This window comes from Cellulosilyticum sp., assembly GCF_982396655.1.
Genome location: NZ_CEVXFV010000003.1, coordinates 1 through 115,343, shown reverse-complemented (window position 1 = coordinate 115,343; position 115,343 = coordinate 1). Strand labels below are relative to the sequence as shown.

Annotated in this window: 113 protein-coding genes and 2 tRNA genes (1 of these 115 running past the window's edge); 106 read left to right on the top strand and 9 right to left on the bottom strand. The window is 34.6% G+C overall.

The window, feature by feature from the left end:
• The 3 genes from sigE to nrdR all read left to right on the top strand — a co-directional run.
• Positions 1-388, top strand: the 3' portion of a protein-coding gene (gene sigE / locus AC1VAQ_RS02385) for an RNA polymerase sporulation sigma factor SigE (protein WP_302596165.1). Its footprint begins 359 nt before the window's first position; the window shows 388 of its 747 coding nt (coding positions 360-747); its start codon lies beyond the left edge, outside the window; it ends in the stop codon at positions 386-388.
• A gap of 84 nt (positions 389-472) precedes the next feature.
• The gene (gene sigG, locus AC1VAQ_RS02380) at positions 473-1,246 is read left to right on the top strand and encodes an RNA polymerase sporulation sigma factor SigG (RefSeq protein ID WP_302596166.1); all 774 of its coding nucleotides are present in this window, start codon (positions 473-475) and stop codon (positions 1,244-1,246) included.
• 146 nt (positions 1,247-1,392) lie between these two features.
• On the top strand, positions 1,393-1,851 hold the full coding sequence (gene nrdR, locus AC1VAQ_RS02375) for a transcriptional regulator NrdR (RefSeq protein ID WP_302596167.1): 459 nt from the start codon (positions 1,393-1,395) through the stop codon (positions 1,849-1,851).
• Between the two features lie 40 nt (positions 1,852-1,891).
• Here the strand turns inward: nrdR and AC1VAQ_RS02370 are convergent, their stop codons facing one another.
• On the bottom strand, positions 1,892-3,406 hold the full coding sequence (locus AC1VAQ_RS02370; RefSeq protein ID WP_302596168.1) for a YifB family Mg chelatase-like AAA ATPase: 1,515 nt from the start codon (positions 3,404-3,406) through the stop codon (positions 1,892-1,894).
• A 113-nt stretch (positions 3,407-3,519) separates the two neighbouring features.
• Between AC1VAQ_RS02370 and dprA the strand changes: the two genes are divergently transcribed.
• The 3 genes from dprA to codY all read left to right on the top strand — a co-directional run bounded on the left by dprA (position 3,520) and on the right by codY (position 7,675).
• Entirely contained in the window at positions 3,520-4,599 is a 1,080-nt protein-coding gene (dprA, locus tag AC1VAQ_RS02365) for a DNA-processing protein DprA (RefSeq protein ID WP_302596169.1), read from the top strand.
• Between the two features lie 13 nt (positions 4,600-4,612).
• On the top strand, positions 4,613-6,688 hold the full coding sequence (topA, locus tag AC1VAQ_RS02360) for a type I DNA topoisomerase (RefSeq protein ID WP_302596170.1): 2,076 nt from the start codon (positions 4,613-4,615) through the stop codon (positions 6,686-6,688).
• A gap of 228 nt (positions 6,689-6,916) precedes the next feature.
• Entirely contained in the window at positions 6,917-7,675 is a 759-nt protein-coding gene (codY, locus tag AC1VAQ_RS02355; protein WP_302596172.1) for a GTP-sensing pleiotropic transcriptional regulator CodY, read from the top strand.
• Between the two features lie 302 nt (positions 7,676-7,977).
• Here codY and AC1VAQ_RS02350 read toward each other — a convergent pair whose 3' ends face one another.
• A complete protein-coding gene (locus tag AC1VAQ_RS02350) occupies positions 7,978-9,093 on the bottom strand; it encodes a hypothetical protein (RefSeq protein WP_302596173.1) in 1,116 nt (371 codons plus the stop codon).
• Positions 9,094-9,305: 212 nt separating this feature from the next.
• Positions 9,306-10,538, bottom strand: a complete 1,233-nt coding sequence (locus AC1VAQ_RS02345; protein WP_302596174.1) for a nucleotidyltransferase — start codon at positions 10,536-10,538, stop codon at positions 9,306-9,308.
• A gap of 179 nt (positions 10,539-10,717) precedes the next feature.
• Here AC1VAQ_RS02345 and pta point away from each other — a divergent pair, with 179 nt between their 5' ends.
• The 62 genes from pta to AC1VAQ_RS02035 all read left to right on the top strand — a co-directional run bounded on the left by pta (position 10,718) and on the right by AC1VAQ_RS02035 (position 69,617).
• Positions 10,718-11,713 carry a phosphate acetyltransferase gene (pta, locus tag AC1VAQ_RS02340; RefSeq protein ID WP_302596175.1) on the top strand — a complete coding sequence of 332 codons (996 nt, stop codon included), beginning with the start codon at positions 10,718-10,720 and terminating at the stop codon, positions 11,711-11,713.
• A 33-nt stretch (positions 11,714-11,746) separates the two neighbouring features.
• A complete protein-coding gene (locus AC1VAQ_RS02335; protein WP_302596176.1) occupies positions 11,747-12,940 on the top strand; it encodes an acetate/propionate family kinase in 1,194 nt (397 codons plus the stop codon).
• Positions 12,941-13,003: 63 nt separating this feature from the next.
• Positions 13,004-13,507 (top strand): YceD family protein, encoded by a 504-nt coding sequence (locus AC1VAQ_RS02330; protein ID WP_302596177.1) that lies wholly within the window; start codon positions 13,004-13,006, stop codon positions 13,505-13,507.
• A gap of 20 nt (positions 13,508-13,527) precedes the next feature.
• A complete protein-coding gene (gene rpmF / locus AC1VAQ_RS02325; RefSeq protein WP_054740556.1) occupies positions 13,528-13,704 on the top strand; it encodes a 50S ribosomal protein L32 in 177 nt (58 codons plus the stop codon).
• A 76-nt stretch (positions 13,705-13,780) separates the two neighbouring features.
• Positions 13,781-14,782 (top strand): phosphate acyltransferase PlsX, encoded by a 1,002-nt coding sequence (gene plsX, locus AC1VAQ_RS02320; RefSeq protein WP_302596179.1) that lies wholly within the window; start codon positions 13,781-13,783, stop codon positions 14,780-14,782.
• A gap of 64 nt (positions 14,783-14,846) precedes the next feature.
• Positions 14,847-15,083 carry an acyl carrier protein gene (gene acpP / locus AC1VAQ_RS02315; RefSeq protein WP_302596180.1) on the top strand — a complete coding sequence of 79 codons (237 nt, stop codon included), beginning with the start codon at positions 14,847-14,849 and terminating at the stop codon, positions 15,081-15,083.
• A 96-nt stretch (positions 15,084-15,179) separates the two neighbouring features.
• Positions 15,180-15,902: a ribonuclease III gene (rnc, locus tag AC1VAQ_RS02310; protein ID WP_302596182.1), complete on the top strand. Its 723-nt coding sequence runs from the start codon at positions 15,180-15,182 to the stop codon at positions 15,900-15,902.
• 8 nt (positions 15,903-15,910) lie between these two features.
• Positions 15,911-19,501 (top strand): chromosome segregation protein SMC, encoded by a 3,591-nt coding sequence (smc, locus tag AC1VAQ_RS02305; protein ID WP_302596183.1) that lies wholly within the window; start codon positions 15,911-15,913, stop codon positions 19,499-19,501.
• Between the two features lie 12 nt (positions 19,502-19,513).
• A complete protein-coding gene (gene ftsY / locus AC1VAQ_RS02300; protein WP_302596184.1) occupies positions 19,514-20,875 on the top strand; it encodes a signal recognition particle-docking protein FtsY in 1,362 nt (453 codons plus the stop codon).
• Between the two features lie 90 nt (positions 20,876-20,965).
• Positions 20,966-21,319 (top strand): YlxM family DNA-binding protein, encoded by a 354-nt coding sequence (ylxM, locus tag AC1VAQ_RS02295; RefSeq protein WP_302596185.1) that lies wholly within the window; start codon positions 20,966-20,968, stop codon positions 21,317-21,319.
• A 12-nt stretch (positions 21,320-21,331) separates the two neighbouring features.
• Positions 21,332-22,669 carry a signal recognition particle protein gene (gene ffh / locus AC1VAQ_RS02290; RefSeq protein WP_302596186.1) on the top strand — a complete coding sequence of 446 codons (1,338 nt, stop codon included), beginning with the start codon at positions 21,332-21,334 and terminating at the stop codon, positions 22,667-22,669.
• Positions 22,670-22,703: 34 nt separating this feature from the next.
• Positions 22,704-22,949, top strand: coding sequence for a 30S ribosomal protein S16 (gene rpsP / locus AC1VAQ_RS02285; RefSeq protein WP_302596187.1), 246 nt, complete (start codon positions 22,704-22,706; stop codon positions 22,947-22,949).
• Between the two features lie 24 nt (positions 22,950-22,973).
• Positions 22,974-23,204 carry a KH domain-containing protein gene (locus AC1VAQ_RS02280; RefSeq protein WP_302596188.1) on the top strand — a complete coding sequence of 77 codons (231 nt, stop codon included), beginning with the start codon at positions 22,974-22,976 and terminating at the stop codon, positions 23,202-23,204.
• A 156-nt stretch (positions 23,205-23,360) separates the two neighbouring features.
• Positions 23,361-23,876 carry a ribosome maturation factor RimM gene (gene rimM / locus AC1VAQ_RS02275; RefSeq protein ID WP_302596189.1) on the top strand — a complete coding sequence of 172 codons (516 nt, stop codon included), beginning with the start codon at positions 23,361-23,363 and terminating at the stop codon, positions 23,874-23,876.
• On the top strand, positions 23,873-24,616 hold the full coding sequence (trmD, locus tag AC1VAQ_RS02270; RefSeq protein ID WP_302596190.1) for a tRNA (guanosine(37)-N1)-methyltransferase TrmD: 744 nt from the start codon (positions 23,873-23,875) through the stop codon (positions 24,614-24,616). The genes rimM and trmD overlap by 4 nt, the downstream gene beginning before the upstream one ends.
• 93 nt (positions 24,617-24,709) lie before the next feature.
• Entirely contained in the window at positions 24,710-25,057 is a 348-nt protein-coding gene (rplS, locus tag AC1VAQ_RS02265) for a 50S ribosomal protein L19 (RefSeq protein ID WP_302596191.1), read from the top strand.
• 149 nt (positions 25,058-25,206) lie between these two features.
• Positions 25,207-26,058, top strand: a complete 852-nt coding sequence (gene ylqF, locus AC1VAQ_RS02260) for a ribosome biogenesis GTPase YlqF (RefSeq protein WP_479903436.1) — start codon at positions 25,207-25,209, stop codon at positions 26,056-26,058.
• Positions 26,059-26,078: 20 nt separating this feature from the next.
• Positions 26,079-26,621: a signal peptidase I gene (gene lepB / locus AC1VAQ_RS02255; RefSeq protein ID WP_302596193.1), complete on the top strand. Its 543-nt coding sequence runs from the start codon at positions 26,079-26,081 to the stop codon at positions 26,619-26,621.
• Between the two features lie 19 nt (positions 26,622-26,640).
• Positions 26,641-27,195 (top strand): signal peptidase I, encoded by a 555-nt coding sequence (gene lepB, locus AC1VAQ_RS02250; protein ID WP_302596194.1) that lies wholly within the window; start codon positions 26,641-26,643, stop codon positions 27,193-27,195.
• 33 nt (positions 27,196-27,228) lie between these two features.
• Positions 27,229-27,765 (top strand): signal peptidase I, encoded by a 537-nt coding sequence (gene lepB / locus AC1VAQ_RS02245; protein ID WP_302596195.1) that lies wholly within the window; start codon positions 27,229-27,231, stop codon positions 27,763-27,765.
• Between the two features lie 9 nt (positions 27,766-27,774).
• Positions 27,775-28,533, top strand: coding sequence for a ribonuclease HII (locus tag AC1VAQ_RS02240; RefSeq protein ID WP_302596196.1), 759 nt, complete (start codon positions 27,775-27,777; stop codon positions 28,531-28,533).
• A 14-nt stretch (positions 28,534-28,547) separates the two neighbouring features.
• Complete coding sequence (locus tag AC1VAQ_RS02235; protein ID WP_302596197.1) at positions 28,548-30,059, top strand: flagellar hook-length control protein FliK; 1,512 nt, start codon at positions 28,548-28,550, stop codon at positions 30,057-30,059.
• A gap of 9 nt (positions 30,060-30,068) precedes the next feature.
• Positions 30,069-30,344 (top strand): EscU/YscU/HrcU family type III secretion system export apparatus switch protein, encoded by a 276-nt coding sequence (locus tag AC1VAQ_RS02230; RefSeq protein ID WP_303243790.1) that lies wholly within the window; start codon positions 30,069-30,071, stop codon positions 30,342-30,344.
• Positions 30,328-30,675 carry a YraN family protein gene (locus AC1VAQ_RS02225; RefSeq protein ID WP_302596200.1) on the top strand — a complete coding sequence of 116 codons (348 nt, stop codon included), beginning with the start codon at positions 30,328-30,330 and terminating at the stop codon, positions 30,673-30,675. Before AC1VAQ_RS02230 ends, AC1VAQ_RS02225 begins: the two co-directional genes overlap by 17 nt.
• A 12-nt stretch (positions 30,676-30,687) precedes the next feature.
• The gene (pgeF, locus tag AC1VAQ_RS02220) at positions 30,688-31,509 is read left to right on the top strand and encodes a peptidoglycan editing factor PgeF (protein WP_302596202.1); all 822 of its coding nucleotides are present in this window, start codon (positions 30,688-30,690) and stop codon (positions 31,507-31,509) included.
• Between the two features lie 13 nt (positions 31,510-31,522).
• A complete protein-coding gene (locus tag AC1VAQ_RS02215; RefSeq protein ID WP_302596203.1) occupies positions 31,523-32,851 on the top strand; it encodes a DUF512 domain-containing protein in 1,329 nt (442 codons plus the stop codon).
• On the top strand, positions 32,851-34,176 hold the full coding sequence (gene der / locus AC1VAQ_RS02210) for a ribosome biogenesis GTPase Der (RefSeq protein ID WP_302596204.1): 1,326 nt from the start codon (positions 32,851-32,853) through the stop codon (positions 34,174-34,176). The genes AC1VAQ_RS02215 and der overlap by 1 nt, the downstream gene beginning before the upstream one ends.
• Positions 34,177-34,178: 2 nt before the next feature.
• The gene (gene plsY / locus AC1VAQ_RS02205) at positions 34,179-34,802 is read left to right on the top strand and encodes a glycerol-3-phosphate 1-O-acyltransferase PlsY (RefSeq protein ID WP_302596206.1); all 624 of its coding nucleotides are present in this window, start codon (positions 34,179-34,181) and stop codon (positions 34,800-34,802) included.
• Positions 34,803-34,818: 16 nt separating this feature from the next.
• The gene (locus tag AC1VAQ_RS02200; RefSeq protein ID WP_302596208.1) at positions 34,819-35,805 is read left to right on the top strand and encodes an NAD(P)H-dependent glycerol-3-phosphate dehydrogenase; all 987 of its coding nucleotides are present in this window, start codon (positions 34,819-34,821) and stop codon (positions 35,803-35,805) included.
• 132 nt (positions 35,806-35,937) lie between these two features.
• Positions 35,938-37,416, top strand: a complete 1,479-nt coding sequence (spoIVA, locus tag AC1VAQ_RS02195; protein WP_302596209.1) for a stage IV sporulation protein A — start codon at positions 35,938-35,940, stop codon at positions 37,414-37,416.
• Between the two features lie 260 nt (positions 37,417-37,676).
• Complete coding sequence (locus tag AC1VAQ_RS02190; protein ID WP_302596211.1) at positions 37,677-39,479, top strand: HlyD family efflux transporter periplasmic adaptor subunit; 1,803 nt, start codon at positions 37,677-37,679, stop codon at positions 39,477-39,479.
• Positions 39,480-39,489: 10 nt separating this feature from the next.
• Entirely contained in the window at positions 39,490-40,185 is a 696-nt protein-coding gene (locus tag AC1VAQ_RS02185; protein WP_302596212.1) for a YggS family pyridoxal phosphate-dependent enzyme, read from the top strand.
• Between the two features lie 20 nt (positions 40,186-40,205).
• Entirely contained in the window at positions 40,206-40,652 is a 447-nt protein-coding gene (locus AC1VAQ_RS02180) for a cell division protein SepF (RefSeq protein WP_302596213.1), read from the top strand.
• Between the two features lie 46 nt (positions 40,653-40,698).
• A complete protein-coding gene (locus tag AC1VAQ_RS02175; RefSeq protein ID WP_302596215.1) occupies positions 40,699-41,430 on the top strand; it encodes a YlmH family RNA-binding protein in 732 nt (243 codons plus the stop codon).
• Between the two features lie 13 nt (positions 41,431-41,443).
• Positions 41,444-42,079 carry a DivIVA domain-containing protein gene (locus tag AC1VAQ_RS02170; RefSeq protein ID WP_302596217.1) on the top strand — a complete coding sequence of 212 codons (636 nt, stop codon included), beginning with the start codon at positions 41,444-41,446 and terminating at the stop codon, positions 42,077-42,079.
• Entirely contained in the window at positions 42,076-43,158 is a 1,083-nt protein-coding gene (aroB, locus tag AC1VAQ_RS02165) for a 3-dehydroquinate synthase (RefSeq protein WP_302596218.1), read from the top strand. The genes AC1VAQ_RS02170 and aroB overlap by 4 nt, the downstream gene beginning before the upstream one ends.
• Before the next feature lie 40 nt (positions 43,159-43,198).
• Positions 43,199-43,678 carry a signal peptidase II gene (lspA, locus tag AC1VAQ_RS02160; RefSeq protein ID WP_302596219.1) on the top strand — a complete coding sequence of 160 codons (480 nt, stop codon included), beginning with the start codon at positions 43,199-43,201 and terminating at the stop codon, positions 43,676-43,678.
• On the top strand, positions 43,679-44,593 hold the full coding sequence (locus AC1VAQ_RS02155) for an RluA family pseudouridine synthase (protein ID WP_479903435.1): 915 nt from the start codon (positions 43,679-43,681) through the stop codon (positions 44,591-44,593). It begins immediately after the preceding gene.
• A 223-nt stretch (positions 44,594-44,816) separates the two neighbouring features.
• A complete protein-coding gene (gene pyrR / locus AC1VAQ_RS02150) occupies positions 44,817-45,362 on the top strand; it encodes a bifunctional pyr operon transcriptional regulator/uracil phosphoribosyltransferase PyrR (RefSeq protein ID WP_302596222.1) in 546 nt (181 codons plus the stop codon).
• A gap of 1 nt (position 45,363) precedes the next feature.
• Positions 45,364-46,686: a uracil-xanthine permease family protein gene (locus AC1VAQ_RS02145; RefSeq protein WP_302596223.1), complete on the top strand. Its 1,323-nt coding sequence runs from the start codon at positions 45,364-45,366 to the stop codon at positions 46,684-46,686.
• A gap of 164 nt (positions 46,687-46,850) precedes the next feature.
• On the top strand, positions 46,851-48,413 hold the full coding sequence (locus tag AC1VAQ_RS02140; RefSeq protein ID WP_302596224.1) for an acetyl-CoA carboxylase carboxyltransferase subunit alpha: 1,563 nt from the start codon (positions 46,851-46,853) through the stop codon (positions 48,411-48,413).
• Between the two features lie 219 nt (positions 48,414-48,632).
• Entirely contained in the window at positions 48,633-49,523 is an 891-nt protein-coding gene (gene xerD / locus AC1VAQ_RS02135) for a site-specific tyrosine recombinase XerD (protein ID WP_302596225.1), read from the top strand.
• 282 nt (positions 49,524-49,805) lie between these two features.
• The gene (locus AC1VAQ_RS02130; protein WP_302596226.1) at positions 49,806-50,975 is read left to right on the top strand and encodes a phosphopentomutase; all 1,170 of its coding nucleotides are present in this window, start codon (positions 49,806-49,808) and stop codon (positions 50,973-50,975) included.
• A 28-nt stretch (positions 50,976-51,003) separates the two neighbouring features.
• Complete coding sequence (locus AC1VAQ_RS02125) at positions 51,004-52,308, top strand: pyrimidine-nucleoside phosphorylase (protein ID WP_302596229.1); 1,305 nt, start codon at positions 51,004-51,006, stop codon at positions 52,306-52,308.
• 102 nt (positions 52,309-52,410) lie between these two features.
• A complete protein-coding gene (locus AC1VAQ_RS02120) occupies positions 52,411-53,610 on the top strand; it encodes a D-alanyl-D-alanine carboxypeptidase family protein (RefSeq protein ID WP_302596231.1) in 1,200 nt (399 codons plus the stop codon).
• Positions 53,611-53,791: 181 nt separating this feature from the next.
• Positions 53,792-54,547, top strand: coding sequence for a segregation and condensation protein A (locus AC1VAQ_RS02115; RefSeq protein WP_302596233.1), 756 nt, complete (start codon positions 53,792-53,794; stop codon positions 54,545-54,547).
• Positions 54,540-55,160, top strand: a complete 621-nt coding sequence (gene scpB, locus AC1VAQ_RS02110) for an SMC-Scp complex subunit ScpB (RefSeq protein WP_302596235.1) — start codon at positions 54,540-54,542, stop codon at positions 55,158-55,160. Before AC1VAQ_RS02115 ends, scpB begins: the two co-directional genes overlap by 8 nt.
• Positions 55,161-55,249: 89 nt before the next feature.
• Positions 55,250-56,389, top strand: coding sequence for a D-alanyl-D-alanine carboxypeptidase family protein (locus tag AC1VAQ_RS02105; RefSeq protein WP_302596237.1), 1,140 nt, complete (start codon positions 55,250-55,252; stop codon positions 56,387-56,389).
• 10 nt (positions 56,390-56,399) lie between these two features.
• Positions 56,400-57,119, top strand: coding sequence for a pseudouridine synthase (locus tag AC1VAQ_RS02100; protein WP_302596239.1), 720 nt, complete (start codon positions 56,400-56,402; stop codon positions 57,117-57,119).
• A 199-nt stretch (positions 57,120-57,318) separates the two neighbouring features.
• Positions 57,319-58,800 (top strand): acyl-CoA carboxylase subunit beta, encoded by a 1,482-nt coding sequence (locus AC1VAQ_RS02095; protein WP_302596240.1) that lies wholly within the window; start codon positions 57,319-57,321, stop codon positions 58,798-58,800.
• Between the two features lie 29 nt (positions 58,801-58,829).
• A complete protein-coding gene (locus AC1VAQ_RS02090) occupies positions 58,830-59,171 on the top strand; it encodes an OadG family protein (protein WP_302596242.1) in 342 nt (113 codons plus the stop codon).
• Positions 59,172-59,191: 20 nt separating this feature from the next.
• Positions 59,192-59,554, top strand: a complete 363-nt coding sequence (locus AC1VAQ_RS02085; RefSeq protein WP_302596243.1) for a biotin/lipoyl-containing protein — start codon at positions 59,192-59,194, stop codon at positions 59,552-59,554.
• Positions 59,555-59,593: 39 nt separating this feature from the next.
• Positions 59,594-60,760 carry a sodium ion-translocating decarboxylase subunit beta gene (locus AC1VAQ_RS02080; RefSeq protein ID WP_479903440.1) on the top strand — a complete coding sequence of 389 codons (1,167 nt, stop codon included), beginning with the start codon at positions 59,594-59,596 and terminating at the stop codon, positions 60,758-60,760.
• Between the two features lie 60 nt (positions 60,761-60,820).
• The gene (locus AC1VAQ_RS02075; RefSeq protein ID WP_302596245.1) at positions 60,821-62,236 is read left to right on the top strand and encodes an oxaloacetate decarboxylase subunit alpha; all 1,416 of its coding nucleotides are present in this window, start codon (positions 60,821-60,823) and stop codon (positions 62,234-62,236) included.
• Positions 62,237-62,592: 356 nt separating this feature from the next.
• Positions 62,593-63,504, top strand: coding sequence for a MurR/RpiR family transcriptional regulator (locus tag AC1VAQ_RS02070; protein WP_302596247.1), 912 nt, complete (start codon positions 62,593-62,595; stop codon positions 63,502-63,504).
• Positions 63,479-63,883, top strand: coding sequence for a chorismate mutase (gene aroH / locus AC1VAQ_RS02065; RefSeq protein WP_302596249.1), 405 nt, complete (start codon positions 63,479-63,481; stop codon positions 63,881-63,883). Before AC1VAQ_RS02070 ends, aroH begins: the two co-directional genes overlap by 26 nt.
• A gap of 12 nt (positions 63,884-63,895) precedes the next feature.
• Positions 63,896-64,564: a (d)CMP kinase gene (cmk, locus tag AC1VAQ_RS02060; protein WP_302596251.1), complete on the top strand. Its 669-nt coding sequence runs from the start codon at positions 63,896-63,898 to the stop codon at positions 64,562-64,564.
• Positions 64,565-64,576: 12 nt separating this feature from the next.
• Positions 64,577-65,416, top strand: coding sequence for a 4-hydroxy-3-methylbut-2-enyl diphosphate reductase (gene ispH / locus AC1VAQ_RS02055; RefSeq protein ID WP_302596252.1), 840 nt, complete (start codon positions 64,577-64,579; stop codon positions 65,414-65,416).
• 12 nt (positions 65,417-65,428) lie between these two features.
• Entirely contained in the window at positions 65,429-66,202 is a 774-nt protein-coding gene (locus AC1VAQ_RS02050) for a CheR family methyltransferase (RefSeq protein ID WP_302596254.1), read from the top strand.
• A 390-nt stretch (positions 66,203-66,592) separates the two neighbouring features.
• Positions 66,593-67,894: a hypothetical protein gene (locus AC1VAQ_RS02045; protein WP_302596256.1), complete on the top strand. Its 1,302-nt coding sequence runs from the start codon at positions 66,593-66,595 to the stop codon at positions 67,892-67,894.
• Between the two features lie 63 nt (positions 67,895-67,957).
• Positions 67,958-69,166: an RHS repeat-associated core domain-containing protein gene (locus AC1VAQ_RS02040; RefSeq protein ID WP_479903434.1), complete on the top strand. Its 1,209-nt coding sequence runs from the start codon at positions 67,958-67,960 to the stop codon at positions 69,164-69,166.
• Between the two features lie 91 nt (positions 69,167-69,257).
• Positions 69,258-69,617, top strand: a complete 360-nt coding sequence (locus AC1VAQ_RS02035; RefSeq protein ID WP_302596260.1) for a hypothetical protein — start codon at positions 69,258-69,260, stop codon at positions 69,615-69,617.
• A 289-nt stretch (positions 69,618-69,906) separates the two neighbouring features.
• Here the strand turns inward: AC1VAQ_RS02035 and AC1VAQ_RS02030 are convergent, their stop codons facing one another.
• Complete coding sequence (locus AC1VAQ_RS02030) at positions 69,907-70,911, bottom strand: ribonuclease H-like domain-containing protein (RefSeq protein WP_302596262.1); 1,005 nt, start codon at positions 70,909-70,911, stop codon at positions 69,907-69,909.
• 1 nt (position 70,912) lies between these two features.
• The gene (locus tag AC1VAQ_RS02025; RefSeq protein WP_303243786.1) at positions 70,913-72,106 is read right to left on the bottom strand and encodes a class I SAM-dependent methyltransferase; all 1,194 of its coding nucleotides are present in this window, start codon (positions 72,104-72,106) and stop codon (positions 70,913-70,915) included.
• Between the two features lie 245 nt (positions 72,107-72,351).
• Between AC1VAQ_RS02025 and AC1VAQ_RS02020 the strand changes: the two genes are divergently transcribed.
• The 5 genes from AC1VAQ_RS02020 (at position 72,352) to pyk (ending at position 79,892) form a co-directional block, all read left to right on the top strand.
• A complete protein-coding gene (locus AC1VAQ_RS02020) occupies positions 72,352-74,841 on the top strand; it encodes a 3'-5' exonuclease (protein ID WP_302600078.1) in 2,490 nt (829 codons plus the stop codon).
• Positions 74,842-74,909: 68 nt separating this feature from the next.
• The gene (locus tag AC1VAQ_RS02015; protein ID WP_302600077.1) at positions 74,910-75,401 is read left to right on the top strand and encodes a methylglyoxal synthase; all 492 of its coding nucleotides are present in this window, start codon (positions 74,910-74,912) and stop codon (positions 75,399-75,401) included.
• A gap of 206 nt (positions 75,402-75,607) precedes the next feature.
• A complete protein-coding gene (gene pflB, locus AC1VAQ_RS02010) occupies positions 75,608-77,830 on the top strand; it encodes a formate C-acetyltransferase (protein ID WP_479903433.1) in 2,223 nt (740 codons plus the stop codon).
• A 202-nt stretch (positions 77,831-78,032) separates the two neighbouring features.
• Positions 78,033-78,416, top strand: coding sequence for a hypothetical protein (locus tag AC1VAQ_RS02005; RefSeq protein WP_302600075.1), 384 nt, complete (start codon positions 78,033-78,035; stop codon positions 78,414-78,416).
• Between the two features lie 57 nt (positions 78,417-78,473).
• Positions 78,474-79,892, top strand: a complete 1,419-nt coding sequence (pyk, locus tag AC1VAQ_RS02000) for a pyruvate kinase (protein ID WP_303243785.1) — start codon at positions 78,474-78,476, stop codon at positions 79,890-79,892.
• 76 nt (positions 79,893-79,968) lie between these two features.
• Here the strand turns inward: pyk and AC1VAQ_RS01995 are convergent, their stop codons facing one another.
• Positions 79,969-80,556, bottom strand: a complete 588-nt coding sequence (locus tag AC1VAQ_RS01995; protein ID WP_302600073.1) for a metallophosphoesterase family protein — start codon at positions 80,554-80,556, stop codon at positions 79,969-79,971.
• Positions 80,557-80,692: 136 nt separating this feature from the next.
• On the opposite strand from AC1VAQ_RS01995, the gene AC1VAQ_RS01990 reads away from it, so the two are divergent.
• From AC1VAQ_RS01990 to nth, 10 genes are all read left to right on the top strand, one after another.
• Positions 80,693-80,774, top strand: a tRNA-Tyr gene (locus tag AC1VAQ_RS01990).
• Between the two features lie 30 nt (positions 80,775-80,804).
• Positions 80,805-80,876 (top strand) — tRNA-Phe (locus AC1VAQ_RS01985).
• Positions 80,877-81,040: 164 nt separating this feature from the next.
• The gene (locus AC1VAQ_RS01980; RefSeq protein WP_303243784.1) at positions 81,041-82,384 is read left to right on the top strand and encodes a L,D-transpeptidase family protein; all 1,344 of its coding nucleotides are present in this window, start codon (positions 81,041-81,043) and stop codon (positions 82,382-82,384) included.
• Between the two features lie 156 nt (positions 82,385-82,540).
• Positions 82,541-83,890, top strand: coding sequence for an NADP-specific glutamate dehydrogenase (gene gdhA, locus AC1VAQ_RS01975; RefSeq protein WP_302598451.1), 1,350 nt, complete (start codon positions 82,541-82,543; stop codon positions 83,888-83,890).
• A 155-nt stretch (positions 83,891-84,045) separates the two neighbouring features.
• Positions 84,046-85,083: an HD-GYP domain-containing protein gene (locus tag AC1VAQ_RS01970; RefSeq protein WP_302598450.1), complete on the top strand. Its 1,038-nt coding sequence runs from the start codon at positions 84,046-84,048 to the stop codon at positions 85,081-85,083.
• 13 nt (positions 85,084-85,096) lie between these two features.
• Positions 85,097-85,936 (top strand): sulfide/dihydroorotate dehydrogenase-like FAD/NAD-binding protein, encoded by an 840-nt coding sequence (locus AC1VAQ_RS01965; protein WP_302598448.1) that lies wholly within the window; start codon positions 85,097-85,099, stop codon positions 85,934-85,936.
• Complete coding sequence (gene gltA / locus AC1VAQ_RS01960) at positions 85,929-87,314, top strand: NADPH-dependent glutamate synthase (protein ID WP_302598447.1); 1,386 nt, start codon at positions 85,929-85,931, stop codon at positions 87,312-87,314. The genes AC1VAQ_RS01965 and gltA overlap by 8 nt, the downstream gene beginning before the upstream one ends.
• 114 nt (positions 87,315-87,428) lie before the next feature.
• Entirely contained in the window at positions 87,429-87,812 is a 384-nt protein-coding gene (locus tag AC1VAQ_RS01955) for a hypothetical protein (protein WP_302598446.1), read from the top strand.
• Positions 87,813-88,074: 262 nt separating this feature from the next.
• Positions 88,075-89,838 carry a B12-binding domain-containing radical SAM protein gene (locus tag AC1VAQ_RS01950; protein WP_302598444.1) on the top strand — a complete coding sequence of 588 codons (1,764 nt, stop codon included), beginning with the start codon at positions 88,075-88,077 and terminating at the stop codon, positions 89,836-89,838.
• Between the two features lie 24 nt (positions 89,839-89,862).
• Positions 89,863-90,555 (top strand): endonuclease III, encoded by a 693-nt coding sequence (gene nth / locus AC1VAQ_RS01945; protein WP_302598443.1) that lies wholly within the window; start codon positions 89,863-89,865, stop codon positions 90,553-90,555.
• A 167-nt stretch (positions 90,556-90,722) separates the two neighbouring features.
• Here nth and AC1VAQ_RS01940 read toward each other — a convergent pair whose 3' ends face one another.
• A complete protein-coding gene (locus AC1VAQ_RS01940; RefSeq protein WP_479903432.1) occupies positions 90,723-91,982 on the bottom strand; it encodes a glycosyltransferase family 4 protein in 1,260 nt (419 codons plus the stop codon).
• A gap of 16 nt (positions 91,983-91,998) precedes the next feature.
• Positions 91,999-92,652, bottom strand: coding sequence for a hypothetical protein (locus AC1VAQ_RS01935; protein ID WP_302598441.1), 654 nt, complete (start codon positions 92,650-92,652; stop codon positions 91,999-92,001).
• Positions 92,653-92,739: 87 nt separating this feature from the next.
• On the opposite strand from AC1VAQ_RS01935, the gene AC1VAQ_RS01930 reads away from it, so the two are divergent.
• The 3 genes from AC1VAQ_RS01930 to AC1VAQ_RS01920 are packed head-to-tail and all read left to right on the top strand — an operon-like array spanning position 92,740 to position 96,469.
• Positions 92,740-94,767, top strand: a complete 2,028-nt coding sequence (locus AC1VAQ_RS01930; RefSeq protein WP_302598440.1) for an ATP-dependent helicase — start codon at positions 92,740-92,742, stop codon at positions 94,765-94,767.
• A complete protein-coding gene (locus tag AC1VAQ_RS01925; RefSeq protein ID WP_302598439.1) occupies positions 94,754-94,912 on the top strand; it encodes a hypothetical protein in 159 nt (52 codons plus the stop codon). The genes AC1VAQ_RS01930 and AC1VAQ_RS01925 overlap by 14 nt, the downstream gene beginning before the upstream one ends.
• Before the next feature lie 54 nt (positions 94,913-94,966).
• Positions 94,967-96,469, top strand: coding sequence for a VanW family protein (locus AC1VAQ_RS01920; protein ID WP_302598438.1), 1,503 nt, complete (start codon positions 94,967-94,969; stop codon positions 96,467-96,469).
• 52 nt (positions 96,470-96,521) lie between these two features.
• Here AC1VAQ_RS01920 and AC1VAQ_RS01915 read toward each other — a convergent pair whose 3' ends face one another.
• Positions 96,522-99,203: a transglycosylase domain-containing protein gene (locus AC1VAQ_RS01915; protein ID WP_479903431.1), complete on the bottom strand. Its 2,682-nt coding sequence runs from the start codon at positions 99,201-99,203 to the stop codon at positions 96,522-96,524.
• 484 nt (positions 99,204-99,687) lie between these two features.
• Between AC1VAQ_RS01915 and AC1VAQ_RS01910 the strand changes: the two genes are divergently transcribed.
• The 20 genes from AC1VAQ_RS01910 to AC1VAQ_RS01815 all read left to right on the top strand — a co-directional run bounded on the left by AC1VAQ_RS01910 (position 99,688) and on the right by AC1VAQ_RS01815 (position 115,261).
• Positions 99,688-101,790 carry a glutamine synthetase III family protein gene (locus AC1VAQ_RS01910; protein WP_302598436.1) on the top strand — a complete coding sequence of 701 codons (2,103 nt, stop codon included), beginning with the start codon at positions 99,688-99,690 and terminating at the stop codon, positions 101,788-101,790.
• 623 nt (positions 101,791-102,413) lie between these two features.
• On the top strand, positions 102,414-103,352 hold the full coding sequence (locus AC1VAQ_RS01905) for a PfkB family carbohydrate kinase (protein ID WP_302598434.1): 939 nt from the start codon (positions 102,414-102,416) through the stop codon (positions 103,350-103,352).
• A 3-nt stretch (positions 103,353-103,355) separates the two neighbouring features.
• Positions 103,356-104,615 (top strand): GTPase HflX, encoded by a 1,260-nt coding sequence (gene hflX / locus AC1VAQ_RS01900; protein ID WP_303243779.1) that lies wholly within the window; start codon positions 103,356-103,358, stop codon positions 104,613-104,615.
• Positions 104,616-104,874: 259 nt separating this feature from the next.
• The gene (locus tag AC1VAQ_RS01895) at positions 104,875-105,135 is read left to right on the top strand and encodes a DUF6514 family protein (RefSeq protein WP_302598431.1); all 261 of its coding nucleotides are present in this window, start codon (positions 104,875-104,877) and stop codon (positions 105,133-105,135) included.
• A gap of 130 nt (positions 105,136-105,265) precedes the next feature.
• Entirely contained in the window at positions 105,266-105,517 is a 252-nt protein-coding gene (locus tag AC1VAQ_RS01890; protein ID WP_302598430.1) for a kinase to dihydroxyacetone kinase, read from the top strand.
• A 269-nt stretch (positions 105,518-105,786) separates the two neighbouring features.
• Positions 105,787-106,419: a YigZ family protein gene (locus tag AC1VAQ_RS01885; protein ID WP_303243778.1), complete on the top strand. Its 633-nt coding sequence runs from the start codon at positions 105,787-105,789 to the stop codon at positions 106,417-106,419.
• A 110-nt stretch (positions 106,420-106,529) separates the two neighbouring features.
• A complete protein-coding gene (locus AC1VAQ_RS01880; protein WP_302598428.1) occupies positions 106,530-107,261 on the top strand; it encodes a YebC/PmpR family DNA-binding transcriptional regulator in 732 nt (243 codons plus the stop codon).
• Between the two features lie 121 nt (positions 107,262-107,382).
• On the top strand, positions 107,383-108,300 hold the full coding sequence (locus AC1VAQ_RS01875) for a tyrosine-type recombinase/integrase (protein WP_479903430.1): 918 nt from the start codon (positions 107,383-107,385) through the stop codon (positions 108,298-108,300).
• A gap of 221 nt (positions 108,301-108,521) precedes the next feature.
• Positions 108,522-108,716 (top strand): helix-turn-helix domain-containing protein, encoded by a 195-nt coding sequence (locus AC1VAQ_RS01870; protein WP_054744137.1) that lies wholly within the window; start codon positions 108,522-108,524, stop codon positions 108,714-108,716.
• Between the two features lie 11 nt (positions 108,717-108,727).
• Positions 108,728-108,931, top strand: coding sequence for a hypothetical protein (locus tag AC1VAQ_RS01865; RefSeq protein WP_479903344.1), 204 nt, complete (start codon positions 108,728-108,730; stop codon positions 108,929-108,931).
• Entirely contained in the window at positions 108,924-109,451 is a 528-nt protein-coding gene (locus AC1VAQ_RS01860; RefSeq protein ID WP_479903429.1) for a host-nuclease inhibitor Gam family protein, read from the top strand. Before AC1VAQ_RS01865 ends, AC1VAQ_RS01860 begins: the two co-directional genes overlap by 8 nt.
• Positions 109,452-109,473: 22 nt before the next feature.
• Positions 109,474-110,112 carry an AAA family ATPase gene (locus AC1VAQ_RS01855; RefSeq protein WP_479903428.1) on the top strand — a complete coding sequence of 213 codons (639 nt, stop codon included), beginning with the start codon at positions 109,474-109,476 and terminating at the stop codon, positions 110,110-110,112.
• Between the two features lies 1 nt (position 110,113).
• A complete protein-coding gene (locus AC1VAQ_RS01850) occupies positions 110,114-110,638 on the top strand; it encodes an ERCC4 domain-containing protein (RefSeq protein ID WP_479903427.1) in 525 nt (174 codons plus the stop codon).
• 2 nt (positions 110,639-110,640) lie between these two features.
• On the top strand, positions 110,641-111,192 hold the full coding sequence (locus AC1VAQ_RS01845) for a hypothetical protein (protein WP_479903426.1): 552 nt from the start codon (positions 110,641-110,643) through the stop codon (positions 111,190-111,192).
• Positions 111,193-111,233: 41 nt separating this feature from the next.
• Positions 111,234-111,683, top strand: coding sequence for a hypothetical protein (locus AC1VAQ_RS01840; protein WP_479903425.1), 450 nt, complete (start codon positions 111,234-111,236; stop codon positions 111,681-111,683).
• A 101-nt stretch (positions 111,684-111,784) separates the two neighbouring features.
• On the top strand, positions 111,785-112,078 hold the full coding sequence (locus AC1VAQ_RS01835) for a phage NrS-1 polymerase family protein (protein ID WP_302598417.1): 294 nt from the start codon (positions 111,785-111,787) through the stop codon (positions 112,076-112,078).
• Positions 112,079-112,092: 14 nt separating this feature from the next.
• A complete protein-coding gene (locus AC1VAQ_RS01830; RefSeq protein ID WP_479903424.1) occupies positions 112,093-113,511 on the top strand; it encodes a VapE domain-containing protein in 1,419 nt (472 codons plus the stop codon).
• 349 nt (positions 113,512-113,860) lie between these two features.
• Positions 113,861-114,151: a hypothetical protein gene (locus tag AC1VAQ_RS01825; protein WP_302598414.1), complete on the top strand. Its 291-nt coding sequence runs from the start codon at positions 113,861-113,863 to the stop codon at positions 114,149-114,151.
• 127 nt (positions 114,152-114,278) lie between these two features.
• Complete coding sequence (locus tag AC1VAQ_RS01820; RefSeq protein WP_302598413.1) at positions 114,279-114,725, top strand: sigma-70 RNA polymerase sigma factor region 4 domain-containing protein; 447 nt, start codon at positions 114,279-114,281, stop codon at positions 114,723-114,725.
• A gap of 260 nt (positions 114,726-114,985) precedes the next feature.
• Complete coding sequence (locus AC1VAQ_RS01815; RefSeq protein WP_302598411.1) at positions 114,986-115,261, top strand: hypothetical protein; 276 nt, start codon at positions 114,986-114,988, stop codon at positions 115,259-115,261.
• Positions 115,262-115,343: the final 82 nt, after the last annotated feature.

Genomic DNA, 115,343 nt, shown 5'->3' with positions numbered 1-115,343 from the left:
CTATGCATCTAGATGTATTGAAAATGAAATTTTAATGTTTTTACGACGTACAAATAAGTTAAAAACAGAAGTGTCAATTGATGAGCCATTAAATGTAGACTGGGATGGTAATGAATTATTATTATCAGATATACTAGGAACAGAGCCTGATATTATTTATCGTAATATTGAAGAAGAAGTGGATAAGAAGCTTTTAAAACAAGCGTTATTAAAACTAACAGATAGAGAGCGTGAAATTGTAGAACTACGTTTTGGATTTACAACGCAAGGTAAGGAAAAAACACAAAAAGAAGTAGCAGATCTTTTAGGTATTTCACAGTCTTATATATCTCGACTTGAGAAAAAAATAATACTAAGATTAAAAAAGGAAATTAATAGAATGAGCTGATATCCTGAATAAATAATTAGATTATGGAGAAGCTTATTTATAGACTTAACTTATGCTGGAATAGTATGCTAGGAGGCAAGAGATATGGCTATAAATAAGGTAGAAATATGCGGGGTAAATACAGCAAAGCTTCCCATTTTAACAAATGAACAAAAAGAAATATTGTTTAAATTAATTGAACAAGGCGATAATGCAGCGAGAGAAGCTTATATAAGGGGGAATTTAAGACTTGTTCTAAGTGTTATTCAGCGCTTTAATAATCGAGGGGAACATGTAGATGACTTGTTTCAAGTAGGGTGTATAGGACTTATTAAAGCAATAGATAACTTTGATGTTACACAAAATGTAAGGTTTTCTACTTATGCAGTTCCTATGATTATAGGAGAAATTAGAAGGTACTTAAGGGACAACAATGCCATTCGCGTAAGTCGTTCGTTAAGAGACACAGCATACAAAGCTTTACAAGCAAAAGAGCAGCTTACACGAAAAAATGCCAAGGAACCAACTATTCAAGAAATTGCAGATGAGCTAGGTGTTAAGAAAGAGGATGTTGTATTTGCATTAGATGCAATTCAAGATCCGATTTCTTTGTATGAACCAGTTTATCATGATGAAAGTGATACACTTTATATTATGGATCAAGTAAGTGATGAAAAGAGTCAAGATGATATTTGGCTTGAAAATATTGCTTTAAAAGAGGCGATGAAACGCATTAATGAAAGAGAAAAACAAATATTAATGCTAAGATTTTTTGCAGGTAAAACGCAAATGGAAGTAGCAAATGAAATAGGTATTTCACAAGCGCAAGTTTCAAGATTAGAAAAAACAGCATTAAAGCATATGAAAAAGTATATATAATATTATGACGTGAAAGGTGAAGCTTATCCATATTCAATTAATCTATAAAGGGTACGATGAAATGCATTGTACCTTTTATAGGTATTGACTTTTATCTGAAAAATATGGTACGCTTATGGATAATAAAAGCTAGGAGGATATGGTGAATGAAATGCCCTTACTGCGGATATGGTACTTCCAAGGTACTAAACTCTAGACCCGTCAATGAAAATGAAATGATTCGAAGAAGAAGGCAATGTGAAAAGTGTGATAAGCGATTTACTACATATGAGAAGATAGAAACCATTCCTATTATAGTAATCAAACGTAATATGACAAGGGAGCCTTTTGAACGCGAAAAGTTATTTAAAGGAATTTTAAGATCATGTAATAAACGAAGTATTAGTTTAGAGCAAATAGAAGAACTTGTAGATGGTATTGAAAATTATATTAGTAGTTTAGAAACAAAAGAAATTTCTTCTACAACATTAGGTGAGATTACAATGCAGCGACTTAAAGCACTAGATGAAGTATCTTACATTCGTTTTGCTTCTGTATATAAACAATTTACTTCTATTGATGAGTTTATTATAGAATTAGAGAATATAAAAAAATGTAAAAAATAAAAGACGTTTTCACTTTTAGTGAGGCGTCTTTTATTTTTTATTAGTGCCACAAGTTGTGGTCTAGCAAGCGGTATTGAATAGCTTCGGCTATATGAATAGTATCTATAGTGATGCTGTCACTTAAGTCGGCAATAGTACGTGCAATACGTAAAATCTTATCATAGGAACGAACGCTAGAAGAAGAAGTTGTAAACCACTTATCTAACATTGTTTTAGCTTCTTTAGTCAGTTGGCAGTATTTTTTTAAATCACATGTGGGAATTTGACTGTTGTAGTGTAGAGAAGTACCAGAAAAACGTTCTTTTTGATAGTTGATAGCCTTTTGAACTTGTGCATACATTTCTTCTGAGGAAAGTGAATTTACTGAGTTTAAATCAGTTAATGTGGGTGATTTGGTTTCTAGTTGAAGGTCGATGCGGTCTAAAAGTGGTCCTGAAAGTTTGGACATATATTTTTTGACACTATTTAAAGAACAGCTACATTTTTGTGTGTTAGGATAGTAACCACAAGGGCAAGGGTTTGTAGAAGCAATGAGTAAAAAGTCAGCAGGATAAGTTAAGGTGATATTAGCACGTGATAAAGTGATTTGATGCTCTTCTAATGGTTGCCTTAGAACTTCTAAGGTATGGCGATTAAACTCTAAAAGTTCATCTAAAAAAAGAACACCTAAATGGGCTAAACTAATTTCACCAGGTTTAGGATGATGTCCGCCGCCAGCAAGGCCTAAGGTTGTGATAGTGTGATGAGGAGCTCTAAAAGGACGCGTATGCATAATAGTATGATTAGGTAATTTATCTGCTAAACTATAAAGTTTAGTAAGGTCGATGCATTCTGATTCTGTCAGAGGTGGTAATATAGAAATAAGACGTTTAGCTAGCATTGTTTTTCCGGAACCAGGAGGTCCCATTAATAAGGCGTTATGAAAACCGGAAGCGCAAATGATAAGTCCGCGTTTAACAGACTCTTGGCCTTTTACATCAGCAAAATCTAGGATTTTGGGAGGGGCAGGAGGAGAAGTTGTAGGCGCGCATTGAGTAAGGTAGCTTTGGTGATGGATAAAAGCAATGACTTCAGATAGATTATGGGCTAAACGTATGTTAATCCCCTGTATAAGACTAGCTTCTCTTGCATTACTAGTAGGAATAACACAGGTTGTATGTTCTGTAGAAGGAAGTGTACATAAAAGGGGTAAAAGTCCACGTACACTACGAAGAGAACCGTCTAGAGCAAGTTCACCTATGAAGAGTGTTTGACGTAATGATTCTAAAGGGAGTTCGCCTGAGCAACATAAAATACCTAAAGCAATAGGCAGATCATAGAGACTACCTTCTTTTTTAATATCTGCAGGGGCTAGATTGACTGTAATGCGGCGAATTGGAAATTTAAAACCGCTATTTTTGATGGCACTTCTAACACGTTCTCTAGCCTCTTTTACAGAACTATCAGGTAGGCCTACAATATCAAACCCAGGTAGACCATCGTTAATATCAATTTCAACCTCAATGGGAATGGCGTCTATACCATTTAAAGAATAACTGTTTAATTTACAGAACATTGGGCTATCCTTTCTATTAAATAAATTTATTTTGTTGAAGTATGGTCATTTCTGAGAAGAAATAAACAATTATGTATAAAGAGTTTATAAATTCCATAAAATGAGGTGTAGAAATGCAAAAGATATATTATCTATGGTTACATCAAGTAAAGTTAAGTGAAACAATAAAATTAGGTTTATTAGAAAGATTTAAAACACCTGAAGCTATTTATAAAATGAATAGTTATCCTGGTATTGCAATGCAGATTGTAGAAAAAATTAAGGCAGCTAAGCCTTATTTGGATGTAGCCAAAGCAGAATATGAGCGGTGTGAAAAACAAGGTGTTACGTTAATTAGCTTAGAAGATGAGATGTATCCTAAATTATTGAAAAGGATTCCTGATGCACCACTTGTATTGTATGTAAAAGGTGAGATAAATATTTTAAATACCCCTACGTTTGCTATAGTGGGGGCAAGGGATTGTTTGGAATATGGTTATGGGATGACAGTTAGGATTGCAGAGGAATTAGCTGCATATGGCATTACTGTAGTTAGTGGTATGGCTAAAGGAATAGATGGTGCTGCACATGAAGGGGCTCTAAGAAGTGGAAAGACTATAGCCGTACTTGGAACGGGCGTAGATGTATGTTATCCAGCATGTAATCGCAATTTATATTGCCGTATCCCTGAAGAGGGTGCAATTATATCAGAATATCCTTTAAATACGCCAGCACGGCCTTATCAATTTCCAAAACGTAATCGCCTTATTAGTGGATTGTCTTTAGGTGTATTAGTGAGTGAGGCAGATTATAGAAGTGGTTCATTAATCACAGCTACCTTGGCTTTAGAATATAATAGAGATGTGTTTGCAATACCTGGGGATTTGGGGCGTCGTATGAGTCTTGGAACCAACGAATTAATTAAGAATGGTGCTAAATGTGTAACCTGTGTAAGGGATATTTTAGAGGAACTTCCGTTGGAAATACAAGCTGCTTTACAGCCTTCAAGTAAAAATACTTCAAAAAATCCCAATAATCAACTTGCACAAGAAGAAAGGATGGTATATGCTTATGTAAGTTGGAATCCTATTTTTTTAAATGAATTACTAACAAGTACCAAGCTTTCCTATGAAGCTATTTATAGAGATTTAACTCAATTAGAGCTGAAGGGATATATAAAAAAATTACCAGGGGAAAGATATGTACGTTCTTAATGAGGAGGTAAATATGGCTGATAATTTAGTGATCGTGGAATCAGCAGCTAAAGTTAATACAATAAGTCGATTTTTAGGCAAAAATTATAAGGTGGAAGCATCTATTGGACATGTAAGGGATTTACCTAAAAGTCAATTAGGTATCGATACAGAGAATAATTATGAACCTAAATATATTACGATTCGCGGTAAGGGTGAGTTACTACAAAAAATGCGCAAAGATGTAAAAAACGCTAAATGTGTTTATCTTGCAACTGACCCCGATAGAGAAGGGGAAGCTATTTCGTGGCATTTATATCACTCACTTAAATTACAAGATAAAAAAGTATGTCGTATTACATTTAATGAAATTACGGAACAAGCTGTAAAAGAAGCGATTAAACATCCAAGAGATATTAATATGGATTTAGTAGATGCTCAACAAGCAAGACGTGTACTTGATCGTCTTGTGGGATACAAGATAAGTCCGATTCTTTGGAAGAAAATTCGTAAAGGATTAAGTGCTGGACGTGTACAATCTGTAACATTACGCTTAATAAGTGATCGTGATAAGCAGATTAAAGAGTTCGTAGAAGAAGAATACTGGACTATCGAAGTGAATTTACGACACGGTAAGAGTAAAGCTTTTGAAGCACGTCTTGATAGCAAAGATGATGTTAAAGTAGAGATTAGAAATGAAGAAGAGGCAAGGAGAATTATCAAAGAGTGTGAAACAGGACAGTTTGAAGTAGTGGAAACTAAAAAGGGAACACGTGTTAAAAATACAGTACTTCCATTTACTACAAGTACACTACAACAAGAAGCTGCAAAACATCTTGGCTTTTCCACACAAAAAACAATGAATATTGCACAACAACTTTATGAAGGTATAAAAGTTGGCAAGAAAGAAGTGGGGATTGTAACTTATATACGTACAGACTCTGTACGTATTGCAGATAAAGCTAAAGAAGAAGCAACTGAATATATTAAAACTAAATATGGTGAAAAATATTTAGGTGAAGTAAAAGCAGTACAAGGTAAAGCTAAAAAAGCCAATATCCAAGATGCCCATGAGGCAATTAGACCGACTTATATGGAGTATGAACCACAAGAGATTAAAGAATACTTATCAAGAGATCAATATAAACTTTATAATATGATTTGGAATAGATTTGTAGCAAGTCAAATGGCACCAGCACAATATGAAACATATAGTATGAAAATTAAAAATGGGGCATATCAATTTAGAGCATCCTATTCAAATCAGCTTTTTGATGGCTTTACAAAGGTATATAATTTAGGTGAAGAAAAAGCTAAAAAGGCAACAGCATTTGATGTGGCAAAAGGTGAAATGCTTGAGATGGCGAGTATTATTCCAAGTCAACATTTTACACAAGCACCAGCACATTTCTCAGAAGCAACTTTAGTTAAAGCATTAGAAGAAAATGGCGTGGGTAGACCAAGTACCTATGCACCGACACTTACAACACTTCTTGCAAGAGGATATATTGTTAAAGAAAATAAGAATCTTTACATTACTGAACTTGGAGAAGTTGTAAATCAAATTATGTTACAGTACTTTGATGAAATTGTAGATGTAGAATTTACAGCTAATATGGAAAGAATCTTAGATGAGATTGCAGCAGGTAATGTGGAATGGAAAGAGATTATTAAATCTTTCTACCCTAATTTTAAACATTGTCTTGAAGTGGCAGAAAACGAGATTGAAAATATTGACCTTACAGAAACGACAGATATCCCCTGTGAGAAATGTGGGGCGCATATGATTGTACGTTATGGTAAATATGGTAAATTCTTAGGATGCCCTAATTTCCCAGAATGCAATGGTACAAAGGCTTGGTATGAAGAAATTGGTGTTAATTGTCCGCAGTGTGGAGGCAAAGTCCTTCTTAAAAAGACAAAAAAAGGAAGAACATATTATGGATGTGAACACAACGGAGATAGTTGTGAATTCATGTCTTGGGACAAACCTACAGGAGAAAAGTGTCCAGTATGTGGCGACGCTCTTGTTGAAAAAGGCAGTAGCAAGAATAAAAAAGTAGTTTGTCGCAATTCAAAGTGTAACTACGGCAAACAAAATAAGCGATAGTTTACAATTTGTTAAAATTTTTAGGCATTAATGTTTACAATTATATATTGAGTTTTTTGTCAAATCATGTTAAGATTTGTTTGTACAAGACAAAGTTGTATCGCAACTTTGTCTTTTTAAATGATAAAGTGTATATTTTTAAATTTTTAGAACATACTAAAGTATATAAAACCTTTAGATTATAAAAGTACAAACTAACTTAACAAAATTATTTAAGGAGGACATATTATGTCTCAAGAATTATTACTCAAAATGCGAAAAGTAAATAGATTATTACAAAGATTTGGCTCAGACCGTGTAATCTTTGCTGATATCTGTGAAGTAATCAGCGATGTTGTAAAAGCTAATGCTGTTGTTGTAAGTACAAAAAGCAAAGTTTTAGGTGTAAATAGCTCAATTCCTCACAACTTTGCAAATGAAGATAATTATATCGAATACTCAGTAAACGATGAATTTTTAGCAATTATGGATATTAAAGAAAATGTTTCTTTAGATACAATCTTTGCTGAAGTACCAAATAGTGCAAACTACACAACATGTATCATTCCAATCATTGCAGCTGGTCAAAGGTTAGGTACATTCTTACTTTACAAAGAAAAGAGCGCAGGTAACTTTACAACAGAAGACCTTATTTTAGCTGAATATGGTGCAACTATCGTAGCAGTAGAAATTTTAGGCTCATTAAAAGAAGAAAGTGATGAAGAAGAACGTCGTATTGCAATCGTTAAATCTGCTATTGCAACATTATCTTATTCAGAACTTGAAGCTATTTTCCATATCTTTGAAAAATTAGATGGTAGCGAAGGTTTATTAATTGCAAGTAAAATTGCTGATAAAGTAGGTATCACACGTTCAGTAATCGTTAATGCACTTCGTAAATTTGAAAGTGCTGGTGTAATTGAATCAAGATCATTAGGTATGAAAGGAACTTACATTAAAGTTCTTAATGGTGCACTTTTAGAAGAACTTGATAAATTACGTAAATAATTAGATTTATAAGTAATTATATTTATAGTATAGAAAAAAGATGGTAGCTCAGCTGCCATCTTTTTTTGCCATTTGTTTAGAGTAGAAAAATTTAATTTTTAACTTTTCTACTCTAAACTCAAAATTTGGGTTACTAATACGACGTTAGTCGCTTTATTTATGTAGTAATATAGATTTCACATTTATAAATTTTAGTTATTCATAGTTTTTAGTCATGTGAAATCATTGGGAGAAAACAATTTACGTACATGTATGTTTCAAGTTTTTAGTTGGTTTCTCTATAATAATGAAACATAGGTTTATTAATTTTTATAAACAACTTCATGTAAGGATGTTTTCTTATTTGTATAGTTTTTGATAATGATGTAAATTACAGGAAGAAATAGAAGCGTAGTGATTAACCAAGTAAATGAAATTTGAAGATTTGTTCCTTGTGTATACATAGAGAACAGAGGATAAAGTGTACAAGTTAGTAAGAAACTTAAAGTTGCTTGGAGAAGTTTACAAAGTAAATAAGGTTTTGTAGAAAAAGGAATATCGCCAAGTACATAAAGTGTTTGGAAATAAACACAGAAACCACCAAAGTTAATGCTAAAAGCGAGTAAGGCTAAGGGATACATAGAAGGATTGGAGAGATAGCTTTTAGAAAGTGCACCTACACCATTCGATAACTCTAAAATACCAGTTAAGATACCTTGAGCCATGTTATTGGGTAGAAGTTTAAGAGGTGGTAGGTTAAGCAGTGCTTCAAAGACCATAGAACTCGTTAGAATCTTTGTTAAAACAGAGAAAAATATAATATAGCCACCTACGCATACGATAGTATCCATACCATTTTCAACGGCTTTGGTGAAAGCTGGAGCAAATTGAAAGTCTGAAGCACTGCGTGTTAGATGAGACTGAGGCGGTAAAGCCGTGACTTTATAGCCGCTTAAGAGTAAACTCAGTAGTGTGGCAGATAAGATATGAATAAATAGTAAGAAGTAGCCAATAGCAGTGTTTTCTAGTAGCATGGTACCTACAGTGCCAATGATAAAGAGTGGGCCGCAGTTATTGCAAAAGCAAAGCGCTTTTTCACCTTGACTAAGCGAAATAGACTTTTCTGCCACTAATTGTTTAATGATTTTTGCGCCCATAGGATAGCCTGCAACAAGCCCCATAAGAAAAGTAAAGCCTATGCTACCGGGTAAGTCCCAGAGTCTTCTTGTAATAGGGGAGAGGCGTTTACTAAGAGGTTCTAGCATATTTAAACCAACGAGTAAGTTAATAAGAATAATAAAAGGAAGTAAAGAAGGAAGCACTTTATTAAACCATAGTAAAAGCCCTTCTGCTGCCGCACTTATGCAAAGTGAAGGGGCAATTAACAGAGTAATGATAATAAGTACAATACCTATCAAAATAAGTTTTTTGTGTGTCATTGCATTATTAAACCTCCTTATAAAGTATAAAATAGTATATGAACTTGTCTTATAAATAATAACAAAAAGGCATAAAGTATTAGGATGAAAGAAGGTATTGTTTAAAATAAGCAAGTAAAATAAAGCGATTAGCGTTACCTAAAAAGCAGGTAAGGCTAATCGCTTTATTGTGTTTGCTTAGTAGAGATAAGCTATTTTAAAAAGTGCATAGCTTAAAGTTTAATAAAGGACTGGGTGAAATCTTGCTTATAGTTTTCACTATTAGAAATTAAGTTATAATAAAGAGCAGTAGCTTTTAATTCATAGTCTAAAAGGCATTTTTGTGAGGAATTAAGTGTATTATAACTTTTACCTACGTTAGTGATAATAGGACAAGAGGCAGCTTTACTCAGTGTGCTTAAAAGTGGCAAAGCTTCTTTACGGCAGCCAAGAACACGAATATAAGGTGACCAGTCCAAATTCATAAGGGTTAGCATATCTTTTTCAGTAATGTGAAGAAGAATGCGAAGTAAACTACGTTGGACAGTAGCTCTGGTATAAGTTTTAGAAGTGACTTTGTTAATTAAATCACTTAAATGACTACAAGAAGGAAAGTAGTTTAAGATAGAGTGAATCAGTTCTTTAGGAATATCCCATAAAGAATATAAATCTTCTTTGCTGGACATGATAAGTTTGTAATTTAAAAAGGAGTAAAGCTTTTCTTCACTATATGTGTAATGAAGAAATGGTGCTAAATACTCAAAGGAAGTTGTTGGCATACAAGTTTTAATTGTTGCAAGATCTTCTTTGGTTGCAAGATGACGAATGGCCGTAGCAGAAGATATTTCTCCTGTAACGTTAGTGTCATGATAACCAGCTTGTATCCTTTTTATGGTAAAAGGTTTAATGTGTGAATTATATTTCTTCAGTGCCTTAATATATTCAATACCTAAGATGTTATTCGGGTTATTAATGATAGGACTATAGACACCGAGGCTATCTGGCGTATTTTCTAAAGTATCTATAAGTGCAATCTCTCTCGCTCTAGGAAAGCTCAATCCACTGCGTAAATATTCTTTGAGTTTTGTAGAAAATAATGTTGGTGGGTCTAGAAGTGTATCAGCCACCTTTGTTAAGGCATCTATATCACCACATTCACTACCAAAACAAATTGTATCTACAATGCCGGATTTATGGAGGAGTGAGACGGCTGCTTCAGAGAAACGCTCAGCGCTAGCAGAGGCAAAGGGAACAGGAAGTTCAATGACCATATCGATGCCAGAAGCAAGTGCCATTTTTGTACGTACGAATTTGTCTGCAATAGTAGGAAGACCACGTTGTGAGAAGTTTCCGCTCATAACAGCAATGACAAAATTTGTGTTCGTTTCGGCTTTTAGTGTTTTTATTTGATAAGCATGTCCATTATGAAATGGATTATACTCAGCAACAATACCTGCAATATGCATTGTAAGTCTCCAATCTTTTTATAATACGTGCTTATTTTAGCTTAAAATTGGGTAAAAATAAAGGGAGGAAAAAATAAATTCGCATAAAATTCCAATTCGGACTTGTATACACGAGATACATTGAATATAATAGTAAATGAGGGCGAATTGAAAGTATAAATTGAAAGGGGTTCTTTTTAATGTCTTTTATTGAAAATATTAAAGCAAGAGCAAAAAGCGATAAAAAAACTATCGTTTTACCAGAAACATCTGATATCAGAACACTTAAAGCAGCTCATCAAGTTTTAGCAGAAGGCATTGCAAATGTCATCTTAATCGGTGATGAAGCAGCTATTAATGATAAAGCTGAAGGATTAGATTTAAGCGGTGCTAAAATTGTAAATCCCGCTACATTTGAAGAAATGGATACTTACATTGCAGAGCTTGTAAAACTTCGTGAGAAAAAAGGTATGACAGCAGAAAAAGCAAGTCAATTACTTCACAAAGATGAATTATTCTTAGGTGTAATGATGGTTAAACAAGGTATGGCAGACGGTATGGTAGCAGGTGCTATTCATGCAACAGCTGATGTACTTAGACCTTCACTTCAAATCTTAAAAACTGCACCTGGGACAAAACTTGTTTCGGCATTCTTCGTAATGGTAGTACCAAACTGCGAATACGGTGCAAATGGTACCTTCGTATTCTCTGATGCAGGACTTAACCAAAACCCAACATCAGAAGAACTTGCTGCAATTGCTCAAAGTTCAGCGAAAAGCTTTGAACAATTAGTAGGAGAAGAACCAATCGTAGCTATGCTTTCACATTCTACATATGGCAGTGCAAAACATGCTGACGTAGATAAAGTTGTTGAAGCAACACGTATTGCAAAAGAAGAAGCACCAGAACTTAAAGTAGACGGTGAATTACAATTAGATGCTGCAATCGTACCATCTGTAGGTTCAGCAAAAGCACCATCAAGTGATGTAGCTGGAAAAGCTAACACACTTATTTTCCCAGACTTAGATGCTGGTAATATTGGTTATAAACTTGTTCAAAGACTTGCTAAAGCAGAAGCTTACGGTCCAGTAACACAAGGTATTGCAAAACCAGTTAATGATTTATCAAGAGGTTGCAGTGCAGAAGACATCGTAGGTGTTGTTGCAATTACAGCTGTTCAAGCTCAAAATAACTAAGAGACAAAGAATCAAGAGGAGTGTAAAAATATAATGAACGTATTAGTAGTAAACTGTGGTAGTTCTTCATTAAAATATCAATTATTAAACATGGAGACAGAAACTGAAATCGCAAAAGGTATTTGTGAGAGAATTGGAATTGATGGATCATTCATCAAACACACAACAGAAGGACAAGATTCAGTTAAAGTTATGGTTGATTTCCCAGACCATAAAGTAGCTTTAACAAAAATGCTTTCTATGCTTACAGAAGGTGAAACAGCTTGTGTTAAACCAGAAGAAATTAATGCAGTAGGTCACCGCGTTGTTCACGGTGGAGAAAAATTCAATGAATCAGTAATCATTACACCAGAAGTAGAAAAAGCTATTGAAGAATGTTGTGAACTTGCACCACTTCACAATCCAGCTAACTTACTTGGTATTGATGCTTGTCGTGAGCTTATGCCAAATGTACCAATGGTAGCAGTGTTTGATACAGCATTCCACCAAACAATGCCAAAACATGCTTATATGTATGCTATTCCACAAGAATACTACAACAAATATGGTGTTCGTAAATATGGTTTCCACGGTACATCACACAAATATGTATCTCAAAGAGCTGCTGAAATGCTTGGTAAACCAGTAGAAGAAACAAAAATCATTGTTTGTCACTTAGGAAATGGTGCAAGTGTATGTGCTGTGGATGGTGGTAAATCAGTAGAAACATCTATGGGATTCACACCACTTGCAGGTCTTATCATGGGTACTCGTTCAGGTGATATCGATCCAGCTATCGTAACATTCTTAATGGAAAAAGAAGGTTTATCAGCTAAAGAAATCGACGCAATCTTAAATAAAAAATCAGGTGTTGATGCATTATCAGGATTATCAAGTGACTTCCGTGAAATCGAAGACGGTGTAGTTGCAGGAGATTCAGCATGTAGATTTACAATGGATGCTTACCAACACAGAGTAGTATCATACATTGGTGCTTATGCAGCAATTATGAACGGATGTGACGCTATTTGTTTCGCTGGTGGCCTTGGTGAAAACAATGCAATCATGCGTGAAGAAATTGCTAACATGCTTACATGGTTAGGCGTAGAAATCGATCCAGAGAAAAATAAATGCCGTGGTGTTGAAAGAGATTTAACAAAAGAAAGCTCAAAAATCAAAATGCTTTTAATTCCAACAAACGAAGAACTTATGATTGCAAGAGACGCTGTAAGATTAGTTACAAAATAAGTGATTGACAAATACATGTGAAATATGTATAATTACAGAAGTGTTACTTAATGGAGTGAAAAAATGAAACTTAATATCCAGGAACTTAGAAAAAAGTCCGAAGTAACTTTCAAAGGAAAGCAGCAGGTGTCACTTAAAGGTATTAGCCCTGTGCACAAAGTACAAGTCTGTGACGCAGACGTAGAGGGAACTTTGCAAAAAGTTGATGGCCGCTACATTGTAGAAGGACAAGTCTCTGTGATCGTTAAACGTTTATGTGATCGCTGTAGTGAAGAATTTGATTGTTTTGTTGAAGGAGAGCTCTTCCAAGAGTACTCATCGGAGCCAATAGGTGAAGATCAAGAAGACATTATTCAAATATCTGATACAATTGATTTAGAAGATGCTGTAGCAGAAACGATTTATCTTAATTTGCCTATGCATTGGGTACATGATGAAAATTGTAAAGGCATCTGTAAAATTTGTGGGCAGAATCTAAATAAACACAGTTGTAACTGTGCGCAAGAAGAAATTGATCCACGACTTGAAGGTTTGAAGAATATTTTTCACCCTCAAAGTGAAGAGTAGTAATAAGAGGAGGTGTAGAAATGGCAGTACCAAAAAGAAAGACTTCTAAAGCCAGAAGAAACCAAAGACAAGCGAATTGGAAACTTTCTCCACTTAACTTAGTGAAATGTCAAAAATGTGGTGAATTAATGATGCCACATAGAGTATGTAAAGCTTGCGGTTCTTATGCAAACCGTGTTGTAGTAAAAGTAGATTAATACTATAAAAAAGACAGCTTTTAGCTGTCTTTTTGTATATTTAATTTCAATATAGAGAAAGATAGAGGTGATGCATATGTCAAAAATAGCAATAGATGTAATGGGTGGCGACAATGCACCAGATGAAATTATTAAAGGTTGTATAAAAGCAAGCAAGGAAGTTGATTCTACATTAGTGCTAGTAGGACCAGAAGTACTCATTAAAGAAAAGTTATCTGCATTTACATATGAACCATCCAAGATAGAAATTGTAGATGCAGAAGAAGTGATTGAAATGGAAGAATCACCGACTTTAGCAATTAGACAAAAAAAGAAGTCATCTATGGTAATTGGTCTCAAACTTTTAAAGGAGGGGCAAGTAGATGGATTTATGAGTGCGGGAAGTACAGGGGCACTTTTAACAGGTGCGACACTAATTGTAGGACGTATTAAGGGCGTAGAACGTCCAGCCTTAGCCCCATTTATCCCCACACAAAAAGGATGTTCTCTTCTTATAGATTGTGGTGCTAATGTTGATGCAAAACCAAGCTATCTTGCACAGTTTGCACGTATGGGAACAGTATATATGCAACAGTGTATGGCAGTTCCTAATCCAAAAGTAGGACTTATTAATATTGGAGTTGAAGCAGAAAAGGGTAATCAACTTGTGAAAGATGCTTATAAGTTACTTTCTGCTGATGAAAGTATTAACTTTTTAGGTAATATTGAAGCAAGAGATATTCCAAAAGGCGAAGCAGATATTTTAGTTTGTGATGGCTTTGTGGGAAATGTTGTCTTAAAGTTCATGGAAGGCTTTGCAAAATGGATTTTAGGTATGTTAAAAATAGAATTCTTTAGAAATCTAAAGACAAAAGTTGCGGCTCTTTTACTTAAAAAAGGAGTCTATAATATCAAAGGAAAATTTGATTATGCGACAAAAGGTGGCGCTCCTTTTTTAGGCGTAAATGGGCTCGTTGTGAAGACTCATGGTAGCTCAAAGGCAGAAGAAGTTTACAGCACTATTATTCAAACAGAAGGATTTATTAAGAGTCAATTGGTTGAAAAGATAAAAATGAACTTTACAGAAACTGCAAATTAATATTGACTATCAATGAGGTATATAATATCATCAAAATATAAATCTTTATACGAGGTGTTGAAACATGGTATTTGATAAAGTAAGACAGATTATTAGTGAGCAATTTAACATTTCAGAGGATGAAATTACTTTATTAACATCATTTGTCGATGATTTAAATGCAGATTCATTAGATGTCTTTCAAGTGATTATGGCAATTGAAGAAGAGTTTGAAATGGAAATTTCAAATGACGAAGCAGAGAAAGTATCTACTGTGGGGGATGTTGTCGATTACATCAAAGAACAAAAAGGATTAGATTAATAAAAAGCCTCGCTTAGCGGGGCTTTTCCTATATTAAGCTTAAGGCATAGTAAATGCGGTTAAATATGGGGAGTAAAGACAAAAAGGAGAAGAAAAATGGCTAAAAAAATAGATAAAGCTTCTAGAGCTATGGCGGTAGAAGCTATGCAAAGAGTAATTGGCTATGAATTTAAAAATCCACTTATTTTAGAAGAAGCATTAACACATAGTTCTTATGCCAATGAACATAGAAGTATTTCTGTAAAGGATAATGAAAGATTAGAATTTCTAGGAGATGCTATTTTAGATTTAGTAATTAGTGAGTATTTATTTAAGAAACATCCAGAAATGCCAGAAGGAGATTTGTCAAAGTTACGCGCTAGCATTGTATGTGAGGGATCGTTAGCTAAGACGGCTAAAAACATTCATCTCGGTGAGCATATTTTGCTTGGTAAAGGCGAAGAGATGACAGGTGGTAGAGAGCGTGCTTCTATTTTGGCAGATGGATTTGAGGCCATCACAGGTGCCCTATTCCTAGAAGGAAGTTTTGATCTTTCAAAAAGTTTTTTAACAAAAACGTTAATTAGACAAGTGGAAGGAATGACTTCTTTAGAGGACCTTTATACAGATTATAAAACGCTTTTACAAGAGAGTATTCAAAAGGAAAGCAGTGTACCAATTCACTATGAGGTAGTAGGTGAAGAGGGACCAGATCATGATAAACATTTTTATGTAGAAGTATATCATGGTGAAGAAGTGCTTGGTAAAGGCTGTGGTAAGAGTAAAAAAGAAGCAGAACAAGATGCAGCTAAAAAAGCTTTAGATAAATTAGAAAATTGAGGTGAATTATGTATCTAGATAAGGTTGAGATACATGGCTTTAAATCATTTGGAGATGCAGTAAAGTTAAGCATTCCTCAAGGTATTACAGGCGTTATAGGACCAAATGGTAGTGGTAAGAGTAACGTTTCAGATGCGATTAGATGGGTGCTTGGAGAACAAAGTGCCAAAAGCTTACGTGGTAGTAATATGCAAGATATTATTTTTGCAGGAACTGAAAAGCGAAAGTCTTTAGGTTATGCTGAGGTTGCCTTAACCATTAAAAATCCAGATCAAGCAGTGCCTATTGCCTATACTGAAATAGTGGTAAAAAGACGTGTATATCGTTCTGGAGAAAGTGAGTACTTTATTAATGGAAGTACTTGTAGGTTAAAAGATGTTCAAGAACTTTTCATGGATACTGGAATAGGTAAAGATGGTTATTCCATTATAGGACAAGGACAGATTGATAGAGTACTTAGTTCTAAACCAGAAGAGAGAAGAACATTATTTGAAGAAGCAGCAGGGATTTATAAATATAAGGTACGACGCCTTGAAGCAGAACGTAAGCTAGAAAAGCAACGTGATAATTTGGTGCGTATTCAAGATATTATTTTAGAAATTGAAGGCCGTTTAGAGCCACTTTCTATAGAAGCTGAAAAGACAACTCAGTTTTTAAAATTAAAGGAAAGCTTAAAAGAAGTTGATGTAAATATTTTTATCTTTGAAATAGAACGTATTGAAAAAGAACTTGCAGCATTAAACGAGCTCATTACTTCTATTGAGCTGCAGATTAAAGAAGCACAAGAAGAAGAAAACAGCTTTAAACAAAGGCAAGCTGAATGCAAACAAAAGAAAGATGGACTATATACTGATATTGAGACTTTAATTAGTGAAATTTCTAATTTAGAGAAACAGCAAGAGAAAAGACAAAGTCAAATAACTATTAATGAAGAAAAGGTTATTAATATTGAAACACTTCTAGAGCAAGTTATAGAAGATCAAAAGGCACAAGAACTTGATAATCAAAATAAGAAAGAGCGCCTTTCGCTTCTTGAAACAAAGCGTACGGCTTTAGAAATTGAACATGCATCTAAAATGACGATTATTGAACAAGAGGAAACAAGAGTCAATGCACTAATTAAAGCCTTAAATGATTTAGAAGGTACAATTGATAGTTCAAAGGCAGAATTGCATCAAAAGATGCGTGAGATTGACTTGTTTGAAGCAGAGCTTCAAAAGAATGACGGTATGGAAGCCCAACTTGAATATCGCAAGTCTCAAATTAGTGAACAAATTTCCCTATTGAATAGTGAAATTCAACATCAAGAAGTAAGTGGTAAGCTTTTAGAAAAGCAAAAAGGTGAAGCGCTTACAAAGTTAGAATCTTTAAGAGCTAATCTAAATGAAGTCCAAGCTTCTAGGATGCACTTAGAAAAAGACAAGCTGGCTAAAGAAAAAACACTTAACAATATGACGCAGAATATGATTCAAACAGAGCGTCAAGCAAAATGGCTAGAACAAATTAAGGAAGAACATGAAGGCTATTATGGTAGTGTTAAGCAAGTTTTAAAAGTTGCCAAAAGTGAAGGGCAAAGATGGCAAGGCATTATAGGTGTCGTGGGAGAACTTGTAGAAGTACCTAGACAATATGAAACAGCTATCGTTACAGCTCTAGGAGGAGCAATTCAAAATATTGTAACTCGTAGTGAAAAAGATGCTAAGGATATGATTACTGTGATGAAACAACGTGGTATTTCAAGAGTAACATTCTTACCTCAAGATACCGTCCGTAGTAGCAGTGTGATTAATGAGAATGGCTTAAAGACAGAACCAGGTTTCTTAGGATTTGGTAATGAGCTTATTAAATATCCAGCAGAATATAGCAATATCATTTCTTCATTATTAGGGCGTATACTGATTATTGATAATATGGAAAATGCCTCACGCATTGCACGTAAGTATCAATATAAATATAAGCTTGTAACTTTAGAAGGTGAAGTCTTCAATAGCGGCGGGTCTCTAAGTGGAGGAAGTACAAAAAATCAAAATAATAATATTTTCTCTCGTGCAAGAGAGCTTAAAGAAGCCAAAGAGAAATATGCATATTATAAAGAGGAAGTAGCTGCACAGCAATCTGCCCTAAAAACACTTTCAGATGCACTTGCAGAGCAGCTGAAAGCTGAAGAAGCATTACAACTGGAAATTGGTACTTTAGATATGAATGCTAAGAATTTCAGCTTAGAATGGGATAAAACAGAACATGCCTTAAAACTTACAAAAGCAAATCAACTTCAACTTTTAACAGAACGTAATAATATTGAAGATAATATGGAACAAATTAAATCAGGTAGAGAAAGTGTTAAAGTGCGTTTAGAAGATCTGAAGTCAGCTATTGGTGATGATGAAGAGGCATTAGAGGCACTAGAAAAACAACTTACAGATTTAAAACTAGAAAAAGATAAAGCAAATGAAAAGCTGACTGAAAAGAAAATTAGTTTATCAAATACTGAGCAAAATATGAAGTATATGATGGAACAAATGCATGAGTTAGAGGAAGCTTTAAATGGACAAGGTGAAAAGAGCGATCAGCTTGCTGAAAAGATGGCCAAGTTTGAACAAGAAAAGCAAAGTCTAGTAGAAGAAAATAAACATATTGAACTAGAAATTGAAGAGGGCAAACATACTATTGAATTAGCACTTGAAAAAAGAAGACAGTATGATGTGCAGAAGGTATCGTTAGAGCAAGAAGAAGTAAAATTAGTTGAAATCATTAGCAAGTCAAATGAAAAGCTTAATAACTTAAAAGAAGAGCGTTATCGCCTTGAAAATAAAAAAGAAAACAGTGCACTTCAAAAACAAAACTGGGGAAATACGATGTGGGAACAATATGAACTCACATATAATCGTGCTTTAGAATATAAGATGGAAGAGTGTTCTATTACAGATTTAAAGAAACGCTCTGTAGATATGCGTGCACAGATTAAGCAAATTGGTAATGTTAATGTTAATGCAGTGGAAGAGTATAAAGAAACTAAAACGCGTTATGAATTTTTAACTGGTCAAAAAGAAGATATGGAAAAGGCAGAAGCGGCATTAATTGAAATGATTGATGAGCTTATGAGCCAGATGAAAGAAATCTTTAAGACTCAATTTGCAATTATTGCAGAAAACTTTACAGAAGTGTTTAAAGAGTTATTCGGTGGTGGAGAAGCATATCTTCAGCTCATAGATGAAGAAAACATTTTAGAATCAGGTATTGAAATTATTGCTAAACCACCAGGCAAAAAACTTCAAAATATGACGTTGCTTTCAGGTGGTGAGCGTACACTTACAGCGATTTCATTGATCTTTGGTATTTTAAAGCTAAAACCTTCTCCATTCTGTGTGCTAGATGAGATTGAGGCGGCATTAGATGATGCCAATGTTTTAAGATTTGCAGATTATCTAGAAAAGCTTTCAAAAGAAACGCAGTTCATTGTAATTACCCATAGAAAAGGAACAATGGAGCGCGCGCATACACTATATGGTGTAACTATGCAGGAGAGAGGGGTTTCTACAATCCTTTCTATTGAACTTGAAGATGCAAATAATTATATTGATCAGAAAAAGAGCAGTTAGGAGGACATAAGAATGAGTTTTTTTAAAAAGTTATTTGGTAAAAAGTCGGTACAAGAAGCCCAGGAGGTAAAAGAAGAAGCAGTTCTTCACGAAGAACAAAGTATAAATCATGAAGAAAATGTGCATGAAGAAAATAGACATGAAGAGGTAGCTTGTAAATCAGAAGATGAAAAGGAAGAGGTTATAGAAGAAAAGTTTATGACGGCTTCTAAAGAAATGAACACACAAGTTGTACATGAACTACAAAAGGAAGAAGCTAAACAAGTAGAGGAAGCTATAGCACCAGTAGAAGAAACCGTTTCAGAAGCGGTAGTGGCACCGGTACATGAAACTGTAGAGATATCAGTACCGCAAGATGAAACAAATGCAGAAGAAGTAGCACAAATAGAAGATGAAGTGTTTATAGAAGAGGAGAAAGAAGAGTCAGAAGGGGGCCCAGCGAAAGAAAAGAAAAAAGGCTTTATGAAGCGTTTGTTTAGTGGACTTACAAAGACAAGAGATAACTTCTTAAAAGGTGTAGAAGATGTTTTAAGTAATTTTAAACATATTGACGAAGATTTATATGAAGAGTTAGAAGAAGCCCTTATTATGGCAGACTTTGGTGTAGATACAACACTTAAAATCATGGATGAACTACGTCATAAAGTAAAAACAGACAAAATTACAGATCCACAAGCTTTAAAAGTAGCACTTCAAGAAATTATTACAACTATTTTGACAAAGACACCAACGGAAAGTATTTTAAATCCAGATGGCCCTACGGTTATTTTAGTCATTGGTGTAAATGGTGTAGGTAAAACAACTTCTATTGGTAAAATGTCACATCTTTATAAAACTGAAGGCAAAAAGGTACTTGTGGCAGCAGCTGATACATTTAGAGCAGCAGCTATAGAGCAGCTTCAAGTATGGTGTGAACGTGCTGGGGTAGAAATTATTAAGCATGAAGAGGGTACAGATGCAGCAGCCGTTGTATTTGATGCCATTGCAGCAGCTAAATCACGTAAGAGCGATGTACTTATTTGTGATACAGCAGGTCGTCTTCAAAATAAGACGAACCTTATGAAAGAACTAGAAAAAATTTCTCGTATCATTGCAAGGGAATATCCAGAAGCTAAAAAGGAAATTCTAATTGCATTGGATGCGACAACAGGTCAAAATGCTATTCAACAAGTGAAGCTCTTTAAAGAAGTAGCAGATATCAGTGGAATTATTTTAACAAAGTTAGATGGGACAGCTAAAGGTGGAGCTATTGTAGGTATTTATGAAAACTTTGAAGTACCTGTTAAATTCATTGGGGTTGGTGAAAAAATAGATGACCTTCAACCTTTTGATGCTGAGGCATTTGCGACAGCACTTTTCCAGACTGAACAATAAGTTTAAAAATTACAGTTGACAAATAACAAGGTTTTCATTATAATCATTTAGTGTAAAGCAAAAAGGACTGACAGTAAGTCGGGGTGTAACATGGAAAAGTTTGTTGTGATAACCTATTTATTTGACTTTTATCAGGAATTGCTCACTGATAAACAACGAGATTTATTAAGAGAATATTACTTTGAGGATTTATCTCTAGGAGAGCTTTCTGAGCAACATCAAATTAGTAGACAAAGTGTCTTTGACACGATTAAAAAAGCTGAAGGTAAGCTCCTAGATTACGAAAATAAGTTGCAGCTCTTTGCAAAATTCCAAAAGCAGCAACAAGTACTCGTTAAAATAAAAAATCATTGTGATAATGTGAGTAAAAGTCTAGAGGGTGAACAAGCAAATTGCATACAAGAGGTCATTGCTCTAGTAGATGAATTAATTAATAAAATGTAGGAGGACTCATGTATGCCTTTTGATCAATTATCAACGAAATTACAAGATGTTTTCAAACAGCTTAAAGGCAAAGGTAAGTTAACTGAAAAAGATGTTAAAGCAGCACTTCGTGAAGTTAAGCTTGCACTCTTAGAAGCTGATGTTAACTTTAAGGTTGTTAAGAATTTTATCAAGACTATTGAAGAACGTGCAGTTGGACAAGAAGTCATGGAAAGTTTAACACCGGGACAACATGTTATTAAAATCGTAAATGAAGAACTTATTAATTTAATGGGTTCTACACAAAGTAAAATTACATTCGCACCAAGAGGTATTACGGTCATTATGATGGTAGGGCTTCAAGGAGCTGGTAAAACAACAACAAGTGCAAAACTAAGTAGTCTTATAAAATCCCAAGGGAAGAGACCTCTTTTAGTGGCCTGTGACGTGTACAGACCGGCAGCGATTGATCAATTAATTAAAGTTGGAAAACAAGTTAATGTTCCTGTTTTCTCTATGGGAAATCAGGCAAATCCAGTAGACATTGCAAAAGCAGGTCTTGAGCATGCAAAAGAAAATAATCTTGATGTTGTCATCATAGATACAGCGGGTCGTTTACATATCGACGAAGTACTTATGGATGAGCTGAAGAATATTAAAGCAGCGCTTAAGCCACAAGAGATATTACTTGTAGTCGATGCAATGACAGGACAAGATGCCGTAAACGTTGCTGAATCCTTCGATAATACTTTAGGACTTGACGGTGTAGTCATGACTAAACTTGATGGTGACAGTAGAGGTGGGGCAGCCTTATCTGTAAAAGCTGTAACAAATAAGCCTATTAAATATGTTGGTATGGGTGAAAAGATGGCAGATTTACAGCCATTCCATCCAGAACGTATTGCATCTCGTATTTTAGGGATGGGAGATGTTCTAACACTTATTGAAAAGGCACAACAAAATATTGATGAACAAAAAGCTAAAGAGCTAGAAGCTAAATTTAGAAAAGCAGAATTTAACTTTGAGGATTTCCTAGATCAAATGCAGCAAGTTAAAAATATGGGACCTATCAGTCAGTTGATCGGTATGATTCCAGGAATCAATACTGCTAAACTTGGAGATATTCAAGTAGATGACAAGCAAATGGGGCACATTGAAGCAATTATTCTTTCTATGACAAAAGAAGAACGCCTTAACCCAAGCATTTTAAATATGCAACGTAAAAAACGTATTGCAAAAGGTTCTGGTCGTGACCTTCAAGAGGTGAACAGACTTATTAAACAGTTTGAACAAATGCAGGTCATGATGAAACAATTCTCAGGTATGATGAAAGGCAAAAAGGGTAATAAATTTAAACTACCTTTTATGTAAATATATAGCACAATTATAAGGAGGTGAAATTAAGATGGCAGTTAAAATTCGTTTAAAAAGAATGGGTCAAAAAAAGGCTCCTTTCTATAGAATCGTTGTTGCTGATTCACGTTCTCCAAGAGATGGTAGATTCATCGAAGAAATCGGTTACTACAATCCTTGTCAAGAACCAAATGAATTAAGCATTAACACAGAAGCAGCTCAAAAATGGCTTGCTAATGGTGCTCAACCAACAGATACAGTTAAAGATTTACTTAAAAAATCAGGTGTTGAAATGTAATTTATTTCAGGGGAGGAATTTCCGATGAAAGACTTATTACAGATGTTAGCAACACAACTTGTTGGTAATCCCGAACAAGTTTCTGTGTCACAAAAAGAGGATGATGATAAGATTATTTTAGAGCTACGTGTAGCCCCAGAAGATATGGGTAAAATAATCGGTAAGCAAGGTAGAATTGCTAAGTCAATCCGCACAATAATGAAAGCTGCAACAGCCAATGTGCATAAAAAAGTTGTAGTGGAAATCATAGAGTAGGTTAGGGCTTCCCTAGCCTACTTGTGCTATCTAAATCTATATTGAAGAAAATATTTATATATTTTCACAAAGGATAATAAACCTCATTTATTATCTTTCATGAAGCTGTTACTATCCTTTATGAAAGGGTATAAATTTAAGCAAAGGATGATACAAATGGAAACAATGTTTACAGTAGGAAAAATCGTAAATACACACGGCGTTAAAGGTGAACTTAAAATCGTTCCAACGACAGATGATCCTAAACGTTTTAAAAAGTTAAAGGAAATTTTCGTGGAAAGAAAAGAACTTAAGAAATATAATATTGAAGCTGTACGCTTCCATAAGGACTTTGTACTTCTTAAATTGGAAGGTATTGATGATATGAATGCAGCAGAACTTTTAAAAGGAAGTACGCTTAAAATTAATCGTAAGGATAGCTTACCACTTAAGAAAGATGAATATTATATTAGTGATTTATATGATCTTGGTGTATATACAGAAGAAGATAATCGTTATTTAGGTGATATTGTAGATATTATCTATACAGGTAGCAATGATGTCTATGTTGTTAAAAATCCAGAAACAGGTAAAGAAATTCTTTTGCCAGCGATTAAACAGGTTGTAAAAGTAGTAGATATTGAAGCCGGTAAAATGAGCGTACATCTTTTAGAAGGGCTTGAGGATCTATGAAAATAACAATTATGACCCTTTTTAAAGAAACGATTGACCAAATACTGAATTATAGTATTATGGGACGTGCTAAAAAAAGTAATCAAATTGAATTAGAGGCTATTGATATTCGTCCTTTTGCAGCTAATAAGCATCATCAAGTGGATGATTATCCTTATGGTGGCGGTGCAGGTATGTTGATGATGGCACAGCCTATTTATGATTGCTATGAACATGTCAAAAATGAGATGCCAGATGTAAAGCCTCGTGTCCTTTATATGACACCACAGGGCAAAGTATGGAATCAACAAATGGCAGAAGAATTTGCAAAAGAAGAGCATATTATCATTTTATGTGGTCACTATGAAGGTGTAGATCAACGTGTCATTGATGAAATTGTAACAGATGAGATTTCCATTGGTGATTACGTTTTAACAGGAGGGGAACTGCCTGCTGTTATTATTGCAGATAGTATTATGCGTCTTAAACCAGGCGTGCTTGGAAAGAAAGAATCCTTCGAAGAAGAATCCTTTAGTGATGGGCTTTTAGAATATCCACATTATACAAGACCGGCTGAATTTAGAGGACGTACAGTGCCAGCTGAACTTCTTTCTGGAAATCATAAGAAAATTGAGGAATTTAGACGAGAGCAATCGCTTATTAATACGTATAATAAGCGCTCAGATTTATTAGAAAAGGCTAATTTGACGGCGAAAGACAAGAAGTTCCTTGAAAATTACGCAAAAAATCATTGCAAATAAAATCAAGACGTGCTATACTATGTACTGTTATTACGGGTGTTCCGCTGGCAACATTTTGTGTTAAGAACATCTTAGAAAAAAGGAGAATTTATTATGAACCCAATTATTAGAGAAATTGAAAACGCTCAACTTAAAGCAGAAGTACCAGCATTCAACGTTGGTGACACAATCCGTGTACACGCTAAAATCAAAGAAGGTCAAAGAGAACGTATCCAAATGTTCGAAGGTATCGTTTTAAAAAGACAAAACGGTGGCGTTCGTGAAACATTTACAGTAAGAAGAATTTCTTACGGTGTAGGTGTAGAAAAAACTTGGGCACTTCACTCACCAAACATTGAAAAAATCGAAGTTGTTCGTTTAGGTAAAGTTAGAAGAGCTAAACTTAACTACTTACGTGAACGTGTTGGTAAAAACGCTAAAGTTAAAGAATTAATTAAATAATAAACAAAAGGACTTTTTAAGTCCTTTTTTTATTATAATTTATTGAGTATTTTGAGAGTTTTGTCATATAATAAAGACATGCGGACAGTTTTGATTGCTACATAATCAAATTTGTTAACTGATAAAAATAAAGATAAAGGTGACTAGAAATGAATATACAATGGTATCCAGGTCATATGACCAAAACAAAACGTTTAATTGAAGAGAATATTAAGTTAGTCGATATTGTAATCGAACTTTTAGATGCACGTGCACCTTATAGTACAAAAAATCCAGATATTGATAAGTTAGCTGGCAATAAAATGCGTATTATCATTTTAAATAAAGCGGACTTAGCAGATGAAAATGTCACAAAAGCTTGGATAGATTGGTATAGTGCACATAATGTAAAGGTAGTACCTATTATTGCAACAAGCGGTAAAGGGATTAAAGAGGTTGTTAAGATTGCTGAGGACCTTTTAAAAGAAAAAATTGAGAGAGATAAGGCAAGAGGCCGTATTTATCGTCCAATACGTGCGATGATTGTAGGGATTCCTAATGTAGGTAAGTCTACTTTCATCAATGCCTTAGTAGGTAAAAGTTCTACAAAAACAGGAGATAAACCAGGGGTTACAAGAGGTAAGCAATGGGTTAAAATTAGAAAAGGCTTTGAGCTTCTTGATATGCCAGGTATTTTATGGCCTAAATTTGAAGACCAAACAGTAGCACAGCACTTAGCATTTATTGGGTCAATTAATGATAATATTTTAGATAATAGACAGCTTGCTATTAACTTACTTGAGTTAGGACTTAAAGAGTTTAAAGGAAAGCTAGAGGCAAGATATAAGGTAGAACTTCCTGATGATGGTTATGAAGCGTTTAAATCCATTGGGACTAAACGTGGGCTTATTGTAGCTGGGGGGGCACTCGATGAACTTCGTATTGCACAAATGATTTTAGATGAATTTAGAGGTGGTAAATGGGGACATATTACCGTTGAACATCCTAAAAATATAGAATAGATATGGAAAGAAGTGGGAATATGGGTAGTGCAGTAAATTTTGCAAAACGTAGTATTGAGTTTGTAAAAGAACTCATTTTGGCAGTACTGATGGCATTGCTATTTACAACTTTTATAGTGAGCCATAATAAGATTCCAACACCATCTATGGTGAGTACAATTAATGTTAATGATCATATTTTAACAGCCATGGTGCCATATTATTATCGTGATCCAAATTACGGAGAGATTGTTGTCTTTAAGAATGGAGAAGATAGCTGGGTGAAGCGTGTGATTGGTTTACCTGGGGATGTCATAGATATTCGTGAAGGCAATGTATATGTAAATGATGTGAAAATTGATGAATCAGCTTATTTGGCTAGCGAAGGGATTTCAGATCCATATGCAGGTAGTGATCATGTAAGTTTTCCATATACAGTACCAGAAGATAGCTATTTTTTAATGGGAGATAATCGCACACAAAGTCAAGATAGCCGTTATATTGGTGCAGTAAGTAGAGATAGAATTTATGGGAAGGCATGGATTAAAATTTATCCATTTAATCAGATTGGACCTTTAAAATAAATGTATGGGGGCGTATAGGATGAGCACAGGAAAAAATAGACTAAAGATGGTTTTAGAATATATAAAGGGGCTTACGATATTAGGATTATCATTGACATTGTTTTTAACTTTTATTATGAGTCATAATCGAATTCCTTCTGGATCGATGATTAGTACAATTAATATTGGAGACCATATTATTGTTAATAATTTGCCTTATTATTATAGAGCACCTCGGAAGGGGGAAATTGTTGTTTTCCATAAGGGAAAGGAATTATGGGTGAAACGTTTAATAGGCTATCCTGGCGATGAAATAGATATTCGCCAAGGAAATGTTTATGTCAATGGTGTACGATTAGATGAGTCCGACTATTTAAGTAATGAAGGCTCTTCTACGCCTATTATCCAGCCCGGTGCCACCCCTATTACATTTCCTATCATAGTGCCGGAGGGAACATATTTCTTTATGGGTGATAACCGTTTAGGTAGTTTAGATTGCCGTTTTCAAGAAGTGGGAACCATTCCAGTAGATGATGTTGTAGGAAAAGCATGGATAAAGATTTATCCATTTAATCAAATAGGCATACTTCATTAACAAAGAAACAATAGATAGAAATGAGTGAGGACAATGCGTAAAGAAAGACTGCATATGAAGAGCCTAATTGAAAAAATCAAGGAACCTGTTTTAGCAGTGTTAAGTGCACTCTTGATTTCTAGCTTTATTATTAGTCACACAAAGGTGCCAACGGCATCAATGATGACAACAATTAATCCTGGTGACCATTTGATTGTGAATCGTATGCCATATTATTATCGTGATCCGGAAAGAGGTGAAATTGCCGTTTTTCAATTTGAAGGTGATCATCTTATAAAACGTGTGATAGGTGTACCAGGCGATGAAATTAATATTGAATCGGGTAAGGTATACGTTAATGGTGAGATGCTTCAGGAGGATTATTTAGATCATAAGGAAAATACCTATTTATATGCGGGCTCAAAAATTAAATTTCCATATACAATACCAGAAGGCTATTATTTTATGATGGGTGATAACCGAAGTAATAGTAAAGATAGTAGAGTGTTTGGTCCTATAGCAAGAACACAAATTATTGCAAAGGCAGGATTATGTATATATCCGTTTGATCGCATAGGTATATTAAAATAAGGTGAAAAGATGAATATAAAAGAAATAGATGCATATTTAAAAACAGTGCCTAAGGCACAATTAAATGAAGTGATAGTGCCTTTCAAATTAGATGAAAGAGCTGGTGTCAAAAAAGTAGTAGAAAAATATGAAAAACAGTATAAGGCTTATGAACAAGCATGTAATGAGTGGACTTTAAAGTGTGAGTTTGATAATGTTTTTCATGAGAAACAAAAAATATTAGTTGGCATTGACGAAGTAGGAAGAGGACCATTAGCTGGGCCTGTAGTAGCTGCTGCAGTCATTTTACCTTATGAGACGCGTTTGATTGGCCTTAAGGATTCTAAGAAGCTCACAGAAGCTAAAAGAGAAGCCTTATATGATGAAATTAAAAAAGTAGCATTAGGGATAGGAATAGGGATTGCAGAAGCACCAGTAATTGATGAAATTAATATTTTACAAGCTACTTTTAAAGCAATGCGAGAGGCACTATCACAGCTTGATACACCTGCTCAGGTTATTTTAGTTGACGGTGATCATATAATTCCAGGTGTAGAGATTACACAACATGCAGTAATTGGTGGCGATAATAAAAGTGCTAGTATTGCAGCTGCAAGTGTCATTGCGAAGGTAACTAGAGACCGCATGATGGTAGATTATGCTAAGACTTACCCAAACTATGATTGGGAAAGCAATAAAGGATATGGTAGCCAAAGGCATTATGATGGTATTAGAGAAAAAGGACTTACACCACTACATCGCAGAAGCTTTTTAAAAAATTTAATTTAAAGTGAGGGATTTGCGTGATTGAATCCGTAGGCGTAGGTTTTAAGGAACAAATAAAAGGAGGACAAAAGCTGACAAGTAAAGGTAGTCAGCTTCTTTCTGATATAAAAATTGGGGATGTATTAAAAGGGTCATTAACTAAGTTAGGAGATGGACAAATTGTACTTTTAAGTGAAGGCAATGGACCAATTCCAGTAAGACTTCAGGGTATGGCCATTTTTAATGAAGGAATCTCTTTACAGGTTCTTCAAAAGGATGAGGGGCAAATGGTATTAAAATTGTTGCAAGGTGAAAGTTTATCGCATGACATCTTACAAGATAAGATTATAAGTGAATTAGGTCTTCCTAAAACAGATGCTATGCGTCAACTCATAGAAACATTTTTAGCTAAACAAATGCCACTTCAAAAGGATAGTTTATTAAAGAATTATCATATGCATCAAAGTTTTCAAATTCCAACGGAAGTACTTACTAATTTAAGTGAAAAGACAGGGACTATTAGTTTGCAAGAAGCAAAAGGCTTTTTTGAAATGAAACAAACTAATATGGAGCAAGTACTAACAGGTATTGAAGATATAGTAAGCAAGGTCCAAAATGGAAAATTAGTGCAAGATATTTTTAATATATTGGAAAAATATTTAGATGGAAATATGAGTGAAGAGTTGTTTAAAAATATTTTAAAAGACAATCTCATTGAAAAAAATACTTATTTAAATATAGCCAATGTAAAGGGCTCTGAACAAGAAGAAGTAGTGCACTTAATGCAAGCAAGCCTAGAACAAGCAGCTGTAGAAGGCCAAATGGGTAGCAATGAAGAAGAATTAACTCTTATTAAACAAGTTGGTAGCACTAATCATAAGCAAGGTGAGCAGAGTAAGAGCTATGTTAATATAGAAGAGCTGTTAGATGAGCTTACAACAGGAGATTGGAAAAAATTAGGAAAGCTTACAAAGACACTTATTTTAAAATCTTTAACTGTAGATGCGAATAAGTTACAAGAGGGCTTAGAAGAAAGTAAACATATTGAAAATACGAATAAGGTCTTAAAAGAAATTTTAAAGACTTTAGAGGAGGCACATTTACCTGAAAAATATCATGGAACGCTTAAACAACTAGAGGATATGACACAAATTGTGAACAAATTTAATACGCAGGGAGAATACTATTTCTTTCCTTTAAATTTGCCACAAGGTGAAGCTAAAGGCGAACTTTATTTCTTTAAACCTAAAAAAAGAGGAAAAAGTGATCAAAATCATTTATATATCGTCTTAGCCTTAGAGTTACCAAAACTTAAAAATATTGAAATACATATGAGACAAGAGAATAAAAGTTTACTGTTACATTTTAAGGTAAAAGAGGAACGTATGTTACAGCTGCTTGAATCACATGTCAAAGCGTTAAAGAAAGTTATGGGACAGATACAATTTAATTTAGATGAAATTGAATTTTCATTGTTAGAAGAAAAAAGAGTTCAAACATTTGACACATCTGAAGAAAGTATGTTAAGTCATATGGACTTTAGAATATAGGAGGTTAAAATGAAAAAACAACCTATTAAAAAGGCTGTCGCACTTTCGTATAATACAGATATGAATGCGCCTACCATCGTAGCAAGTGGACAGGGAAAAGTTGCGGAAAATATTATAGAAGCTGCAAAAAAAAGTGAAGTGCCTGTTTATGAAGATCAAAAGATGGCCACAATCTTAACAAAGTTACAAGTAGGTGATCAGATTCCAGAGGAATTATATGAAGCGGTCGCGAAAGTACTATTATTTGTTAAAGATATGGATGAACTTTATGGAAAAACAAAATAAAAAAGCAGTAGGAAAGGCGTATGAAGACTTGGCTACTGCATATCTTATAGATAAAGGTTATAGTATAGTAGAAAAGAACTATCGCTGCAAGCTGGGTGAAATAGACATTATTGCTAAAGATTACGATATGCTGGTGTTTATTGAGGTTAAATATCGTAAGACGGTGGCGTTTGGCTCACCAGGTGAAGCTGTGACGTATTATAAAAAGCAGCGTATTTTACGTAGTGCAAAATGGTATTTAAGGCAGCATTATTATTCAGAAATTAACTGTAGATTTGATGTGATTGAGATATTAGATGAAAAGCTTTCCCATGTGGAAGCTGCTTTTTAGGAGGAAATAGAGATGGAAAGCTCAATTAAATTTATTACAAAAGGGGATTTAACTTATTTAGTTTTTACAAACTGGGAAGAAGATGCCCATTTAGCGCATTGTTTTACAACAAAATTTGGGGGTGTCAGTAAAGGGCATTTAGAAAGTCTTAATCTAGGATTTAACCGTGGCGATGAGACTCAAAATGTTATTCAAAATTACAAAAATGTCTGTGAAGTACTAGAAGTGCCTTTTGAAAGCATTGTGCTCTCAAAGCAGGTACATGAGACGAATATTGCCAAGGTAACGGTTAAGGAAAAAGGCAATGGAATAATAACGCCAAATCAGTGGGAAAGTATAGATGGGATTTATACAAATGAAAAAGGCATTACACTTGTGACACATTATGCAGATTGTGTCCCTCTGTTTTTTTATGCGCCTAAATATGGTATGATAGGAATGGCACATGCTGGATGGCGTGGTACCGTAGGTAAAATTGGGAAAAAGATGATAGAGATCTGGCATGAAGAAGAAAATATTCCATTAGAAGAAATACAAGTAGCAATTGGACCATCTATTGGAGCATGTTGCTTTGAAGTAGGTCCTGAAGTGGCGGAGGTATTTTTAGATACTTTCGGTCAAACTGATTTTATTTGTAAAGATGAAATCGGTGAAAAATATCATATTGATTTATGGGCATGTAATAAAGCCGTTTTAATGGAAAGTGGTATTTTAGAGCAAAATGTTACGATAGCAGGTGTTTGTACATGTTGCCATGATAAAATTTTCTTCTCACATCGTAAGACACAAGGAAATAGAGGGACTTTAGGTGCCTTTATGACATTAAGAGACTAAGGAGTTGTAGAAGTTGAAATATAAAGAACATAAAATTGTGGAGGTAGAACCCGGAAGCATTGCAGAAGAATTAGAAATTGAAGCGGGTGATACGCTCCTTTGGATTAATAAAGAAAATATACAAGATGTATTTGATTATCGTTATTTAATGGCAGATGAAGCTATTGATGTATGTATTCGTAAGGCAGATGGTGAAGAATGGGTATTAGAGATTGATAAAGATTATGGTGAAGATTTAGGCTTAGTATTTGAAACAAGTTTGATGGATGATCTTATTAAATGTCGCAATAAGTGTAAATTCTGCTTTATTGATCAGCTACCTCCTAATATGCGTGAAACCGTATATTTTAAAGATGACGACTGGCGTATGTCATTTTTAAATGGAAACTATATTACACTTACCAATATGAGTCAGCATGATATTGATAGACTTGTGAAATATCGTCTATCACCGATTAATATATCTATTCATGCAACCAATCCAGATGTTCGTAAGGATTTATTAAATAATCGTTTTGCCGGTAAAATCTTAGAACAAATTAAGCAGCTTGTAGATGCCGGTATAGAGGTAAACGGTCAAATTGTACTCTGCAAAGGTTTAAATGATGGAGATGTACTTGACCAGACTGTTAGAGACTTAAGCCAGTTTATCCCACATATTTTATCTTTAACGGTGGTACCAGTAGGTATTTCTAAGTTTAGAAATGGCCTTGCACAGCTTGAAGGCTTTGATGAAGAGTCGGCAAGAGGAGTTGTAGAGGTTGTAGAAAAGTGGCAAAAATATTATTTAGAAAAAATGGGTACTCGTTTTATCTTTGCCGCAGATGAATTTTATGTGACAGGTAAGAAGCCACTTTTAAGTTATGAGGAATATGAAAATTTCCCAGTATTAGATAATGGTGTTGGCATGCTTACAAAGTTCCAGTATGAATTAAAAAGCGCACTTGAAAAAATGGAACCTAGCAAAGAAAGTTTTGAAATTTCATTAGTTACCGGATGCATTACAGATGCTTATATGAAAAACTGTGTAGCCCTTGTAAATAAAAAGTTTCCAAACTATAAAATACATGTTTATCCAGTCGTTAACCACTTCTTTGGTGAAAATATCACTGTAACAGGACTCTTGACAGGACAGGATATTATCAGTACATTAAAACAAGACGTACCATTAGGCAAGGTATTATGTTTTGCTGAAAATATGCTAAAAAGTGGAGAACCTATTTTATTAGATGACTATACAGTTGATCAGATTTCTAAGGAATTAGGCATTCCAATTGAAATATTACCAAATGAGGGTAATGAATGGGTTCAAAAAATTATTGAATTAAAGGAGAAGTATTAATGAGTAAACCAATTGTGGCGGTAATAGGGAGACCTAATGTAGGGAAGTCTACCTTATTTAATAGATTAACAAAGACGAAAACGTCAATTGTAGATGATACACCTGGTGTAACAAGAGACCGTATTTATGGAGAGGTAGAATGGCTGAATCATAAATTTACATTAATTGATACAGGTGGTATTGAACCAGATAGCAAAGATATTATTTTAAGTCAAATGAGAAGACAGGCTGAAGCAGCTATTGAATCAGCAGATGTTATTATCTTCCTTGTAGACGTTAAGACAGGTCTTACAGATGCAGATACACACGTTGCAAATATGCTTCGTAAATCTCATAAACCAGTTGTACTTGTTGTTAATAAAGTAGATGATATGGTACATCAAACAATGGGTGTTTATGAATTCTACAACTTAGGACTTGGCGAACCAATTCCTATTTCATCAGGACAAGCTTTAAATATGGGAGATATGCTAGATGAGGTTGTAAGTCACTTCCCACAAGCCAATGAAGAGGAAGAAGAAGATGATAAAATCCGAGTAGCGATTATCGGTAAACCAAATGTAGGGAAATCTTCATTAGTAAATAGAATTGTAGGCGAAGAACGTGTTATTGTAAGTGATATCGCAGGAACAACACGTGATAGCGTAGATACAGAAGTAACAATTAATGGACAAGATTATGTGTTAATTGATACAGCAGGGATTAGAAGAAAAAGCAAAATCAAAGAAAATATTGAAAGATATAGTATCATTCGTACCCTTGCAGCAATTGAGCGTGCAGATGTTGTGCTTATCGTTATTAGTGCAGAAGAAGGTGTAACTGAACAAGATACTAAAATTGCAGGGATGGCACACGAGGCAGGAAAAGGCTGTATCCTTGTTGTAAACAAATGGGATGCTATTGAAAAAAATGATAAAACAATGAATCAATATGCAAAAGAACTGACAAATGAACTTGCTTATATGCAATATGCACCACAAATGTTTATTTCAGCGTTAACAGGACAACGTGTACCAAAATTATTTGAAACAATCTTTGCAATTCATCAAAACCAAAGCCAACGTATTAGTACAGGTATCCTTAACGATGTACTTTACGAAGCAATGGCAATGAATCAGCCACCAAGTGATAAAGGAAAACCACTTAAAATCTTCTACATGACACAAGTAAGTATTAAACCACCTACTTTTGTTATCTTTGTAAATGATAAAGAATTAATGCATTTTTCTTACCAACGTTATATTGAAAATCAAATGCGTGAAGCCTTTGGATTTAAAGGGACACCAGTTAGATTCATCATTAGAGAAAAAGGGGCGAAAGAATAACAATGTATCGATTAGGGGCGTTAGTAATTGGATATCTTTTAGGCGGTGTACAGTCAGCTATATTATTAGGTAAGTTAAAAGGTATTGATATTCGCTTGCAAGGTAGTGGGAATGCAGGAACAACTAATACAGTCCGTGTATTAGGAAAAAAAGCTGGAGCCATGGTGCTTCTTATGGATATTGCAAAAACACTTATTGCAATGCTGATAGCAAGGTTATTATTTAACGGTGATAACATCCCTAGTATTGTGGTTTCTTTATATGCAGGTATAGGTGTTATTTTAGGACATAGCTATCCAATTTTCTTTGGTTTTCGAGGAGGAAAGGGAATTGCAGCTACAGCTGGACTTATTATTGGAATTGGAAATCCACTGTTGTTTTTAATTTTAGCTGCTACTTTCTTCACATGCTTTGGTATTACAAAAATAGTTTCTTTAAGTTCATTATTAGTAACAGGTACATTCCCATTTTGGCTGATTTTATTTTATTGTGGTCAGCCAGGTGGGATTGAAGCAATGGTACTTGGTTTTGTGATTATGGCAATTACTTATTATAGACATAAAGATAATATTAAACGCTTACTAACAGGTACTGAGTCAAAATTAAATCTAACAAGTAAAAAATAAGGTTGGAGGGTAGCACATGAAAAATATTGCAGTGATAGGTGCAGGTGGCTGGGGACTTGCCCTAGGATTATTATTAAATGATGAAGGTCACAAGGTGACATTCTGGTGCTATGATGAAAGAGAAAAAAATGATATATTACAACATCGTGAAAATAAACGTTGCTTACCAGGAATTAAAATTCCATTAGAGGTAGCCTTTACAACAGATATGGGACAAGCTTTAGAATCAGCGGATGTAGCTATTATTGCTGTACCATCTAAAGCTATTCGTACAACTGCTAAGGCTATGGCACCTTTTATTCCTGAAAAAGCTATTGTAGTAAATGTTTCTAAAGGGATTGAAGAAGAAAGCCTTATGCGACTTTCACAGGTTATAGAGGATGTACTTCCAAATAATGTTGTCGTGCTTTCAGGACCTAGCCATGCAGAAGAAGTAGCAAGACATATTCCAACAACTGTGGTTGTAAGTAGTAATCACATGGAAAGTGCAGTTGAAATTCAAGACTTATTTATGAATAAATACTTCCGTGTTTATACAAATGAAGATTTAATTGGAATTGAGCTTGGTGGTGCATTAAAAAATGTCATAGCATTAGCAGCAGGTATTGTAGAAGGGATTGGATATGGTGATAATACTATGGCAGCCCTTATTACAAGAGGTATGACTGAAATAGCACGTTTAGGTATTGCCATGGGTGGCAAGCCAAGTACTTTTGCAGGGCTTACAGGTATTGGTGATCTTATTGTAACATGTACAAGTGGTCATAGCCGTAATCGCCGTGCAGGAGAATTACTTGGTCAAGGCTATACAATTGAAGAGGCTATGGAAAAAGTCAATATGGTTGTAGAAGGTGTACCAACGACTAAAGCAGGTTATGCTTTAATGAAAAAGTACGATGTTGAAATGCCAATACTTAATGCAATTTATGCAGCCTTATTTGAAAAAGCATCAGTAGCAGAAACAATTGATGCACTCATGATGCGTGATAAAAAGAATGAATAAAAAGAATAGTGCAAGGATAAAAATCCTTGCACTATTTTTTTTGAAAAATAGCCCGCACTACGCATATATGTATGGGTTTCACAATATATATAAATGTACCCATACATTTATAGGGAAGAGGAGGGCTTTGAAATGGAATATTTTGATATTTACAAAGATATTTCTGAGAGGACGAATGGGGATATCTACATAGGAGTTGTAGGTCCAGTCCGTACCGGCAAGTCAACATTTATTAAAAGATTCATGGAAACACTGGTTATTCCTAATATTAAAAATGAACATAGCAAAGAACGTACACAAGATGAGTTGCCACAGAGTGGCGATGGGAAGATGATTACAACAACGGAACCTAAGTTTATTCCTAATGAAGCAGTTGCAATTACCGTGGGCGGAGACTTTGAAGTAAAGGTAAGAATGATTGATTGCGTCGGCTATATTATCCCAGAGGCAGAAGGACACTTTTATAACAATGCACCACGTATGGTAAAAACACCATGGTTTGATGAAGAAATTCCATTTGCACAAGCTGCAGAAGTAGGTACAAAAAAAGTTATTACAGATCATTCTACAATAGGTATTGTTGTCACAACGGATGGTTCTATCACGGGTATTTCACGTAATAGTTATATAGAAGGAGAAACACGAGCAGTTAATGAACTTAAAAAGTTAGGTAAGCCTTTTATTATTGTGTATAATACTAAAAAGCCATTTGATAGTGAAGTTATTGAAGAAACAACTAATCTTTCTAGAGAATATGATGTCCCTGTTATACCTATGGATGTTGCACAAATGAAAACAGAAGACATTCATACTTTACTTGAAAAAATTCTTTATGAATTCCCAGTTAATGAAATTCAGTTTATGCTTCCTAAATGGGTAGAAACACTAGATAATGAGCACTGGGTTAAGAAAGCTTGGATTGATTGCGTAAAAGAACATGTTTATGATCTTGAAAACATTAGGCAAGTAAAAAATGTAATTAGTGACTTTAGAGAATTAGACTTTATTAAAAATGTTTATCTTGAAAAGATTCAACTTGGCGAAGGAGTAGTAAAAGTAGATGTAGCAACAACAGATGAGTTATTCTACCGTGTACTTTCTGAGGCTACGGGTATAGAAATTCATGGTGATTATGAATTGATGAGTCTGATTAAAGAATTAGCAAGCACAAAGAAAGAGTATGATAAGGTTGCTTATGCCATGAATGAAGTCAAAGAGAAAGGCTATGGTGTTGTCAGCCCAATCTTTGAAGAACTTAAATTGGAAGAACCTGAAATTATTAAACAGGGTAATCGTTTTGGTGTGAAATTAAAGGCGAGTGCACCAAGTTATCATATTATAAGAGCCAATATTCAAACAGAGGTTTCACCTATTGTGGGGACAGAAAAGCAAAGTGAAGATTTAATTACGAATCTATTAAATGACTTTGCTACTGACCCAACTAAACTTTGGGAATCTAATATTTTTGGCAAGTCACTTCATGAACTTGTTAATGAAGGTTTACAAAACAAATTATATCGTATGCCAGAAGATGCACAGCAGAAATTGCAAGAAACGTTACAGAAGATTATTAATGAAGGTAATGGCGGTTTGATTTGTATTTTACTTTAAAAAGGCACAGTAGTGCCTTTTTTTTATGAAATTTATGGGGGATAGACTTGCAAGATTATTTATTCCATTATATTATGATAAAGATAAGTAATCTTACTAATTACAAGCTATAGAAAAACCAATTGTAAAATTAAAATATACATATCACAAATTGGTTTCTCTTAATGATTTCGCATTATTGAAACATAATGAATAACTAAATTGTATAAATGTGAAATCTATGAAAATAAGCTCAAGAGGAAAGAGTTGGAAGTGACAATATGAAAAAAACTAAAGAGACAAAAGTGGTGAGCAAAAAACAAACCTCTACTTATTTCAATCCCTATGCAGACGTAGGAAATACTACACCTAAAAAGAAAAAATCTACATATGCGGGAAGTAGTAAAAAGACTTCAACAGCAAAAGAAGTAGCACCTAAAAAGGTCTCAAAAAAGCAGACAACTTCTAAAAAGGCTTATGTGAAGAAAAAAACATACAATGACTATGGTGCTTATGAGGAGGGGTATACATCGTCACCTGATGCACGTAGAAAGCAGTTACAGCATCGTAATAAACTTTCTAAATCACAAATTGAAAGAAATCGAAAAAGAAGACAAAAGCGTTTTAGAAGAAAGCTGATTTTAGTTATGCTGATGACAACAATATGTGTATGGGGGATTTTAAAGATCAAAGAAGTTTTTACGAAACCAGAAGTTTCAACACAGATTGTTAATACTGGGACATTGGATATGTCTGAAGACTATGAAGGGATTGTGATACGTACTGAGAAGGTTTATAACAGTGAGGTAACAGGTACAATTCAGTATAACATGGCAGAAGGGGAGAAAATTAAAAAAGAAGGGATTGTATATGCTGTTGTATCAGATGAAACACATTTAGCAGAAGCAGAAACAGAGAAAGAACAAGTTGACTCACAGATTTTTAATGCTGCAGATAAGCGAAAGGATATTTCCTACTATCAGGATGAAGCTTCTGTGTTAGCTGATGACTTTGAAAGTAAGATGGAAGAGTATTATAAGAATATTAATGCACTTACAACAGACTACATTTATACTTTAAGAGGACAATTAGATGATAATGTCAAGGATTTGACGGCATTATACACTAAAGAACAAGATGCATTGAATACAAGTGTGGGTGAAAAAGCGAATAATATTGCAAGTAATTTAGAAAAATATAAGAGTGTCCAGAAAACACCAGAATCTGGTATCATTTCATATAAGATGGATGGTCAAGAGGCATTAAATTATGAGGCGATTGAGACCTTAGATTATAGTACTTATAATAAGATTTTCAAGAAAACATCTTCAGAAAATTTAGTAACCACTTATGTTGAAAAAGATGATCCCGTCTATAAACTTGTTTTAGATAATACATGGTATATCGTAAGTTATGTAGATCTTAAAAAAGGAGAGGCATTTACGGAAGGACAAAACTATGCTTTAAGTTTTGAAACATTAAATGAGGGTGAGATTAATTTTACTTTAGTATCTAAGGTAGAAGAAAATAATAGATTACGTCTAGTGTTCAAGACACAGGAGCAAATAGGACAGTTCCTTACAATGCGTCAAGTTCAATTTAGCATTGGTAACAAAAATGAGAGTGGCTTAAAGATACCACTTCAAGCTATTGTAGAACAGCGTTTACTTAAAATTCCTGTAGAATATAAGATTGAAAAGGATAATAAAGTAGGTGTACAACGCAAAAATGGTGAGGTGGTCGAGTTTATAGAAATAAAACCACAAAGTGAACAACAAGATATGATGTATATTTTACAGGATGTAGGAAATCTAAGTGGACTGACTGTAGGAAGTAAACTAATTAATCCTGTAAGTGGTGGTATTTATACGATAGAAGAATTTGAGACTGCGCAAGGTGTTTATGTTATTAATGGTAAGATTGCACAATTTAAAAAGATAGATATTTATGTACAAAATGAAGATTATGCACTTATAAGAAATAATGGTAGCAGTCAGCTTAAAGAAAAAGATAAGATTATTTCAAATCCAAAAAATATTAAGATGGATCAGCTTCTAGAAGATATGACTATTAAAAATGAGTAGGTGATAAATAATGATGAAGGAAAACTTAGAAAATATTCGTATGCGTATTGCAGAGGCAGCAAAAAGAGCGGGGAGAGAGCCAGAGGATGTAACATTAATTGCTGTTTCAAAAACTTATCCAGCAAGTGATATTGAAAAAGCTATAAGCTATGGATGTACAGATTTTGGTGAAAATAAGGTGCAGGAATTAATGGGAAAAGTTGAAGTGATTGAGTCACCAGTTAATTGGCATCTTATTGGTCATCTGCAAACAAATAAAGTTAAATATGTTGTAGGCAAAACAAAACTTATTCATTCTGTAGACAGTTTAAAACTTGCCCAGGAAATTGAGAAGCAATCAGCTAAACATAATGTGGTGACAAAAATTTTACTTGAAGTTAATGTAGGAGAAGAAGTTTCAAAACATGGATTGCACATAGATGAAGTACTACCACTTGTTTCAGAGATTTCTAAGCTTCCTCATGTAAAGGTAGAAGGCTTGATGACGGTAGCGCCTTTTGTGGAAGATGCTGAAGAAAATAGAACCATATTTAGGAAACTTTATGATTTATCAGTTGACATACAAAAGCAAAAGTTTGATAATATAAGTATGAACGTCTTATCAATGGGCATGAGTAACGACTTCGAGGTAGCGGTTGAAGAGGGTGCAACACATGTGCGTATCGGGACAGCTATTTTTGGTTATAGAGACTATACAAAAAGATAAAAATTTGAGGAGGCAATTTTATGAGTAATTTTATGTCCAAATTTAAAAACATGTTTTCACCGGAAGATGAATATGATGAAGAAGAAATGGAGGAGATGGAAGAGGTAGAGAGAAAACACGAGCCTGCAAGTAGACCCGTTGTACATCCTACACCACTTCCACAACCTAAAGTTGTAAGTTTAGGGGCAGTTAATAAAATGGAACTATTAAATTTCACAATGCTAAGCTATGATATGACAGGAGAAATCTGTGGCTATATCAAAAACAAAAAACCAATTATTGTCAACATGGAAAAATTAGTACCTCATGAAATGCAAAGAGCAGTAGACTTTTTAACAGGTGCTTGTTGTGCATTAAATGGAACAGTAGAAAAGGTAACAGATAATATCTTTATCTTTGCACCAGAACATGTAAATGTAAATCCAGAAAAGCTTAAACAAAGAAGCGTATTTCCACCTACTATCTAAGATGAGCCGAAATATAGTCACTTCTGACATGCAAGAGAAGCTTTTTATGAAAAGCTTCTTTGAATACTTGCATAAAGCAGAACATCAAAATAGAGCTTTTTTTACGGATTTTTATAATAAAGATTGGATGGCACAAATGCTCAAGCAATATGGAGGATTTGTGCCAAACCATATGATTTTTTACTTTGGTGGCTACGAAGGTGCCGAGAGACAGATGATGGGCATTACACCTTATGAACTTGCAAGAGAAGAATGGCCCATGAGATGTCTTAAAATCGAAGTGAAGACAGGTATTGGTAAAGCACTTACGCATAGAGATTTTTTAGGGGCACTTTTGGGGTTAGGTATAGTAAGAGAATCAATTGGCGATATTATTTTAGCCCCTTTTGGGGCTTATGTGATTTTAGAGGCACAAATGGCAGATTATGTTAGTTGTACGCTAGTAAGTATAGGCCGTTATCAAAATATTATGCTTTCAGAAATTAGTTTTGATGAAATTGTGCCAGAATCACCGAATATAAAAACATTACAGGTTACAGTTGCATCTTTAAGGTTAGATACCATTATTGCAGCAGGCTTTGGTATTTCTAGAACTACGGCGGCAAAATTGATTGCTGCTGATAAGGCTAAATGCAATGGTGTAAGCGTATCAGCCAGTTATTCAGTAAAAGAAGGCGATAGTGTCACCCTAAGAGGGTATGGGAAAATCAAAATAGGCCCTACACTTGGAATGAGTAAAAAAGAGAAACTACGCGTTGTAATTGATAAGTATATATAGGGGGGACTAGGACATGTTATCACCAGTCGACATTCAAAATAAAGAATTTAAAAAAAGCAAATTAGGCGGATATAATATTGATGAAGTAAATGAGTTCTTAGATTTAATTTTACAATCATATCAAGAACTTATTAATGAAAATTATACACTTAAAGATAAAGTGAATGTACTTAACGAGAGTGTACAATATTACCGTACAATGGAATCTACAATTCAAAATGTACTTGTACTAGCTGATAAAACAGCACAAGAGACAAAAACAAATGCCCATGAAAAAGCAGAACAACTTAAACGTGATGCTGAAGCACGTGCAGAAAAAATGACAGCCCTTGCAGAAGAAAGGGTAAGTCGTATTATTGAACAAGGTAGACAAGAAGCTTTTGAACTAGGTCAAAAAAGTGATGAGTTAAGAAGACAGTATTTAGCATACAAAGGTCAATTTAAACAATTATTACAATCTCAAATGGAACTTTTAGAACAAGGCGATAATCAAATGAAACCTTTTAATGAAGAAATGCTTAAAGCATTTGATCATATCGAAGATGAGCCAGAGATGAGTGCAGATGAGTTTAAGCCATTAGAAGGTGAAGAAAAAGAAAGGGAATATACGAAAGAGTATGTTCCTGTAAAAGAAGAGGAACTTGCATGAGACAAATAGATGCTGTTACAAATAGACCTTATAAAATCTTACTCCATCAAAATTTTGATTTGTTAGAAGAAGAAATAAAAGCAGTTTGTAAACCTAGTCAGATTTGTATTATTACAGATACAAATGTAGAAGCATTATATTTAAACGAAGTACAAAATATATGCATGCGTATAGCAAATACTTTTGTACATGCATATAAAGCAGGAGAAGCCTCTAAAAATCTTACGACAATTACACAGATTTATGACACATTAGTCGCACATAATATGGATCGAAGTGGTCTAATTGTTGCATTAGGTGGCGGCGTTGTAGGAGATATGGCAGGCTTTGTAGCGTCTAGCTATATGAGGGGTATTAAGTTTGTTCAAGTACCAACAACGACTGTATCACAAAATGACAGTAGTATGGGAGGAAAAACAGGTGTTGATTATTTAGCGCATAAAAATATGGTAGGTGCTTTTTATAATCCATTACTTGTTTATAGTAATTTAACTACTTTAAGGTCCTTACCTGAAAGTGAATTTACAGGTGGCCTTGCAGAAGTTATTAAGCATGGTCTTATCAGAAGTGAAAGGCTTTTTGATTTACTTGAACAAAATGTAGATAAGCTTTTAAATAAAGAGGATGAAATACTTGAAGAGATGACCTATGAATCTTGTCTTGTCAAATGCAGCGTAATTGAAGCTGATTTAAAAGAATTGGGACTTAGAAAGATTTTAAATTTAGGCCATACAATAGGACATAGTATTGAGACATTAAGTGACTTTACATTGTCTCATGGCCAATGTGTAGCATATGGCTCATGTATGGCAGCTTATATAAGCTATCAAAGAGGTTATATTACAGAGCAAACAGTAGAACGTATTGTAAATGTTTTTAGAAGCTATAAATTATTATCACCTATACCACATTTTGATATAAATGCAGTATGGGAACAAATGAGTTATGATAAAAAGATGGCTTATGGTAAAATTTCATTTATTTTATTAAAGGCTATTGGTGATGCAACGATTGTAACAGATGTTACAAAAGAAGAAGTTATAAATGCTATATTATTTATAGAAAAAACGTGCCTATAGCACGTTTTTTCTAAGTTTATCAAATAAAGGAGTACGAATAATGTATATTATAATTGGACTTATTGTGCTTGGACTTATCGGGCTTGATCAAATAACAAAGGTTTGGGCAACGGCAGCACTCAGTGGCGGCAGAGATATTCCTATTTGGAACGGTGTGTTTCATTTACAATATGTAAAAAATACAGGTGCTGCTTTTGGCATGTTAGGCGGTAAGCAAGTCTTTCTTATTGTGATTACAACACTAATCATTATTGGGATGTTAGTTTACTATCGTAAATTGCCAAAGACTTTTTGGGGAAACTGGAGCAAAGTTTCTTTTGTACTGATTATAAGCGGTGCAATTGGGAATCTTATAGATAGAGTCTTCTTAAATTATGTAAGAGACTTTTTGTATTTTAAGTTAATTAATTTCCCTGTATTTAATGTAGCAGATATTTTAGTTGTAGTAGGTGTATGTCTTTTAGTTATAGCTATGATATTTGGTGAGTTAGAAGAAGAGAGAAAGAAAGAGAAGGCATAAATGGAAGAACAAATGACAATTGTAGTGCAAGATGAAATAGGCACACGTTTAGATAAATACTTAGCAGCAAGTTTAACAGAATATACAAGATCCTTTATTCAAAAACAAATTGAAAATGGTGCTGTATTAGTAAATGGTAAAGTGGTTAATAATAAGTATCAGGTAAAGCAAGGAGATGAAATTGAAATCACTATTGCAGCACCTGTAGAAGTAGATATTGTAGCCGAAAACATCCCTATAGATATTGTTTATGAAGATAAAGATTTACTTATTGTGAATAAGCCACAAAATATGGTAGTTCATCCTGCACCAGGTAATTATACAGGTACACTTGTAAATGCGCTTTTATATCATTGTAAAGAAGGGCTTTCAGGCATTAATGGTGAGATTAGGCCAGGTATTGTACATCGTATTGATAAAGATACATCAGGTCTTTTAATGATTGCTAAAAATGATCGCGCTTATTTAGGATTATCGGAACTTTTAAAAGACCATCATATTACCAGAAAGTATCAAGCTATTGTATATGGTAAATTAAAGCAGGAACATGGCTTTATTGAACAGCCTATTGCAAGATCGCCTCAAGATCGTAAAAAGATGGCTATTGTACAAGGTGGACGTTATGCAAAGACAGAGTATCGCGTGCTTGAAACTTTTAAAAACTTTTCCCTTGTGGAACTTACACTTTATACAGGGCGTACCCATCAAATTCGTGTGCATATGAAACATATTGGGCATCCTTTATTAGGAGATCCTGTATATGGTCCAGCTAAAACCATGTTTGGTTTAACAGGTCAAATGTTACATGCTAAGGTACTAGGTTTTAAACATCCTATTACAGGAGAGGAAATGTACTTTGAAAGTGAACTACCACCTTATTTTCAGACTGTAATTGACAAACTTCGCAAACTATGAGATAATAAATGAAACTATGTTCCTTTAAAGTAGTCCGAGAGGCTAGTAAGGATATACAACGGCTTAAAATAAATAGTTATAGCATTTATTTTTAGTCCATCTGACTTAGGATGGCTTTAAATGTATGTAAGCATTTATAACTGATTATATAACAATGTATATCTAAGGCTTCTGCACTGCAGAAGCCTTTTTTTGTTAGGAAATAAAATAGGAAGGTGAAAAGATGAGTGAAATAAAAGTGTTATTAGATGAAGCAGCTATTAATCGTGCGTTAACACGTATAGCCCATGAGATTATCGAAGCTAATAAAGGTGCAATGGATATGGTACTTGTGGGAATTGAGACAAGAGGTGTGCCTCTTGCACATAGATTAGCTGAAAAAATCAAAATGATTGAGAACGTAGAAGTACCTGTAGAGAAAATTAATATTACATTTTATCGTGATGATTTAGAAAAGAAATTTGAGCAACCTGTCATGGGAGACCCAAAGCTGAATACAATTATTAATGGAAAAAGTGTGGTTCTAGTAGATGATGTAATTTATACAGGGCGTACAGTAAGAGCGGCTATGGATGCTTTAATGGATATTGGTAGACCAAGTCATATTAAGCTCGCAGCACTTATTGACCGTGGGCATAGAGAAGTGCCTATTCGTCCAGACTTTGTGGGGAAAAATATCCCAACGTCAAAAAGAGAAATTGTGCGTGTGCATATTGAAGAAACAGATGGAGAGAATATCGTATTACTAGAAATGAAAGAAGGAAATTAGTATGACAGAGATTACAACTGGTAAGAAGCTTATTTTAGGCCTTCAACATGTATTAGCCATGTTTGGAGCAACTGTACTTGTGCCACTTTTAACAGGCATGGACCCAGGGATTGCATTACTTTGTGCAGGGATAGGAACGCTTTTATTTCATAGTGTAACGAAAGGTATCGTGCCAGTATTTTTAGGTTCAAGCTTTGCTTTTATTACAGCTATTAGTATGTCGCTAAGTGCACATGGCATTGGTGCAGTAAAGGGCGGAATAATTGCTACTGGTATGGTCTATATGTGTATTGCACTCGTTATTAAATTCGTAGGCGTAGAGGTCATTGAATCCTTTTTCCCGCCTATTATCGTAGGACCGATTATTATGGTGATTGGTCTTCGCTTAAGTCCAACAGCTTTACAGATGATTGGTTATGCGCCAATTATGTCAGAAGACCCTAATGCAGCACAAATGGTAAGTCTTTTAAGTGCAAATGGCTATAATGTGGCAGCAGATACTTTCCAAACAGCAACAGGGATGTATCAAATAAACTTAAAGTGGCTTTTGATTGCAGCAGTAGTAGTGATTACAATGATTGTTGTTTCTATTTTTGCAAAAGGGTTCTTTAAAATGGTACCTATTTTAGTAGCTGTATTTGTGGGTTATGTTGTGGCATTTTTACTAGGAGAGGTAGATACAACAGCTATTCGTGAAGCTTCATGGATTGGTTTTTCACCACTAGGTCAAAAAACATTACTTACAATGCCGACATTCTCGTGGGAAGCTATTATAGGGATTGCACCAATTGCTTTAGTAGTATTTATTGAGCATATAGGAGATATTACAACAAATGGTGCAGTAGTAGGTAAGAATTTCTTTGAAAACCCAGGTATACATCGTACACTTCTAGGCGATGGTGTAGCAACAGCAGTAGCTGGTTTAATAGGGGGTCCTGCTAATACTACATATGGTGAAAATACAGGCGTATTAGCAGTAACTAAGGTATATAATCCTCAGATTATTCGTATCGCAGCTTGTTTTGCAATTTTACTCAGTTTATGTGGTAAGTTTACAGCTGCTATTCAAACAATCCCGGATCCTATTAAAGGTGGCGTGAGTATTATTCTTTTCGGAATGATTTCTAGTGTAGGAGTAAGAACGTTAGTAGATGCTAAGTTAGACTTCTCACATAGTCGTAATTTAATGATTGCAGCTATTATTCTTGTAGTAGGGATTGGTGTGGACAGTATTGCTATTGTTGGTAGTATTACAATATCAGGTTTAGCTATTGCAGCGTTAATTGGCATTGTACTTAATAAGGTATTACCACAAGAAATATAGAATAAAAAACAGTACATCTAAAATGATTAGATGTACTGTTTTTTATTGGAAAAAATATTAAGATATTCAAAATAAACTGGTTTTATGTATTGGAAATATTCATGAAATATATTATAATTATAAAGTAATTTGAAAAGTAAAATAATTATTAGGGGGGATTTTCTATGGAGACTTTACCAAAATTATCACCACGCCAACGTCTAAAAATGGTATTGGATGATGGAAGGTATGTAGAATTATATAAAGATATTACAACTAAAAATCCATTAGACTTTCAGGGGTATGAAGAAAAGATAAAGAATTATGAAGAGAAAACGCATGAGAAAGAAGCGGTAGTAGTAGCAAAAGGGAATATTGAAGGTGAAGAAGCTATTGTAATGGTAATGGATGCTCGTTTTATGATGGGGAGTATGGGAAGTGTTGTAGGTGAAAAGATTACATCTGGTATTGAATATGCAACGCAACATAAATTACCAGTTATTATTTTTACCGCTTCAGGTGGTGCTAGAATGCAAGAAGGTATTTTTTCACTAATGCAGATGGCAAAAACAAGTGCAGCATTAGCTAGACATAATGAAGCTAAGCTTTTATATATAAGTGTGCTTACGGACCCTACAACAGGAGGGGTAACAGCTAGTTTCGCCACATTAGGTGATATTATTTTAGCAGAGCCGGGCGCATTAATTGGTTTTGCAGGAAGGCGTGTTATTGAGCAAACTATAGGAGAAAAGCTTCCAGATACATTTCAACATGCAGAATTTTTATTAGAACATGGCATGATTGATAAAATTGTAGGAAGAGAAGAATTGAAGGCAACTCTAGCACAAATATTAAAATTACACCATACGCAAAAGGTTTCATTAGGAGAAAGTGTTAGAGGGAAGCTACAAAGTATTATGGGTGAAAAACAAAGTAAGCTTATTCCAGCAATTCGTAGTAAGGAATCAGCTTGGGAACGTGTTAAAATTGCAAGAAAAATTGAAAGGCCACGTAGCCGTTATTATATTGATAGTTTTGTAACAGATTTTATTGAATTACATGGGGACAGATTATATAGAGATGATCCGGCCTTGATTGGAGGTATTGGCAAAATTGGTGGAATGGAAGTCACAATTATTGCACATAATAAAGGTAGCAATTTGCAAGAAAATGTTGATTGTAACTTTGGAATGACTCACCCAGAGGGATATCGCAAAGCATTACGTTTAATGAAACAAGCAGAGAAGTTTAATAGGCCAATTGTATGTTTTATTGATACACCAGGAGCCTATTGTGGCGTAGGGGCTGAAGAGCGTGGACAAGGGACAGCCATAGCTGTAAATCTAATGGAAATGGCAAGTCTGAAGGTACCTATTATTGCGGGTGTTATTGGTGAAGGTGGAAGTGGTGGTGCACTAGCAATTGGTGTAGCTGACCGAGTTTTTATGCAACAAAATACAACTTATTCTATTTTATCACCTGAAGGCTTTGCAAGTATTCTTTGGAAAGATAGTTCTCGTGCAGAAGAAGCGGCAGAAACGATGAAACTTACAGCTACAGACCTCCGTCGCTATGGTGTAATTGATGCCATAATTGATGAACCTGGTGGAGGCGCTCATAAAGAAAAAGAATTAGCTGCAGAAAACTTGGAGGAATATCTCATTGAAGAAATTAAGTTATTAAAGACGAAAAGTAAGGAAACTTTAGTGAAGGAACGTTATGCACGTTTTAGGCAGTTTGGTAGATAAATAATCATAAGAGTGAATAAAAATACATATTTAACTTATTTGACTAAAAATCCATAGGTAAACTTACCAAAATCATCTTTAAATACGGGATAAGATTTTGATAAAAATACAAAAAAGTATATAAAAATGAAATAATATAGACATGAAAAGTCATTTTAGTTATAATATAATCAATATAAATTTTAGCAATATTATGTCGGTTTAAAAAGGGGAATTGTTATGGAGGAGTATATTACATCATTTTTATATTACTTAGAACATGTGAAGCGTGCTTCTAGCAATACAATTCAATCTTATGAGAGGGACTTAAGATATTTTGAGAAATATATGGAAGAAGAAAAAAGTACCCAAGTTTCTATGCTCACAGATAAGAAGATTGATGCTTATTTAAATCAATTGAAGGAAAAAGGCAAGTCAACTGCAACAATATCCCGAACGCTTGCTTCTATTCGTGCTTTTTGTCAGTATCTTGTTAAAGAGGAGTTACTTGTTCAAAATCCAGCACGTATGATTGCACTACCTAAGATTGAAAAGAAACCACCTAAGGTTTTAAGTCAAACTCAGATTTGTACTTTATTAGAACAACCTAATGTTCATGATACAAAGGGTATTCGTGACCGTGCTATGTTAGAGCTATTATATGCTACAGGCATTAGGGTATCGGAACTCATATCACTACGTGTCACAGATATTAATCTTCAACAAGGTTATATTATATGTCGTGATGAGCAGCATGAGAGAACAATCCCTATTGGGAAGTCAGCTGTATCAGCACTTCACAATTATTTGGCAAATGTACGCCATATACTTGTCAGAAATATTGCAGATCAAACGTTGTTTGTAAACTGTAATGGTTATCCTATGACAAGACAAGGTTTCTGGAAGATACTTAAAACTTATGCAAAGAACGCAAATATTCAAGGTGAAATTACACCACATATGCTTAGACATTCTTTTGCAGCACATCTTGTTCAAAATGGTGCAAATCTTAAGTCTGTACAGCAGATGTTAGGACATTCAGATATTTCTACAACGCAGATGTATATGCATCTTAATGAAGAAACTGAAGAGCTTATTAATGTATATAATAAAGCACATCCTAGAGCATAACTCAAAAATAAGTGACACAGGCGGTCACTTATTTTTTTGTTTTTATAGGCTTTTTATGAGGCGGTTTCAGAGAGAAAAAATACTTCATAGAGAGTGAATGAATAGAAGATGATAGCTGTGACATACTTATAGGGATAATAGAAAATAATTAGTTAACATAAACTACAAATCATTATGAAATATTTGCTAGATTATGGTACAATAAGTATAAGCGTAAAGCTACTTATTGAAACATCAGGATCTATAAGCATATAAATTTTATGAATTAGGAAGGTGTAAAAGATGAAAAGAGCAATATGGATAGTCTTAGACAGCGTAGGAATTGGAGCAATGCCTGATTCAAATGCATTTGGAGATGGAGCGGTAAATACTTTATCTCACACATATACACATTGTAAGTCATTAGATCTTACTAATATGGTAAGCTTCGGGCTTGGTAATATTGATGGTATTGAAGTACTTCCAAAAAGTGAGAAACCACAAGGTGCTTTTGCAAGACTTGGAGAACTTTCACAAGGAAAAGATACAACAACAGGGCACTGGGAAATGGTAGGTGTTTATACAAAAGAAGCCTTTCCTACTTATCCAAATGGTTTTCCAGAAGAAATTATGAAACCTTTTGAAGAACAAATCGGCAGAAAAACACTTGGAAATTGTCCAGCATCAGGAACAGCTATTTTAGATGAGCTTGGTGAGGAACATATGAAAACAGGATATCCTATCATTTATACATCTGCAGATAGTGTATTCCAAATTGCGGCACATGAAGAAATTATTTCTGTAGAAGAATTATATAAAATGTGTGAAATTGCAAGGGCATTATTAACAGGTAGACATGAAGTGGCACGTGTTATTGCAAGACCATTCTTAGGAACACCTGGTAATTTTGCGCGTACAGCAAATCGTCGTGATTATGCAATTGCCCCACCAGCACCAAACTTACTCACATACTGCAAGGAAAAAGGCGTACCAGTTTATGCAGTCGGTAAAATTGAAGACATTTTCAATGGTCAGGGAATTACAGAAGCTATTCATACAAAAGACAATATGAATGGTGTAGATGTTACATTAGACTTTATGAAAAAGCACTCAGAAGGACTTATTTTCACTAATTTAGTAGACTTTGATATGAAATGGGGACACCGCAGAGATCCACAAAGCTACGGTGAAGGGTTAGAAGCTTTTGACAAACGTTTAAAAGATATTGTAGATGCTATGACAGAAGATGATGTATTAATCATTACAGCAGATCATGGATGTGATCCAACAGCTCCAGGTAGTGACCATACAAGAGAATATGTACCACTTCTTGTGATTGGCGATAAAGTAAAAGCAGGTGTGAATTTAGGCACACGTGATAGCTTTGCAGATATTGGCCAAACACTTTGTGAAATGTTTGAGCTTCCAAAACTTCCAATTGGGACAAGTTTTTTACAAGCAGTTACGAAATAAGTAGTAAGATGGATAGGAGAATTGGGCTATGAGAATGTATGATATTATCGAACACAAAAAAAGAGGAAAGACTTTAACAAAACAAGAGATTGATTTTGTAGTGAATGGTTATACAGCAGGAGAAATTCCAGACTATCAGGTGTCTGCTCTTTTGATGGCGATTTATTTTCAAGGTATGAGCCTTGAAGAAACAGCACAGTTTACAATGGCAATGGCTAATAGTGGGGATACTATTGACTTATCAGGTATTGAAGGTATAAAGGTAGATAAACACAGTACAGGAGGTGTGGGAGACAAAACAACAATCGTACTTGCACCTCTTGTAGCAGCAGCTGGTGTAAAGGTTGCAAAGATGTCAGGTCGTGGGCTTGGTCATACAGGTGGAACAGTAGATAAACTTGAATCTTTTGATGGCTTTAAAGTAGAACTTTCAGAAGAACAATTTATGGATAATGTCAATAAACATGGTATTGCTGTAGTAGGTCAAAGTGGAGATTTAGCACCAGCGGATAAGAAGCTTTATGCTTTAAGAGATGTTACAGCTACAGTAGACCATATTGCTCTTATTGCAAGTTCTATTATGTCTAAGAAGATAGCATCAGGAGCAGAAGCTATCGTATTAGATGTTAAGTGTGGTAGTGGTGCCTTTATGAAAAATCTTGAAGATGCTAAAGCATTAGGTAAAGCAATGGTTGATATCGGTAAACATGTTGGTAGAAATACAGTTGCTGTAGTTTCTGATATGAGTCAACCACTTGGATTTGCAGTAGGAAATGCTTTGGAGATTATTGAAGCAATTGAGACACTTAAAGGAAATGGACCTGAAGATTTAACACAGCTTACAATTACTTTAGGTAGTCGTATGCTTGTACTTGCTAAAGTATGCGATACAATAGCAGAAGCTGAAGATAGGATTAAAGAAATGTTTGCAAATGGTAAAGCAGTAGAAAAGCTAAAAGAATGGATTGGATTACAAGGTGGAAATATTGCAGCAATCGATGATTATAGTTTATTACCAGGTTCAGCACATACAAGACCCATTTATTTAAAACAAACGGGTTATGTAAAGACTATTGATGCAGAAGAAGTAGGTAAGACAGCTTTACTTCTTGGAGCAGGTCGTGAAACAAAAGAAAGTAGCATTGATTTAGGTGTAGGGCTTATTATTCATAAGAAGATCGGCGATACAGTTACACCAAATGAACCAGTGGCAACACTTTATTACAATGATGACCGTCGCTTAGAAGAAGCTACACGTACACTTGTGGAAGCTTATACAGTGAGCACAGAGGTAGTTTCTAAAAATACACTTATATATGACTTAATTGACTAATGAAATAATATATGACTAAACGACCTTTTCATAATAATCGTTCGAAGTATAATTTGCCTCAAATAACAAATACTAGAAGCAAAAGATACAAGGAGGAGACTTATGAGAAGGTCGTTACTTATTTGGGTATTAACTGTGCTTCTTGTCTTTTCTCAGGTTTTTGCAGCACCTGCAAGTAGTGAGCAAAAAACAAGTAGCACAATGGCTGAAACAGCAAGAAGTTATATATTGATGGAAGAGTCTAGCGGAAAGGTATTACTTGAAAAGGAAGCAGATACCCCTTATCCACCAGCTAGTATTACAAAAATTATGACCTTATTGCTTATTAATGAGGCTATTGCACAAGGTAAAATTAACTGGGATGATACAGTTACAATTAGTGAGCATGCAGCTCATATGGGTGGCTCACAGGTATTTATGGAACCAGGAGAAGAACAGACGGTTCGTGATCTTGTTAAATGTATTTGTATAGCTTCTGCTAATGATGCAGCTGTTGCTATGAGTGAATATGTAGCAGGAAGTGAAGAACAATTTGTTCAGATGATGAATGATAAGGCTAAAGAGCTCGGTATGAATAATACTGTCTTTAAAAATGCCTGTGGTTTACATGTAGAAGGACATGTATCTACAGCAAGAGACATTGCTATCATGTCAAGAGAACTTGTAAAGAATTATCCTGAGATAACAAAGGTTGTAACTACTTGGATGGACTCTATTGTGCATCGTACAAGACGGGGTGAATCTGAGTTTGTACTTTCTAATACCAATAAAATGCTTAAATGGTACAGTGGTATTACAGGTCTTAAGACAGGTTACACACCAGAAGCTAAGCACTGTGTAAGTGCTACAGCCACGAGGGATAATATGGGGCTTATTGCTGTTATCATGGGCGCCCAAGATGGTAAAATTCGTTTTAGAGAAGCGGCGCAGCTACTAGATTATGGTTTTGCTAACTATAAAGTGAAAATGGGACCAGAAATGGGAACAATTATTGGTAGTGTCCCAATTAAAAAAGGTACAGCAGAAACATTGGATGTAGCTACAGATGAGACTAAAGGATTCGTAGTACCTAAAGGTGGTAGTAATGCAGAACTTACCTACGAAATTGCTTATACAAGAAATCCTGTGATTGCACCCGTTAAAAAAGGTGATGTAGTGGGTAGTGTTACTTATTATTTAGGAGGAGAAACAGTAGGTGAAGGTAATATTGTAGCAGCCAGTGATATGGATAAAGCAACACTTAAACAAATGTTACCATATATGGCAAAACGATTCTTTAGAGTGTCTAAAGAAAAGAATTAAATATAGTATCATAAATTAAATGAGTCTGTCAAAAGTTAATTTTGTGATAGGCTCATTTACATACAGACTTCGTGGAGATGACTTATAAAAAGACAATCTCTAACAATATATCCATAAATACTTGCATAAATTCTAGTAAGCGGATACACTTATATATATATCATTTGACAGGAGGGAGAAAATGTCTGTAACTTTTAAATTACAAGACTTTGAGGGCCCGCTGGATTTATTGCTACACTTAATTGAAAAAAATAAGATGAGTATTTATGATATTGAAATATCATCTATTACGGATCAATATATGGCATATTTAGAAGATGCTAAAGAAGTTGAAATGGAACAAATGAGTGAGTTTATAGTGATGGCGGCAACGCTTTTATATATTAAGTCGAGGATGTTACTACCTAAGCATCCTAAAGCAGAGGAAGAAGAGGAAGATCCACGAGAAGAATTAGTAAGAAAACTTATTGAATATAAAAAGGTAAAGTATGTATCTGAAAAACTTAGTGAATGTCAAGTGGATACAGATCGTTACTGTTTTAGAAACCGCATGGCACATCTGGATTTACCAGATTATGAGCCAGATTACAGTGGTATTTTAGATAGGCTTACCCTTAATCAGCTTTATGATACCTTTAATGAACTTATGAGGCAAAAAGAGTGGGAAAATAAGACGAAGTCTGAACGTAAAATTGACCATAATATTTTAAAGAAAGATACGTATACCATTGAGCAGAAGAGTATATATATCACTAATTTAATTGCTTTAAATGGCAGAACCACTTTCTTTACAATTTGTTCGAAAAATATGCCTAAGATTGAGCTTATTGTAACATTTATGGCGCTTTTAGAACTTATTCATAAAAAGCAAGTAATGATTACACAGGAGGACCCAAAGGGGGACATTATTATTGTAGGAGGACCAGAGGGTGATTAAAACAGATCTTGAAAGTAGCATTGAGGCGCTACTCTTTTATTCAGGAGACATTATTCCTTTAAGAAGGCTTTGTGAACTTTGTGATGTGGAAGAGATTAATATTAATCTAGCAGTTCATAGGCTCAATGAGAGTTACAAAGAAAGTAACGGCGGACTTGAAATTATAGAAGTAGATGATGGCTACCAAATGTGTACTGCACCAAAGCACTTAAATATTATTCAGCAGTTTAGGCAAAAGCCTGTAAGGCATTTATTGACACAAGCCTTAATTGAAACATTAGCAATTGTTGCGTATTCGCAGCCGATTACAAGAACGCAAATTGAAGATATTAGAGGGGTAAGGTGTGAACATGCCATAAGCCGTCTATTAGAATATGGACTTATTGAGGAAGTTGGTAGGCTTAATGTTATTGGAAGGCCTATATTATTTGGCACAACAAATGACTTCTTAAGACACTTTGGTTTTAGAAACTTAGATGAGATGCCTAAAGTTAAAGAAGAACTTTTAGAGAAGTTTAAAGAAGAGGTTAAACAAGAAATTAATTATTATGAAGATCTTCCGGGAGAACAAACAACATTATTAGACCATGAAATGCCGGATGACAATGAATAGTTAATGAAATTCACAAAAAATGTATAAAACCACTTCATATGAGGGAAGATTTCTGTTATAGAATGAATCTTGAATTGAGGAGTGGCAGTATGAAAAGAAAAGGAATTGCCTTAGTCATGGCACTTTTTATGTGTATAAGTCAAATTGTACTTGGAAGTGAACTTCCTGATGTAAAAGCTAAGGGTGCATTACTTATGGAAGTAGAAAGTGGCCGTGTATTATTTGAAAAGAATGGTTATGAGCCCTTGCCTATGGCGAGTACAACGAAGATTATGACGTGTATTGTAGCCTTGGAAAATGGCAATTTAGATGATATTGTAACAGCTTCAAAGAGAGCCTGTTGTGCTCCACCTGTTAAGCTAAAGTTACAAATTGGAGAGAAGCAGCGTTTGGGTGATTTATTATATTCTCTTATGTTGGAATCTCATAATGATACTGCAGTAGCTATTGCGGAACATGTGGGTGGCTCTGTAGAACATTTTTGTGAGATGATGACAGATAAGGCAAGAGAAATAGGTGCCCAGAATGCTACCTTTAAAACACCAAATGGTTTAGATGCAGAAGGTCATCATGCATCTGCTTATGATATGGCAATTATAGCGAGCTATGCTGTACAAAATCCAGAATTCGTCAAGATTGTGACGACAGAGCTTATTAGTATTCCAACTAAGGAAGTACCAGGCAGTAGACGCCATGATTTACAATGTAAGAATCGTTTTTTATACAGTTATACAGGGGCGAATGGTATGAAAACTGGATTTACTAATAAAGCTGGACATTGTTTTGTAGGAAGTGCTAACCGCGATGATATGCAGCTTGTAGGTGTTGCATTAGCTTCAGGATGGGGAAAGGCTGGCAAAACAAGGAAATACACAGATGTTATAAATATGATGAATTATGGCTTTAAGAATTATGAAAAAGTACAGGTGCTTTCACCAAGCCGTAGCTATATAAATGTACCTGTGACGAAGGCTATTGTAAAAAGTATAGATTTAGCTTGTGATGAAGAAATTGTATTGCCTTTAACAGCAGTAGAAAAGGAAAACTTAGTTTTGAAAAAGATTGTACCACCTAGCGTACAAGCGCCTATTGCAGAAGGTGACACTGTTGGAGAAGTACAGGTATTATGTGGTGGCACTGTTTTAGCTAGTGCACCGCTTACAGCCAAAGAAAACATTAAGAAGGCAAATGTATTTGATTACATTAAAAATTGGATAAAAAATAAATAAAGGGGATCGTATGAGATTACAAAAATATTTAGCGACTTGTGGCGTCGCATCAAGACGTAAATGTGAAGCCTATATATTAGATGGCTTAGTAAGTGTCAATGGTGAAATTGTTACAACACTTGGTACATGTGTAGAAGAAGGAGATGAAGTACGTTTTAACGGTGAAGTTATTACTTTAGAAAAACATTATGTATATTATATGCTTAATAAGCCAACAGGCTGTGTAACCACTGTACAGGATGAACAAGGTCGCATGACTGTATTAGATATTATGGAAGATGTTGAAGAGCGAATCTTCCCAGTAGGTCGATTAGACTTAAATACATCAGGGCTTTTGATTCTTACCAATGATGGAGAATTAACCTATGGATTAACGCATCCCAAACATGATGTAAATAAAACTTATGAGGTTAAAGTGCGTGGTAAGGTAAGTGAAGAAAGTGTGAAACGTCTAGAAGTAGGCGTAGTGATTGATGGGCGTAGAACATATCCTGCTAAGGTGAAAATAATGGCACAAACAGAGAAAACAACACGCTTAGCTATTACAATCCATGAAGGTCGTAATCGTCAGGTGCGTAAAATGTGTGAAGCTATCGGGCATCAGGTGGTTTCTCTTAATCGTAGATCTGTGGGTGATTTAAACTTAGGAAATCTAAAATTAGGTGAATACCGTAAATTAACTGCTAAAGAAGTTAATTATTTAAAGAAAATTGCAGGAGCAAATCGTTAAGATTTGCTCTATTTTTTTGTGCAAAATGCCATATAGACCAATGGTGTTTGAATAGTATTTGAATTACTAACAAATAAATAATTTTGTTTAAAAAAGTAGAAAATTCGTTATTTAACTTGCATATTATACTTGTGTTTAGTAAAATATAGAAGACGATTTTTACACTTTGTTTTAAAAATTTTTAGATGGAGGATACCAGATGAGCACTTTAGAAAAATTATCTGAATTAGAATCTCGTAGGACCACTATTGTTATGAAACGCAACGAAGAAGCTAAGAAGGCAGCTCTTGCACAAGGCAAACTTACAGCAAGAGATCGTATTGATGCACTTTTGGATGAAAATAGCTTTGTTGAGATTGGGGCTTTTGTAGCAAGTAGAAGTACAGCATTTAATATGACAGAAGTAGATACACCAGCAGATGGTGTAGTCACTGGATATGGTACTGTAAATGGTAATCCGGTATATGTATATAGCCAAGACAGTAGTGTACTTGGTGGTGCTATAGGGGAAATGCATGCAAAAAAAATTGTAAGAATTTATGAGGATGCATTAAAAATAGGTGCACCAGTTGTAGGATTCTTAGATACAGTGGGCGTACGATTACAAGAAAATATAGATGCACTTTTAGGTTATGGGGAAATCTTTAGCAAAATGACAGAAGCATCAAGTGTTATTCCTCAAATTGCAGTAGTAGTAGGAGATTGTGCAGGGGGAGCTTCTTTTATTGCAGGTCTTTCGGATTTTGTATTTATGAGTAGCAAATCAGCACGTGTCTTCTTAAATAGTCCAAATACTTTAGATAGTAAAGAAGCATCATTTGAAAATATTGCAACAGCTAAAGTTCACTTTGAAGAAACTGGTCTTGCAAACTTTATAGCAGATAAAGAAGAAACACTTATTGAAGAGGTAAGAAAACTTTTAAGTTATTTACCACAAAGTAATAGTGATGAGGTACCATTTTATGCAGTAACAGATGATATTAACCGTGTAGAGGCATCGCTAAATAACTTTGATTTTGAAACACAAAGTGTAAAGGACATTGTGATAGCGGTAGCTGATAACGGTGAATATCTTGAAATAGGGGCTGCTTATGGCAAGAGTGCATTTACAGCATTTATGCGTTTAGATGGTGGAACAGTTGGGGTAATTGCCAATGCAGAAGCTAAATTAGATGATGCTAGTATTAAAAAGGTAACAAGTTTTGTAGGTATTTGTGATGATTTTAATGTACCAGTTGTAACGTTTACAAATATTGAAGGGTTTGAGTCAACAGTAGCTACAGAAAAAGGCGGTATTGTAAAAGCAGCTAGCTTACTTGTAAAAGCATTTGCTAGTGCTAGTATACCTAAAGTAAATGTTTTAATAGGTGAAGGTTATGGTAGTAGCTTTGTAGCTATGAATAGTAAATCAATTGGTGCTGATATGGTTTATGCTTGGCCAACAGCTAAGATTGGCAGCTTAAAATCAGAGAGTGCTATGAAGATTATGTATGGTAAGGAACTTGAAAGCGGTGCAATGAGTGTAGAAGCGTATACAGCAGCAGTTGCTGAATATGAAGCAATGCATGGTAGTGCTTTTGCAGCAGCACAAAAAGGTATGGTAGATGATATTATTGAACCAGCCGCAACACGTAAACGTATCATTGCTGCTTTAGAAGTATTAGCAACTAAAGTTCGTTAATAACCCAATAACTAAAGGTGGTGAATAAAATGGGCGAGAATATAAGTAATTTTGTTGCAGGTTTAAATACTTTCTTTATTGGGGTTGTTGTTGTTTTTGCAGTATTATTCCTTTTAATCCTTATGATTGTTATTTTAGGAAAAGTAATGCAAGCACTTACCAAGAAACCAGAAGCGCCTAAGGCAGCGGTAAAAGAAGAAATAAAAGCTGCACAAGAAGAAGTGGCTGCTACAGTGGTTAAAGAAGAGAAAAAGCAAGATGATTTAGAACTTGTGGCGGTAATTACAGCTGTTATTGCAGCAAGTATGGGAACAACAAGTGATAAATTACAAGTAAGATCTTTAAGAAAAGTTGAAAGAAAATCACTTTAAAACTAAGGAGGCCGTTAACAATGAAAAAATTTCAAGTAACTGTAAATGGAAATACATATGAAGTAGAAGTAGAAGAATTAGGTGGCACATTTACACCTTCAGTAGCACCAGCAGCACCAGTGGCAACACCTAAAGCAGCAGCGCCAGCCCCAGCTCCAGTAGCAGTAGGAAGCACAAAAGTAGTTGCACCAATGCCAGGTAAAATTGTAGATATTAAAGTAAGTGCAGGACAAGCTGTCAAAGAAGGCGAAGTAGTTGCTATTCTTGAAGCTATGAAAATGGAAAATGAAGTGGTTGCACCAAGTGCAGGAACAGTTGCCTCTATCAATGTAACAGCAGGTAGTGCAGTTGAAACAAATGACGTGATTGTAACACTTAACTAGTTCCAAACCATAATAAAAAAAGGAGGAACGTACATCATGATGAGTGAATTTTTATCAGCCATCAAGGATTTCGCAGGGCAATCAGGTCTTGCAACAATCATTGGGGGAGAGTATGGCTACTTAGTAATGATTGCAGTAGCATGCGTCTTATTATATTTAGCAATTGCAAAAGGGTTTGAACCTTTATTACTTGTACCAATTGCCTTTGGTATGCTTCTTGTTAACTTACCAGATATCGGTATAAAGGATGCACCTATTGGTATTTACCATGAAGATGGTTTCCAACCAGGTGGACTTTTCTATTACTTATCAATGGGCAAAGACTTTGGGATTTTCCCACCTCTTATTTTCGTAGGGGTAGGAGCGATGACAGACTTTGGACCACTTATTGCTAATCCAAAAAGCTTAATTTTAGGTGCAGCAGCACAACTTGGTATTTTCTTTGCATTCTTAGGCGCACTTCTTCTCGGATTTGCACCAAATGAAGCAGCTTCTATTGGAATCATTGGTGGTGCAGATGGGCCAACAGCTATTTACTTAACAACAAAATTAGCCCCAGACCTTTTAGGACCAATTGCCGTGGCGGCATACTCCTATATGGCATTAGTACCAGTTATTCAACCACCTATTATGAGGCTCTTAACAACGAAAGAGCAACGTATGGTTAAGATGAGTCAATTACGACAAGTATCACGTACAGAAAAAATCATCTTCCCAATTGCTGTTACAATTATTGTAACGCTGCTTTTACCATCAGCAGGAACACTTGTAGGTATGCTTATGTTCGGTAACTTATTAAAAGAAGCTGGCTCTACAAGTAGACTTGCAGATGTAGCAAGTAATGGTTTAATGTCAGCTATTACAATTATGCTTGGTCTTGTAGTAGGTGCTACAACAAAAGCAGATACTTTCTTAACAGCGCAAACACTTGGTATCATTGTACTTGGGCTTACAGCATTCTGTATTGGTACAGCTGGTGGTGTCCTCTTCGGAAAGATTATGTACTTTGCAAGTGGTAAGAAGATTAATCCACTTATTGGTTCAGCTGGTGTATCAGCCGTACCAATGGCAGCTCGTGTAGCTCAAAAAGTAGGACAACAAGAATGTCCAACAAACTTCTTACTTATGCATGCCATGGGACCCAACGTAGCCGGTGTTATTGGTTCAGCTATTGCAGCTGGTATCTTATTATCAATTTACGGTTAAGTATGAGGTTAATAACTAAAATTACGATGAAAGCAGATAAAATATAGGGAGGTTTAGAAAATGGCTAGTATTAAACCAAGACCAGTTAAAATTATGGACACAACATTACGTGATGCCCATCAATCATTAATTGCAACACGTATGACAACAGAACAAATTTTACCTATTGTTTCTAAGATGGATAAGGTTGGGTTCTCAGCACTTGAAGTATGGGGCGGTGCAACATTTGATGCTTGCCTTCGTTTCTTAAAGGAAGATCCATGGGAAAGACTTCGTAAAATCAAAGACCTTGCACCTAATACCCCTCTTCAAATGCTTTTTAGAGGCCAAAATATTTTAGGTTACCGTCACTATGCAGATGATGTAGTAGAATACTTTGTACAAAAAAGTATTGCAAATGGTATTGATAATATTCGTATCTTCGATGCATTAAATGATATTCGTAACTTACAAACAGCTGTTAAGGCAGCTAATAAAGAAAAGGGTCATGCACAAGTAGCTATTTCTTATACAATTAGTGATGTACATACTTTAGAGTACTATGTAAATCTTGCAAAGCGCATTCAGGATATGGGTGCAAACTCTATTTGTATCAAGGATATGGCAGGACTTTTAGTACCATACGCAGCAGAAGAGCTTGTATCAGCTTTAAAAGAAGCTGTACCTGAAATGCCAATTCAACTTCATACACACTATACAAGTGGGGTGGCTTCAATGACTTACCTTAAAGCAATTGAAGCAGGTTGTGATATCATCGATACGGCTATGTCACCACTTGCTATGGGTACATCTCAACCAGCTACAGAAGTACTTGTAAAAACACTTCAAGGGACACCTTATGATACAGGTATCGACCCAGAAGCATTAAATGAAATTACAGAATACTTTAAACCAATTCGTCAAGAAGCACTTGAAAGCGGTCTTATGAGTACAAAAGTACTTGAAGTCAACATTAATACACTTCGTTATCAAGTACCAGGAGGTATGCTTTCAAACTTAGTATCACAACTTAAACAACAAAAAGCTGAAGATAAATTTGATGATGTACTTAAAGAAATTCCAAGAGTACGTGCAGACTTTGGTTATTTACCACTTGTTACACCTACGTCTCAAATCGTAGGAACACAAGCTGTACTTAATGTACTTGCAGGTGAACGTTATAAAATGATTACAAAAGAATCTAAAGGTATTGTTCGTGGTGAATATGGTATGACACCAGTACCTATTAAAGAAGAAATCGTTAAGAAAATCATTGGTGACGACGAACGTATTACATGTCGTCCAGCGGATCTCCTTAAACCAGAACTAGATAAGCTAGAAAAAGAAATGGCAATGTACAAACAACAAGATGAAGATGTTTTATCTTATGCATTGTTCCCACAAGTAGCTACTGAGTTCTTCAAATACCGTGAAGCACAACAAACAAAAGTAGATCCAAATGTGGCAGATACAAACAACAAAGCATATCCAGTATAAAAAACATTAATAAATGATATTAAAAAGAATAAGGAGGATGGCAATACAGAGGAATTTTGCCAAGCCTCCTTATTTTTATGTGATAAAATATTTTGTACAAAAGCGCCGCCCATACAGACGCCTAAAACATTGTCGGGTGTGGATAAGTTGGTATTACTCATTTTAGCTCGACTTGGAGCATAGCGACGGAGGTAGAAAAAGAGTGATACCAACTTATCCATGCCCTTTTATACTAATGGCGGATACACCTGGCACTTTTCGTGCAACTCTAACATTTTTATAGTTTGTTTTACAGAATGGGTGTGATATAATAGAAGATATAGGTTCACTTTAGAACTAAAGAAAGGGTAATAGTAATGAGTAAAAATGATTTAATCCATAGGATTAGAAAAAATATGCCAAAATTGAGTAAAGGGCAAAAGTTAATTGCAAATTACATCTTAGAACACTATGAGAAGGCAGTCTTTTTAACAGCTGCTAAACTTGGTAATATCGTAGGCGTTAGTGAATCTACAGTTGTACGTTTTGCTAATGAGTTAGGCTACGATGGTTATCCTAAATTCCAAGATGCCCTAGAAGAACTTGTGAAAAGTAAATTGACAGCTATGCAGCGACTTGAAGTGACAACAGAACGTATTGATACAAAGCATGTCTTAAAAAGTGTCCTTCAAATGGATGAAGAAAAAATCCGTTATACACGTGAACAAATAGATGAAGAAGCTTTTAATAAAGCGGTAGATAAGATTATTGAAGCTAAAACAATTTACGTTTTAGGCGTAAGAAGTTGTGCAGGTCTTGCTAGCTTTTTAGGATTTTATTTAAATATTATTTTTGATAATATAAAAGTGGTAAATACAAATAGTGTAAGTGAAATGTTTGAAGCTATTCACCGTATTGGAGAAGAAGATGTGATCATTGGCATTAGCTTCCCACGTTATTCAAAACGTGTCATGAAAGCTTTAGAATTTGCACAAGGCAAAAATGCAACAGTTATTGCCATTACAGATAGCTACATTTCACCGATTGCAAGTTACTCAGATTATGCACTTATTGGCCGTAGTGAAATGGTTTCTTTCGTAGATTCACTGGTAGCACCTTTAAGCATTATTAATGCTATTATTGTGGCAATTAGCTTAAAGAAAAAAGATGAGATTGCAGTTAATCTTGAAAACTTAGAAAATATATGGGTAGAATATGAGGTTTATGATGATTCTCAACGTGATTTATGGGGATCACCATTAGATGAACAAAAAGAAAAATTTGATTAATGGGGTGCAGAAAGTGAGCATGGTAAGTATACGTGGTGCGATTACAGTAGAAAATAACGATAGAGTAGAAATGCTAGAAGCAACTAAAGAGCTTTTAACAGCAGTTATAAAAGAAAATCACATTAAATTAGATGAGATTATTGCCATTCACTTTACAGCAACAAAGGATTTAGATGCAGTTTATCCGGCTGTTGCAGCAAGAGAAATAGGCATTGTAGAAGCATCTTTAATGTGTTTTCAAGAAATGTATGTACAAAATTCACTTTCGATGTGTATACGGATCGAAATGCAGGTGGAAAAAGATGGACTTACACGTAAAAATGCAATTCACCAATATTTAAGAGGGGCAAAAGTATTGAGACCCGATTTAGCAAAATAAGGAGTTAACAAAATGAAGAAATTTTCAATTGCCATTGATGGACCAGCAGGAGCAGGAAAGAGCAGCATTGCAAAGGCGTTGGCTAAAAATTTAGGATGCATTTATATTGATACAGGTGCGATGTATCGCAGTGTAGGGCTTGGTGCCATTAAACAAGGTCTTGACTATCAAGATGAAGAGGCAGTAAGCTTACTTATGCCAAATTTAGATATTAAACTTAAAATGTCTGAGGCAGGTCAGCAAATCTATTTAAATGGTCATGATGTAAGTGCAGAAATTCGTAATGACGAAGTAGCAGCAGCAGCATCTAAGGTAGCAACTTATGGTAAAGTGCGTGAAGCTTTAGTTGCAAGTCAGCGTATGTTGCAAGAAGAAACTTCAGTCGTGATGGATGGTCGTGATATTGGAACAGTGGTAATGCCAAATGCGACACTTAAAATTTATTTAACAGCTTCAGTGAACGAACGTGCCTTGAGACGTTTCAAAGAATATGAAACAAAGGGTATAGTAGCAGACCTTGCTATGTTAACAGAAGAAATTGCGGCGCGTGATAAACAAGATATGCAGCGCAAAATCTCACCACTTAGAAAAGCAGATGATGCTATTGAAATTGATACAACTTATATGACGATTGATGAAATCGTAGAACGTATCATGGCATTATTACAAGAACGTTTATAGGAGGACTAAAACGTGGAAATCATTATTGCCAAAACAGCCGGATTTTGCTTTGGTGTAAAACGTGCTGTAGATATGGCCTTTGAACAAGCAGGAACAGAGGCAACCTACACATTTGGACCAATTATTCATAATGAAGTTGTTACAAAGCAGCTTGAAGAAAAGGGTATTTATGAAACAAATGATATTCATGCACAAAAAGCAAATAAGCTTATTATTCGTTCGCATGGTGTAAGTCCTGATGTATATGAAGAAGGTAAAGCAGCTGGAGCAGAAGTTGTGGATGCGACTTGTCCATATGTCAAAAAAATTCATCGCCTTGTAGAAAAATTCTCTAAAGAAGGCTATGGCATTATTATTGCTGGAAATAAAGAGCACCCAGAGATTCAAGGAATCAGTGGCTGGGTACAAGGCGAATGCATTGTGATTAAAACACCAGAAGAAGTAGAAAGGGTCATATTTAATAAAGATAAAAAATACTTATTAGTTGCTCAAACAACCTATAAAAAAGAAGTACTAGATGCAATTAGCCAGGCACTTAAGAATAACGGCGTAGACTTTGAAATCAATAATACAATCTGTAGTGCAACGAAAGAGCGTCAGGAAGAAGCAAAAACTATTGCAAAAGAAGTAGACGTGATGTTCGTACTTGGTAGCAAAAAAAGTTCAAATACAGCTAAATTACAAGAAATCTGCGCGGCTAACTGCAAAGCAAGCTACTGCATTGCCGGTGCTGAAGAATTAGTGCCTGAGATGATTGGTGGCTGTACGAAGATAGGAATTACTGCAGGTGCTTCAACACCGCATCTAGTAATCGAAGCAGTTGTAAACAAACTGCATCAGCTACAAGACTAAAGGGGAAAACATATGAATTACGAAGGGTTTAAGGTGCAAGTGCTAAGCCTCACAGGTATTGATTTAAATTGTTATAAAGAAAATCAAATGAAAAGACGCATTGATGCACTTATTAAAAAAAACGGCTGTGATGGCTACAATAGCTATGTACAGCTTATCAAGAAGGATTGTAAAGCATTAGAAGACTTTGTGGCATACTTAACGATTAATGTAACAGAGTTTTTCAGAAATCCTTCTCAGTGGGATATATTAGAAAAAAATATTATTCCGCTTTTAATGCAAAAGAAAAGTACGATTAAAATCTGGAGTGCAGCTTGCTCTACGGGGGATGAGCCATACTCATTAGCAATGACACTTGCAAGTCTCATGCCACTTACAAGTTTTCAAATTACAGCAACAGATATTGATAAAGAGGTACTAGAAAAAGCTAAGGTAGGGATTTATACTGAACGCAACTTAGTGAATATACCGGCTAAATTCAAAGATAAATACATGATGAAGCAGGATGATCATTATGTGGTTAAGCAAGAGCTTAAGCAAAGAATTACATTTAAACAGCATAATTTATTAAAAGATCCTTATCCATCAGGCATGGACCTTATTGTATGTCGTAATGTCCTTATCTACTTTACAGAAGAAGCTAAAAAAGACATTTATATGAACTTTAACAAAGCTTTAGTAGATGAGGGAATCCTATTTGTAGGAAGTACAGAACAAATTATCATGTGCCAAGATTACGGATTTGAACCGAATAAAATATTCTTTTATCAAAAGAAAAAAAAGTAGTAGAGAAAAATGTGTTACTAGACTAAGTGAGTTAGTTTTGTAACACATTTTTTTGTGATTAAGTAACAGTATGTATAGAAAGGAAATTGGGTAAACTGTACACTTATCGTTGGGCATAAGGTAAAATTACATAAAGTAAAAATTTAAAAATAAAGTAGGAGAAATACATGTAATATGGGGATAACATAGGTTCTTATTCTATAGCTAATGGTGGGCAAAATCAGGTAGTTAATGAGAGGGAGGATACTAAAGAATATATTTCACTATTAACAGGAGAACTGACCTTAAATGTAACTGATTTAGAATTACCAGGACGAAATGGCATGGACTTAAAGATTGGTCGTATATTCCGTTCAGAAAACGCGATGCCTGGTCAAAAAAAATATTCATTTGCTTGAGGTATATGATATAAGCGCAAGTGGTGTTAAGAATAAGTCCATTCGTTATACATATGATAGTAAGACAAATGCCTTTGTTGAAAAAGAAACAGAAGTAATAGATGGACAGACACGCGTCACAACTTATAATTATGAGTATATTCAAGGCGAACCATTATCTGTAATAGATGCTAATAATAATCAAACAACTTATAGTTACTATCCAAATGGTAAAGTTAGAAGAATTACTTATCCAACTTATAAGGAAAAAGACAATAAAAGTTATTATAAAGAAGAAGTTTATTCATATAATGCTAAGGATTTAATTGCCTCTGATATTAATCGCTCCCTTTGTGAAGTAAAAGTGCAAAATTATAAGGTGGCAGTAGATACTAAAGATGCTACATTGATTAACTCAGAAGTTATGTTTTGTGATGATAAAGGACAAATTTGGCGAAGTTTAAAGAATGATTTTTTAACTCAAAGATTAAATCTTAATGTAGCTGATTATATTAGAGATGCAAATAATCAAATTATAATTGAAAGAACTAAAAACACTTCTGGAGAAGCTACCTATGATGAAATAGTATATGCATATGATGGCGTAGGAAGAGTCATAAAAGTTACAGATGTATATAATAGTCAGTATGTTATTACTTATAATGATATAGAAAGAAGTAAGTTTGTTCAGTTTTTACCTAACGGGGGAAATAGTGAAAATCATTATAAAGAGTTTTATGATGTAAAAGGTAATGTGATTACTCAGCAGACTTATCCAGATGGGATAAATAGTACGCCTATTAAGATAAGTAAAGAATATGATATTGCAGGCAATCTTGTTAAACTTATAAGTCCTAAAGGGTATGTAACATCCTATGAGTACAATCCTTTAAATCAAATTACAAAAGTAACAGATGCTGAAAATCAAATCAGTGAGTATACATATGATAGTTATGGTAATAATTTAAGTTTCACACAAAGCGAAGAATCTAAAACATTTATCCATACCAATGCATATAATGCGGCTAATGAACTGATAAACACAACATCACCTAGTGGCAGAATAGCAACTTATACTTATGATAAGTTAGGAAATGCGTTAAGTGAAACCACACCATCTGGAAAGACTATTTATAGTACTTATTATGGCAATGGTCTTGTAGCTGGTACAAGTATTGAAAATAATAATAGAGCTTATTTCTATGATGTTAATGGCGCAACAACGGGTATCACTGTTACTGGTGTGGGAAAAAGTATTACAAAAAATAATACAAGTAATGGCTTAGTATTAAGTAGAAGTGTAGATTATAAATAAACTCAGTTTGCTTATAATACAAATAATTATCTTACGACTTTAACAGATCCATTTGGACTCACAGTGAATTATAGCCAGGACCGCTTAAATAGAGTTAAAAACGTTCAGCTAGATGGCAAAGTATTTACATATGACTACTATGCAGATGGTACAGTGAAGACAGTTACTTCACCAGTTGGTAGCGGTCAGCTTGTAAGTAGCTATAGTTATGATAATATGAATCGCCTTAAAGAATTAAGAAATACTTTAAATGGCACAGTGATCTCTACCTATACATATACTTATGATGCACATAGTAATATTATAAAACTTGTAGAATCTGAGAAATTAACAAATGGTAAAACAAGAAATCGCACAAGCAATTATACCTATGATAAGTTAGACCAACTCTTAACAGTAAATAGTACAGATGGTCGTAATATTACTTATGCATATGATTCAAGAGGCAATAGAAGCATTACAAATGCAAAATCCATACTTGAGACATTGGAAGCAGAAAGTCTATTAGAACTTTCAGAAGAAGAATCAGAAGCGGTTTCCAATACAGAGAATGCATTAGAAACAATAGAGACAGAACACATAGAAGATGCTACAATACAAAAAAGTTTAGACGAAGTTGCAGATGAGGCATTAGTAGTTGAAATAGCAGAAGAAAAAGAAACAGCAGCACAAGAAGGTTCATCAGAGTCTACAGAACAAGTTAGTGTAAATACAGCTGAAATAGAAGGCCAAGAAGAAGCACTAGCAGAAAATATAGTACCACTTAGTGCAGTAGATTTAATCACAGATTTAAGCTTTAATTACAATGCATTTGATGAATTAAACCAGTGTCAAGTAGGGGGTAAAACATATACCTATAGCTACGACGCAGAAGGCATTCGCGTAGCCAAAGAATCAAACCAAGGTACTGTGAAATACTACCATAATTACAATGGTGAAGTAATTGCAGAAACTAATGAGACAGGGCAAGTTACAGCTCAAAATATCTGGACAGACCGTATACTTGCCAGAAAGGTAAATAGTCAGTATTATTATTATGTAACTAATGGACATGGTGATGTCACACAGATTATTAATGAGCAAGGTCAAATTATTAATACCTACAAATATGATGAGTGGGGGAATATACTAGACCAAGTAGAGGGTATCAATAACCCTATTCGTTATGCGGGTGAGTATTATGATGAAGAGTCAGGACTTTACTACTTACGTGCAAGATACTACGCCCCAAGCATTGGTAGTTTTATCAATCATGATGAGCGAACATATTAAGTTGAGTATGTAAAGGAAAGTTTGTGCATTTAAATTATAAATAATACTAACTCACATAAAGGATACACCTAATACAGCAAATGTATTAGAAATGATAGCGACAGAAGACATAGTAGATGCTACAATAGATGAAAGTTTAGACGAAGTTACAGATGAGCCATTAGTAGTCGAAGTAGCAGAAGAAAAAGAAACAGTAGCGCAAGAAAGTCCATTAGAGTCTATAGAACAAGTTAGAGTAGATACAGCTGAAATAGGAAGCCAAGAAGAAGCGCTAGCAGAAAATATAGTACCACTTAGTGCTGTAGATTTAATCACAGATTTAAGTTTTAATTACAATGCATTTGATGAATTAAACCAGTGTGAAGCAGGTGGTAAAACATATACTTATAGCTACGACGCTGAAGGCATTCGAGTAGTCAAAGAATCAAGTCAAGGTACTGTGAAATACTAACATAATGACAATGGTGAAGTGATTGCAGAAACTAACCAGGCAGGGGAAGTTACAGCCCAAAACATTTGGACAGACTGTATACTTGCCAGAAAGGTAACTGTGAAGCAACAAAGTTAGGATGGGATTCCCAAAAGGGAAACTTAACTGAAGTAGCATCAAATAAAAGTATAGATGGATGCAATATTTCTTATAAAGAGTATAGAAGAGCTTTTAAGTAAAATTGAAGATTAGAAATAAGTGATGCTAAATTATAAAGGGATATGATGAAATCGAGTTTCATCATATCCCTTTAACTTTGAAAGAAATAATAAAATAATTGATTCACTACAATGGCTTTAAACTCTTCATCTGCTTTATAAGCTACGTAGAAGTTTTTAGCGTTATCATACCAAAGTTCATTAGATGCCTTAAATGTTGTATAAAGTTTAAAATAAGTATCTAACTTTTCAATAAAGCATTCGTCTTTAGTCGCCTTACGTTTTAAATCAGAAGGAACAAAGGCTGCTAAAGACTTGTGCATAAGTTGATGTTGTGAAGGAATATAGTAGTAGTCTTTTATAGGCGTTAATGGCTTTTTGAGTGGCACTTTATAAAGTGGGAGTGTGGCGCTTAAGGAAGTCCTATCTTTTGAGACTTCAAGGCTTAAAGATTCTGCTTTGAAGGTAAAGCTTGTTTCAAAAGTAAAAGGTAAATTAAAAACGAGCTGCAGCTGTGGAGCCGTCACATCAGTTTCAGCTAAGTAGGTTACTGCATTAAAGCGCTTTAAATGATAAAGCATGTAATATACTTTATAAAATACCAATAAACTTTTAAGCTCATCTAAGTTATGGGCTAAGATTAAGTCTTTATAAATAGCTTCCCCGCAGGCTGCATAAGTTTGATAAAGTTTGACGAGGGTTTTACCAGAAGAAGAAGTTTCTCTTGTAAAGCCTAAAGCTTTTTCTAATTCGGTACGTGTAGGACATAAGAGCGTAAGTGTCTTTTTCATGTCTACTAGGGTAAGGGCAGCAGGAATCGTTAAATTATGGTGTGCTATACGTGCAAGAAGAAAAGGCCAGTCAAAGCTTTTGCCACTATAGGTATAGACGGATTTAAAGTCTTGTGCAAAGTTTATAAAATCTTTGAGTAAATTTTCTTCTTCTTCAGCTTTTTGAAGTGACCACTGCTTAGTCATCACTTCGCCTACTGTATTTAAATAAGTTACCCCAATGCAAACGATATGATGTTTTTCACGGCTTAAACCATTCGTTTCAATATCTAATAAGAAATGTTCCTTATTTAAGAGCTGCTGCATTTTATTTTATCTCTTCTTTGTGCATTAAAGTGGTGTTTATTTCTTCTTTTTGAGGCTGAAGCATTTTTTCAAGAGCAAGTGAAAGGTTTAACGCATCTGCAGTTTGACGATACTTGGCATAAGCCTCTTTAGAAAAGCTTGGACGGTCTTTTAAGAGCGCTTTAATTAAAATATTTTTTGGTGTATGGGCCATATCAATGAACTCAATCACATTTACTTTATAGCCACAAGCTTCTAGCATTTGAGCACGAAGACCATCTGTTATAAGGGCAGCAATACGTTCTTTTAAGATGCCGTGTTTTAAGATTGAAGCAAGGTCATCATTTTCAATTTGCGTATAAGCTTCATGGTGACAGCAAGGGACAGCTAAAATGACCTTTGCACCCCAACCAATAGCTTTATCAAGGGCTGCATCTGTTGCTGTATTACAAGCATGAAGTGAAACGACCATATCTACTGGCTGATTCGTTGTATATTTACCAATATCACCTACTTGGAATTTTAAGTTGTCATAGCTTAGTTTTTCAGCAAGTTCTTGACAGAAAGCGATAACATCTGCTTTAAGATCAAGACCTACAACTTGGACTTCTTTTTTTAAGATTACTGTTAAGTAGTGATAAAGTGCAAAGGTTAAATATGATTTGCCGCAACCAAAGTCAATGATACGAATAGGACGTGCAGTAAGACCACTCATTGAATCTGCGATAATTTCAAGATAACGATTGATTTGTTTGTATTTATCATATTTAGAAGGTTTTACTTTTTCATTTTCATCCATAAGACCAAGTGCCTGTAAGAAAGGAACAGAGTCTGGTGTGTCTAAAATATAATTTTTTTGTCTATTATGAGAAAGAGAAGCAGGCATTTGTTGAGAGGGTGCTTTGCGTTTCATATTAGCTTCACACTTTTTGTTAACAAGGACTTGATAATCTGCTTCTGCAGTGAAAAGCTGAATTTGTTTAAACATATTACCATAGCCTGTAAGTGTATTTATAGCTTCATCCGCAGTTAAATTTTCATGATAAGCTTTGTTATCTTTATAAGTTGTAAACTGAAGTTTTATTTCTTCACCTAAAAGGATAGGTTTAATCGTTACCTTTTTAGGGTATACAGCTTTACGTGGATTACTTAAAGTAGCACTAATAAAAGTGTTGTTTGAAACTGTAGTTTCAATAATTGTAATTAATTGATTCATTATAATTCTCCGCTCTATATAAATAGTAAGATTTTTTTAGTACATATGACATAGACGTTACATTTGAGGGGGGATTGTTTATGAAACTCAAGGCCTATATCACTCAAAATTTGAGCTAATAAGTTAATGTTAGTCGTTTTGTTAGTCATAAGAGAGTTTAATACTTCCTTATGATACTATGAAAAAAAAGGTGATGCAATAAAATATATGGTATAATCTTATAAAGAAGAAACGAGGTGACAACTATGCTGGCAAGAGATTTTGAGAGTTTAAATACAATGCAAAAACAAGCAGTGGAAACGGTAGATAAAAGCCTACTCGTTTTAGCACCTGCAGGAACGGGTAAAACAAAGGTAATTGCCATGCGTACGGCTTATTTAGTGAAACAAGGCGTGTTACCTGAGCAAATACTATGTTTAACCTTTACCAATAAAGCAGCAAAAGAAATGAAAGAACGTATTACTTCTTATATGCCTAAAGAGGCAAAAAATATGACGATTAAAACATTTCATTCCTATTGTTATCATTTAATCAGTCAGGAGAAGGAAGCTTCTCATTTTACATTTCCTTGTACTTTAATTGATGAAACAGATAGCTTAGAAATCCTTAAAAAGATTATTGCCCAAAATGGTTTAAATGATGACGATTTATATTATCCAAGTTTATTAAGTTTTTTTGAAAATGTAAAACGTCATAGCTTAAGCCTGCCTATAGAAGTGCGTTACAATTACCGAGAAGTTATGAATGATTACTTTAAAGAAGATAAAATATGGGAAACAGTAGGCTCAAAAGGTTCAAGAGGCTTTATTCAAAAATATGGCTTACAGCTTTTAAATACCTATACCCGCTATTTAAAGGAAAATAACTGTATCGACTTTATGGATTTGATTGTAGAGGCCAAGTATTTATTAGAGCAGCCAGAGATTTTAAAGAAATGGCAGATGAAATATCATCATATTCAAGTAGATGAGATGCAAGATACAAGTTCGCGTGAATATGAGATTATTAGAAATATTGCCCAGGGGCATTTTTTAGCTATGTTTGGTGATTTTAATCAGACGATTTATGAATGGAGAGGTTCTAGTCCAGCAGAAATGACGGCTAATTTTAAACAAGATTTTCATCCAGAGGAAATTGCACTTACAACAAACTACCGTTCGACACAAACTTTATTAAATGCAGCCAATGACTATATTGCAAGTAGCAGGTTATATCCTATACAGTGTATGCCTAAGGCGGTAGAAAAAGGGAGTCCCATTACAATATTAGAAGCGGAGACTAAAATGGGTGAACTCATAGGCCTAGCAAAATCCGTTAGAGAAAGTAGAGATAAAGGAAGTGTGGCCGTATTAACGCGTACAAATGGTTATGCTAAAGATATTGCGAAATTTTTCAATCACGAAGGTATTTCTTGTACAGTCATTGAGGATACTAAATTTTTTAGAAGAAAAGAAATCAAAGATTTACTGGCCTTCTTTGATTACAGCATTAATATGCGAAATGGTCATGCCTTGCTTAAAATTTGTGAGCATCCGTATATTAATATGCCACAGTGGCTTATTAAAGCATTAAGACAAACGAAAGACAGCTATTTATATCTTCATGATTGGTTTCGTATGGCCTCAAGGGACCCTTATGGAGAATTAGATGAAGCTTTCGAAAAAAATGAAGTTGTTGTACTGGATGTAGAGTCCACTGGGCTTAATACAACCAAGGATGATATTATACAGATAGCAGCTATTCAATATGGGGCAAAAGGCGTAACAAATAAACTGGACGTTTTACTTAAACCGACGAAGTCTGTAGGAGACTCTGTCTATGTCCATGGTTTCACGGATGAAGAACTTGCTAAAAAGGGAATAGCCCCCAAAGATGCCTTAACGCAGCTTGGACAATTTACAAAGGGTAAAGTACTTGTAGGCCATAATATTAATTATGATTTGCAGATTATCAGTAGTATGCTCAGTCGTTATGAGATGCCACCTTTAGAAGGGAAAAGTGTTTATGATACATTAGATTTAGCTTGTAAAGTCTATCCTAAGCTGCCAAATCATAAGTTAGATACTTTATCAAAGCTTATAGAAACAGATTCTAAGCCAAATCATAATGCCTTTTGGGACATCATGGCTACAGGAGAAGTACTTGCCCATTTAAGGCTTAAAATAGCGGAGAAGAAACAACAACGCTTAGAATATCTAGAAGCTTACTATTGCTATGTTCAAGAATACAAAGAAAAGGTTATGGCACTGCGAGAATATATTATCAGTCATACGATTTTAGAGAGTATGAGTTATATGATGAATGTTTGTGGATTTAAAGGCTTTTATGATAAGAAACAAATGGAAGGTTTTAGAGAACTATATCGTATGATTGAGGGCTTAAATGAAGAGGAACTTTCTATTCAAGATAATATCATTAACCTTTTAGCTTTTTCAGCACTTCATTATAGTGAGATTGAGCAAAGTGATCTCTTTAAAGGTCGTATTCCTATTATTACAGTACATCAGGCAAAAGGTCTTGAATTTGATGAAGTGTACATTGCTGGATGTAATGATTGTGTATTCCCATCTTACCGTAGTGTTAAGGAGAATAAACTTACAGAAGAAATGCGCCTTTTTTATGTGGCAATAACACGAGCAAAGCAGCATTTATATATTTCTTATCACCATGAAAAGAAAAAAAGCATTTTTATTGATAAAATAGGAAAAGAGTATAAAAGTTACAAAAAAATCTAGTCAAAGTAAGTAGTGTTTTATATAATATAAATTAATATACGAAATTTATACAGCTAAGGGAGACAACTATGGATAAAGATTATACACTTGTAACGATGCAGAAACAAAAAAGCATTGCACTGATTGCACATGATAATCGTAAGCAAGATATTATTGAGTGGGTACAAAATAATAAGGAGATTCTTGGTAAACATTTTTTATGTGGCACAGGAACAACAGCAAGACTTATTGCAGAAGCAACACAGCTTCCTGTAACAGCTTATAATAGTGGGCCACTTGGTGGTGATCAACAGATTGGTTGCCGTATTGTAGAGTGTAAAATTGATTTTATGATTTTCTTCTGGGATCCACTTGCTTCACAGCCCCATGATCCAGATGTAAAGGCACTACTGCGCATTGCAGCATTATATGATATTCCAGTAGCTACTAATCAATCAACAGCAGATTTCCTGATTACCTCACCACTTATGGAAACAACATACGAACGTAAAATCATCGATTATGCAAAAAGAATTCGTCGTAGAACAGAAGCTTTTAACAAAAACGAAGAAATGTTGTAAAAAAATATAATTTAATAACATATTGCTAGTTAACATAAAGTGTGTTAAACTAATAGCAGAACAGGGGTGTATACTGTATACATAATTGTTCTGCTTTATTTTTTAATAGAAAAGGTATTTTTAGACTTTTCTATATTTTAATAAACTTACTAGAATTTACATCAAAGGGGGTGTAGTAGAAGTAAGTACTTACTTCTACGTAAAACATGACTTATTGGAGAAGCTTTAAAGAAGGTAAATGGCAAGAAGAAATTAACGTAAGAGACTTCATCGTTAATAACTACACAGAGTATACAGGCGATGATTCTTTCTTAGCAGGTCCTACAGCTGATACAACAGCTTTATGGGAAAACCTTAGCGAACTTATGCTTAAAGAAAGAGAAAGAGGTTGTTTTGCAGATACAAAAACTGTAGCAACAATTACATCTCACGCTGCAGGTTATATTGATAAAGATAAAGAAAAAATCGTAGGTCTTCAAACGGATGCACCACTTGTAAGAAGTTGTCACCCATTCGGTGGGATGAGAGTAGTAGAAAATGCATTAAATGCATATGACTACGAAGTGGATCCTGAAATGAAAGAGATCTTCACAAAATATAGAAAAACACACAATCAAGGTGTATTCGATGTATACAACAAAGACATCCGTACAGCTCGTAAAGCTGGTGTTGTAACAGGTCTTCCAGATGCTTATGGACGTGGACGTATCATTGGTGACTACAGAAGAGTAGCTCTTTATGGAATCAATCGTCTTATTGCAGAGAAAATGAAAGATAAAGAAGCTAGATCAAAAGTATTCACAGCTGAAACAATGAGAGACTGTGAAGAATTAGCAGAACAAATTAAAGCATTAAACGAACTTAAAGAATTAGGCCAAATGTATGGATTCGATTTAAGTAGACCAGCTGAAAACTTCCAAGAAGCTACACAATGGTTATACCTTGCATACCTTGCAGCTACTAAAGAGCAAGATGGTGCAGCAATGTCAATCGGTCGTACATCTACATTCCTTGATATTTATGCTGAAAGAGATTTACAAGAAGGAAAATTAACAGAAGAAGAAGTTCAAGAAATTGTTGACCAATTCATCATGAAACTTCGTATCATCAGATTCCTTAGAACTCCAGAATATAACGAATTATTCTCAGGAGATCCAACATGGGTAACAGAATCACTTGGTGGTATGCTTGAAGATATGAGTGCTTCACTTGTAACTAAAAACAGCTTCCGTTATCTTCATACACTTTACAACATTGGACCAGCTCCAGAACCAAACTTAACAGTACTTTGGAGTGATAAATTCCCACAAGGTTACAAAAACTTCTGTGCGAAAGTATCTATTGATACATCAGCTATCCAATACGAAAATGACGATTTAATGAGACCACAATTTGGTGATGACTATGGTATCGCTTGTTGTGTATCTCCAATGAGAATTGGTAAACAAATGCAATTCTTCGGTGCACGTGCTAACCTTGCTAAAGCTGTACTTTACGCTATCAATGGTGGTGTAGATGAAAAAACAGGTATCAAAGTAGTTCCAGGCATCGAACCAATGACAGACGAAGTTTTAGATTACGATAAAGTAATGAAAAACTACGAAATCACAAAACAATGGGTTGCTAAAACTTATACAGATGCACTTAACATCATTCACTTCATGCATGATAAATATGCATATGAAAGAATTGAAATGGCACTTCACGATACAGATATCGTAAGAACTATGGCTTGTGGTATTGCGGGTCTTGCTGTAGCAGCTGACTCATTATCAGCCATCAAATATGCTAAAGTAACACCTGTAAGAAATGAAGAAGGTCTTGCAGTAGACTTCAAAATCGAAGGTGAATACCCAGCATACGGAAACAATGATGATAGAGCTGACTCAATTGCAGTTGCACTTGTAAAAGACTTCATGCAAGAAATTAGAAAACACACACCATATAGAGATTCTATCTATACACAATCAGTTCTTACTATTACATCAAACGTAGTATATGGTAAGAAAACAGGAGCTACTCCAGATGGACGTAAAGCTGGTGTACCATTCTCTCCAGGTGCTAACCCAATGAACGGTAGAGAAACGAAAGGTGTACTTGCTGCATGTGCTTCAGTTGCTAAACTTCCATTCGAAGATGCAAATGATGGTATCTCTTACACATTCTCTGTAGTACCTTCAACAATCGGTAAAACAGAAGAAGAACGCGTTGCTAACATGGTAGGTATCTTAGATGGGTACTTTGGACAAACAGGTCAACACATTAACGTAAACGTACTTCATAAAGATGTATTATTAGATGCTATGGATCACCCAGAAAAATATCCACAACTTACAATCCGTGTATCAGGATACGCTGTAAACTTCGTTAAATTAACAAGAGAGCAACAATTAGACGTTATCAGCCGTACATTCCACGAAAGAATGTAATTATTTCTTTGCTGAAATGATACAGTAAAACTATAAAATACGCTTCTAGCCTTAAAGGTTAGAGGCGTATTTTTAGTTAAAAAGAATTATGCCTATTGCTTAAATACAGGGAATGGTGTAGTATAAAAATGAAAATAAAAAATAGTCAATAAAATATTTGATGCATATGATAAAAAAGAGGTATCTCTGAGGAGAATATAAGGTGGGGAGTATATTGAACAGTCAAAGTAAGCGCATGAAAAAACATAGTCAGATTGTGAGTATAGTGCTCATAGTAGGATTATTAATAGTAGTGAACTATTTGGTGACTATTCAGATAGAAAAGTATAATCAACTTACTTTGCCCTCAGCTGCTAATGAACAAATAGGGACTTTGCCTACTCAGATTATTATAGGCGAATCGGTAAAGCGCATAAGACGAATTGTACCTAGCATAGAGATAGACTTTTCAAGAACTAATGGGTTAATTGAAAAGTATTTTATAAAATGGCAAAATGATTATATGTGTCATCGTAAGTCATACTTACAACAACGGCTTTTAATGCTGTATATGCATGAGGAGGATGGAAAGAAGCAGGCCCCTTAAATAAGATATTTACTATATTAATGTATTAAGATAATTATTTTAAAAGGGGAAATTTATATGCTTAAAACAAAGATTATTTGTACATTAGGACCAGCTACAGATAAAGGGGATGTCTTAGAATCACTTATTCAAAATGGAATGAATGTAGCACGTTTTAATTTTTCTCATGGGACACATAAGGAACATTTAGGGCGATTTAGTATGTTAAAAGAGATTAGAGAAAAATATCATAAACCAGTAGCCGCGCTGTTAGATACAAAGGGACCAGAAATTAGATTAGGTGAGTTTAGTGAGGCACAAGTACAGTTAAAGAAAGGACAGCAGTTTATTTTGACTTCTTTGCCTTGTATAGGAACAGCTGAAAGGGCTACCGTGAGTTATAGTGGGCTGATAGCGGAATTAGAAGTAGGAAAAAAGGTGCTTATAGATGATGGTCTTGTAGAATTGGAAGTGATAGATAAGCATGATACAGCACTTATATGTGAAGTGAAAAATGATGGTGTTATTGGTCCGCACAAAGGAATCAATGTACCTTATACCAAGCTTAATTTACCGTTTTTAAGTGAGCAAGATGAGAAGGATTTATTATTTGCTATTCAAAATGAATTTGATTTTATTGCAACATCGTTTACCCAATGTGCGGAAAATATATTAGATGTAAAAGCTTTTTTAAGACAATATCATGGAGAAGATATAAAAGTAATTGCTAAGATTGAAAATGCAGCAGGGGTAGAACATATTGATGAGATTATTAATGTAGCAGACGGCATTATGATTGCTAGAGGCGATATGGGGATTGAACTGCCTAGTGAAACAGTTCCTGCTATTCAAAAGATGATTATTAAGAAAGTATATGAAGCTGGTAAACAAGTTATTACAGCAACACAAATGTTAGATTCTATGATGAAAAATCCAAGGCCAACACGTGCAGAAACAACAGATGTGGCGAATGCAATTTATGATGGCACGAGTGCTATTATGCTTTCGGGGGAAACAGCAGCTGGCTTATATCCTGTAGAAAGCTTGCAGACAATGAGGCGTATTGCTGAAAAAACAGAAGAAGATATTGACTATATTAAGCGATTTAATATGCAAAAATTAGTGACTACGCCTACAATTACAAGTGCTATAAGTCATGCAACATGTACGACAGCTCATGATATTCGTGCAAAGGCAATTATTACTGTTACCAAATCAGGGCGTACAGCTTGTATGATTTCTAAGTATCGCCCAGCTTGTATCATCATGGGATGTTCGCCTGAAATGCGAGTTGTAAGGCAGCTAAGTATGTCATGGGGTGTTGTACCACTTTATATTAATGAAGAGCAACAAACAGAAGAGTTATGCAGTCATGCGTTGGCCAGTGTTGTAGATGCAGGATATTTAAAGCAGGGAGATTTAACTGTTATGACGGCTGGTGTACCGCTTGGTATATCTGGTATGACCAATATGATTAAAGTTTATAAAGTAGAATAAAAATAAGATGAGCTATTGCACAAGTTGATTGGCAATAGGCTCATCTTATTTTTATATATGTAGGTTGATAGTGTAATTAGATTTCTAAAATATAATAATTGTAGCCATTAATAAGCTGGATATCATTATGTATAATTGAGCGTTTTGCATGAGAAGCGTAGGTTAAATGATTGTGCCCATAGAGATGATAGGTTGGCTTAAGTTTATCATAAACATCATGAAAACATTCGAAACCAACATGGCTAAAGCTACTAGGATCATCGCCTAGACCAAAGGTGGGAGAGTGTGAAACAAAAATATCAATAGGTTTTTTTGCACAGCGAATTAGTTTTTTCACCCTTTTTTGCATTTTAGCTTCTGGGTATTGATAAAATCCGCCATTGTATTCAATCGAACCACCAAGGCCAGCAATACGTATATTTTTGAATGTAACAACTTTGTCTTCAATGCAATCACACCCCTCAGGAGGACACGTGCGATAACTTTTATCATGATTGCCATGAACATAAAAAACAGGAACAGCCAGCATAGTCACTAAAAAGGATAAATAGCTAGATTTCAAATCCCCACAAGAAATAACACAATCTATATCTTTAAAATTATTTTTATCAAAAAAATCCCAGATATAATTACTTTCAATATCTGATACAACTAATATTTTCATAAATTCCCCATCCTTTTCAGCATGATTTGACACTATTATACTATATATTAATAAAATTTAATAGCTTTTTAATTAAAGCAGTATTGACATAATAATTATACTTTGGTATGATAATAAAGAATTAAATAAAGATTTTGGAGGGATTCCCGAGTGGCCAAAGGGGGCAGACTGTAAATCTGTTGCGACACGCTTCGAAGGTTCGAATCCTTCTCCCTCCACTAAATTTAGATTAAGTATTTTAACTTTTTGCCCAGATAGCTCAGTCGGTAGGCAGAGGACTGAAAATCCTCGTGTCGCTGGTTCGATTCCGGCTCTGGGCATTTTTTAGTGTATAAAAATACCCATGTACTTCAAAAAAGGTACATGGGTATTTTTATGTTTAAAATTCAAAAAGGTGGTATGTTTGTCCTATTACATTCATATATATTTTGTAGACAAGTTAGGAAAGCATATGAGGAAGAGTTGGTTTGAATGGAGGTATAAAATGAAAGGTACTAAACAGTTAAAGTTTTTAACAATAGGGATTTTGAGTGTACTCATATTTTTGTGGTGCATGAGAAGCTTTTGCTTAACCTGGGTAGAGGTAAATGATCAGTATGCAGAGATTACAGTGAACTTTTTAGTCCCCATGGAGAGGACGGATATTGAAAAGTATATTCGTATTGAAAGTGAATTTCCTACAGAGACAAATTTTGATTATACCTATGAGTGGCTGAATAAAAGTGTATTATCTTTAAAAGTAAAGGAAAAAAACCAAATTTGTGGGCAAAAAGTAAAAATACATATTCAAAAGGCAAATAGTAATTATGAGTGGATTACGAAGACAGCCCATATACCTGTACAATTTAAAGCACCTGTGCAGATTATTACACCTACAACGGAGTTGTTAATTGCAAGTAATAATAGTTTTCTAGTGCAATTTAATACACCGATGAACTTGAATAAAATTTCAAAATATATACAAAGTGATACACCTTTTACAATTACACCAGCAGAACGAACTGATGAGGATGGCAAGGTGAAAACAGATACAACACGCTTTATATTTACGCCAAATCAAGTCTTAGAAAATAATAAAGAATATAAGATTGCTTTTAAAAAAGGGATGCCATCTAAAAGTGGTAACTTCTTAGAAACAACACAATATGTAACCTTAAAAACAGATGTAAAACCTCAGATTATAAGTACGTATCCTAAAGATCAAGATAAATGGATTGGTTTATATCCACGTATAACGATTACAACAGATAAACCTGTTGTAAAAGCAATTATGCAACTAGGAGAGAATAAAATTACAGGTAAGTTAACAGATTCTTATCATGCAACGTTTGTATTAAGTCAGTTATTAAAACCGGATACAGCATATGATGTAGCTTTTCAGGTGCAAGCAGCTAGTGGGGAGAAGAGCGATGTGAAATATATACGTTTTACAAGTACGACTTTGACTAATAATCGTATATGGTTAGAAATGACAATTGGCACACCAAGTGTAATTAAAGTATATAAAGGAGAAAAGCTTATTCGTGAGATGAGCTGTTCTGTAGGAAAAGATCAATTTGAACCAACTATAGGTACTTACTATTTACAAGGAAAAGAAGAAGTGTATGAAGATGATAAGCATGAAGAAGGTGCGAATTATTGGTTGCCTATTAGCAATCAGTTTGGTTTTCAAGGTGTTATTCGAGATGATAGTTGGCAGATTAAAAACTGTAGTGGTAATACAATTGGTGCAAGAACAGATAGGAACAACATCATTTTAGAGGAAATAGATGCCAAATGGATGTATGAAAACTTGCCAATAGAGGCAATGATAATTATCAGAAAATAGTGAAAAATGCTTTTCCTAAATTATAAAATAACAATTAAATTTAATTTTTTTTAAAAAAACATAAAAATATAATTGAAATTGTATAATTTTATGATAAAATACCATTAGTGGCGCAATAGTCACCTAGGAAAAGTTAGACTATGGGAGGAATTTAGAATGGAATTTCGTACGGAGTATATGCAAGATTTAATGAACAGAGTTGTAAAAAATCATCCAGCAGAACCAGAGTTTCATCAAGCAGTAAAAGAAGTTTTACTGAGCATGGAACCAGTCGCTGAGAAAAACCCACAATATGTAAAAGCTGGTATCTTTGAAAGAATCGTAGAACCAGAACGTGCAGTAATGTTTAGAGTATCATGGGTAGATGACAATGGTAATGTACAAGTAAATAGGGGATACCGTGTACAATTCAATAGTGCAATTGGACCATACAAAGGTGGTCTTCGCTTACATCCTTCTGTAAACTTAGGTGTAATTAAATTCTTAGGTTTCGAACAAATCTTTAAAAACTCTTTAACAGGCTTACCAATGGGTGGCGGTAAAGGTGGAAGTGACTTCGATCCAAAAGGTAAATCAGACGGAGAAATTATGAGATTCTGCCAAAGCTTTATGACAGAACTTTGCAAACATATTGGACCAGACACAGATGTACCAGCTGGTGATATCGGTGTAGGTGGAAGAGAAATCGGATATATGTTCGGTCAATATAAACGTTTACGTAATGAATTCACAGGTGTACTTACAGGTAAAGGTTTAAGCTATGGTGGTTCACTTGCAAGAACACAAGCTACAGGTTATGGCCTTTGCTACTTTACAAAAGAAATGTTAGCAACACGTGGTGAAAGCTTCCAAGGTAAAACAGTTGTTATTTCTGGTTCAGGTAACGTAGCAATTTATGCAGCTGAAAAAGCAACACAGTTAGGTGGTAAAGTTGTTGCACTTAGTGATTCAAACGGCTACATTTATGATGAAAATGGTATCGACCTTGATGCCGTTAAACAAATCAAAGAAGTTGAAAGAAAACGTATCAAAGTATATGTAGAAAATCATCCAAGTGCTAAATATACAGAAGGTTGCAAAGGTATCTGGACAATTCCATGTGATATTGCACTTCCATGTGCAACACAAAATGAATTAGATGGTGAATCTGCTAAAACACTTGTTGCTAATGGTGTAATTGCTATAGCTGAAGGTGCTAACATGCCTTGTACACCAGAAGCTGTAGATACATTCCAAGGCGCAGGCATCTTATATGCGCCAGGTAAAGCTTCTAATGCAGGTGGTGTAGCAACATCTGGACTTGAAATGTCTCAAAATAGCATGCGTTATAGTTGGACATTTGAAGAAGTTGATGAAAAACTTCAAGGCATTATGAAACATATTCATACAATTGCTAGAGAAGCTGCAACAGAGTATGGTCATCCAGATGACTATGTATTAGGTGCAAACGTAGCAGGTTTCTTAAAAGTTGCTGATGCAATGTACAGCCAAGGTATTACATACTAAGACTGTTGAAGTTTACCCACTTCTTTTTAGAAGTGGGTATTTTAATATTAATATTTAATATTTTTTAAATAATTATTCTACAAATTCTTGTATAAAGCAGATAAATGGTATAAACTTTACTTATACAAATATATACATGTGTAGGGGGAAGAAGAATGCCGAAGATTACAATTCCGATAACAGAAGCAACGCCAGGGATGATTACAGCCGAGCCTGTACGTAATTTAGATAATGGTATTGTTTATGTTGGAGAAGGGCAGGAGTTAACAAAAGAAATTATAGAAAATCTTAAGAGTCTTCATTTTGATGAAGTAGATATATCTGTTAATTCTTGGGATACTGTGTGGAAAATCTCTAAGGAAACACGTGCACAGTATGAGTTTTGTACTGAGACAGCAAAGATTTTATTTCAAAAGGTAGCAGATGATAATGTAGTAGACTTTGAAGCGTTTAAGACAATCAAAAAACATGTAGAAAGTAATTTTAAAGATAATTTTAAAATTATAGGTTGTATTAATCTCTTTAAATATGCGGATAGTTATACATATACACATAGTATTAATGTGGCTCTTCTAAGTATGCTTATTGGGCAATGGATGAAATATGGGGATAATATGATAGAATCTCTTCTAATTGCAGGATTACTTCATGATATAGGGAAAATGAAAGTTGATCCAGCAATACTAAATAAACCAGGCAAGCTTACAGAAAGTGAATTTGAGGAGATGAAAAAGCATCCCCGTTATTCTTATGAATTACTCCAAGATGATAAGAGTATTAGTTTAGATGTTAAAGTAGGCATTTTAATGCATCATGAAAAGATTGACGGCTCAGGTTATCCTTATGGGGTATATAGTGAGAACATCAATGATATTGCCAAAGTATTAGCAGTAGCAGATGTATATGATGCGATGCTTTCTGAAAGGCCATACAAGAAGAAACACTCACCTTTTGATGTTATGCAGCTTATGCAAGAAGGTGTATTTGGTAAGTTAGACACAAAAATATTATTAACTTTTTTAACGCATATCGCATCTTATTATATTGGTGTATATGTGCAGCTTAGTACAGGAGAGATAGGAGAAGTTGTAGCTATTAATCCTGCTTGCGTTTATAAACCAATTGTTAAGGTGAAAGATAAATATATTGACCTCTTTACTGAAAAGTCAATCAGTATTGTAGAGCTTACATAAATAGGAGGAAGAGATGTATCAAATTATTGAGAAAATCAAACTTAATGCAACTGTTGAAAAAATGGTTGTACATGCACCTTATGTAGCTAGAAAGTGTGAACCTGGACAATTTGTAATTGTATGTGCAGAAGAAGGGGATGAAAGAATCCCACTTACGATTCAGGATTATGATCGTGAAAATGAAACAGTTTCAATTATTTATCAAGTAGTAGGTTATTCAACAAGAAAAATAGCAGCAAAAGAAAAGGGTGATTATCTTGCAAGTGTTGCAGGTCCCCTTGGCGTAGCAGCGCACTTAGAAAAGAAAAAACGTGTACTCGGTATTGGTGGAGGCGTTGGCGCAGCACCTTTATATCCTCAAATTAAAAAACTTGCTGGATTTGGTACTGAGTGTGATGTTATTTTAGGTGGTCGCTCAGAGGAGTTTGTCATTCTCAAAGATGAATTTGAGACATGTAGTAATGTTTATGTAGCAACAAATGACGGTTCTTTAGGAAAAGAAGGATTTGTTACAGATATTTTAAAAGAACTTATAGAAAATGGTAATGAATATGACGAAGTTATTGCCATAGGACCACTTGTGATGATGAGAGCGGTAGTTAATTATACAAAACCTCTTGGCATCCCAACGATGGTTTCATTAAACCCTATTATGATTGATGGAACAGGTATGTGTGGTGGTTGCCGTGTAACAGTTGGCGGAGAAACTAAATTTGCTTGTGTAGATGGCCCAGACTTTGATGGTTTCTTAGTAGACTTTGATGAAGCAATGCGTCGTCAAGGGATGTACAAGGAACAAGAAGCACATATTTGTCGTATGAAACAGCAGATAGGGGGACAAGAAAATGCCTAATATGTCATTAAATAAAGTAAAAATGCCAGAACAAGATCCTAATGTTCGTAATAAAAACTTTAAAGAAGTATCTCTTGGCTATACGAAAGAACAAGCAATGGAAGAAGCAAGCCGCTGTTTAAATTGTAAACAACGTTTTTGTGTACAAGGCTGTCCAGTTAATGTGCCAATTCCAGAGTTTATTCATGCGATTACAGAAGAAAACTTTGAAAAAGCTTATGAAATTATTACTTCTGAAAATGCACTTCCAGCAATCTGTGGTCGTGTTTGTCCACAGGAAAATCAATGTGAAGGAAAATGCGTTAGAGGCAAAAAAGGTGAATCTGTAGGTATTGGACGTCTTGAACGTTTTGTGGCAGATTACATGATGGCACAAGGGAATGGAGAAGTTGCAGTAGCACCGTCTAATGGTAAAAAAGTAGCTATCGTAGGAGCAGGTCCAGCTGGCCTTACTTGTGCAGGTAGCTTAGCTAAAAAGGGTTATGAGGTATCATTATTTGAAGCCCTTCATGAAGTAGGCGGCGTACTTATGTACGGTATTCCAGAATTTAGACTTCCAAAAGCACTTGTACGTAAGGAAATTGAAAAAATTGAAAAAATGGGTGTAGATATTGAAAAGAATGTAATCGTTGGTAAGTCCATTACAATTGACGAGTTAATGGAAGATGGTTATGAAGCTGTTTTCGTGGGAAGTGGTGCCGGCCTTCCTAAATTCATGAATATCCCAGGAGAAAATTTAAATGGTGTGTATAGTGCAAATGAATTTTTAACACGTTCAAACCTAATGAAAGCATATGATTTCCCTAACTCACCAACACCTATTCATGTAGGTAAAAATGTAGCTGTTGTAGGTGGCGGAAATGTTGCAATGGATGCCGCTAGAACTGCAAAACGTCTTGGTGCAGAAAATGTGTACATAGTTTATCGCCGTGGTGAAGAAGAACTTCCTGCAAGACGTGAAGAAGTACATCATGCAAAAGAAGAAGGGATTATCTTTAAACTTCTTTGTAATCCAGAAGCTATATATGGTGAAGAAGGCTGGGTAAAAGCATTAGAATGTATTGATATGGAGCTTGGTGAACCAGATGCATCAGGCAGAAGAAGACCAGTTGCAATTGCTGGTAGCGAGCACTGCATTGATGTAGATACAGTTGTTATTGCTATAGGACAAAGCCCTAACCCACTTATTCGCACAACAACACCAGGTCTTGAAGTGACTAAATGGGGCGGTATCATTGTAAATGAAGAAACAATGGCTACAAGCAAAGCAGGTGTTTATGCAGGAGGCGATACTGTAACAGGTGCAGCAACAGTTATTCTGGCAATGGGAGCTGGTAAAAAGGCTGCTCAGGCAATAGATGAAGCTTTAAGCAAATAAAAATATTAGTCAAAAAATTTTGATGTGTAAAATGTAAGAGGTGCATAAAATTATGCAAACGGATAATACTATGCTTGTATAATATTTCATTTCATGAAAAGGAGTATAGTATATATGCGAAAATTTTTATTTGTTACAGCACTTACATTAATGGGAATTGCAGCTGTTGGCTGTACAAGTGACAACACAACTACAACACCAACAGAAACCAATGCCCCAACAACAACATCAACAGCACCAAATACTACCACAAATAGTACAGATACAACAGGAACAACAGGTACTACTACAAATGGTACAAATAATGGTACAACAACAGGAACAAATGGTACTACAGCAGGTACAGTCACAGATGGTACGACTACTAATGGCATGAACAATGGTGTAGGTACGACAGATGGAACAGCTGTACCAGACACTACAGCAACAAATGGTGTTGTAAATGATACAAATGGCATTGTAGATGGTGCAACAACTACGCCAGCTACAACAAAATAATAATTTCTAAAAATAGGTTGCTATCTACTTGGATGGCAACCTATTTTTGTAGAGTGGAAGTCTTATAGAAGGATAAAGCTAGAAGCATACATAAGGAATCTGACTATGAGGAAAACATAAGTTGTGATATAATAATTGGAGTTACAATAGTTTATATTAATATAAATAGGAAAACAGAAATCATAATACAAGGAAATGTTTTACAGAAAAATCCTAATTTCCCAGGAAATTTTGATTTCTGATATAGAAAGGACTTAAAGACGTGAAAGTTGTTTTACTCGCACTTAATGCGAAATATATTCATACTTCTTTGGCATTGCGTTCCATAGCAACTTATTGTAAAGAGTATGAAGACGATATCAAAGTATTGGAGCTTACAATTAATCAAAATGAAAATGAAATTATTAAGGTAATTTATGATGAAGCACCAGATATATTAGGCATTTCCTGTTATATTTGGAATATGTCATTTATTAAGATGCTTGTACCAACCTTAAGAAAGATTTTACCAGATACGAAAATCATTTTAGGTGGTCCGGAAGTGACCTATGAGGGTGATGACTTATTAAATGAATTACCAATTAACTTTGTGATGGAAGGTGAAGGAGAGGAAACCTGGAAAGCTTATTTAGATTATTATACAGGTAAAGGTCTGGCATTAGAAGATGTAGATGGGCTTATTTATAAAGCACAAGAGCAAAATGCCCAGAATGAGGCAGCACATAAAATTATTAGAAATAAGCCAAGACAGCCACTTAACCTTGAGTACTTACCTTTTGTATATGATTCCTTAGAGGGACTTGAGCATAAGATTATTTATTATGAAGCCTCTAGAGGTTGTCCGTTTAGATGCCAGTACTGTTTATCTTCTATTGAACATGGTGTAAGGTTTGCACCATTGGAAAGAGTAAAGGAACATATGACTTACTTTACTAATAAACGTGTGAAACAAGTGAAATTTGTAGACCGTACCTTTAATGCAAAGCGTCATTATGCCATGGAAATCTGGCAGCATATTATGGCGATTGATAATGGTTATACAAACTTCCACTTTGAAATTGCAGCAGAACTTTTAACGGATGAAATGATTACACTTTTAAAAGATGCAAGACCAGGTTTGATTCAATTTGAAATAGGTGTACAATCCACAAATCAAAAGGTATTAGATACAATTATGCGCCCAATGCCATTTAAAGATATTAAAGAGGTGGTATTAAAAGTTAAGGCACAAGGAAATATTCACCAACACTTAGACCTTATTGCTGGACTACCTTATGAAGATTATAATTCTTTTGGTAGATCCTTTAATGATGTGATTTCACTTCGACCTGAACAATTTCAACTTGGTTTCCTAAAGTTACTTAAAGGTTCAGGACTCCGTCATAATGCAGAAGAATATGGACTTGTTTATAAGGAAGAGCCGCCTTATGAGATTTTATATACAAGAGAAGTAAACTATAGAGAGATGTTACTACTTCATGATATTGAAGAAATGTTAGAGCGTTATTATAATAGTGAACGTTTTAAAAATAGTTTAGAATACTTATTTACAGTATTTGACTCCCCTTTTAAATGCTTTGAGACTTTAGCTAAATTTTGGTCAAAGTGTGGATATGATAAGGTACAGCACAATAAACTCTCATATTATGTAAAACTTATTGAGTTTGGTGAAAGTATGGAGAATGTGAATAGTGAGATTCTAAAAGAAATGATTAGGTTGGATTATTTGTTACACGAACATTTAAATGAAGTACCAGTTGCCTTTGAAACATTAGAGCGTAGTAAATTTAAGGACCACCATAACTTAATGCTCAAAGATGATGATTTCATTGCAAAATATGCGCCAACATTATTAGAAAAGGCACCACGTCATCGTTATCGCTTAGCATTACTTGAGGCCTTTAAGTATAATGTATGGCAAGCATATGAAACAGGTTGTTATGAAAAAATCACTGAAAATGAAGTGCCAAGCTGTATATTATTTGATTATTCAACTCAAACTGTAAAGAGTACTTGTATTTCATAAGTTATAAAAGAAAAGGAAAGAAAAATGAAAGAAAAAGAGCATATTCAAACAATACTTACAATATTAGATGATTATTATCCTAAAGAAGTAATATGCTATTTAAATCATCGTACACCGTTTGAACTTTTAATTGCAACAATTTTAAGTGCACAGTGCACGGATGAACGTGTGAATATGGTGACACCTAGTTTATTTGAAAAGTATCCTACAGTATATGACTTTGCCCAGGCTTCTTTAGGAGATGTAGAAGAAGCAATTAAAAGTACAGGGTTTTATAAAAATAAAGCTAAAAATATTATTGCTTGTGCAAAGGCACTAGTTAATGAACATAATGGAGAGGTACCTTCAAATTTAGACGAACTTGTAAAGTTAGCAGGTGTCGGGCGTAAGACGGCTAATGTTATTCGTGGAAATATCTTTAAGATACCAAGTATTGTAGTAGATACCCATGTGAAACGCATTAGCATTAGATGGGGGCTTACATTAAAAGAAGACCCGGTGCAAATTGAGATGGATTTAATGAAGAAATTGCCTAAGGAGCATTGGATTCGTTATAATACGCAGGTAATTGCCCATGGGAGGGTAATTTGTACAGCACGTAATCCTAAATGTAGGGAATGTATGTTTATTAAAAGTTGTCCATTTGGATTAAATAATCTATTAGCACAAATGCCAGAAGAAGTAAAAGAAGCTATTCAAAAAGGGCATATGTATTAAAGTTATCTTCATTAAGAGCATCAACAAGTTGCACCAAGGATATATGCACAGTATCTAGGTGCTAGCTCTGTTTTGTATATATTGTGAAAAAGAAAAAGTGAATGAGTTATATTAAAAGAAGGCTATCAGGGAAATGTTTGAGATTTTCCTGATAGCCTCTTTAATTTTTAATCTAGTTTGTTTTCAGTATGTTTATTTTGGTCCTTTTTTTGTTTGTGAGGAAGTGACAGACGATGTTGCTTAGGATTTTGAAGATGAGAGATTTTAGCTTCTTTATAAGCAGATAGAATTTCTTTATAAAATGCTTCTGCATTTAAGCCGAATACTTCTGCTGAGAGTGGTCTAATAGAGTGTACTGCATTTTCACCCATTGTATGAAGAAACTCTGGGTTTGAAAGAAAATCAGCAAGAAGCATAGAGAGTTCATCACTATTGTGGAAGAATGCACCGTTATAGTGATCACGAATTAGACCTGTTACACATTCATCTTCCCTAGCTAAGACAGGAAGTTTAGCAGCCATAGCTTCTGCAAATGTTAAGCCTTGTGTTTCTGAAACAGAGGCACTTACAAAGACATCACCTAATTGATACATCTTACCAATAGTACGCCATGGATGCATACCTGTAAAAATAACAGAATTTCTTATACCTAAATTTTGTGCTTGTTCTTCAAGTTCTAATCTTGAAGGGCCATCACCTACAATGACTAATTTAGCCTTAGGCACTTTTTCTAAAAGTTTTGGCATAGCATCAATAACCATGTCAATGCTTTTCTCTTTTGCAACACGACCAATAAAGAGCACAATAGGGCTATCTAAAGGAATATGATGTGCCTTTTTAATAGCTATAATTTCATCATTTGTATAACCGCTTGGATCAAACGGTGAAAAATCAATTCCTGTAGGAATAACACGAATTGTTTTTTTTACGCCATAGTTTTTGAGTAGGCGTTCTGTCTTACGTGTAGGGGCGACGACACCATCTACGCCGTTACAAAAAGACTTACTATATTTACGAGCAATAGCAGGTGAAAGTTCAATACCTTTTGAAACATAGTGCATATATTCTTCATACATTGTATGATAGGTATGAACAATCGGTACATTTAAACGTTTAGAAACGAGTTTTGCAAAAATACCAAGTGAAAATTCTGTTTGAGATAAAATCAAATCTAATTTTAAACGTTTAATTTTACGTAGTGCTTTATTAGAATAGACAATGCCCACACGGTGGTCTTTTAAGAAAATAAAAGGAATGCTGGCCATACGATACACATAAGGTGGATCATTTTCAGCTTCTGGGTGTGTAATAGTAAAAACATAGACTTGATGGCCTTGTTTTTGTAATGCTTTTTCTAAAGTTAAAATCGAACTTACAACACCATTGACCTGTGGGGAATAAGTGTCTGTAAAAATACCAATATTCATTTATAACATCTCACTTTCATGTAAGGTGACTAATGCAAGCATCAATCCCTTGTATGACTTTTTGTAAATAAGGTGAAGCATTCATATTAATGCTGGCCTTTTGTTTTAAATCGGTTAATAAGCCGATTTGTGTATTTGATAATTTATTATAATCATAATAAGCTACATAAACATCAGCTAGGGTTAAATAACATTGAGATAAATCACATCCTAGACTTATTATGTATTCTAAAACTTTCTGTGATTCAGGTAAATATCCTTTTTCAAATAACAGTTTACCATAAGCACAAGAGGTTGTCATATATTCCATTAAATTTTGCTCATAATAAGACAGCTTTTCAAGTTGCATAGTGCCAAAACGCTCCTTGAGTTCGACATTACTCATTCCCTTAAGATTCACTAAAGGACGTTCTTTAAAAAGCATAATCTTGTTATATAGTTGTGTGCACCCTTCATCATCTACAACTGGATAAACGGAAAAATCTATCGCCATAAAAAATGCTGCGGGTATCTCACTTTTTCTGGCAAAAGTAGCAGCATGTTCTCTTGCCCAATACTGTTCACTCTCTTTGTTGGTACCTTTTTTTAAAATCATATGTTTTGTAGAGATGCCTATAATGAATAAGCCGCCTACAAAGAAGAGAAAGGCGATAAGCCAACTCCCAATCATAATATTAACCCCTTTCTTTAAGTGAATATGTTTATTATAATATAATTTGGTCATAATTAAAAGGAGAAAGCAGTAGAGGAGAAAACAATGGATTTAAATACAAGTCAAAAGGAAGCAGTTACTTGTGATTTATCACCAACTTTGGTCATTGCAGGACCAGGTTCAGGGAAAACCCATGTAATTGTAAATCGTATTCATTATATGATTGAAACCATGCACTGTGAGGCTAGAAATATATTAGTTGTAACCTTTAGTAAGTTAGCAGCAGAAGAAATGAAAGAAAGATTTGTGCGTCAATATGGTGAGAGTAGTGTGACATTTGGGACTTTACATAGCGTTTTTTATCGTATTTTAAGACGTAGCAACCCTCAGCGATATCATATCGGACAGCTGCTTTTAGAAGATAAAAAGAAAAGTACTATTCAAAATCTAATGATACAATTAGAAATCGAAGAGAATGAAGATTTCTTAGATGAATTTTTAAAACATATCGGACTTATGAAAAATCAGCTTGTACCATTAAAAGATTATAAACCAGTAGGTATTCCACAGGGCACATATGTGAAGCTTGTAAATGCATATGAGATGTATAAAGAACGTCACGGGCTCTTTGACTTTGATGATATGCTTGTGGCTTGTTATTATTTACTCAAAAATGATTCACATCTCTTAGAAAGTGTGAGAAGACAGTATCAATATATTCTTATTGATGAATTTCAGGATATTAACCGTGTTCAGTTTGAAATTATAAAAACAATTGTGGGAGATGGCAGAGGGTTATTCGTCGTAGGAGATGATGACCAAAGTATTTATCAGTTCAGGGGGGCGAAGCCAGAGTTTTTACTTGGCTTTAAAGAGCATTTCCCAAATACAAAGCAAATATTCCTAGAGGTTAATTATCGTTCAACAAAAGATATTTTAAACTGTAGTTTAGCACTCATTGAAGGAAATAAAGCTAGGTTCCATAAGAAGCTTACTACACCAAATCCTAAAGGGACATTACCAGAGATTATTCAGTGTAAAGATGGGGTAGAGGAAGCCAAGTGGATTATCCAAAGGATAGGTGCACTTAAAGGACAAGGCATACCACTTGGAGAGGTTGCCATTATTTACCGTACTAATATTCAGGTACGTTCTGTGGTAGAATCATTATTAATGGCAAATATGCCATTTTGCTTAAGAGATGGTATGGTGAGTTTATATGATCAGTGGTTGACACAAGATCTTTTAAGTTATTTACATTTAGCAGATAATATTAATCAGCCAAACCTAGCAAGCCGTATTATGAATAAGCCCAAACGCTATATTAGCAAGGAAGCTATAAGTATAGCTATGAAGTCATCAGATCATATATTTATGAATTTATTAGGAAATGAAAATTTAACAGAATGGCAGAAGAATTATATTCAGCAGCTGTTATTTGATTTACAACAAATTAAAGAAAAATCATTAAGTGATGCCATTCGCTTTATTCGTAAAAATGTAGGTTATGATAGCTATGTGGCAGATTATGCAGCTTTTCGTAAGGTTTCACCAGCTAGTTTACTAGAAGTACTGGATGAGATTGAAGATTCAGCTCAAGGCTTTGCAAGTTATATGGAATGGGAAGCTTTTCTTTTAGATATGTCACAAAGGGTTAAGGAGCAAGCTTCTCGCAAAGGTCGTATGCAGGATGTAGTGACACTAACAACTATGCATGGTTCTAAGGGGTTAGAGTTTCACACTGTATTTGTCTTAGATGTAGTCGACGGTTCTATTCCACATCAAAAAAGTGAGACAATACAAGAATTAGAGGAAGAAAGACGTTTGCTTTATGTAGCCATGACAAGGGCAAAGAAACAGCTTTATCTGATGGTACCTAAAGAAAAACATGGTAAGGCAGTAGCACCTTCTGGCTTTTTAACTGAGTTACAAGAACGCCGTATGGAAAAGCATTTCCAAAAAAATGCTATTATTTATCACAAACAATTAGGTAAAGGTAAAATTTTGGAAGTTCTTGAAAAACATATAATTGTTGTCGAATTTAATAAAGGACAAATTCGTAAAATAGATAGCAAGTACTGTGCAAGTAATGGTATAATAACTTTGGAGGGTGACGCAGATGAAAAACAATAAGAAAAAAGTCAAAAAAGCAAAAAAGAAGTTTAATATGTATGGATGGATGCATAAAAACAAAAAGTCGGTTGTAAGTATTATTTGTGTATTAATAGTTGTCGCAATGTTACTGGGCACACTTTCAAGTGTATTACTTGTTATGTAGCTAAAAGATCACCATAGATGAAGCAAAATATAAACACAATAAGGAGGCAAGATAATGGGCACCAAAAATAAGCTGAAATGGGCCTTATTAATAGGTATTGTAGTCATGGCTGGCATAACAGTTGGGGCGCTAAGTTATATCTATAAAGAAGTACAGGCTTTCGATCAAGTTTTTGCAGAAGGTATTATGGTAGAAGAAGTTCCTGTAGGGGGCTTAACTTATGATGAGGCACTTGCACGCGTAAAAGAGAAGGTGACCGAAGCACAGAAAAATAAGAAAGTCATTATAAAGAAGGATGCGATAACAGCGGAAATTCCTTGTTCAAGCTTAGGAATGGAGTCTGACCTTGAAGAAGTTTTACAAGTTGCATTTGCAGTTGGACATGATGGGAATCTATTTGAGAAATATTCGATTGCTAAAAATAAAACAAGTATGGACTTAGACTTATGTTTAAGTGAAACATATGATGAAAGCCTTATTAAGGCAAAGGTTGAAGAGATTCAAGATAAGTTTTACATAGCAGCAGTAGATGCCACTATTAGTCGTAAGAATGGTAAATTTGTAACAACATCGGAACAAGAAGGGCAAAAATTAAATATAGCTGATACAGTAGCAAGTATTAAAGAGGCCTTATCCCAGGCACATAATGAGACTGTAGAGATTGAAGCATCAGTTGATAAAATTGCACCTAAGTATACAGTTTCTTCCTTTGATAATGTTAAAAATGTTGTAGCAAGTTTTTCAACATCTTACAATAATGCAGACTTAGGACGTAATGCAAACTTAGCAGTTGCAGCTACTAAGGTGAGTCGTACTTTAATGCCAGGTGAAGTATTTTCACTTGCTGAGCAGTTAGAACCTTTTACATATGAAGCAGGATATAGAGATGCAAATGTTATTGTAAATGGACAGTTGGAAAAGGGAATTGGTGGTGGTGTATGTCAAGTGGCTTCAACACTATATAATGCAGTTCTTTTAACAAACTTAGAAGTAACAATGCGTCAAAATCACTCACTTTCTGTATCGTATGTACCATTAGGACGTGATGCAACATATGCGACGGGTTCGATTGATTTTAAGTTCAAGAATAATTTGCAAACACCAGTTATTATCGAAGGCTATTGTCAAAATAATAATGTATATGTAAATATTTATGGTGCTAAAGAAGCTAAACCAAAATATGAAATAAAATTCTTATCAGAACTTACAGAAGAAGTTCCAGCACCAGAAACAAAGTATGTAGATGATCCAACATTAGAAGCAGGAAAAGAAGTGGTGGAAACAACTGCTTTAGTTGGAAAGAAAGTAAAGCTATATAAACTTTTATATGATGAAAATGGTAAATTAGTAGATAAAGTTTTAGAAAACAATAGTTACTATAAACCAAGAGCAGCAGTCGTTAAACGTGGTACAAAAGATGTAACAACTGCTGCAAATAATACAACAGAGAAGTCGCTTGCTAAAGAAACACCAGCAGCATCAACACCAGTAGCAACATCAGAGGCAGATAAGCCAATGAATGAGTGGGATGATAGTTTTGAAGTGCCACAGCAATAAAAAATAGTAAATAAAAAGACCTGTCACGAAATTGTGTGACAGGTCTTTTTATTTAGCCTTGAGGTACGTAGAATGGATTATCATCATCTGGATTAGCAGGTGGTGCTTGATCTACGACTGGTGGCGCAGTAGGTTGTTCAGAAGGTATTTCTTCAGGTGGCACAGTAGGTTGTTCTGTGGTTGGTGGCGTAGTACCTGTATCTGGTTGAGTACCTGGAATTTCATTCCAACCATCTTCTGGTGATTCAGAAGGCGTTTCAGTAGGTGTCTCAGAAGGTTCTACTGTTTCAGCAGTATGCACATCACAGTATTCATCTGGGACTACAGTACCATTATCTGTGCCTCTTGTAATAATCTTTTTAGTGATTGTATCAGCAGGACAGTATTCAGTAGCAACCTTGCCTGAAACAGAACAAATATCTACTTCTACGTGAACATCACAATATTCTTTTGGTGCATTCGAGCTAGAGAAATATTCTGTATGAACCACATGATTTGGATCTTGTTCACAAAGTGATGTCGCCAGTTTACCTGATAATGAACAAATCTTATATTCTTGAACATCAGATGTTACTGTATTTACCTTAGGGAATGATTTATATTCATAACCTTCATGAATTTCACTCATAATTTTTGCCCAAATGTTAAGGTGATAACTACCACTACCATTTGAAAGTGATTTAGGTTGTGCGTATCCAGTCCAAATAGTAGCTGAATAGTAAGGTGTGTAACCTGCAAAAACTAAATCTTTATCATCAGATGTGGTACCTGTTTTACCTGCTACAGGTTGACTTGTAAAGTAATTTTGAACAGCTTTACCAGTACCAATAGTAATAACATCTTGCATCATATCTGTAAGCTGATGTGCTGTAGCTGGTTTAATAACTGAATGTGAGTTTGCTGCCACATTTTCACCTGTGTTACTTAAAATGACATTACCGTTTGCATCTTTAACTTCTGTATAGAATACAGGTTTTACATAAGTCCCATCATTTGCAATGGCTGAATAAGCTGCATTAAGTTCAAGAGCTGTAACGCCTTTTGTAATACCGCCAAGTGGTAGTGCGTAAACACGGTCGCTATCTGTAAGCGTGGTGAAACCAAAGTTTAATAAATAATCATAAGCTACATCCACACCAACGATTTCCGCTACTGTTTTAACAGCTAAAACGTTCATTGAATGGTAAATGGCTTTACGGACACTTGTTGGTCCAATATATTGACCATCCCAGTTGTTTGGTGAATAAGTTTTACCATTTGAAAGTTTAATTGTATAAGGCTCATCCATAAGGGTAGAACCTGGCGAAAGTTTACCAAGGTCTAAAGCTGGTGCATAAGCTGCAAGCACTTTAAAAGTAGAACCTGGTTGTCTTGTAGCTTGTGTTGCATAGTTGAAACCGCGGTTTGTTTTATCACCACGACCACCTGCAAGTGCTTTTACTTGTCCTGTACGGTAATCTGTAAGAACGAAAGCAGCTTGAGGTTGTGGCTGTTCAATCATATTTTCTCTTTGGATAGTATCTGCTGAAGTTACACCCCAAGCATCTAGTTGTTGTTGTTTCCAAGCCTCAACTTCTGATTTGCTGTCTACTGTACCAGTTGCATTTTCTGTAAGAATAGTGCCATCAGCTTTTTCAATAGTTACACTATAATCAAGTGCTAGTTCATAAAGAGAACTTGGATAAAGAGATTCATCATTAATATAGCGATCTGCAATTTCTTGCATACGACTATCCATAGTTGTATAAATTTGGAGTCCACCACCATAAACTTCATTATTAGCTTGTGTTGTAGTATAGCCAAGTTTAGATTGTAAGTCATCAATAACTTGTTCAAGTACAGCATCTACGAAGTAACTATGTGTAGATTTCTCTGTAAATTCCTTATGAACTTCTTGGATATTTTCGTAAGGATCTTCTTTAAGCGCTTCTGCATGTTCCTCAGCTGTAATATAACCTTGTTGTTCCATTTTATCTAAGCATACTTTAACTTTTTCCCAGTTATTTTCTGGGTTTAAGATTGGATTATACTTAGTAGGATATTGGGTAATAACTGCAATAACACAAGACTCTGTCAAACTGAGTTCACTGACATCTTTACCAAAGTAACGATTAGCAGCAGATTGAACACCACTTACCCCTTGTCCTAAACCAATAGTGTTAAGATAATATTCTAAAATAGTATCTTTAGGGTAGAGCTTCTCAAATTGTACAGCTAAATATTGTTCTTGAATTTTTCTAGTAATTTTCTTTTCAGATGTTAAAATATTATTTTTAACAAGCTGTTGAGTGATAGTACTAGCACCTTCACTAAAACTACCACTTTGTAGGTTTTTCACGATGGCCCTAAAAATACCTCTAATATCAATACCGTTATGTTCATAGAAACGCTCATCTTCTAAAGAAATAACTGCTTTTTGAAGGTAATAAGGGATTTGATCGAGAGTCGCATAAATACGATTGTCTGATGTAGAAAAGGTATCTATTTGAGTACCTTCTGAGTCATAGACAAAAGATGTATAGTTAGTTGTTGGTTTAAGAACGAGTGTCGATGCATCTGGGGTATTTTTAATAATCCCGATAACGACACCAAGTCCGCCACCTACTACGGCAAAGATGCTAATAATCATTACCATAATAATTATTCGAAAGGTCATTACTTTACCTTTTTTACGTGCTTTCTTCGGCTTGTTCTTTTGCTCTTCTTGAGCACGAGAATCTTTTGAGTAATTCATAAGCTTCCTCCTCCTCTAATGAGATATTATATCACAACCTACGAGGTCGAGTACAGATTTGAGCGTATCCTCATCTATTATATAACATATCCTTATTTAAATATATAACAATCGTGTTACATTCAGTTTGCATATAAGTAAAGTTGATGAATATGTTCTATATTATTGACAGTTTTTTTACTATTTATATCCGTTTAATAAGTGAAATTTCTATGTTACAATTTTATTTATAAAAATAACTATATGAGATGGCGTAAACGTGGTATGAAAGGTGAAAAATGCAGGCTAGAAGAGAGCTTAATGCAGAAACATTCATATTTCGAAAGTATGTACATTAAAATGTGGCATTTATTACGGACTAAACTGCAAAAATTATTATAATATAGTATTTTTAGCTAAAAATTAATACAGTATATTGTCAGAGACAGACAACTCATGATATAGTTATGGAGATTAAATTTAATTATAAAGAGGTATCGATGTGATGAATGATGTGAAGTTATCAGAAATATTTGGTCAAAATGTGTTTGATGACCAGCTTATGCGTGAAAGATTGCCTAAAGCAACTTACAAGAGATTACGTAAGACTATTGACGAAAAATTACCTTTAGAACCAGCGGTAGCGGACGTAGTAGCAAATGCTATGAAAGACTGGGCGATTGAAAGGGGGGCAACCCATTTCACACATTGGTTCCAGCCAATGAATGGACGTACAGCGGAAAAACATGATTCCTTTTTATCACCAACATCAGATGGGCGTATGATTATGGAATTCTCAGGAAAAGAGCTTATTAAAGGTGAAGCAGACGGGTCTTCATTCCCTTCAGGTGGTTTAAGACAGACATTTGAAGCTAGAGGGTACACTGTATGGGATTGTACTTCACCAGCCTTTTTAAAAGAAGATGCAAGTGGGGTAGCACTTTGCATTCCAACAGCATTTTATTCTCATACAGGAGAAGCGTTAGATAAAAAATCACCACTTTTACACTCAATGGAATGTATCGAAGAAGCAGGTCTTCGTGTACTTCATGCAATTGGGGATGACGCATCTCATATTACTTCTACAATCGGAGCGGAACAAGAGTACTTCTTAGTTGACAAAAGACATTACCAACAAAGAAAAGACCTTATTTTTACAGGACGTACGCTCTTTGGCGCAATGCCTCCTAAAGGTCAAGAAATGGAAGATCACTACTATGGAAGTATTAAAGAAAAAATTGCGAAATACATGCGTGATATTGACGTAGAACTTTGGAAACTTGGTGTACCATCTAAAACAAAACATAATGAAGTAGCACCAGCACAACATGAACTTGCGCCTATTTTTGCAACTTCTAACGTAGCTTGTGACCAAAATCAACTTATAATGGAAACACTTCAAAAAGTGGCAAATCGTCATGAACTTGCTTGTTTACTTCATGAAAAACCTTTTGCATATGTAAATGGTTCTGGTAAACACGTTAACTGGTCACTTGGCACAAATACAGGGAAAAACTTATTCTCACCTGGTAAAGCACCACACAAAAATAAAGAGTTTTTACTATTTACAGCAGCGGTACTTAAAGCTGTAGATGAACATGCAGACCTTTTAAGACTTTGTGCGGCAACAGCAGGAAATGATCATCGTTTAGGTGGACATGAAGCACCACCAGCTATTATTTCTGTATTCTTAGGTGAAGAAATTACAAATATATTTGAATGTATCGAAAAAAATGAGAAAATTGTAGCTTCAGAAGTTGAAATGATGGATATGGGTGTAGCCACACTTCCACAACTTCAAAAAGAATCTTCAGATCGTAACCGTACATCTCCATTTGCTTTCACAGGTAATAAATTTGAATTTAGAATGTTCCCATCATCAGAATCAATTGCTGAAGCTGGCTTAATCATTAATGTAATCGTTGCAGATGTTTTAAATGAATTTGCAGACAGACTTGAAAAAGCTGAAAATGTTAAAGAAGAAGTTGCTTTAATTATCAAAGAAACTTATAGCAAGCATAAACGTATTGTATTCAATGGTAATGGTTACTCAGAAGAATGGGTAAAAGAAGCAGAAGCAAGGGGACTTTCAAACTACGAAACAACAGTAGATGTTCTGCCATGTTACGTATCAGAAAAATCAATTAGCTTATTTGAAAGAAATAAAGTATTCCAAAAAGAAGAGATTTTTGCACGTTATGAAATCTTACTTGAAGAATACTATAAAACAGTACGTATTGAAGCACGTACAATGATTGAAATGTCACAAAAACAAATTTTCCCAGCTGTTATGGAATATACAACAAAAGTGGCAAATCACATTCATTCATTAAATCAAGTAGGTAGCTTCAAAGTTGGGGCACAAACAGTTATCTTAGAAAACCTCACAACTAAATTAAATGCTTTAAAAGAAAAAACAGATACACTTGTTATCAAGCTTGATGAAAGTGAAAAAATTGAAGAAGCTTTAGCAAAAGCAACATTCTTCAAAGAAGAAATTATTCCAGCAATGGAAGGTGTAAGAGAAGTGGCTGATAGTTTAGAATTAATGGTTGATGAAAAATCATGGCCAATTCCAACTTATAGTGAACTTTTATTTAGAGCATAATAAGAACTGGCGTTAAAAGCCGTTGGAGAGGGTGGCCTCTGTCAGCTGCGCACTACGCGGTTTGTGAATCTCTAAGCTCGATATTTAAAGTAACGTGATGAACTCGCTGTGCTCAAACAGCATCACTAAAACCACTTTAAATCTCTCGCTAAGAGCTTCATCAAATCGCTCCGTAGGCAGACTGGCAGAGTCCACCCTCTCCAACTTTTTAGCGTCTACCTATTTTGCTTAAAGTGCCGTGGGTTAGTGGTAGAGGCGAGTTGAGTAGGTTCTACAGAGTATAAAGTATATAGGGATAAAATAAAATGTTTTGTAGATAGATTAGTATAAATCACCCTCCCACACTCGTTTTATGCTTACCTTATTTTGTTTAAAAGTACCGTGGGCAAAGTGGTGGAAGCGGAGTGGGCAGATTATATAGTGTGCATAGATATAAAATAGAATTCTTTTTAACATTACCGGAAGGGCATTGGCGAGAAAGGCAATGTCTTCTTATTTTTGCATGAAAATGCCTTTTAAATAGGAAGAAATTGAAAATAAGTGGATAAATTATCAGAAAGTATGCTATAACTATATATAAAGATAAACCTCAATGTAGGGAATTTTAAAAGGTTGGTGAAGAAATGATTATAACGGTGGCCCCTTTTCCTGCCATAGAGTACATATATGGTGTGGAAGGGTTGGTGGCAGATAAGGAGCAGGCGGCGAGGCATGTATCGCTAAATATTTTATCGAAGGGCATTTATGGTGCACAGATGATGAAAGTGCTTCAGGAGGAACCTATTTTACTAAGCAGTATGGGAGGATTTGCTGGCAAGTATATTAAACATTATTTAGATAAATCTAGAGTCAAATCAGATATCGTATGGACTGATTATGAGACAGCACAGCATATAAAAATTGTGGATGAGAATCTAATGAAGAGTTATGCCATTAAGGCAGATGATACAAGTCCAAGCAATAAGGAAAGTAGTCTTATTACTCAGAAGCTACGAGGACATATTAAGAAGGTTTCCACTTTGGTTTTAGCAGGTAAGGTGCCAGATGGTATTAATCCTGAAATCTATAAAGATTGGGTAAAAGAAGGTAAGGCACATAATGTAAAGGCAATCGTTTCAACAGGGCAAAAAGAAATCTTAGATGCGGTAATGACTGAAATGCCATATGTGCTGATGTTCACAGAAAGTCAGTTAGTTAAACTCAATCTGATGAGTGAACAAATAGAAGAGATTGTTCAAAATGTAGCGCCTTTTTTAAAACAGGGTGTACATTACGTATGTGTCTATTTAAAACAAAGGGGGGCCTTAATCCTTTCAAAGAATAAATATTGTATGGTAGAATCTTTATTTCAACTGGTGCATAAGGACAATACAGCAGCAAGTGGCGCTTTTTTAGGTGCATTAGCTGTAGGGATCAACCGTAAATATGAACAAGAAAAGTTTGCTAAAATCTGTTTAGCAGCTTCACTAGCAGCCAATGATAATGTCAATCATCGGATTTGTACGAAAAAGGATATTGATTGTAGGCTTAAAAAAATGAAAGTTAGAGAATTAGAGAGGTAAGTTATGACAATAGCAATGGAAGAAAAGCAAGAAAGACTCATATTAGTCTCAGCCCAAAGGAAGCAATATAGCGAAAGTTTAGCTTGGGAAAGCTTAGATGAATTAGAAGAATTAGTAGAAACAGCTGGTGGTGAAACCATAAGTAAAATTCTTCAACGTGTAGATAGTATCAATCCGGGCTTTTATATTGGTTCAGGAAAAGTAGAAGAAATACGTGAAATGATTATGCAGCATGATGTGACAGGTGTAGTATTTGATGATGAACTGTCACCTATCCAAATGCGTAACTTAGCAGAAGCTTTAAATGTGAAAATTATGGACCGTACAATGGTAATCTTAGATATTTTCGCAGCACGTGCACGTTCTAAGGAAGGTAAATTACAAGTTGAAATGGCACAACTTAAATACCAAAACTCTCGTTTAACAGGTTTTGGTGCAATGCTTTCTCGTCAAGGTGGGGGGATTGGAAGTCGTGGACCTGGTGAAAAAAAATTAGAGCTTGATAAACGTCATATCAAAGAGCGTATGGAGATTTTAAAAAATGAACTAGCTGAGGTTGAAAAGCATCGTCAGCTTTTACGTAGCAGAAGAGAAAAAAATAAAGTACCTGTTGTAGCAATTGTAGGTTATACAAATGCGGGAAAATCTACTTTATTAAATAAATTAAGCGGTAGCGACGTATATGTACAAAATCAACTTTTTGCCACACTAGATCCGACTACACGTGGTATTGAATTACCAAGTGGTTCGGAGATTTTGCTAACAGATACAGTTGGATTTATTCGTAAATTACCACATCATTTGGTAAAAGCCTTTTATTCGACTTTAGAAGAAGCAAAATATGCCGATATAATATTACATGTGATGGATGTTAGTTCGCCACATATTGAAACACATCAACAAGTTGTATATGAAACATTTGAGAAGTTAGGTGTAAAGGATATTCCAATTATTGCGGTTTATAATAAAATTGATCAGCAACCAGAATCTTATCCAAAAGATGAAAAAGCAGACTATGGTGTCGCAATTTCAGCGAAAGAAGGCATTGGTTGTGAGGCATTATTAGCCCTTATTGAAGAAATTGTATATGATAATATGAAGTCTTTCAAAATTAGCGTACCTTATACAAATCAAGAAATTGTAAGATTTTGTCATGAATATGCAGAAAGGCTAGAAGAAGAGTATACAAATGATGGGGTCGATGTAAGTGGTTATATGCCAAAAGACAAATTTTACAAAATAGAACCATTTATTGTAAATTAGCAAGGGCGAAAAAGAGATAAATCTTAGTGAGCAACAAAGAAAAATATCGCAATAAAAGGCAAATTAATTGTAAATCAGCAATAAAAGTTAAAAATTATGGTTTACTTAGCTCAAATAATATAAGACTTGTGTAGAATAAACGCAAATCATAAAAAAACAACACGACCGATTGTGATTCAAAAATCTTAGAAAATATTATATAATGTGACTAGAGAGAGAAAACGTAAGATAATTTAATAACTCTGGGAGGAAATGCGTCATGACAATTGAAAAGGTATTAGTAGGAAAAAATGATTTACCACTAGGAACAGTAAACTATTACATGATTAAGAAACTAGGTTATTATGGGGAAGATTTTTACGGCGTTGAGGTAGCAGAAAGTTCAAGCGACCAAATGACTAGTCACATAGAATATTTTTCTGAAAACGCAGCTGAAGCTAATGAATTAGTAACAGCCCTTTATAAAAACAGTGTATCAGGTGTTCATTTACAAGAAGTAATTGATGAATTAATACACTAAGCTATTAAAGTAGAGTACGTAAAATGCGGCTCTACTTTAATAACAAGGTATAATTAGATAGAGAGAGAAAAAGTAGTAATTTAAAATACAATGATTTTATGGGAATACATAGAACGAAGGAGAATATGTTATGCTTGAATACAAATTTGATACGCAATTATTAATTGAGGGCCAGAACCTTTCAGAGGATGTAGTCAATGAATATATTACAAATAATATTGAAGGTGACTGTTTACTTGCCGTAGGAGATGAGAATTTAATTAAAATTCATTTTCATACCAATACACCATGGAAAGTGCTTGAATATGGTGCATCTATAGGGGAAATTTATGATGTTGTAGTAGAAAATATGGAACGTCAAGCAAATGATCTTCAAGGATAGAAAAGTTGCTACATGATTATTTATCATATATAGCCTAAGATTCTCTAAGTATAAGAGATTCTTGGGCTTGTTTTTTTGATTAGATATAGTAGAAGTTAGGTCGTATAAGCATAGGGAACAAGTGCTAAGCGTAGAATATAGAAGATATGAGCAAAGAATATTTGTGAGGATGAAGGAAATATCAGATATCTTGTATGATACAAGTAAGAGACAAAAGGTGAAAATTATGATAGTATAAGAATACAATATTTTAACGATAAGGTGAGATTATGTTAGAAAGTTATAGAACGATACAAGGGCCGGGAGAAGCCTTAGTAGTTGAAAAAAAATCAAAATTCATTGCTACAGTTTGTGAGGTAAAGTCACAAGAAGAAGCAGAAGCATGCTTGCAACAGTTACGTAAAAAGTATTATGATGCTAGACATAACTGTTTTGCATATCAAATTGGTGAAAAAAATGAGATTCAGCGTTGCAGTGATGATGGTGAACCACAAGGTACGGCAGGTAAACCTATTTTAGAAGTTTTAAAAGGGGAAGATGTGAGAAATACTTTAATTTGTGTCACAAGATACTTTGGAGGGACTTTGTTAGGGACAGGTGGTCTTGTACGTGCGTATGGCAAAGCAGCTAAAGAAGGGCTTCTAAATGCAGGAATTATTGAAAAAAGACGTATTCAGCTTATAGACGTACAAATGAATTATACCCTTGTAGGAAAGGTGCAATATTTATTAGGCGAAAAGGGTTATAGAATACGTGATAGCTTGTACACAGATGTTGTAACAATGCAAGTGGAGGTACTTGTAGGTGAGCAAGATGCTTTTTGCGACTGGCTCACTGAAAATACCAATGCAGAAGTAAGTCTTCAAAGGGGTGAATTTGAACTTATTGATGTATTAGTGTAAATTTGTTGCAAGATTTAAGCACAATATGGTAAAATATCAATTAGTGAGCTTACTCAAAATGGGTGAAAGACATTCAGTAAGCAGAAAAATATATAAGGAGGGCAACAGTTATGTCTGGACATTCAAAGTTTGCCAATATTAAACATAAAAAAGCTAAAAACGATGCACAAAAAGGTAAAATCTTTACTAAACTTGGTCGTGAAATCGCAGTAGCAGTTAAAGAAGGTGGTTCAGATCCATCTATCAATAGAAAACTTGCTGACGTTATCGCAAAAGCTAAATCAAATAACATGCCTAACGATACAATCGCAAGAAGTATCAAAAGAGCAGCAGGTGAAGGGGATAACGTTCACTATGAATATATCACATATGAAGGTTACGGTCCAAACGGTGTAGCTGTAATCGTAGAAACACTTACAGATAACAAAAACCGTACAGCAGCTAACGTACGTTCATACTTTACAAAAGGTAACGGAAACATGGGTACAACAGGTTGTGTATCTTTCATGTTCGACAAAAAAGGTCAAATCGTTATTGAAAAAGAAGCAACTGACATGGATGAAGATGAACTGATGATGATGGCGATTGAAGCTGGTGCAGATGACTTCGAAGCAGAAGAAGAAGGTTACACAATCACAACTTCTCCAGAAGCTTTCGCAGACGTACATGCAGCACTCGAAGCAGCTGGCATCGAAATGGCAGAAGCTGAAGTAACAATGGTACCACAAACATGGACAGCACTTACAGATGAAGCTGCTGTAAAATCAATGAACAGAATGCTTGATCTTCTTGAAGATGATGATGACGTTCAGAACGTTTACCATAACTGGGATGAAGAGTAATCCTTTGAGCTTCAATGGATTGATAAAAATATAGTTATAAAAATAGCGTCAGTGATGACGTACAAGGAGCCTCCAATGATGATGTACAGATGTTCAAAATATATCATCACTGGGGGTTTTTATGTCTAAAGGAACACCATTAGAAAATTTATTAAATGAATATTTATTAGATATTAGGTTAAAGAATTATTCTGTAAGAACACTTAAATCAGTAAAAAACAATAACTTACTGTTCTTTGCTTATCTTGAATCAGAATACGGTATTACAACTATAGAGAAAGTATCACATGTTCATTTAAAGGCTTACATTAAGCACAAACAAGCATTAGGATTAAAAGCAACATATATTAATTCTATCCTTAGAAATGTAAGGATGTTCTTTAATTACTTAGAGCAAGAAGAATATATTGCAAATAACTATATTAAAAAGGTAAGTTGGCAGAAAGAAGAACGTGTCATTATTAAATCTTTTACAGATAAAGAAGTAGCTAAAATGATGAAAGTTTATAATTTCAACAGCTATATAAATGCTAGAAATGCATGCATTATGGCGATGCTATTTGATACGGGGATTAGGAATAGTGAATTATGTCATATTAAGATTAATGATATTAAAACAAATGCTATTTTAATTTATGGCAAAGGGAAAAAAGAGAGATTTGTTCCAATTACGCCATCACTAGCTAAAATAATGCTTAAATATGAGCAGAAAAGAAATTTATTTGTTAAAGAGAGATATGAACATCAATATTATTTTCTTTCTCAAAAAGGAAGGATGTTAACACCTGAAGCTATAGAACGTATTGTAAAAATGTGTGGTAAAGAAGCACATGTCAGAAAAGATATAAGATGCTCACCCCATACTTGTAGACATTACTATGCGCAGGCACAATTAAGAAATGGATTAGATGTGTATTCTGTAAGTAGATTACTAGGACACGATGATATTGGTATTACCAAGAGATACTTACAGTCACTTCAAGATGAAGATGTACTAAATAGGGCAGTACAGACAAGCCCCTTAATGAATATTAAATAATGCTCACTTGACTCAGCTCAGCTGGGTCTATTTTTTTTACCATTTTTCTTCCTTCATAAAGGGTTTAAAAATGGCTTACAAAAGGTTTACAATCGGCTCATATTAGGTTCGTAAACGGCTCAAAAAAGGCTTTAAAACGGCTCATTGCCAGTACAAATTTAGGATTTACTATGTTCTTGTAGCGAAAGCATAGCACTAAAAAACGAAAGTAGGTAAAAGAAATGTTAAGAAACTTAAGAGCAGAAATGAGTAGATACAATGTACGAGCAAAAGACTTTGCAAGACTTCTAAAAGTAAGAGAAGCAACTATCTCAGGTAAGATGAATGGGAAAAGTCACTTTACTTTAAATGAAGCAATGCAAATTAAAGAGGTTTATTTTCCACACCTCAGCATTGAATACTTATTTGAGATGTAGGAGGAAAGGCTATGGAATTTACAAGCAAACTATTAAATGAACACGCAGAGCTTACAGTAGAGAATGCAATATTGAAGTGGAAGATTGAAAGATATAAAAGCCTTTTTAAAGAAGTTATGGATTATCTTTGTGAGGAAGATGTTTTAGCAGCACAATATGTGATTAAGTGTAAATTACTTGATGATATTGGTTTAAAGGAGAAAGACAATGAGTAGAAAAGCAGTATTAGATATAGATCAAAGAGCATTAGAAGTAAAAGTAGAAATGGACAACTTGGTTGAAGATATTATGGAACTAGATGCAAAGATTGTAGAGCTAGAAGCCATGTTTAAAATGCAAGTTGAAAGACTAAAAGATAAGTTTGAGGAAAAGCAATTTTACTTTAAAGCTCAGAAAGAGGAGAAGGAAAGATATTTAAGAGAGTTATTTGAACAAGTGCCACAGAGTGAAACAAAGACTCAAAGAAAAGTGCAGCTTATTAATGGTGATGTGGTAGTAAAGAAACCTAAATTAGATTTTGAAAAAGATGCCACTAAGCTCTTAGAGTGGGCACAGAAGAATAATAGGGAAGTGCTTATTAATAAGAAAGAAGTCCTTTCTTTTAAATGGACTGACTTTAAGAAAAATCTTGTTATTGAAGATGAGCATATCATAGACACCCAAACAGGTGAAATGCTTGAGATAGATGGATTAGGTGTAGTGACTAAATCAGAAGAATTAGAGATTAAGTACTAAGAATAATTAGGAGGATATAGTGATGGCTAAAGCAATATGTATTATAGGTGAATCAGGAGCAGGGAAAACAACATCCTTAAGAAATTTAAATCCACAAGAGACTTACTTTATAGATGCAGATAAAAAGAAAAGTGCATGGCGTGGATTTAGGCAGCAATATAATAGCGAGAATAAAAACTATATTGCCACAGATGACCCTAATAAAGTCCTGGCACTTATGAAAGGGATTAGTGAAAAAACAGATATGAAGTATATTGTGATAGATACCTTAAATGGCATTATGGTAGGCGAAGAAATGAGAAGGTCTAAAGAGAAAGGCTTTGATAAGTGGATGGATTTAGTAACTTATGTCTATAACATTTTAGATATTGTCAGTAGCTTAAGGGATGATTTAACAATCATTTATACAGCTCACAGTGAAACAGAGCATACAGAAGATGGCTATACTTGGACACGTATGAAAACCACAGGAAAGAAGCTGAATAAACTGGTGCCAGAGTCTAAGTTTAATGTAGTGTTATTGGCTAAGTGTAAAAATGGCAGATATATCTTTGAAACACATAGCAATAATTCTACAGCTAAAACACCTTTTAGAGCTTTTGAAGAAGATGAAATAGATAATGATATTGTACCAGTTTTGAAGGTGCTAGAGGAGTACTAGGATGTTTAAGTACACAGATAAAGAGATAAATGAGATTTTAAAGCGTGCTGTTGTGGTAGTAGATACAAGAGAACAGAAATGTGACCACATTATATCGTATTTTGATAAGCACAAGATTGCCTATTGCTATGAAAAGGTAGACACAGGCGATTATACCTTAAAAGTAGATTTACCACACCTGCACAAACCCTATTACTTGCAGAACGTATGCGCCATAGAACGCAAGGCCAACTTGAATGAGTTAAGTGGCAATTTCACGCAAGGGCGAGAGCGTATCGAGGCAGAATTTCAAAGAGCAAAAGGGATGATTTACTTACTCATAGAAAATGCAGATTATGAGGATATTCTTTTAGGTAACTATAACACAGGTTATGACAAAAAACGTTTTATGTCTACCCTTAAGGCATTTGAAGCAAGGTATAACTTGCATGTTACTTTTATGAAAGACATTACTTATAGTGGTGACTTTATATATAAAACTTTAATTTACAACTTAAGAGAAATATTAAAACAAGGAGAAATATAAAAATGAAAAAATGGAATGGATACGAAACAACAGAAATTATGGGAGCTAAAAGAAAGTTACCAGTAGGTGCTTATGTATGTAAGGTGATAGACGCACAAGAAATGAGCTATGGATGGGGGAGTGTACTACTTATTAGTTTTGATATAGCAGATGGAGAATATAAAAACTTTTATAGAGCCCAATATGAAAAACAAGATAAAAATAAGAAGTGGAAAGGTGTGTATCGCTTAACTTGTCCTTTAGATAATGGTGAGCCAAAGGATGAAAGATTAAAGAAAGCCTTTAAGACATTTATGTACCACATTGAGAGCAGTAATCAAGGCTATAAGTGGGATTGGAATGAAAACAGCTTAAGGGGCAAATTGTTTGGAGGTGTATTTGGTGAAAAGGAATATGAGATTGATGGTAATACTGGTTTCTTTACTACTATGCGTTATACATGCGAAGTGAATAATATTGAAAATATAGCTTTACCAAAACCACTTTTATTAAATAAAACAGAACAAGCAGCAACTTCTACAACTTGGGAAAATGAAGAAGCATTACCATTTTAATTAAGAGGGCAGCAATGCCCTTTTATATAGGAGGATTTAGCATGACATACAGAAAGGTACCAGAGGAGTTAAAACAATTAAATAGGTGGGTAACATATAGACTTTATTGGGATGAAAAACGAGGGAAGTACGATAAGAAACCATTTAATGCAAGAACAGGTGGCATGGCTCAAAGTAATAATGCTGAGACTTGGTGTGATTATGAAACAGCTATTAGAGTAGTACATCTTTATGATGGCTTAGGCTTTATGTTAGGTGATGGCATATTTGGTGTAGATATAGATAGTGTAGAGCTTGATGATCCAGTAGTAAAAGAAGTTATAACCACACTAAACAGCTATGCAGAAGTTTCACCTAGTGGGAGAGGCATTCATGTGATTTGCAAAGGCAGTAAACCACAAGGAGCCTGTAGAAAAGGTAACTTTGAGTGTTATGAAAAAGGGCGATTCTTTACAGTAACAGGCAAGGTAATTGGTAACTATAGACCTTAAGAGATTGCACAGAAAGCATTAAACCACTACACGCAAAGTACTTGGCAAGGCAAGAAAAGATCTTTTTAACCACGCCCTACCATATAGGAGGAGGCGAGTCCTTGGATGATAGAGAAGTCATTGAAAAGGCAAGTAGAAATGAGAGATTTAGAGACCTCTATTATTATGGTGGTAGCTCAGGAGATGCATCTAAAGATGATATGACATTTGTAAATATGCTTATCTTTTGGACAGGTGGTAACGCAGGACAGATAGATAGGATTTATAGAAGTAGTGCCATGATGAGAGAGAAATGGAATAGAAGGCAAAGTGGTTCAACTTATGGAAGCATGACAATTAATAAATGCTTAAGCACTTATAGAGGTAGTTATTACAACAAGAATTATTACAAATAAGAGGAGAGGACAAAATGCAACAAATAAACTTTAGTGATATACGAACTTATGATTTTTTAAGTTGGGATAATGAAATAGAGCAGGTAAAAAAGTTAAATGAGTTAATGATAGAGGCTGAAAAAAGTAAGCAGAAAACATTATTTAATGAAATGATAAAGGCTATAAAAGCTGAGATGAAGAAAGCATTACAAAAAACAAAGATAAGCTCAAAACAAGATATTAATTATGAATGTAATGATAGGGGAACACCTTATAAGATATGGGAAAACTTAGCTTTGTTATATAAAAAGAAAGATATTCAATTACAATACAATGAATTAAAGAAAGAAATTAAGAGTAATGTGAAATGGTATGTCTATAAAGATTTTATGACCATTATGAATAGTGATTGTGTAAGAACAGGGTTACACCTTTTAAGAGATAATCTTTGGGATTTTACTTCTTTTATTGCTAATCAAAATGCATATAATCCAGTTAAAGAATATTTAGAGAAAGCACATGAAAAATATAAAAATACACCAGGGGCAAATGAGCTTGAACGACTCCTTAAAACTATTACCTATGCAGACCACTATACTTATGAGGAAATTTTATTTAATGAAAAAATCATAAAAATATGGCTGATGACAGGCGTAAAAATGGGATTAAACAATGGGCATTTTAATGCAGAATTTACTTTAGTATTTAAAGGGAAACAAGGACTAGGGAAAACAAGATGGTTTAGAGCATTAATGCCAAAGGAAATTTTATTTGATTTCTTTAAGGATGGTGTACAGCTAGACCTTTCAAAAAAGGATGACATTATTCAAGCCACATCTTACTGGCTGTGTGAATTAGGTGAGCTTGGAGGAACCATGAGAAAGTCAGATCGTGATGCACTTAAAGCATGGTTAACTTCTCCACAAGATGAATATAGAACGCCTTATGATAGAAAAGCTGAGAAATACCCACGTAGAACATTCTTTGCTTGTACAGTTAATGATGATGAGTTTTTAAGAGACGACACAGGGAATAGACGTTTCATTGTAATAGATGTAGAAGCTCTTAATCACACCCATGATATTGATGTTGATTTACTTTGGGGTCAAATCATGGAAATGTATCTTCAAGGCGGCGTAACACACCTTAATCAAGAAGAAATTAACCTTAATAATGAAAGAAACAAAGAGTATATTGTGAAAACAGATGAGCAATTAATTATTGAAGATATTCTTCCTCTTAATCAGCCTAAAGAAGAATGGGCATACATTACAAGCACAGCATTATGTAATTATTTAGAGGAGCAACATGGGAAAAAGTTAGGCCCTAAAAAGGTTGGCAAAGCCCTAATAGCAATGGGATTTGTGCAGCATCATATAAGGCTAAATAATGAGAAGAACAAAGGCAGATATTATAAATTGCCATATATCAAAGAGTACAGCATACCATTTTAATGGTACGTTTGGTACAAGACTGGTACATTAAAATTCACTTCTGATGTACCGCACTTTTCCTTTGTGGCTCAATGGGTTGCGGGATTGTGGTACATTAGGTACATTAAAAATCAATAAAAATTAAATAAATAATAATATATAGGATATAGGGGTATAAGTAGTACTTAAAATTATTTTTACCAAAGTTTTTGTGCTTTTTGATGTACCAATGTACCAGCCTTGATAGTCAAAGGATTGAGAATATGATGTAATGTACCAAACTAATGTACCAACGGCAAAAGTGAAGCAATGGATTGGAGAATAGAGATAAATGGGTAGGTGTGGTAAAAAAAAGAAAGGAACTAAACTAATGAATGAATTAAGATTTGAAGGACTTATTGAGAGAATTACCCTAAAGAATGAGAAAGTAGTTAAATTTACTCTTTTAAATAAGAAGAATAAACGAATCACAGGGACAGTGTTTAATGGTGCCAACACTCGCCACATATACGAGCAGGTGGAGGAGAGAGTTGGACAGATTGTTACTATAACAGCAGAAATGTATGAAACCAATTACAAGGATAAAAGGACAGAGCAATGGATTAATAGCTATTGTGTATGTATCAATAAGATGGAATGTAGCCAGCCCGCAGCAATGTAAGGTGTGGAGAAAAGAAAGGATAAGGGATTTAGGATGAACATTAAATAGAAAACTATTTGAAGAAAGAATAGTTAAGGTAATAGATCAGGCATACAAAGAGGCATAATTCGCACTTGGAGGTTACAAAATGAAAGACAATAATTACAGTACAGTAGAAGGTATCCTTTACAATTTACCAAAGTTAAAGGTTGAGATAGATAATTTGAAGTTGGACTTAGAAGAAGCTCAGGAGATAGTAGGTATAACAGGAGCTAGTGGAAATGAGAAGGCAGGAAGTGCCACATATGCGTTTAGTAGCGTTGTAGAGAATGAAGTGATAGAAAGGGAGAGGAATAATGAAAGACGTATACAAGGCATTTTAAGAGACTTACAGAAGAAGGAGAGAGAGTTTAAGAGAATTGAGAATGTATTGAGTATGTTAACAGAACAGGAAATGCTACTTATTGAAATGAAGTATTTTAAAAGGTATTCAATAAATAGAATTTGTGAGCTGTTAGATATAACGACAGCTACATTTATTAAAAGGCGTAAGAAGATAATCGTGCAAACATTAATGCCTCTTTTTTTACGATAAAATGACCATTTTTTTATCATTAAAGTTGATTATAAAGTAGTAGGTGAAACTGGTATTATTATATAGTAATCGTGTAAGAACAACGAAGACGTAATAAATGTAAGTCATTATTAACACTCCTAAGATGAAGGCTCTTAACTGTAAAAGGTTAGGGGTCTTTTTTACAATATGACTTGTATAAATAATAATAATAATATAAAATATTATAATAGTTGACTTGGAGAAATAATGAAGTATTTATATTTAAGGAGTGATAACAAATGAATTATAAGAAGATTTTAGGTATTGCTACGCTTGCAGTAAGTAGTATGGCTATTGGGATAATACCTACTGTAGTTGCTCAGGAAAAAGAGTATACAGTAGATGATTATATGGAATTAGTGGATACTATTAATGCAGAAAATAGTGATTGTTTTTACATGGATGTAGCTGACTATTCTTATTTCATGGAAAGATATACCTATGAAGAATTTAAAGATACATTAGATGAAATGGCTGCAGAGCAGAGAAGGTTAACATATGGAATAAGGGAATAAAATAGTAATACATAAATAGAGGCATCATGGATAGGTTACAATTAACTAGACAGTTTTTTTAAGGTCATGTAAAATAACATCA

Bases quoted from the DNA above. Each gene is read 5' to 3' on its own strand.
- AC1VAQ_RS02170 (WP_302596217.1), top strand. From the start codon at position 41,444: ATGTTATCACCAGTCGACATTCAAAATAAAGAATTTAAAAAAAGCAAA.
- AC1VAQ_RS02035 (WP_302596260.1), top strand. From the start codon at position 69,258: ATGATAGCGACAGAAGACATAGTAGATGCTACAATAGATGAAAGTTTA.
- AC1VAQ_RS02015 (WP_302600077.1), top strand. From the start codon at position 74,910: ATGGATAAAGATTATACACTTGTAACGATGCAGAAACAAAAAAGCATT.
- AC1VAQ_RS01875 (WP_479903430.1), top strand. From the start codon at position 107,383: ATGTCTAAAGGAACACCATTAGAAAATTTATTAAATGAATATTTATTA.
- gdhA (WP_302598451.1), top strand. From the start codon at position 82,541: ATGGAATTTCGTACGGAGTATATGCAAGATTTAATGAACAGAGTTGTA.
- AC1VAQ_RS02070 (WP_302596247.1), top strand. From the start codon at position 62,593: ATGAGTAAAAATGATTTAATCCATAGGATTAGAAAAAATATGCCAAAA.
- rplS (WP_302596191.1), top strand. From the start codon at position 24,710: ATGAACCCAATTATTAGAGAAATTGAAAACGCTCAACTTAAAGCAGAA.
- AC1VAQ_RS01825 (WP_302598414.1), top strand. From the start codon at position 113,861: ATGAATGAATTAAGATTTGAAGGACTTATTGAGAGAATTACCCTAAAG.
- AC1VAQ_RS01820 (WP_302598413.1), top strand. From the start codon at position 114,279: ATGAAAGACAATAATTACAGTACAGTAGAAGGTATCCTTTACAATTTA.
- AC1VAQ_RS01855 (WP_479903428.1), top strand. From the start codon at position 109,474: ATGGCTAAAGCAATATGTATTATAGGTGAATCAGGAGCAGGGAAAACA.
- AC1VAQ_RS01865 (WP_479903344.1), top strand. From the start codon at position 108,728: ATGGAATTTACAAGCAAACTATTAAATGAACACGCAGAGCTTACAGTA.
- AC1VAQ_RS02105 (WP_302596237.1), top strand. From the start codon at position 55,250: ATGAAAAGAAAAGGAATTGCCTTAGTCATGGCACTTTTTATGTGTATA.
- AC1VAQ_RS01850 (WP_479903427.1), top strand. From the start codon at position 110,114: ATGTTTAAGTACACAGATAAAGAGATAAATGAGATTTTAAAGCGTGCT.
- AC1VAQ_RS02330 (WP_302596177.1), top strand. From the start codon at position 13,004: ATGAAACTTAATATCCAGGAACTTAGAAAAAAGTCCGAAGTAACTTTC.
- rpmF (WP_054740556.1), top strand. From the start codon at position 13,528: ATGGCAGTACCAAAAAGAAAGACTTCTAAAGCCAGAAGAAACCAAAGA.
- ffh (WP_302596186.1), top strand. From the start codon at position 21,332: ATGCCTTTTGATCAATTATCAACGAAATTACAAGATGTTTTCAAACAG.
- AC1VAQ_RS01880 (WP_302598428.1), top strand. From the start codon at position 106,530: ATGTCTGGACATTCAAAGTTTGCCAATATTAAACATAAAAAAGCTAAA.
- pyk (WP_303243785.1), top strand. From the start codon at position 78,474: ATGCTTAAAACAAAGATTATTTGTACATTAGGACCAGCTACAGATAAA.
- AC1VAQ_RS01955 (WP_302598446.1), top strand. From the start codon at position 87,429: ATGCGAAAATTTTTATTTGTTACAGCACTTACATTAATGGGAATTGCA.
- AC1VAQ_RS02140 (WP_302596224.1), top strand. From the start codon at position 46,851: ATGGAGACTTTACCAAAATTATCACCACGCCAACGTCTAAAAATGGTA.
- plsX (WP_302596179.1), top strand. From the start codon at position 13,781: ATGTCAAAAATAGCAATAGATGTAATGGGTGGCGACAATGCACCAGAT.
- AC1VAQ_RS01885 (WP_303243778.1), top strand. From the start codon at position 105,787: ATGTTAGAAAGTTATAGAACGATACAAGGGCCGGGAGAAGCCTTAGTA.
- rnc (WP_302596182.1), top strand. From the start codon at position 15,180: ATGGCTAAAAAAATAGATAAAGCTTCTAGAGCTATGGCGGTAGAAGCT.
- AC1VAQ_RS01890 (WP_302598430.1), top strand. From the start codon at position 105,266: ATGCTTGAATACAAATTTGATACGCAATTATTAATTGAGGGCCAGAAC.
- acpP (WP_302596180.1), top strand. From the start codon at position 14,847: ATGGTATTTGATAAAGTAAGACAGATTATTAGTGAGCAATTTAACATT.
- AC1VAQ_RS02225 (WP_302596200.1), top strand. From the start codon at position 30,328: ATGGAAAAACAAAATAAAAAAGCAGTAGGAAAGGCGTATGAAGACTTG.
- AC1VAQ_RS01995 (WP_302600073.1), bottom strand. From the start codon at position 80,556: ATGAAAATATTAGTTGTATCAGATATTGAAAGTAATTATATCTGGGAT.
- AC1VAQ_RS02240 (WP_302596196.1), top strand. From the start codon at position 27,775: ATGAATATAAAAGAAATAGATGCATATTTAAAAACAGTGCCTAAGGCA.
- AC1VAQ_RS01920 (WP_302598438.1), top strand. From the start codon at position 94,967: ATGGGCACCAAAAATAAGCTGAAATGGGCCTTATTAATAGGTATTGTA.
- AC1VAQ_RS02350 (WP_302596173.1), bottom strand. From the start codon at position 9,093: ATGACACACAAAAAACTTATTTTGATAGGTATTGTACTTATTATCATT.
- nrdR (WP_302596167.1), top strand. From the start codon at position 1,393: ATGAAATGCCCTTACTGCGGATATGGTACTTCCAAGGTACTAAACTCT.
- ylxM (WP_302596185.1), top strand. From the start codon at position 20,966: ATGGAAAAGTTTGTTGTGATAACCTATTTATTTGACTTTTATCAGGAA.
- AC1VAQ_RS02200 (WP_302596208.1), top strand. From the start codon at position 34,819: ATGAAAAATATTGCAGTGATAGGTGCAGGTGGCTGGGGACTTGCCCTA.
- lepB (WP_302596194.1), top strand. From the start codon at position 26,641: ATGAGCACAGGAAAAAATAGACTAAAGATGGTTTTAGAATATATAAAG.
- AC1VAQ_RS02370 (WP_302596168.1), bottom strand. From the start codon at position 3,406: ATGTTCTGTAAATTAAACAGTTATTCTTTAAATGGTATAGACGCCATT.
- AC1VAQ_RS02335 (WP_302596176.1), top strand. From the start codon at position 11,747: ATGAACGTATTAGTAGTAAACTGTGGTAGTTCTTCATTAAAATATCAA.
- dprA (WP_302596169.1), top strand. From the start codon at position 3,520: ATGCAAAAGATATATTATCTATGGTTACATCAAGTAAAGTTAAGTGAA.
- AC1VAQ_RS01970 (WP_302598450.1), top strand. From the start codon at position 84,046: ATGCCGAAGATTACAATTCCGATAACAGAAGCAACGCCAGGGATGATT.
- AC1VAQ_RS02090 (WP_302596242.1), top strand. From the start codon at position 58,830: ATGGGCGAGAATATAAGTAATTTTGTTGCAGGTTTAAATACTTTCTTT.
- aroB (WP_302596218.1), top strand. From the start codon at position 42,076: ATGAGACAAATAGATGCTGTTACAAATAGACCTTATAAAATCTTACTC.
- AC1VAQ_RS02280 (WP_302596188.1), top strand. From the start codon at position 22,974: ATGAAAGACTTATTACAGATGTTAGCAACACAACTTGTTGGTAATCCC.
- plsY (WP_302596206.1), top strand. From the start codon at position 34,179: ATGTATCGATTAGGGGCGTTAGTAATTGGATATCTTTTAGGCGGTGTA.
- pyrR (WP_302596222.1), top strand. From the start codon at position 44,817: ATGAGTGAAATAAAAGTGTTATTAGATGAAGCAGCTATTAATCGTGCG.
- AC1VAQ_RS02095 (WP_302596240.1), top strand. From the start codon at position 57,319: ATGAGCACTTTAGAAAAATTATCTGAATTAGAATCTCGTAGGACCACT.
- AC1VAQ_RS02020 (WP_302600078.1), top strand. From the start codon at position 72,352: ATGCTGGCAAGAGATTTTGAGAGTTTAAATACAATGCAAAAACAAGCA.
- AC1VAQ_RS02345 (WP_302596174.1), bottom strand. From the start codon at position 10,538: ATGCATATTGCAGGTATTGTTGCTGAGTATAATCCATTTCATAATGGA.
- AC1VAQ_RS02230 (WP_303243790.1), top strand. From the start codon at position 30,069: ATGAAAAAACAACCTATTAAAAAGGCTGTCGCACTTTCGTATAATACA.
- trmD (WP_302596190.1), top strand. From the start codon at position 23,873: ATGAAAATAACAATTATGACCCTTTTTAAAGAAACGATTGACCAAATA.
- AC1VAQ_RS02050 (WP_302596254.1), top strand. From the start codon at position 65,429: ATGAATTACGAAGGGTTTAAGGTGCAAGTGCTAAGCCTCACAGGTATT.
- AC1VAQ_RS02180 (WP_302596213.1), top strand. From the start codon at position 40,206: ATGAGTAATTTTATGTCCAAATTTAAAAACATGTTTTCACCGGAAGAT.
- AC1VAQ_RS02025 (WP_303243786.1), bottom strand. From the start codon at position 72,106: ATGAATCAATTAATTACAATTATTGAAACTACAGTTTCAAACAACACT.
- topA (WP_302596170.1), top strand. From the start codon at position 4,613: ATGGCTGATAATTTAGTGATCGTGGAATCAGCAGCTAAAGTTAATACA.
- AC1VAQ_RS01935 (WP_302598441.1), bottom strand. From the start codon at position 92,652: ATGATTGGGAGTTGGCTTATCGCCTTTCTCTTCTTTGTAGGCGGCTTA.
- AC1VAQ_RS02120 (WP_302596231.1), top strand. From the start codon at position 52,411: ATGAGAAGGTCGTTACTTATTTGGGTATTAACTGTGCTTCTTGTCTTT.
- AC1VAQ_RS02075 (WP_302596245.1), top strand. From the start codon at position 60,821: ATGGCTAGTATTAAACCAAGACCAGTTAAAATTATGGACACAACATTA.
- codY (WP_302596172.1), top strand. From the start codon at position 6,917: ATGTCTCAAGAATTATTACTCAAAATGCGAAAAGTAAATAGATTATTA.
- AC1VAQ_RS01965 (WP_302598448.1), top strand. From the start codon at position 85,097: ATGTATCAAATTATTGAGAAAATCAAACTTAATGCAACTGTTGAAAAA.
- AC1VAQ_RS01910 (WP_302598436.1), top strand. From the start codon at position 99,688: ATGAATGATGTGAAGTTATCAGAAATATTTGGTCAAAATGTGTTTGAT.
- gltA (WP_302598447.1), top strand. From the start codon at position 85,929: ATGCCTAATATGTCATTAAATAAAGTAAAAATGCCAGAACAAGATCCT.
- AC1VAQ_RS01925 (WP_302598439.1), top strand. From the start codon at position 94,754: ATGAAAAACAATAAGAAAAAAGTCAAAAAAGCAAAAAAGAAGTTTAAT.
- cmk (WP_302596251.1), top strand. From the start codon at position 63,896: ATGAAGAAATTTTCAATTGCCATTGATGGACCAGCAGGAGCAGGAAAG.
- AC1VAQ_RS01940 (WP_479903432.1), bottom strand. From the start codon at position 91,982: ATGAATATTGGTATTTTTACAGACACTTATTCCCCACAGGTCAATGGT.
- aroH (WP_302596249.1), top strand. From the start codon at position 63,479: ATGAACAAAAAGAAAAATTTGATTAATGGGGTGCAGAAAGTGAGCATG.
- lepB (WP_302596195.1), top strand. From the start codon at position 27,229: ATGCGTAAAGAAAGACTGCATATGAAGAGCCTAATTGAAAAAATCAAG.
- AC1VAQ_RS01845 (WP_479903426.1), top strand. From the start codon at position 110,641: ATGAAAAAATGGAATGGATACGAAACAACAGAAATTATGGGAGCTAAA.
- xerD (WP_302596225.1), top strand. From the start codon at position 48,633: ATGGAGGAGTATATTACATCATTTTTATATTACTTAGAACATGTGAAG.
- AC1VAQ_RS02175 (WP_302596215.1), top strand. From the start codon at position 40,699: ATGAAAAGCTTCTTTGAATACTTGCATAAAGCAGAACATCAAAATAGA.
- AC1VAQ_RS01895 (WP_302598431.1), top strand. From the start codon at position 104,875: ATGACAATTGAAAAGGTATTAGTAGGAAAAAATGATTTACCACTAGGA.
- AC1VAQ_RS02155 (WP_479903435.1), top strand. From the start codon at position 43,679: ATGGAAGAACAAATGACAATTGTAGTGCAAGATGAAATAGGCACACGT.
- smc (WP_302596183.1), top strand. From the start codon at position 15,911: ATGTATCTAGATAAGGTTGAGATACATGGCTTTAAATCATTTGGAGAT.
- sigG (WP_302596166.1), top strand. From the start codon at position 473: ATGGCTATAAATAAGGTAGAAATATGCGGGGTAAATACAGCAAAGCTT.
- lepB (WP_302596193.1), top strand. From the start codon at position 26,079: ATGGGTAGTGCAGTAAATTTTGCAAAACGTAGTATTGAGTTTGTAAAA.
- AC1VAQ_RS01840 (WP_479903425.1), top strand. From the start codon at position 111,234: ATGACATACAGAAAGGTACCAGAGGAGTTAAAACAATTAAATAGGTGG.
- AC1VAQ_RS01860 (WP_479903429.1), top strand. From the start codon at position 108,924: ATGAGTAGAAAAGCAGTATTAGATATAGATCAAAGAGCATTAGAAGTA.
- ftsY (WP_302596184.1), top strand. From the start codon at position 19,514: ATGAGTTTTTTTAAAAAGTTATTTGGTAAAAAGTCGGTACAAGAAGCC.
- AC1VAQ_RS01815 (WP_302598411.1), top strand. From the start codon at position 114,986: ATGAATTATAAGAAGATTTTAGGTATTGCTACGCTTGCAGTAAGTAGT.
- pflB (WP_479903433.1), top strand. From the start codon at position 75,608: ATGACTTATTGGAGAAGCTTTAAAGAAGGTAAATGGCAAGAAGAAATT.
- AC1VAQ_RS02190 (WP_302596211.1), top strand. From the start codon at position 37,677: ATGAAAAAAACTAAAGAGACAAAAGTGGTGAGCAAAAAACAAACCTCT.
- rpsP (WP_302596187.1), top strand. From the start codon at position 22,704: ATGGCAGTTAAAATTCGTTTAAAAAGAATGGGTCAAAAAAAGGCTCCT.
- AC1VAQ_RS02145 (WP_302596223.1), top strand. From the start codon at position 45,364: ATGACAGAGATTACAACTGGTAAGAAGCTTATTTTAGGCCTTCAACAT.
- lspA (WP_302596219.1), top strand. From the start codon at position 43,199: ATGTATATTATAATTGGACTTATTGTGCTTGGACTTATCGGGCTTGAT.
- hflX (WP_303243779.1), top strand. From the start codon at position 103,356: ATGACAATAGCAATGGAAGAAAAGCAAGAAAGACTCATATTAGTCTCA.
- AC1VAQ_RS02080 (WP_479903440.1), top strand. From the start codon at position 59,594: ATGAGTGAATTTTTATCAGCCATCAAGGATTTCGCAGGGCAATCAGGT.
- ylqF (WP_479903436.1), top strand. From the start codon at position 25,207: ATGAATATACAATGGTATCCAGGTCATATGACCAAAACAAAACGTTTA.
- AC1VAQ_RS02085 (WP_302596243.1), top strand. From the start codon at position 59,192: ATGAAAAAATTTCAAGTAACTGTAAATGGAAATACATATGAAGTAGAA.
- der (WP_302596204.1), top strand. From the start codon at position 32,851: ATGAGTAAACCAATTGTGGCGGTAATAGGGAGACCTAATGTAGGGAAG.
- AC1VAQ_RS02100 (WP_302596239.1), top strand. From the start codon at position 56,400: ATGAGATTACAAAAATATTTAGCGACTTGTGGCGTCGCATCAAGACGT.
- AC1VAQ_RS02130 (WP_302596226.1), top strand. From the start codon at position 49,806: ATGAAAAGAGCAATATGGATAGTCTTAGACAGCGTAGGAATTGGAGCA.
- nth (WP_302598443.1), top strand. From the start codon at position 89,863: ATGAAAGAAAAAGAGCATATTCAAACAATACTTACAATATTAGATGAT.
- AC1VAQ_RS02115 (WP_302596233.1), top strand. From the start codon at position 53,792: ATGTCTGTAACTTTTAAATTACAAGACTTTGAGGGCCCGCTGGATTTA.
- AC1VAQ_RS02030 (WP_302596262.1), bottom strand. From the start codon at position 70,911: ATGCAGCAGCTCTTAAATAAGGAACATTTCTTATTAGATATTGAAACG.
- AC1VAQ_RS01915 (WP_479903431.1), bottom strand. From the start codon at position 99,203: ATGAATTACTCAAAAGATTCTCGTGCTCAAGAAGAGCAAAAGAACAAG.
- AC1VAQ_RS01830 (WP_479903424.1), top strand. From the start codon at position 112,093: ATGCAACAAATAAACTTTAGTGATATACGAACTTATGATTTTTTAAGT.
- AC1VAQ_RS01930 (WP_302598440.1), top strand. From the start codon at position 92,740: ATGGATTTAAATACAAGTCAAAAGGAAGCAGTTACTTGTGATTTATCA.
- pgeF (WP_302596202.1), top strand. From the start codon at position 30,688: ATGGAAAGCTCAATTAAATTTATTACAAAAGGGGATTTAACTTATTTA.
- AC1VAQ_RS01905 (WP_302598434.1), top strand. From the start codon at position 102,414: ATGATTATAACGGTGGCCCCTTTTCCTGCCATAGAGTACATATATGGT.
- spoIVA (WP_302596209.1), top strand. From the start codon at position 35,938: ATGGAATATTTTGATATTTACAAAGATATTTCTGAGAGGACGAATGGG.
- pta (WP_302596175.1), top strand. From the start codon at position 10,718: ATGTCTTTTATTGAAAATATTAAAGCAAGAGCAAAAAGCGATAAAAAA.
- AC1VAQ_RS01870 (WP_054744137.1), top strand. From the start codon at position 108,522: ATGTTAAGAAACTTAAGAGCAGAAATGAGTAGATACAATGTACGAGCA.
- AC1VAQ_RS01980 (WP_303243784.1), top strand. From the start codon at position 81,041: ATGAAAGGTACTAAACAGTTAAAGTTTTTAACAATAGGGATTTTGAGT.
- AC1VAQ_RS02125 (WP_302596229.1), top strand. From the start codon at position 51,004: ATGAGAATGTATGATATTATCGAACACAAAAAAAGAGGAAAGACTTTA.
- AC1VAQ_RS02185 (WP_302596212.1), top strand. From the start codon at position 39,490: ATGATGAAGGAAAACTTAGAAAATATTCGTATGCGTATTGCAGAGGCA.
- rimM (WP_302596189.1), top strand. From the start codon at position 23,361: ATGGAAACAATGTTTACAGTAGGAAAAATCGTAAATACACACGGCGTT.